General features: G+C 35.5%; 103 protein-coding genes, 1 tRNA gene, 2 pseudogenes and 1 riboswitch. Of the genes and pseudogenes, 34 read left to right on the forward strand and 72 right to left on the reverse strand.

Going from position 1 to position 98,109, the window contains the following annotated elements; all coding sequences use genetic code 11:
• Nucleotides 1-238 precede the first annotated feature (238 nt).
• From AC3WJF_RS09360 to AC3WJF_RS09415, 12 genes are all read right to left on the reverse strand, one after another.
• Complete coding sequence (locus tag AC3WJF_RS09360) at nt 239-457, reverse strand: hypothetical protein (protein WP_492451464.1); 219 nt, start codon at nt 455-457, stop codon at nt 239-241.
• A gap of 479 nt (nt 458-936) precedes the next feature.
• A complete protein-coding gene (gene efeB, locus AC3WJF_RS09365) occupies nt 937-2,178 on the reverse strand; it encodes an iron uptake transporter deferrochelatase/peroxidase subunit (RefSeq protein ID WP_492451466.1) in 1,242 nt (413 codons plus the stop codon).
• A 153-nt stretch (nt 2,179-2,331) separates the two neighbouring features.
• Entirely contained in the window at nt 2,332-3,492 is a 1,161-nt protein-coding gene (gene efeO, locus AC3WJF_RS09370; RefSeq protein ID WP_492451468.1) for an iron uptake system protein EfeO, read from the reverse strand.
• On the reverse strand, nt 3,489-4,970 hold the full coding sequence (locus tag AC3WJF_RS09375) for an FTR1 family iron permease (RefSeq protein ID WP_492451470.1): 1,482 nt from the start codon (nt 4,968-4,970) through the stop codon (nt 3,489-3,491). The genes efeO and AC3WJF_RS09375 overlap by 4 nt, the downstream gene beginning before the upstream one ends.
• A gap of 343 nt (nt 4,971-5,313) precedes the next feature.
• Nucleotides 5,314-5,658, reverse strand: a complete 345-nt coding sequence (isdG, locus tag AC3WJF_RS09380) for a heme oxygenase (RefSeq protein WP_492451472.1) — start codon at nt 5,656-5,658, stop codon at nt 5,314-5,316.
• Between the two features lie 70 nt (nt 5,659-5,728).
• Complete coding sequence (srtB, locus tag AC3WJF_RS09385) at nt 5,729-6,502, reverse strand: class B sortase (RefSeq protein ID WP_492451474.1); 774 nt, start codon at nt 6,500-6,502, stop codon at nt 5,729-5,731.
• Between the two features lie 27 nt (nt 6,503-6,529).
• Nucleotides 6,530-7,300, reverse strand: a complete 771-nt coding sequence (locus AC3WJF_RS09390) for an ABC transporter ATP-binding protein (RefSeq protein WP_492451476.1) — start codon at nt 7,298-7,300, stop codon at nt 6,530-6,532.
• On the reverse strand, nt 7,290-8,273 hold the full coding sequence (locus AC3WJF_RS09395) for a FecCD family ABC transporter permease (RefSeq protein WP_492451478.1): 984 nt from the start codon (nt 8,271-8,273) through the stop codon (nt 7,290-7,292). Before AC3WJF_RS09395 ends, AC3WJF_RS09390 begins: the two co-directional genes overlap by 11 nt.
• Nucleotides 8,274-8,301: 28 nt before the next feature.
• Nucleotides 8,302-9,180, reverse strand: a complete 879-nt coding sequence (gene isdE, locus AC3WJF_RS09400; RefSeq protein ID WP_492451480.1) for a heme ABC transporter substrate-binding protein IsdE — start codon at nt 9,178-9,180, stop codon at nt 8,302-8,304.
• 175 nt (nt 9,181-9,355) lie between these two features.
• Complete coding sequence (locus tag AC3WJF_RS09405; RefSeq protein ID WP_492451482.1) at nt 9,356-11,416, reverse strand: NEAT domain-containing protein; 2,061 nt, start codon at nt 11,414-11,416, stop codon at nt 9,356-9,358.
• A 13-nt stretch (nt 11,417-11,429) separates the two neighbouring features.
• Nucleotides 11,430-12,098 (reverse strand): NEAT domain-containing protein, encoded by a 669-nt coding sequence (locus AC3WJF_RS09410; RefSeq protein ID WP_492451484.1) that lies wholly within the window; start codon nt 12,096-12,098, stop codon nt 11,430-11,432.
• Nucleotides 12,099-12,434: 336 nt separating this feature from the next.
• Complete coding sequence (locus AC3WJF_RS09415) at nt 12,435-12,560, reverse strand: hypothetical protein (protein ID WP_492451486.1); 126 nt, start codon at nt 12,558-12,560, stop codon at nt 12,435-12,437.
• Nucleotides 12,561-12,983: 423 nt separating this feature from the next.
• Here AC3WJF_RS09415 and AC3WJF_RS09420 point away from each other — a divergent pair, with 423 nt between their 5' ends.
• The gene (locus AC3WJF_RS09420) at nt 12,984-13,967 is read left to right on the forward strand and encodes a DUF3231 family protein (protein ID WP_492451488.1); all 984 of its coding nucleotides are present in this window, start codon (nt 12,984-12,986) and stop codon (nt 13,965-13,967) included.
• A 669-nt stretch (nt 13,968-14,636) separates the two neighbouring features.
• On the opposite strand, the gene AC3WJF_RS09425 is transcribed toward AC3WJF_RS09420, so the two are convergent.
• Nucleotides 14,637-15,107, reverse strand: a complete 471-nt coding sequence (locus tag AC3WJF_RS09425) for a hypothetical protein (protein WP_492451490.1) — start codon at nt 15,105-15,107, stop codon at nt 14,637-14,639.
• A 601-nt stretch (nt 15,108-15,708) separates the two neighbouring features.
• On the opposite strand from AC3WJF_RS09425, the gene AC3WJF_RS09430 reads away from it, so the two are divergent.
• From AC3WJF_RS09430 to AC3WJF_RS09440, 3 genes are all read left to right on the forward strand, one after another.
• Nucleotides 15,709-15,864 (forward strand): YjcZ family sporulation protein, encoded by a 156-nt coding sequence (locus tag AC3WJF_RS09430; protein WP_492451492.1) that lies wholly within the window; start codon nt 15,709-15,711, stop codon nt 15,862-15,864.
• 742 nt (nt 15,865-16,606) lie between these two features.
• Nucleotides 16,607-16,987 carry a DUF4183 domain-containing protein gene (locus tag AC3WJF_RS09435; RefSeq protein WP_492451493.1) on the forward strand — a complete coding sequence of 127 codons (381 nt, stop codon included), beginning with the start codon at nt 16,607-16,609 and terminating at the stop codon, nt 16,985-16,987.
• 87 nt (nt 16,988-17,074) lie between these two features.
• On the forward strand, nt 17,075-17,368 hold the full coding sequence (locus AC3WJF_RS09440) for a DUF4183 domain-containing protein (protein WP_492451495.1): 294 nt from the start codon (nt 17,075-17,077) through the stop codon (nt 17,366-17,368).
• A gap of 536 nt (nt 17,369-17,904) precedes the next feature.
• Here the strand turns inward: AC3WJF_RS09440 and AC3WJF_RS09445 are convergent.
• Nucleotides 17,905-17,996: transfer RNA gene (locus tag AC3WJF_RS09445), tRNA-Ser, on the reverse strand.
• Between the two features lie 157 nt (nt 17,997-18,153).
• Here AC3WJF_RS09445 and AC3WJF_RS09450 point away from each other — a divergent pair.
• Nucleotides 18,154-18,354, forward strand: coding sequence for a hypothetical protein (locus AC3WJF_RS09450; RefSeq protein WP_492451497.1), 201 nt, complete (start codon nt 18,154-18,156; stop codon nt 18,352-18,354).
• A 41-nt stretch (nt 18,355-18,395) separates the two neighbouring features.
• Nucleotides 18,396-20,351, forward strand: coding sequence for an N-acetylglucosamine-specific PTS transporter subunit IIBC (gene nagE, locus AC3WJF_RS09455; RefSeq protein WP_492451499.1), 1,956 nt, complete (start codon nt 18,396-18,398; stop codon nt 20,349-20,351).
• 150 nt (nt 20,352-20,501) lie between these two features.
• On the opposite strand, the gene AC3WJF_RS09460 is transcribed toward nagE, so the two are convergent.
• From AC3WJF_RS09460 to AC3WJF_RS09475, 4 genes are all read right to left on the reverse strand, one after another.
• Nucleotides 20,502-20,633: a YvrJ family protein gene (locus AC3WJF_RS09460; protein ID WP_492451646.1), complete on the reverse strand. Its 132-nt coding sequence runs from the start codon at nt 20,631-20,633 to the stop codon at nt 20,502-20,504.
• A 159-nt stretch (nt 20,634-20,792) separates the two neighbouring features.
• On the reverse strand, nt 20,793-21,011 hold the full coding sequence (locus AC3WJF_RS09465) for a DUF2922 domain-containing protein (RefSeq protein ID WP_492451501.1): 219 nt from the start codon (nt 21,009-21,011) through the stop codon (nt 20,793-20,795).
• A gap of 129 nt (nt 21,012-21,140) precedes the next feature.
• The gene (locus tag AC3WJF_RS09470) at nt 21,141-21,359 is read right to left on the reverse strand and encodes a DUF1659 domain-containing protein (protein ID WP_492451503.1); all 219 of its coding nucleotides are present in this window, start codon (nt 21,357-21,359) and stop codon (nt 21,141-21,143) included.
• A gap of 180 nt (nt 21,360-21,539) precedes the next feature.
• Nucleotides 21,540-21,902 (reverse strand): winged helix-turn-helix transcriptional regulator, encoded by a 363-nt coding sequence (locus tag AC3WJF_RS09475; protein ID WP_492451505.1) that lies wholly within the window; start codon nt 21,900-21,902, stop codon nt 21,540-21,542.
• A gap of 144 nt (nt 21,903-22,046) precedes the next feature.
• Between AC3WJF_RS09475 and AC3WJF_RS09480 the strand changes: the two genes are divergently transcribed.
• Nucleotides 22,047-22,988: an NADP-dependent oxidoreductase gene (locus tag AC3WJF_RS09480; RefSeq protein ID WP_492451506.1), complete on the forward strand. Its 942-nt coding sequence runs from the start codon at nt 22,047-22,049 to the stop codon at nt 22,986-22,988.
• A gap of 38 nt (nt 22,989-23,026) precedes the next feature.
• Entirely contained in the window at nt 23,027-23,422 is a 396-nt protein-coding gene (locus tag AC3WJF_RS09485) for a hypothetical protein (RefSeq protein WP_492451508.1), read from the forward strand.
• 418 nt (nt 23,423-23,840) lie between these two features.
• On the opposite strand, the gene AC3WJF_RS09490 is transcribed toward AC3WJF_RS09485, so the two are convergent.
• The 9 genes from AC3WJF_RS09490 to AC3WJF_RS09530 all read right to left on the reverse strand — a co-directional run bounded on the left by AC3WJF_RS09490 (nt 23,841) and on the right by AC3WJF_RS09530 (nt 33,332).
• The gene (locus tag AC3WJF_RS09490) at nt 23,841-24,248 is read right to left on the reverse strand and encodes a VanZ family protein (protein ID WP_492451510.1); all 408 of its coding nucleotides are present in this window, start codon (nt 24,246-24,248) and stop codon (nt 23,841-23,843) included.
• A gap of 15 nt (nt 24,249-24,263) precedes the next feature.
• On the reverse strand, nt 24,264-24,923 hold the full coding sequence (locus tag AC3WJF_RS09495; protein ID WP_492451512.1) for an SOS response-associated peptidase: 660 nt from the start codon (nt 24,921-24,923) through the stop codon (nt 24,264-24,266).
• A 522-nt stretch (nt 24,924-25,445) separates the two neighbouring features.
• Entirely contained in the window at nt 25,446-26,438 is a 993-nt protein-coding gene (locus AC3WJF_RS09500) for an ABC transporter ATP-binding protein (RefSeq protein ID WP_492451514.1), read from the reverse strand.
• Between the two features lie 12 nt (nt 26,439-26,450).
• The gene (locus AC3WJF_RS09505; protein WP_492451516.1) at nt 26,451-27,437 is read right to left on the reverse strand and encodes an ABC transporter ATP-binding protein; all 987 of its coding nucleotides are present in this window, start codon (nt 27,435-27,437) and stop codon (nt 26,451-26,453) included.
• Between the two features lie 237 nt (nt 27,438-27,674).
• Nucleotides 27,675-28,601 carry an ABC transporter permease gene (locus tag AC3WJF_RS09510; RefSeq protein WP_492451518.1) on the reverse strand — a complete coding sequence of 309 codons (927 nt, stop codon included), beginning with the start codon at nt 28,599-28,601 and terminating at the stop codon, nt 27,675-27,677.
• Entirely contained in the window at nt 28,601-29,530 is a 930-nt protein-coding gene (locus tag AC3WJF_RS09515) for an ABC transporter permease (RefSeq protein ID WP_492451520.1), read from the reverse strand. The genes AC3WJF_RS09510 and AC3WJF_RS09515 overlap by 1 nt, the downstream gene beginning before the upstream one ends.
• A 211-nt stretch (nt 29,531-29,741) precedes the next feature.
• Complete coding sequence (locus AC3WJF_RS09520; protein WP_492451522.1) at nt 29,742-31,418, reverse strand: peptide ABC transporter substrate-binding protein; 1,677 nt, start codon at nt 31,416-31,418, stop codon at nt 29,742-29,744.
• Between the two features lie 198 nt (nt 31,419-31,616).
• A complete protein-coding gene (locus AC3WJF_RS09525) occupies nt 31,617-32,540 on the reverse strand; it encodes a DUF1002 domain-containing protein (protein ID WP_492451524.1) in 924 nt (307 codons plus the stop codon).
• A 270-nt stretch (nt 32,541-32,810) separates the two neighbouring features.
• Nucleotides 32,811-33,332 carry a CcdC protein domain-containing protein gene (locus AC3WJF_RS09530; RefSeq protein ID WP_492451526.1) on the reverse strand — a complete coding sequence of 174 codons (522 nt, stop codon included), beginning with the start codon at nt 33,330-33,332 and terminating at the stop codon, nt 32,811-32,813.
• Between the two features lie 312 nt (nt 33,333-33,644).
• Here AC3WJF_RS09530 and AC3WJF_RS09535 point away from each other — a divergent pair, with 312 nt between their 5' ends.
• On the forward strand, nt 33,645-34,556 hold the full coding sequence (locus tag AC3WJF_RS09535) for an LCP family glycopolymer transferase (protein WP_492451528.1): 912 nt from the start codon (nt 33,645-33,647) through the stop codon (nt 34,554-34,556).
• 6 nt (nt 34,557-34,562) lie between these two features.
• Nucleotides 34,563-34,850, forward strand: coding sequence for a spore germination protein (locus tag AC3WJF_RS09540; protein ID WP_492451530.1), 288 nt, complete (start codon nt 34,563-34,565; stop codon nt 34,848-34,850).
• Between the two features lie 65 nt (nt 34,851-34,915).
• On the opposite strand, the gene AC3WJF_RS09545 is transcribed toward AC3WJF_RS09540, so the two are convergent.
• The 10 genes and pseudogenes from AC3WJF_RS09545 to AC3WJF_RS09590 all read right to left on the reverse strand — a co-directional run bounded on the left by AC3WJF_RS09545 (nt 34,916) and on the right by AC3WJF_RS09590 (nt 42,966).
• The gene (locus AC3WJF_RS09545) at nt 34,916-35,233 is read right to left on the reverse strand and encodes a PTS sugar transporter subunit IIB (RefSeq protein ID WP_492451532.1); all 318 of its coding nucleotides are present in this window, start codon (nt 35,231-35,233) and stop codon (nt 34,916-34,918) included.
• 275 nt (nt 35,234-35,508) lie between these two features.
• A complete protein-coding gene (locus tag AC3WJF_RS09550) occupies nt 35,509-35,940 on the reverse strand; it encodes a DUF3284 domain-containing protein (RefSeq protein ID WP_492451533.1) in 432 nt (143 codons plus the stop codon).
• Between the two features lie 9 nt (nt 35,941-35,949).
• Nucleotides 35,950-36,144 carry a DUF3188 domain-containing protein gene (locus AC3WJF_RS09555; RefSeq protein WP_492451535.1) on the reverse strand — a complete coding sequence of 65 codons (195 nt, stop codon included), beginning with the start codon at nt 36,142-36,144 and terminating at the stop codon, nt 35,950-35,952.
• Nucleotides 36,141-36,365 carry a hypothetical protein gene (locus AC3WJF_RS09560; RefSeq protein WP_492451537.1) on the reverse strand — a complete coding sequence of 75 codons (225 nt, stop codon included), beginning with the start codon at nt 36,363-36,365 and terminating at the stop codon, nt 36,141-36,143. The genes AC3WJF_RS09555 and AC3WJF_RS09560 overlap by 4 nt, the downstream gene beginning before the upstream one ends.
• Before the next feature lie 271 nt (nt 36,366-36,636).
• Nucleotides 36,637-38,043 carry a PTS sugar transporter subunit IIC gene (locus AC3WJF_RS09565; RefSeq protein WP_492451539.1) on the reverse strand — a complete coding sequence of 469 codons (1,407 nt, stop codon included), beginning with the start codon at nt 38,041-38,043 and terminating at the stop codon, nt 36,637-36,639.
• Nucleotides 38,044-38,656: 613 nt separating this feature from the next.
• Entirely contained in the window at nt 38,657-39,358 is a 702-nt protein-coding gene (gene chbG / locus AC3WJF_RS09570; RefSeq protein ID WP_492451540.1) for a chitin disaccharide deacetylase, read from the reverse strand.
• Between the two features lie 117 nt (nt 39,359-39,475).
• The gene (locus AC3WJF_RS09575) at nt 39,476-40,795 is read right to left on the reverse strand and encodes a 6-phospho-beta-glucosidase (RefSeq protein ID WP_492451542.1); all 1,320 of its coding nucleotides are present in this window, start codon (nt 40,793-40,795) and stop codon (nt 39,476-39,478) included.
• Nucleotides 40,796-40,808: 13 nt separating this feature from the next.
• Entirely contained in the window at nt 40,809-41,126 is a 318-nt protein-coding gene (locus tag AC3WJF_RS09580) for a PTS sugar transporter subunit IIA (protein WP_492451544.1), read from the reverse strand.
• 221 nt (nt 41,127-41,347) lie between these two features.
• Nucleotides 41,348-42,685, reverse strand: coding sequence for a PTS sugar transporter subunit IIC (locus AC3WJF_RS09585; RefSeq protein ID WP_492451546.1), 1,338 nt, complete (start codon nt 42,683-42,685; stop codon nt 41,348-41,350).
• A 62-nt stretch (nt 42,686-42,747) separates the two neighbouring features.
• Nucleotides 42,748-42,966: pseudogene (locus AC3WJF_RS09590) on the reverse strand (PTS sugar transporter subunit IIB).
• 306 nt (nt 42,967-43,272) lie between these two features.
• Here AC3WJF_RS09590 and AC3WJF_RS09595 point away from each other — a divergent pair.
• Complete coding sequence (locus AC3WJF_RS09595; protein ID WP_492451548.1) at nt 43,273-43,998, forward strand: GntR family transcriptional regulator; 726 nt, start codon at nt 43,273-43,275, stop codon at nt 43,996-43,998.
• A 429-nt stretch (nt 43,999-44,427) separates the two neighbouring features.
• Nucleotides 44,428-45,600 carry a M20 peptidase aminoacylase family protein gene (locus tag AC3WJF_RS09600; RefSeq protein WP_492451648.1) on the forward strand — a complete coding sequence of 391 codons (1,173 nt, stop codon included), beginning with the start codon at nt 44,428-44,430 and terminating at the stop codon, nt 45,598-45,600.
• A gap of 39 nt (nt 45,601-45,639) precedes the next feature.
• Here AC3WJF_RS09600 and AC3WJF_RS09605 read toward each other — a convergent pair whose 3' ends face one another.
• The 13 genes from AC3WJF_RS09605 to AC3WJF_RS09665 all read right to left on the reverse strand — a co-directional run bounded on the left by AC3WJF_RS09605 (nt 45,640) and on the right by AC3WJF_RS09665 (nt 60,564).
• On the reverse strand, nt 45,640-46,233 hold the full coding sequence (locus AC3WJF_RS09605) for a lysozyme family protein (RefSeq protein ID WP_492451650.1): 594 nt from the start codon (nt 46,231-46,233) through the stop codon (nt 45,640-45,642).
• A gap of 304 nt (nt 46,234-46,537) precedes the next feature.
• Nucleotides 46,538-47,365, reverse strand: a complete 828-nt coding sequence (locus AC3WJF_RS09610) for a carbohydrate ABC transporter permease (RefSeq protein ID WP_492451652.1) — start codon at nt 47,363-47,365, stop codon at nt 46,538-46,540.
• Between the two features lie 12 nt (nt 47,366-47,377).
• Entirely contained in the window at nt 47,378-48,682 is a 1,305-nt protein-coding gene (locus AC3WJF_RS09615; protein WP_492451550.1) for a carbohydrate ABC transporter permease, read from the reverse strand.
• Between the two features lie 61 nt (nt 48,683-48,743).
• Entirely contained in the window at nt 48,744-50,054 is a 1,311-nt protein-coding gene (locus AC3WJF_RS09620; RefSeq protein ID WP_492451552.1) for an ABC transporter substrate-binding protein, read from the reverse strand.
• 693 nt (nt 50,055-50,747) lie between these two features.
• On the reverse strand, nt 50,748-51,743 hold the full coding sequence (locus tag AC3WJF_RS09625) for a LacI family DNA-binding transcriptional regulator (RefSeq protein ID WP_492451554.1): 996 nt from the start codon (nt 51,741-51,743) through the stop codon (nt 50,748-50,750).
• Nucleotides 51,743-52,792, reverse strand: a complete 1,050-nt coding sequence (locus AC3WJF_RS09630) for an aldose epimerase family protein (RefSeq protein ID WP_492451556.1) — start codon at nt 52,790-52,792, stop codon at nt 51,743-51,745. Before AC3WJF_RS09630 ends, AC3WJF_RS09625 begins: the two co-directional genes overlap by 1 nt.
• A gap of 13 nt (nt 52,793-52,805) precedes the next feature.
• Nucleotides 52,806-54,293 carry a UDP-glucose--hexose-1-phosphate uridylyltransferase gene (gene galT, locus AC3WJF_RS09635; protein ID WP_492451558.1) on the reverse strand — a complete coding sequence of 496 codons (1,488 nt, stop codon included), beginning with the start codon at nt 54,291-54,293 and terminating at the stop codon, nt 52,806-52,808.
• Nucleotide 54,294: 1 nt separating this feature from the next.
• Nucleotides 54,295-55,284 (reverse strand): UDP-glucose 4-epimerase GalE, encoded by a 990-nt coding sequence (gene galE, locus AC3WJF_RS09640; RefSeq protein WP_492451560.1) that lies wholly within the window; start codon nt 55,282-55,284, stop codon nt 54,295-54,297.
• The gene (locus AC3WJF_RS09645) at nt 55,281-56,462 is read right to left on the reverse strand and encodes a galactokinase (RefSeq protein WP_492451562.1); all 1,182 of its coding nucleotides are present in this window, start codon (nt 56,460-56,462) and stop codon (nt 55,281-55,283) included. The genes galE and AC3WJF_RS09645 overlap by 4 nt, the downstream gene beginning before the upstream one ends.
• Nucleotides 56,463-56,582: 120 nt before the next feature.
• Entirely contained in the window at nt 56,583-57,143 is a 561-nt protein-coding gene (locus tag AC3WJF_RS09650) for a YkoP family protein (protein ID WP_492451564.1), read from the reverse strand.
• An 832-nt stretch (nt 57,144-57,975) separates the two neighbouring features.
• Complete coding sequence (locus AC3WJF_RS09655) at nt 57,976-59,235, reverse strand: PcsB-like coiled-coil domain-containing protein (RefSeq protein ID WP_492451565.1); 1,260 nt, start codon at nt 59,233-59,235, stop codon at nt 57,976-57,978.
• An 858-nt stretch (nt 59,236-60,093) separates the two neighbouring features.
• Nucleotides 60,094-60,306, reverse strand: a complete 213-nt coding sequence (locus tag AC3WJF_RS09660; RefSeq protein ID WP_492451567.1) for a hypothetical protein — start codon at nt 60,304-60,306, stop codon at nt 60,094-60,096.
• A gap of 21 nt (nt 60,307-60,327) precedes the next feature.
• Nucleotides 60,328-60,564: a hypothetical protein gene (locus tag AC3WJF_RS09665; RefSeq protein ID WP_492451569.1), complete on the reverse strand. Its 237-nt coding sequence runs from the start codon at nt 60,562-60,564 to the stop codon at nt 60,328-60,330.
• A 177-nt stretch (nt 60,565-60,741) separates the two neighbouring features.
• Between AC3WJF_RS09665 and AC3WJF_RS09670 the strand changes: the two genes are divergently transcribed.
• Together AC3WJF_RS09670 and AC3WJF_RS09675 are read left to right on the forward strand one after the other, a co-directional pair.
• The gene (locus AC3WJF_RS09670; protein ID WP_492451571.1) at nt 60,742-61,293 is read left to right on the forward strand and encodes a helix-turn-helix domain-containing protein; all 552 of its coding nucleotides are present in this window, start codon (nt 60,742-60,744) and stop codon (nt 61,291-61,293) included.
• Nucleotides 61,259-61,600: a hypothetical protein gene (locus tag AC3WJF_RS09675; RefSeq protein WP_492451573.1), complete on the forward strand. Its 342-nt coding sequence runs from the start codon at nt 61,259-61,261 to the stop codon at nt 61,598-61,600. Before AC3WJF_RS09670 ends, AC3WJF_RS09675 begins: the two co-directional genes overlap by 35 nt.
• 1,449 nt (nt 61,601-63,049) lie before the next feature.
• Here the strand turns inward: AC3WJF_RS09675 and AC3WJF_RS09680 are convergent.
• Both AC3WJF_RS09680 and AC3WJF_RS09685 read right to left on the reverse strand, forming a co-directional pair.
• Nucleotides 63,050-63,175: a hypothetical protein gene (locus tag AC3WJF_RS09680; protein ID WP_492451575.1), complete on the reverse strand. Its 126-nt coding sequence runs from the start codon at nt 63,173-63,175 to the stop codon at nt 63,050-63,052.
• Between the two features lie 292 nt (nt 63,176-63,467).
• A complete protein-coding gene (locus AC3WJF_RS09685; protein ID WP_492451577.1) occupies nt 63,468-63,920 on the reverse strand; it encodes a hypothetical protein in 453 nt (150 codons plus the stop codon).
• Between the two features lie 194 nt (nt 63,921-64,114).
• On the opposite strand from AC3WJF_RS09685, the gene AC3WJF_RS09690 reads away from it, so the two are divergent.
• The 3 genes from AC3WJF_RS09690 (at nt 64,115) to AC3WJF_RS09700 (ending at nt 65,942) form a co-directional block, all read left to right on the forward strand.
• Entirely contained in the window at nt 64,115-64,519 is a 405-nt protein-coding gene (locus AC3WJF_RS09690; protein WP_492451578.1) for a helix-turn-helix domain-containing protein, read from the forward strand.
• A 97-nt stretch (nt 64,520-64,616) separates the two neighbouring features.
• Nucleotides 64,617-65,153 carry a short-chain dehydrogenase gene (locus AC3WJF_RS09695; protein WP_492451580.1) on the forward strand — a complete coding sequence of 179 codons (537 nt, stop codon included), beginning with the start codon at nt 64,617-64,619 and terminating at the stop codon, nt 65,151-65,153.
• Between the two features lie 12 nt (nt 65,154-65,165).
• A complete protein-coding gene (locus tag AC3WJF_RS09700; protein ID WP_492451582.1) occupies nt 65,166-65,942 on the forward strand; it encodes a nucleotidyltransferase domain-containing protein in 777 nt (258 codons plus the stop codon).
• 28 nt (nt 65,943-65,970) lie between these two features.
• On the opposite strand, the pseudogene AC3WJF_RS09705 reads toward AC3WJF_RS09700, so the two are convergent.
• The 4 genes and pseudogenes from AC3WJF_RS09705 to AC3WJF_RS09720 all read right to left on the reverse strand — a co-directional run bounded on the left by AC3WJF_RS09705 (nt 65,971) and on the right by AC3WJF_RS09720 (nt 70,623).
• Nucleotides 65,971-67,203: pseudogene (locus AC3WJF_RS09705) on the reverse strand (MFS transporter).
• A 65-nt stretch (nt 67,204-67,268) separates the two neighbouring features.
• Entirely contained in the window at nt 67,269-67,847 is a 579-nt protein-coding gene (locus tag AC3WJF_RS09710) for a DUF2087 domain-containing protein (protein ID WP_492451584.1), read from the reverse strand.
• A gap of 715 nt (nt 67,848-68,562) precedes the next feature.
• Complete coding sequence (locus AC3WJF_RS09715; protein WP_492451585.1) at nt 68,563-69,297, reverse strand: M15 family metallopeptidase; 735 nt, start codon at nt 69,295-69,297, stop codon at nt 68,563-68,565.
• Nucleotides 69,298-69,522: 225 nt separating this feature from the next.
• Nucleotides 69,523-70,623 carry a citrate/2-methylcitrate synthase gene (locus tag AC3WJF_RS09720; RefSeq protein WP_492451587.1) on the reverse strand — a complete coding sequence of 367 codons (1,101 nt, stop codon included), beginning with the start codon at nt 70,621-70,623 and terminating at the stop codon, nt 69,523-69,525.
• Between the two features lie 110 nt (nt 70,624-70,733).
• Between AC3WJF_RS09720 and AC3WJF_RS09725 the strand changes: the two genes are divergently transcribed.
• Together AC3WJF_RS09725 and AC3WJF_RS09730 are read left to right on the forward strand one after the other, a co-directional pair.
• Nucleotides 70,734-71,612, forward strand: a complete 879-nt coding sequence (locus AC3WJF_RS09725) for a LysR family transcriptional regulator (RefSeq protein WP_492451588.1) — start codon at nt 70,734-70,736, stop codon at nt 71,610-71,612.
• 311 nt (nt 71,613-71,923) lie between these two features.
• A complete protein-coding gene (locus tag AC3WJF_RS09730; protein WP_492451590.1) occupies nt 71,924-72,565 on the forward strand; it encodes an aspartyl-phosphate phosphatase Spo0E family protein in 642 nt (213 codons plus the stop codon).
• 224 nt (nt 72,566-72,789) lie between these two features.
• Here AC3WJF_RS09730 and AC3WJF_RS09735 read toward each other — a convergent pair whose 3' ends face one another.
• On the reverse strand, nt 72,790-73,314 hold the full coding sequence (locus tag AC3WJF_RS09735; protein WP_492451592.1) for a GNAT family N-acetyltransferase: 525 nt from the start codon (nt 73,312-73,314) through the stop codon (nt 72,790-72,792).
• Between the two features lie 342 nt (nt 73,315-73,656).
• On the opposite strand from AC3WJF_RS09735, the gene AC3WJF_RS09740 reads away from it, so the two are divergent.
• The 4 genes from AC3WJF_RS09740 to AC3WJF_RS09755 all read left to right on the forward strand — a co-directional run bounded on the left by AC3WJF_RS09740 (nt 73,657) and on the right by AC3WJF_RS09755 (nt 75,656).
• Nucleotides 73,657-74,103, forward strand: coding sequence for a hypothetical protein (locus tag AC3WJF_RS09740; protein ID WP_492451593.1), 447 nt, complete (start codon nt 73,657-73,659; stop codon nt 74,101-74,103).
• Nucleotides 74,104-74,116: 13 nt separating this feature from the next.
• Nucleotides 74,117-74,470: a hypothetical protein gene (locus AC3WJF_RS09745; RefSeq protein WP_492451595.1), complete on the forward strand. Its 354-nt coding sequence runs from the start codon at nt 74,117-74,119 to the stop codon at nt 74,468-74,470.
• Between the two features lie 103 nt (nt 74,471-74,573).
• Nucleotides 74,574-75,194: a LysE/ArgO family amino acid transporter gene (locus AC3WJF_RS09750; RefSeq protein ID WP_492451597.1), complete on the forward strand. Its 621-nt coding sequence runs from the start codon at nt 74,574-74,576 to the stop codon at nt 75,192-75,194.
• Nucleotides 75,195-75,656, forward strand: coding sequence for a GNAT family N-acetyltransferase (locus AC3WJF_RS09755; protein WP_492451599.1), 462 nt, complete (start codon nt 75,195-75,197; stop codon nt 75,654-75,656).
• 521 nt (nt 75,657-76,177) lie between these two features.
• Here AC3WJF_RS09755 and AC3WJF_RS09760 read toward each other — a convergent pair.
• On the reverse strand, nt 76,178-77,155 hold the full coding sequence (locus AC3WJF_RS09760) for an LCP family protein (protein WP_492451601.1): 978 nt from the start codon (nt 77,153-77,155) through the stop codon (nt 76,178-76,180).
• A 147-nt stretch (nt 77,156-77,302) separates the two neighbouring features.
• Here AC3WJF_RS09760 and fosB point away from each other — a divergent pair, with 147 nt between their 5' ends.
• Complete coding sequence (gene fosB, locus AC3WJF_RS09765; RefSeq protein WP_492451603.1) at nt 77,303-77,719, forward strand: metallothiol transferase FosB; 417 nt, start codon at nt 77,303-77,305, stop codon at nt 77,717-77,719.
• Nucleotides 77,720-77,774: 55 nt separating this feature from the next.
• Nucleotides 77,775-78,239, forward strand: a complete 465-nt coding sequence (locus AC3WJF_RS09770) for a DinB family protein (protein ID WP_492451605.1) — start codon at nt 77,775-77,777, stop codon at nt 78,237-78,239.
• A 313-nt stretch (nt 78,240-78,552) separates the two neighbouring features.
• Here AC3WJF_RS09770 and solA read toward each other — a convergent pair whose 3' ends face one another.
• The 4 genes from solA to AC3WJF_RS09790 all read right to left on the reverse strand — a co-directional run bounded on the left by solA (nt 78,553) and on the right by AC3WJF_RS09790 (nt 82,473).
• Nucleotides 78,553-79,683, reverse strand: a complete 1,131-nt coding sequence (solA, locus tag AC3WJF_RS09775; RefSeq protein WP_492451606.1) for an N-methyl-L-tryptophan oxidase — start codon at nt 79,681-79,683, stop codon at nt 78,553-78,555.
• A 74-nt stretch (nt 79,684-79,757) separates the two neighbouring features.
• Entirely contained in the window at nt 79,758-80,600 is an 843-nt protein-coding gene (locus AC3WJF_RS09780; RefSeq protein ID WP_492451608.1) for a MetQ/NlpA family ABC transporter substrate-binding protein, read from the reverse strand.
• Between the two features lie 180 nt (nt 80,601-80,780).
• On the reverse strand, nt 80,781-81,443 hold the full coding sequence (locus AC3WJF_RS09785; RefSeq protein ID WP_492451610.1) for a methionine ABC transporter permease: 663 nt from the start codon (nt 81,441-81,443) through the stop codon (nt 80,781-80,783).
• Complete coding sequence (locus tag AC3WJF_RS09790; RefSeq protein WP_492451612.1) at nt 81,433-82,473, reverse strand: methionine ABC transporter ATP-binding protein; 1,041 nt, start codon at nt 82,471-82,473, stop codon at nt 81,433-81,435. The genes AC3WJF_RS09785 and AC3WJF_RS09790 overlap by 11 nt, the downstream gene beginning before the upstream one ends.
• 174 nt (nt 82,474-82,647) lie before the next feature.
• A riboswitch (SAM riboswitch) is annotated at nt 82,648-82,765 on the reverse strand.
• Nucleotides 82,766-82,966: 201 nt separating this feature from the next.
• On the opposite strand from AC3WJF_RS09790, the gene AC3WJF_RS09795 reads away from it, so the two are divergent.
• The 4 genes from AC3WJF_RS09795 (at nt 82,967) to AC3WJF_RS09810 (ending at nt 84,372) form a co-directional block, all read left to right on the forward strand.
• Nucleotides 82,967-83,593, forward strand: a complete 627-nt coding sequence (locus tag AC3WJF_RS09795; RefSeq protein WP_492451613.1) for a sigma-70 family RNA polymerase sigma factor — start codon at nt 82,967-82,969, stop codon at nt 83,591-83,593.
• Nucleotides 83,581-83,826 (forward strand): helix-turn-helix domain-containing protein, encoded by a 246-nt coding sequence (locus tag AC3WJF_RS09800; RefSeq protein ID WP_492451615.1) that lies wholly within the window; start codon nt 83,581-83,583, stop codon nt 83,824-83,826. The genes AC3WJF_RS09795 and AC3WJF_RS09800 overlap by 13 nt, the downstream gene beginning before the upstream one ends.
• A 16-nt stretch (nt 83,827-83,842) precedes the next feature.
• Nucleotides 83,843-84,001 carry a YvrJ family protein gene (locus AC3WJF_RS09805; protein ID WP_492451617.1) on the forward strand — a complete coding sequence of 53 codons (159 nt, stop codon included), beginning with the start codon at nt 83,843-83,845 and terminating at the stop codon, nt 83,999-84,001.
• 110 nt (nt 84,002-84,111) lie between these two features.
• A complete protein-coding gene (locus AC3WJF_RS09810; RefSeq protein ID WP_492451619.1) occupies nt 84,112-84,372 on the forward strand; it encodes a glutaredoxin family protein in 261 nt (86 codons plus the stop codon).
• Nucleotides 84,373-84,497: 125 nt separating this feature from the next.
• On the opposite strand, the gene AC3WJF_RS09815 is transcribed toward AC3WJF_RS09810, so the two are convergent.
• Nucleotides 84,498-84,893, reverse strand: a complete 396-nt coding sequence (locus AC3WJF_RS09815) for a hypothetical protein (protein WP_492451621.1) — start codon at nt 84,891-84,893, stop codon at nt 84,498-84,500.
• A gap of 282 nt (nt 84,894-85,175) precedes the next feature.
• Here AC3WJF_RS09815 and AC3WJF_RS09820 point away from each other — a divergent pair, with 282 nt between their 5' ends.
• Nucleotides 85,176-85,766, forward strand: coding sequence for a DUF3238 domain-containing protein (locus AC3WJF_RS09820; protein ID WP_492451623.1), 591 nt, complete (start codon nt 85,176-85,178; stop codon nt 85,764-85,766).
• A 206-nt stretch (nt 85,767-85,972) separates the two neighbouring features.
• Here the strand turns inward: AC3WJF_RS09820 and AC3WJF_RS09825 are convergent, their stop codons facing one another.
• The 3 genes from AC3WJF_RS09825 to AC3WJF_RS09835 form a co-directional block, all read right to left on the reverse strand.
• Nucleotides 85,973-86,872, reverse strand: a complete 900-nt coding sequence (locus AC3WJF_RS09825) for a D-alanyl-D-alanine carboxypeptidase family protein (RefSeq protein WP_492451624.1) — start codon at nt 86,870-86,872, stop codon at nt 85,973-85,975.
• Nucleotides 86,873-86,987: 115 nt separating this feature from the next.
• Nucleotides 86,988-88,097 (reverse strand): sensor histidine kinase, encoded by a 1,110-nt coding sequence (locus AC3WJF_RS09830; RefSeq protein ID WP_492451626.1) that lies wholly within the window; start codon nt 88,095-88,097, stop codon nt 86,988-86,990.
• Complete coding sequence (locus tag AC3WJF_RS09835) at nt 88,090-88,779, reverse strand: response regulator transcription factor (RefSeq protein WP_492451628.1); 690 nt, start codon at nt 88,777-88,779, stop codon at nt 88,090-88,092. Before AC3WJF_RS09835 ends, AC3WJF_RS09830 begins: the two co-directional genes overlap by 8 nt.
• 241 nt (nt 88,780-89,020) lie before the next feature.
• Here AC3WJF_RS09835 and AC3WJF_RS09840 point away from each other — a divergent pair, with 241 nt between their 5' ends.
• Entirely contained in the window at nt 89,021-89,329 is a 309-nt protein-coding gene (locus tag AC3WJF_RS09840) for a phosphotransferase (RefSeq protein WP_492451630.1), read from the forward strand.
• A gap of 388 nt (nt 89,330-89,717) precedes the next feature.
• Here the strand turns inward: AC3WJF_RS09840 and AC3WJF_RS09845 are convergent, their stop codons facing one another.
• A complete protein-coding gene (locus AC3WJF_RS09845) occupies nt 89,718-90,497 on the reverse strand; it encodes a DUF4931 domain-containing protein (protein WP_492451632.1) in 780 nt (259 codons plus the stop codon).
• Nucleotides 90,498-90,666: 169 nt separating this feature from the next.
• Between AC3WJF_RS09845 and AC3WJF_RS09850 the strand changes: the two genes are divergently transcribed.
• Together AC3WJF_RS09850 and AC3WJF_RS09855 are read left to right on the forward strand one after the other, a co-directional pair.
• Entirely contained in the window at nt 90,667-90,876 is a 210-nt protein-coding gene (locus AC3WJF_RS09850; RefSeq protein WP_492451634.1) for a hypothetical protein, read from the forward strand.
• 39 nt (nt 90,877-90,915) lie between these two features.
• Nucleotides 90,916-91,482: a hypothetical protein gene (locus AC3WJF_RS09855; protein ID WP_492451635.1), complete on the forward strand. Its 567-nt coding sequence runs from the start codon at nt 90,916-90,918 to the stop codon at nt 91,480-91,482.
• 38 nt (nt 91,483-91,520) lie between these two features.
• Here the strand turns inward: AC3WJF_RS09855 and AC3WJF_RS09860 are convergent, their stop codons facing one another.
• The 5 genes from AC3WJF_RS09860 to AC3WJF_RS09880 form a co-directional block, all read right to left on the reverse strand.
• A complete protein-coding gene (locus AC3WJF_RS09860; protein ID WP_492451637.1) occupies nt 91,521-92,504 on the reverse strand; it encodes an ABC transporter ATP-binding protein in 984 nt (327 codons plus the stop codon).
• Nucleotides 92,497-93,486: an ABC transporter ATP-binding protein gene (locus AC3WJF_RS09865; protein WP_492451639.1), complete on the reverse strand. Its 990-nt coding sequence runs from the start codon at nt 93,484-93,486 to the stop codon at nt 92,497-92,499. The genes AC3WJF_RS09860 and AC3WJF_RS09865 overlap by 8 nt, the downstream gene beginning before the upstream one ends.
• A gap of 12 nt (nt 93,487-93,498) precedes the next feature.
• The gene (locus AC3WJF_RS09870; protein WP_492451640.1) at nt 93,499-94,350 is read right to left on the reverse strand and encodes an ABC transporter permease; all 852 of its coding nucleotides are present in this window, start codon (nt 94,348-94,350) and stop codon (nt 93,499-93,501) included.
• 5 nt (nt 94,351-94,355) lie between these two features.
• Nucleotides 94,356-95,309 carry an ABC transporter permease gene (locus tag AC3WJF_RS09875; RefSeq protein ID WP_492451641.1) on the reverse strand — a complete coding sequence of 318 codons (954 nt, stop codon included), beginning with the start codon at nt 95,307-95,309 and terminating at the stop codon, nt 94,356-94,358.
• A 243-nt stretch (nt 95,310-95,552) separates the two neighbouring features.
• Entirely contained in the window at nt 95,553-97,136 is a 1,584-nt protein-coding gene (locus AC3WJF_RS09880) for an ABC transporter substrate-binding protein (RefSeq protein WP_492451642.1), read from the reverse strand.
• Nucleotides 97,137-97,370: 234 nt separating this feature from the next.
• Between AC3WJF_RS09880 and AC3WJF_RS09885 the strand changes: the two genes are divergently transcribed.
• Nucleotides 97,371-97,817 carry a hypothetical protein gene (locus tag AC3WJF_RS09885; RefSeq protein ID WP_492451644.1) on the forward strand — a complete coding sequence of 149 codons (447 nt, stop codon included), beginning with the start codon at nt 97,371-97,373 and terminating at the stop codon, nt 97,815-97,817.
• The last annotated feature ends 292 nt before the right edge of the window (nt 97,818-98,109 follow it).

A 98,109-nucleotide genomic window follows, 5' to 3' on the forward strand; every position in this document is an offset into this window, starting at 1 on the left:
TATTTAAGAGGTATTGCCCTTTTGAACCTTTAAAAGGACAAATGCCTTTTCTTTTTGCTTCCTTCTGTCCTTTTGTTAACTTCTAAAGGACAACTTGCTTCTCTTTTTGCTTCCTATTGTCCTTTTGGTTCCTTCTAAAGGACAATTTGCTTCTCTTTTTGCTTCCTTCTGTCCTTTTGGGTCCTTCTAAAGGACAACTCGCTTCTCTTTTTGCTTCCTACTGTCCTTTTGGTTCCTTCTAAAGGACAAGTTGCTTCTCTTTTTGCTTCCTACTGTCCTTTTGAATTCCTTTAAAGGACAACTCGCTTCTCTTTTTGCTTCCATCTGTCCTTTTGGTTCCTTCTAAAGGACAAGTTGCTTCTCTTTTTGCTTCCATCTGTCCTTTTGGGTCCTTCTTAAGGACAACTCGCTTCTCTTTTTGCTTCCATCTGTCCTTTTGGGTCCTTCTTAAGGACAACTCGCTTCTCTTTTTTGCTTCCTACTGTCCTTTTGAATCCCTTAAAGGACAACTCGCTTCTCCTTTTGCTTCCATCTGTCCTTTTGGGTCCTTCTTAAGGACAATTTGCTTCTCTTTTTGCTTCCTACTGTCCTTTTGAATCCCTTAAAGGACAACTCGCTTCTTTTTTGCTTCCATCTGTCCTTTTGGTTCCTTCTAAAGGACAACTCGCTTCTCTTTTTGCTTCCTACTGTCCTTTTAAATCCCTTTAAAGGACAACTCGCTTTTCTTTTTGCTTCCTACTGTCCTTTTGAATCCCTTTAAAGGACAACCCGCTTCTCTTTTTGCCTCCTACTGTCCTTTTGAATCCCTTTAAAGGACAACTCGCTTCTCTTTTTGCTTCCATCTGTCCTTTTGATACCTTCTAAAGGTCAACCCTCCCTTTTTTCTCTTCCATTTTTCCCTTCATTAAAAATTAATAGGGTGAGGGACTCGTCCCCTCACCCCTCAAATAGAGATTGACCAATGTATTCATTGTTTTTGATACCACGCGGAATTGCGAAAAGCCCGGTTCCAATATGAGTGGTATATTCATTTAAAGCATCTAATTTTCCAAGTTTTTGAAGCATTGGAATCAGCGATTGGGATGGTTTATTTTGAAATGAAATGAATAATAAACCAGCCTGCAAGTTTCCTGTTCTTTCGTTGATTCCATTCGTATATGAAAATGCTCGTCGATAAATTTCTTGTCCCGTGCTATGGGCAAGTCGAACATGGGAGTCTGCCGGAAGCTTTTCCATGATTACCTTATCTTTTTCGTGCTTTCTACCAAATGCGGCTCCAGAATCTTTCCGACGACCAAAAATGTTCTCTTGATCACTAAAAGAATCTCGATCCCAAGTTTCAATATGCATTTTAATTTTTCGATAGCCTAAATATGTTCCCGCTTGCATCCATTTTGGTTCGTCTTTCCCTGCCCAAATAACACGGTCATGTCCAGCGGTATCTGTTTCAGAAACATTAGCGGTGCCGTCTTTGAATCCGAACAAATTCCTAGGAGTTTCTCCTTTTGGGCGATTGATAAATCCGTTTTCCATCCATCTTACATTTGCCGTTCCAAGTGCTTCCTTAATTAAATTTCGAATAGCATGGAAGGCAACTTGCTGATTATCAGCACAAACTTGAACAATAAGATCCCCATTAGAAATGTCTCCATCTAAGGAATCATGTGGCAGCTTTGGAATTTTCACAAGCTCATTTGGCATCGACTTAGCTAAGCCAAATCGATCTTTGCCGTTTTTTAAAAAGAATGAATGACCAAAACCAAATGTTATAGTTAAATTAGATGGACCTAACCCCTTCGCTTCATTTGTGTCATTTGGCGGGAGCTGGGTATTAGAGCTATTCGATTGAAAATGCCCCTTCGTTAAGGTTGACGCAAGTTGGGTCCATGATATAAACAATGCCATGACTTTCTCCACCTGATGTATAGCGGGATCAATATCAAAAGCTGTTAAATATCCATAACTTTGATGAGGAGTGACAATTCCAGCTTGATGTGTTCCAAAGAAAGGAATTAGGTCGGAATTCTTATTCTTCTTTTTGGGTTCCGCCCCTACAAAATGCATCGCTGCACCAAGACCGCTAGTAGCAATGGCAATTCCGCCACCTGCTAAAGCTGCCATTTTTAAAATGTCGCGTCTCGAATATTCTGTTTGAGTTTTTTCCGATTCCTCTTTCATAAATCCATCAGCTCTCCTTAAAAAAGTACAAGCGCCGCATCTCGCACGTACAGATATTGTAGTCCTCGACTAAAAAATCCGTACGCCGATAGATTGCTTGCGCTAGACATTGATTAAACATTCGTTAAATAATTGATTTTACTTTCTTATCCATTAAAAAACTTTTGCAGTTTGTGCCATAAGTTTTGATAGTTTACTTAATTCATTGCTAATCTCACGAATTTGCGATTTAGTTAAGTCTGTGTAACTAACAAAAGTATCATCTGATTTTTTGTATTTCATTAGAAGTTTATTAATAGCTTGAAACTCCTCATCTAGTTCTGTAGCTAACTCTTTATTGTTTTTATTAAGAGCAGGAATAATCGCTTGATATACTGCTTCGGCTCCATCAACATTGCCTGTTAAGTCAATTAAATCTGTGTGAGAGTATCTTTCTTCTTCACCTGTAATTTTGGAAGTAGCAGCTTCTTCTAATAAATCCATTGATCCTGCAACCATTGCCTTCGGTTTTATATCTAATGTTTTTACTTTTTCCAGTAGGGCTTCCACATCTTCAACCAGTTGTTTCGCATATTTTGCTTGACCATCTAAGCTTTTCTTTTCCCATATCGCTCTTTCTATTTCGTGGAAACCAGTCCATTCTGTGTCTTTATCTATATCATTAATGCGGGCATCGATTCTAGGGTCTAAGTCTCCTAAGCTTTCCGCAATAGGTTCAATTCTTTCATAATAAACACGTGCTTTTGAATACAATGGTTTTGCTTTTTCTATATCTCCAGCTTCTACGGCTTGCGCAAAAGCTTTTGTTGATTCTACTAATTGTTCTGTTTGGTCTTGCACATAATCTTTATAATTTTTCACAGCTAAATCCATTTCCTTACTAGCTTCCACTTTCGTTTCTTTAGCGGCAGCCAAGTCTTTTAACTGTGCATCTAATTGTTCACTGTTTTTTTGCATTTCCGTCAAATCCGGCTTGCTTAAGTTAGACTGTGCATAGATTGGCTGCTGGAACCTTTCAATTTTAGCATATTGCAATGGAAAGCGGTCACGAACTTGATTTTCATAAGATAACCATTGTGTATTAATTTCTTTTGCATATTTTTTCGCATTGTCTACATCTTTATCATTGATAGCGTTTTGAAGCTTTTGATTCAAGCTTTGCATTACTTTCGTTCCTTGTTTTACTGGATCTTCCGCTTGAGAACTAGCTTGCTTATTAGATTGTTTCTCCTCGTTCCCGCAAGCAGCAAGTGCAGGTATAAGGATGATAACCATAATAATAGAAAGAATGATTGAATTTTTATATTGTTTCATCGTGGTGACGAAACTCCCTTCATTAATTTATTCTTTTGATGTGTCGCCCATTGACCTTTTATGATAATGGTAAAAGCAATGAGTAAAAATAACACTTGTGGTGCAGTGCTATACCAGGATGGGAAAATGCTTAAATGGTTGACAGATGGCAACTGATCGGAAACCGTTGATGGTAATACTCCCGCCATTTGTAAACTATGTATTCCTGATCCCATAAATTTAAAGCACAAGTAAAAAACAATAAGACTTGATATTAAGAAAAATGGTTTAAGCGGTAGCTTCGTACCGATTTTCAGCATTAAATAACCGATAACTATTAAAATACCAAAACCGACAACAATCCCTGTAATTAACTGCGATGTTGGCATACGGCCAACCATCCCTATTAAAAAGATGACCGTTTCCATTCCTTCCCGTAATACAGCAAGAAAGGCAAGCAATGCAAAAGAGAGCATTCTTTTTTGACTCATTGCTTTTTCCGTTTTGGAACGTATGAAATTATTCCATCTTTTTATATCAGAGTTGCGATGGAGCCAGTAAGCAACATATAACAACATAATACTGGCAATCACGCCAGACCAGCCATTAATAAGGGAATTATTATTTCCAAAGGCTGCAGCTGATAGCAGCATGGATACAATAATACCAACGGCAATACATGTTAGGACAGCGAGAGTCGTACCGCCCCAAACCCAATAACGAGTTGAAGTTGACTGTGCTTTTTTAGCAAAAGTCAAAAGTGCTCCAATTACTAGGAGTGCTTCTAATCCCTCTCTAAGTGGAATTAAGGCAGCGTCCCACATTCCATAGCTACTAGAGGATAGAGATTTTAAATTTGTAATCATTTGTGAAATCAAAGGAAGAGCTTTTTCTCTTGTTGATGGTTTTGACAAGTACGCATTCATCATCACAAGGTCTTTTTCGGATTCAGTGTAAATAGATTGCGACTTACTCACAACATCACCTTCAACAGATAACCAATCCTGCTGAAGTTGCACTATTTTTGCCTGTGCCGTCGCCCATTGTTTATTTTCTAATGCTAGCCTGGTGGCTTCCAAATTTTGAATGTAGCTATCCATGGATGAGTGCTTTTCTTTATTTGCCCCTCCATATAATCCACTTTCATAATCCCGAAAAGTTTGGATAAGAGTTTGCAGATCTTCTGTTGCACTTTTGTCATTATTTAAAATGTCAATGGCAGCAGTACTAATCTGTTGATTTATGTCAATTGATGCATCAGGAGAGTCCTCACGAATTTGAATGTGATTTTTCTGCCACCAATTTTTGAAATTGGTAAATGCTTGATCTGCTTCTTTGCTATTTTTATTATTTAAAGCTGTTACGGCTGTCTCCAAATTTGATATTGCTAGTTTGATATCGACCTTATCTTTTGCATAAGTAAAGTTAGGCAATATCAGCAATAAAGAGAATATGCCAATCATTATCAGAAAAAGGCCTTTCCATCTATGTAAAAACACTTTCTCTCCACCTTCCAAAACAAGATAATGATAATCATTATCAATACATATTATAGTTTATTGCGACTTAGAACAACTGTCAATACCAAATTAAATCCAGTGTTATATATTTGGACATCATTATTACTTATTATTGCAAAAAAAGAACATAGGGGTGCCACCATAAAAAGTAGATTTTCAACATTAAATGTATATCCAGATACAAAAACAGCCGATTTTCACCACTTTATGGTGTAACCGGCTTCATTTTATTATTTGTTTAACGATAACAATGATTAAATAGAAGTAACACTTTTCGAATCAAAGCGATTTTCACCAAAATAATCAATGCGAAACAACCAACTTAATTAGTCGATACTTCTACTTGATCCTGGTTCACTAACGGTTTTCTCACTACCTTTACATCGTAAAAGGTCGTTTTATTTTTTATTATAAATTCAGGTACTCCCCCACGATGAGCATGCGCTTCTTTAAACTCATTACTTTTTAACCAGCCATTAAAGCCGTCTTTGTTTTCCCATCTTGTAACAATCGTCACTTCTTCATAATCCTTTGTATTTTGAGTTAATAATACTTCAAGCCCTACAAAACCCTCTTTTCCTTCAATTTTACCTACTTTATTAAAACGATTAATGAACTGCTCCGCATTCCCCGGTTTTAAATGTACTGTATTGGTTACAATATACATGTATCTTCCTCCTATTTTCTTGAAAATTTTCATTTCCAATTTATGAAGCTATCGCATTGTCTAGACTCTTCTATGTTTTTGCCTCTCTCTTTACTAACTTAGCATGAATGACTAATCTTCCTTTTAATGGATCTAATGAGTAATCACATGTAGACAAAGTCACTATTCGATCTTTACCTGAAAATGATATATTCGTTTTATAGATGGATTTCTTTTTCAACTCATCAATGAAGGTCAAGAAATCCTTTTCTAATGGAAAATTTGTCTCAATATAGTAGAAATCTGAGGTCGTCTGATATACTGAAAAAACCTCTAAATCGTAACCTTGATATAAGGTATCGTAATAGATGGTACGATGCTTCTGAAAAAAATCCTTGTCTAAATATTTCTTCAGTTGTCCAAACATGGAGCCATCTTTCATTCTGTGACCATAAAGTATCGTGTTTTTTTCCGTTTTGGATTTTATATCGTTACGATAGTCCATAAAAATACTTCCTGCTCGTGCTGGATCATTTTTATAATTTCGATTTAAATAGTAGTTATTATCCTTCGCTTGGAGTATTGGATAATGAATCTGCGTGTCATTGATAGTAATCCATCCAACTATATCTTTATTTATTACAAGCAGTGGCTTGAATTGTTTCCTAATTTCCCCTTTATTCGATACCATTTCAGTCTGTTTACTATTGTCATAGATTTTCTGCGCTTCTCCTAAAACTTTACGATTTTGATAATAGCTATTAAAAATGATGAAAAGCTGATATCCAGAATAAACAAATACAACAATAACTATTACTGTAAAAATACGTTGGATTAGTGTTGACAGCTTTTTCATCATAATCATCCTATCTGCTCATCTTGCTTTGTGTAATTAAATACCTAAAGGAACCATGTATAACCCGGTTAAGTTATTTCGTTGAAGAGCTACATCTACTCCATAAATTTCTTTAATAGTCTCTTCCGTAATGACCTCATCAGGGATCCCAGAGGCAATTATTTCTCCATCTTTCATGACAATAATCGAATCGCTATATCGAATCGCTTGATTGATATCGTGCAATACCATGACAATAGTCAATCCATATTGTTGATTCAGCTTTTTCACCAGTTCCAATAGTTCCATTTGATAATAGATATCCAGAAATGTTGTGGGTTCATCTAAAAACAATATATCTGTTTTTTGAGCTAGGGACATCGCAATCCATACGCGTTGACGCTCTCCCCCGGATAATTGCTCCAGTGGCAACTGACGTTTCTCTTGTAAATTTGTACACGTAATAGCCCATTCAATTACTTCCTCATCTTCAGAGGAATGCTTTTTAAATACACCTTTATAAGGAATTCTACCAAACCCAATTAACTGCTCTACTGTGACATCGGCTGGTGCTTCATTTTGCTGATATACCATCGCAATCTTTTTTGCTAATTCTTTGGGACTATAATGATCGATCGAATTACCGTCTAATAGGATCTGTCCTGTTTTTGCCTTATAAGTTCTGGCCAGCACAGAAAGAAGCGTTGATTTCCCACAACCATTTGGTCCAATAATAGTAGTAATCTTTCCTTTTGATATATTTCCACTTATTGACTTTAACTGTACTCGTTTTTGATTATATGAATAGGAAATAGACTTAAATTCCATGGACACGCTCACTCTTTCTTAACAAAAATATTAAGAATGGACCACCTATAACTGCCATAATGGTTGATGCAGGAATCTCTAATGGAGCAACTAAGGTGCGTCCCAATGTATCAGCTGTTAGAATTAATAATGCTCCTGCTAATGCTGAAAACGGTATTAATGTTCGATGATCTGAACCAACAAGCTGCCTAGAAATATGTGGAATAAGTAGTCCTACAAACAAAATAACACCTGCAATCGAAGTTGCTACAGCAGCCAATAGTACGGCAATGGCCGATATTATTAAGCGAGCCATTGTCACATTTAATCCTAGATTCTTTGCCTTCTTATCCTGTAGTGCTAGAAGATTACACCAGGCACTTACGATTATCGCCAGTATTAGTCCTACAACTCCATACGTTACAATGACATGGACATCCCCCCATGTTTTCATCACTAAATTAGATGCATTGGATGAACCAGCTGTTATATTGAAATAAGTGCAAATCGTCAACAATGAATCTCTTAATCCAGTGAACATGGCACTTATCGCAATACCTATTAGGATAATTCTCAAAGGCTTAAGTCCTGATTTCCATGAAAGCCAATAGACTAAGCAACAAGATAATCCGCCACCAATAAATGCGAATAATGGTGCACTAATAAACAAAGCAGGCATAAAAAGCATTCCAAATAGTGTAAAGAAACTGGAACCTGCAGAAATCCCAATGATACCTGCATCAGCTAGTGGATTACGCATTACTGCCTGAAACAATACTCCTGCAACGGACAAAGTGGCTCCAGCAAACATTGCAACAATCATTCTTGGAAAACGAAGGTCTCTAATCACTTCCACTTTATTATTTCCACCATTGATCAATCCAACTAACAGGTCTTTAATAGGAACCGTTACACTACCTGTAATGGCAGCATAACTAAACATTGCAAGAAGCAATCCTATCACTACAATGAAACTAATCAATTTTTTATTCATATTTATCTTCCTTTAATGATTAAACATGTTATTTGTAAAGTATTTCCACTAATTCATCTAACGCCTCATCTACATGCAGATTTGCAGTCGTTCCAAATAAAGGTTCTTTCAAATCATAGACACGATTATTTTTGACCGCATTAAAATGCTTCCAAATATCATTTTTCTGAAATTCCTGATTAAACATCTTCGTTACTTCATCCGGTATTCCGTGAGATAAGCGAATAATAGTATCTGGATTTGATTTCTGTAAATATTCCGTATTGGCAGAAATGTATTCTACGCTCTGTCCTTTTATCGCATTTCTTCCCCCAGCTACCTCCACTAAATTCCCCACATAGGAATGCTCTGTCGCTACAAGGTAACTTCCAGGGATCCCAAGAAGAATCAATACTTTTGGATGTTTTTTATGACTCGTTTGCTCTTGAATGTTTTTTATCTTAGCTTCTATAGAATCAACTAAATCATTTGCACGTTTTTCTCGATTATTCTTTTTCCCTAAATCTTTAATAGATTGATTTAATCCTTCTACACTTTGTAGATTTAAATAACTAGCTGGAATATCCATGTCTTTAAAACTTTTACTTAAATCATATTTCAACGTTGTAACAGACAATACTTCTGTTGGATCCAGTGTTTTAATAATCTCCATATCTGGCGACATAGGATTACCAACCTCCGTCGCTTTTTTATAACGATTAGGTAGCTTATACTCTGTAGTTGGAACTCCTACTAATTCCAGCCCAAGCTGATCCATAATTTCTGTTATCGCAAATGTTGTAGCAACGATGCGCACTTTAGGATCAGTCGCCTTTTTAGTGATATTGTCTTTATTCGTTTGGCTTGCACAACCATTAATGACGAAGAGAATTAGTAGTAAACAAATTCCTGCTTTTAGGCGTCGCACTTTACACTCCCCTTCCTTCTAAAGCAGTCAAATAAGCTACAATTTCCCTTAAATATCCTAAAATACTAACTTCTATAAATAGTAAGTTTAAGAGAAATAGATATTCATTCGGAGTAGAAAAGAAAAAGGGAAGGAACGAAACAATGCTATTTAGCTCCTTCCCTTACCTAAGACTTTATAAAGATTTTGCTCTATATTTTCTAATCAATACCAGCAATGAACCAAGTAAAAGGCAAATATACAATCCAATTTGGGCTGTATCCGCTGTTTTTGGATTCGTTTTTTCTGTTTCAACCGCATCATTTTTGCCAGTTGGATCAACGGAATTATCTGCATTACGATCAAAATTCGGATTATCGATATCCTTTTGACCAGGATCTACCTTGGTTGGATCTTCGTTAGTATCCTTATTTTCATTTCCTAGGTTAAGACTAGTTAAATCAAATACGAAGCGAACAGGATAGGAATGGCCAGCTGCTGGAACAGCAATTTCTGCTTGGTAGCTATTTTGAATCATAGAAACTGCTATTTTCAGAACTTTAGTCTGCTTTGCTTCATCTGCACTTTCTTGTACAAACTTAGTAGATTTTCCATTTATATTAAATGATATATCTCCTAACACAGAGTATCCTTTTATTTGAGTTAAAAGAATTTCTTGTTTCCCGTCTTTCACTCTTAATACTGCTTTATCTGCAAAATAGGAATCGAAAGCAGAGAAATCATCAGAGCTTACACTTAATACTTTTAAAGGCAGGCTATATTCACCATCTTTTAATCCGATATTTGGATCCTTTTGACCAGGATCTACCTTGGTTGGATCTTCGTTCTGAACAGGTGGAGTATTCCCATTATTATCTTCGTTAGTATCCTTATTTTCATTTCCTAGATTAAGACTAGTTAAATCAAATACGAAGCGAACAGGATAGGAATGGCCAGCTGCTGGAACAGCAATTTCTGCTTGGTAGCTAGATTGAATCATAGAAACTGCTATTTTCAGAGCTTTAGTCTGCTCTGCTTCATCGGCACTTTCTTGTACAAACTTAGTAGATTTTCCATTTATATTAAAAGATATATCCCCTAACACACTGTATCCATTTATTTGTGTTAAAAGAATTTCTTGTTTTCCGTCTTTTACTCTTAATACTGCTTTATCTGCAAAATAAGAATTAAAGGCAGAGACATCATCAGTGCTTACACTTAATACTTTCAACGGAAGGCTATATTCACCATCTTTTAATCCGGTATTAGGATCCTTTTGTTCAGAATCTACTTTGGTTGGGTCTTCGTTCTGTACAGGTGGAGTATTCTCATTATTATCCTTATTTTCATTTCCTTCGTTAAGACTAGATAAATCAAGTACGAAGCGAACAGGATAGGAATGTCCAGCTGCTGGAACAGCAATTTCTGCTTGGTAGCTATTTTGAATCGATGGAACTGCTACTTTCAGAACTTTAGTCTGCTCTGCTTCATCGGCACTTTCTTGTACAAACTTAGTAGATGCGCCATTTATATCGAATGATATATCCCCTAACACACTGTATCCATTTATTTGGGTTAAAAGAATTTCTTGTTTCCCGTCTTTTACTCTTAATACTGCTTGATCTTTAAAATAAGAATTAAAGGCAGAGACATCATCAGTGCTTACACTTAATACTTTCAACGGAAGGCTATATTCACCATCTTTTAATCCGGTATTAGGATCCTTTTGCTCAGGATCTACTTTGGTTGGGTCTTCGTTCTGTACAGGTGGAGTATTCTCATTATTATCCTTATTTTCATTTCCTTCGTTAAGACTAGATAAATCAAGTACGAAGCGAACTGGATAGGAATGTCCAGCTGCTGGAACAGCAATTTCTGCTTGGTAGCTAGTTTGAATCGATGGAACTGCTACTTTCAGAACTTTAGTCTGCTCTGCTTCATCGGCACTTTCTTGTACAAACTTAGTAGATGTACCATTTATATCAAATGTTATATCCCCTAAAACACTGTATCCCTTTATTTGTGTTAAAAGAATTTCTTGTTTCCCGTCTTTTACTCTTAATACTGCTTGATCTTTAAAATAAGAATTAAAGGAAGATGCATCATCAGAGCTTACATTTAATACTTTCAATGGAAGGCTATATTCACCATCCGCTAATTCGATTTCAGCCGCTTTAACACCAAGAGATTGTAATGGTCCATTCAATGCAAGAAGTAAAACAAACATACAAACGAATAATCTTATTGCTTTTTTCAATTGGATGATCCCCCTATTTACTAAATTTTATTTTTCTTCCAATCAGTACAAGCGACCCTATAAAAAGTAGTGACAATAGAACAATAGAAGCTGAATCACCTGTTTTTGGATTATTTATTTGTTCTGTTTTATTTCCTGCAGACTGTGCATTATTTGTCTTCTCTTGTGCTGAATTTTTAGTTTGAGCCGCACTTGACTTGCTTTCATTGTTATTAGTAGCTGAATCTGATAGTTTGATAACCTTCAAGCTATTTTCATTAAATGAAAGTCTGACTGTATACCAGTGATCGTAAGATTCATTAGCTATAACATGCATTTTCGCATTCGATGTATTGGATATACTGTCAATTGCAAACTTAACCGTTCTTACCTCTCCCTTTTTACTTACATTTGAAACATTTTTATAGCTTCCACCGGATCGAACTTGAAATTCTTTAATCGAACTGCTTGTTACATTCAGTGTTATAAAGTACTTACCTTTATCTATTGTTAATGTTGCTGGTTTGGAAAAATAGCCATCCGCCATCGATGCCGATCCATTATCAGGCTTAATCACAGAATATTGAATGCTATAAGTCCCGTCAGCTAATTGTGCAGATGTGTTTTTGCCTGGTGTTGTCATAAATAAAAGTACTATGACCATTGAAAATAGAATCAAACTATAGTTTCTAAGTTTTGCCACCCTAATCATCCTTTCATTCTATGTACTTGATATTTCATTCTACTTTGAAATTCAAAATAACCACCTTACACTACTCTATTTATTGATAATGATTATTATTCTCAATAAGGATTAAAAAAAATAATCCCCTCTTCACCCCCACATGAAAAGTATTGTAAGACTTATTTCACATTCATAGTAATTGATAATGATTATCAATGTCAATGATAATTTTGAAATTTATCAGTTTAACCTAATTCCTACATATTCCCCAGATATTTCTTTGTGCTTTTTCCTGTCTCTATCAGTATGTACGAAAATACTCTGGCAATTCTGTAGGTCATCATCAAATTGCTGCTAATTGTAGCCTGCTAGTACTTTACAACGCTGTGTTTCTGTTAGTAGAAAAAAAAAGCTGTAATCTAATAGATTTTCAGCTTTTGCTCCTGTTTCGAAAACAATTCTATTTAGTTTATCGTTCACTAGAATAACTCTTATCAATCCCCATTATGTTTGAAGACTCTTTTAACAACTTTGAAAGAAATAGTAATTGCGGAAAAGGTGTTAATATTAATTCTCTATTATAGCCCTTATCAATCATGGCATTAATTATTCTTTTCTCTTCAAATAGTATATTAAATAATTCGGGATATAAATCGTTTTTAAAATAATTGCTGTAGTTTTTAAAAAAAGATTGCTCATTTAAAACAAAGTTCGATTATTTAAAATAAAGATTGATAATTAATAATAATGTTTGATTAAAAATCCTGTTTTAGATATGCAAGACTTTTTCTTGTTCCACAATCGGGCCATTTGGGTGAATAAAAGAATGTATTGTTAAACATATGAATTTTTTCCTCAGTAAGGTAAAAGATAATAAAAAAATAAAGCTGGGTGAATATATTTATGAATAATAGGAGTAAAATGAGTTCGGCGGAACTGGGTTCATTATGGATAACTTACCAAAAAAAAACGATGATTTTGCGGATATTGGAGTACTTTATTGAGAAATCCGACGATCAAAAAGCTAAAGATCTAATGTCAGGATTGTGGAAAAAACTTCATCCGAAGGTCATCGAACTAAAAGTGATGTTTGAAAATGACGGGGTTGCACTGCCAATCGGGTTTACTAAAGAAGATGTTAATCTGAATGCTCCTAAGTTATATGAGGACGGATTTGATATTATGTTCAGTAGAGTATTAAAAGAAATTAGTATGGGCATGTATGTCCTACATATGACTACATCCTATCGTGAAGATATCGTTAAGTATTATAAGCAACTTACTGATTTAACCCAGACCTATTATAATTTATTTACACAGTATCTTCTTGAAAAAGAATTTCTTTCTCGCCCGAACTTTATAACTATGCCAAACTCGGTTGATTATATTACCGATAAAAACTACATGAAGGGAACTAATCTTTTTGGTCATAAGAGAACATTAAATACTGTTGAGTTTGGAATACTATATCACTCCTTTGAGACAAATATTACTGGTATGCAATTGATGAAAGGTTTTGCCCAAAGTGCTAAGAATGAAGAAGTGAAAAAATATTTTACAAAAGGACAAGAGCTTTCGAAGAAAATTTTGATTGAAACCGAGGAACTCCTTCATCAGAATAATATTCAGCCACCTGCTACACCAGGAGGTACAGTTACAGGATCGACTGAGGCACCATTTTCGGATAAACTGATGATGTTTTGTAACTTCCTTCTAGGCGGGTTTAGTCTTGGAGGTCAAGGCTTTAGTTTAGCTTTCATTTTACGTAATGATGTTATGGTGAAAACAGGTGTATTCGCTAAGGATATATATGAATACACAATAGAAGGTGCGAAGCTTATGATGTCTAATGGATGGTTAGAAGAACCACCGAAAATGGACACTTAATTTTTTTGTTGTTTCACATAAATTAAGAAGAGTTTGGGATATGAACGGCTGGTGTTATATCATACTATTGTATTGTTTTGGTGAGGAATATTTTTGACAGACTTTTAGAAGTTGTTAGTAAATTAGACATAATAGCCTACTTGGACAAGTAATATTGTAGTTATAAACAATAGCAACTTTTTTTCGTTAGACTGGATAGTCTATATCAATACTATTACCACTTAAATAAAAACAATTAATCCTAGTGTTGATTATTTAATTATTAAACATTCCTACCCTTTACTCCAATAAGAGCAATGCACCAAATGTTGAACTATACCCATAGTTCAATGTGAAAAGCTGGCAATCTTAGTTGACCATCATCCTTACCCCTCGTTTTGTTGAAATATATCATTCTAAAAATTCAAGTATATAATTTCACAAAGTAAATTCAAGCATACGCCTTCTTTTACGAAAACTAATGGTTGAAGTCACAACAATATGAGACTTCAACCATTAGTTTGCCACCTATTTGATCATATTATTGCCAACTCTTCTAAATAAAGGTCAACCTCTTTTTCAATAGTCATTACTATAATCTTTTTAATTCTTCAGTTACAGTGAAGAATTAACGGAGAGAGGGCTTTTAAGTTAATTCCGACTTTAAAAGCCCTCTTCTTTTATGCTTTTTTACCTTAAACTGAGCGATTTGGGTTTCGGGTTTGAAGACATTTTTTTTCTATATAGTAATCTCTCAATTTCATGTGAGATTTTTCTATAATCCTCATTTGACAATGAAATTGTTCTATTATGTAAAGATACTGCATTATCATATATAATAATAGGAGTATTCATATTTAATTTTTTTTGTTTTATATAAATGCTGTATAGGGGATGGTTAACATCAGCTTCGGTTGCAGTATTATTTTTATAAAAAATAGTAGAGAGAGATTCGACAAGTAAAGATTTTTTATTACCTTTGAAAGTATATACAATGGGATTTTTATGAATATGATCTATTACTTGAATTAATTCAACTTTATGGAAAATAGACATTTCATTATCATTTTGCGAATCATCTTCAAATTTTCCTAAAAAAAGATATAAAAAGATTATAACAAGCAATAATACGGTTAGTATATATTTTACATTCCTATTCATATGTACTCTCCCTCATATTAAATAATTATAACAAAAATAAGAAAACGTTCATGAATGAACCTCCTATATTTTTCAGCGTTATATTTTCTAGTATATCAGTTCAATAAATTAATTTTACTTGTTTTAATTTAATACAGAGTGAGAAGGAAGAGACTTTTAAAAGTGTAAAAAAGGTTGATATATCAGTAGTTTTAGAGATTTTTGTGTGTCACAAATTAATGTACATAAATTATTATTTTTGATAAGAAACCTAATATTTCTAACTCTTAACGTGCTTTTTCATCAAATTCGAAACTCTTGGCAAGTATATGATTCGAATTTTATTTTCCTATTTTAAATAAAGGCGCTCAATATGCATCAATTTTTCAAGAAACTTCAATTTTTTTATTTTGCTGCCCAAGCTTCAACCTTTACATATTTTACGGATCGGGCTAATGCTAAAACATATGCAAAGGTAGTAGCAGGTGGCATTTACAAAAGATATTCAAACTTAGGCTTTCTACACCCCACCTAAAATGATTTTTAATTAGGTGCATGTACAGACAAATTTAATTAATAAACATACTTTATTAAAGATCCGGATAAAGTAGGTGGTGTTGATATGAGTGGTACTGGTGGAGGAAGTTTTGCTTTAATTGTTGTTTTATTTATTCTGTTAATCATTATCGGTGCTTCATATGTTGGTGGTGCTAGTGGAGCAAGTGCTGGTGGGGGAGATCCTGTATTTATTGGTGGATTCTTCCCATTCATTTGGTAAAATTACTTAATAGTGAATATCAACTTCATCGTTTTATCGTATACTTCTTTTTTTTAAGAAATTGCAAATATACATTTATGGAATGGGATTACCCATTCCATATTTATTTCAGTAATAAACCTTGAAATAGGTCAACTCCCTAAGTCGCATCTCACTATTTTGTATGTAGAGATCGGTATATTAATTGGATAAATTATCCACTTTATTCTCCTACTGCCTGGTTTCGTATTTATGAAAATAACTGGTCAACGTACATAAAGGAACAGCATCAATCACAGATTCATAGCCACTCCTAGAAGATGCAGAATTAGCTAGTATAGTGATTAATTTTTTGAAGAACAGCATTCTTTATTCAATTAAACTTGTTAAAAAATCTTTAGAGACTCCAACTAAAATTGCAAATGAATCATATCTATTATTCCATTATTATGGCGCTATTCCTGGAGTAATGATATAAGTCTAATTTTATTGGGAAATCTGGCTTTTTAATATTGAAATTTCCTTAACATTGAAAATCCGCATTTTCCTGACGGTACCCCAATAAGTAAAGAGAACCTTCTCTAATTGAGAGACGCATTTTTTTATTCAATTAATCCCCATTACTTTAATAAGAAACATGTAAGTTTAAAATCTATATAAGATTCGAAGATAAAAATGTGTTTTTTATATGGAGAACTTGTCTTTTACATGATGACTGAAAAAGAATATAAATATATAAAGATATAAATAAGGTGGTGAAAAGATGAACAATCATATTAATATGAGTAATTCAGTGAATATTATTCATATTAGGATTAAAAATGATTGTTGTTGCAAAGAAAAACAATCCGTAACTTTGACTTCCAAGAAATACTTTTCTAAAGTTTCTGAAGGAATTACAAATGGATCTGATTTGCAAATTTCTGCTATTTCTTTTGTCGATGATAATGGATTACCAATTAAAACTTTTCCCGCAACATTTCAATATTTTAATTTATTTATAAATGGAATGCTTCAGGAAAATGGTGTCGGTTTAGTTACCCCTTATGAACTTACATTAAAAGGTGGTTTCATATTGGATAAGGATGACCCGATTTCTTTGGAATTTATAAGTCTCATTTCAAAGAATGATAATACTAAATAAGTTCTTGTCGTTATAGAAAACTATACATTTAATGTATTAATATATAAGCTAAACCTTCTTAAAATTTTCTGAAAGGAGGTGATAAATATGGCAGCGACTCTTATTCCCCCAAATTTTAAATCAAACAAATACTATGCTCCCGCCAGTGCAGGTACAGTTACTGGAGCAGACTTGGTAATTCCAGCAACTGCTTTTGTAGATGACAATGGTGCTTCTATTACTGCATTCAACACTAGTTTTGCAGCTCTAACATTATATATTAATGGACAACCCCAAGAAAACGGTGTAGCTACCGTTACTACTTCAGACTTAACCATTGTTGGTGGAGCTATCCTTGACCCAGGCGATCCTATTGTACTCAATCTCGTTTACAACTTTTAAATAATAACAGTAGTTTTGTCAAAGTCGTAAACAGCACTATCCCCGAAATTTGGCTAGATATCTCCCAAATTTCGGGGTTTTTATATTACTGGAATAACTACCCAAGCAGATGGTTAGTTGTCTTATGATGACAATTCCAATTATTCAGTCCTAATTCAATTCCTATAACAGCACATTTCCTGTATTGTGCGATAAATCGGCTGATCCGGTTATCGTTGTATTCGATGGAACAGCTCTGTATGAATTACCAGGGGAATTTTACCATCCTCCATTTAAGCTAGAAGTATTTCGCACAACTAATCTCCCTTTACTTCAATAAGAAATATCATCCCATGTTGCACTATTATGCCTTTATATTATAAAAAAGCTGATGATCTTATTTGATCATCAGCTTTTCCACTGTTTAATTCACTATATCTTTCTAAAAATTCAAGTATATAATTTCGCCAAGTAAATTCAAGCATAAGCTTTCATTTTACGAAATCTTATGATTGAAGTATCAACCTCAAAGCACAATGCTTTATCGTTATTATGTATGGCGGAGAAGGTGGGATTTGAACCCACGCGGGCAGTTTATACCCCTAACGCATTTCGAGTGCGCCCCCTTCAGCCTCTTGGGTACTCCTCCAAAATAGTTTCCTTCTATTATTATACTAAATTCACCTTTTCTATCAATCAATAATGATATCCAAAGCATGAAATATTCACCCTATATTTCCTTTAAAAGAATATAAATTCCAAAGAATGGATACCTTAAAGGTAAATTATCGTAGGAGGGAGAAGCCTTGGAAACGATTGATTTTTTAACCTTTAAAGAAGACTGGACTTATATTAAAAGAATGATCATCAGTGTAACAGCCCAGTTAGAGGATAATCAAAGTTATGTGCGTGAGAAAGCGATTGATGACTTAATCGATGTGATTCAAGAAATGGACAAACGTGAACCGAAAATGGACAAACGGGAAACGAAGATATCCATAGATTAAACTATTAGATCCATTTTATCACTACTTTAGGAGGAGGATTCATGCTATCATTTCTGCAAAAAATCGGTAAATCCTTAATGCTTCCTATTGCTGTACTACCAGCGGCGGGTTTATTGCTGCGCCTTGGTCAACCGGATTTACTAAATATAAAGTTTATTGCTGAAGCTGGAAATGCTTTCTTTGGAAGCATGGCGATTGGTCAAGATGCTGTTTTTAGCAATCTAGCTCTTCTTTTTGCGATTGGGGTTGCCATCGGATTTGCAAAGGATAACAATGGGGCAGCCGCTTTAGCAGGTGCCATTGGCTATATGGTATTAACTTTTACTACACATGCCATTAATCCTGCTGTTAATATGGGAGTTCTTGGTGGGATTATTTCCGGGATTGTCGCCGGAATGTTATACAATCGGTTCCACGATATTCAACTACCAACTTGGCTTGCTTTTTTTGGTGGAAGAAGATTTATTCCTATCATTACCGCATTAATGGGAGTTATTTTAGGCATTATTTTTGGGTTTATATGGCCATATGTTCAAGATGGTATTGATGCTTTAGCTCATTGGATTACAAGTGCTGGCGCTTTTGGTTATGCAATATACGGATTCTTAAACAGACTCCTTATTCCTTTAGGCTTGCATCATATTATTAACACGCTTGTATGGTTTGATTTCGGAACCTTTAAAGATGCTGCCGGAAATGTGTATCATGGTGATATTACTCGCTTCCTCCACCATGATCCAACTGCCGGAACATTTACGACCGGCTTCTTCCCTATCATGATGTTTGGTCTCCCTGCTGCTTGTTTAGCTATGATGATGACAGCCAAAACGGATCGACGCAGAAAAACTGCGGGTTTACTTCTCGGTATGGCGTTAACTTCATTTGTTACTGGAGTTACCGAACCAATTGAGTTTGGATTTATGTTCGTTTCGCCACTACTTTACATTATTCATGCTTTACTAACTGCCACATCGTTTGCGGTGACATACTTGCTCGGAATTCATGATTCCTTCAGTTTTTCCGCAAGCTTAATTGATTATATTTTGAACTATGGAATTGCCACGAAGCCTCTGCTCTTACTATTAGTCGGCTTAATCTACGGGGTAATCTATTTCATCATATTCTACTTCATCATCAAATGGCGTGATTTAAAAACACCTGGGCGTGAAGATGAGGATGAATTCGCAGATGATGATACTGTCGCACTTTCCGGGAGTGATAAGTATACAATCATGGCTGCCGGATTTTTAAAAGGGCTCGGAGGAAAAGAAAACTTAACTAATATTGATAACTGCGCTACTCGGTTGCGCTTGGATGTTCAGGATAGCGCCAATATTGATGAAACTACGATAAAACGTTTCGGAGCGCGGGGTGTAATGAAGACAAGTAAATCCAGTGTTCAGATCATCGTCGGCCCAGATGTTGAATTTGCGGCAAATGCCTTGAAAAAGCTGTATGCTCTGGACCATCCTCCTGTACCTGAATCACCCGGTTCAGTGAAACAGCCAGAAGCAAACAATATAAATCGAGCTACAAAGTTTGATATGGATACCTTTATTGCTCCTATTAGCGGAAGGCTACTAAAAATAGAAAACGTTCCTGATCAAGTCTTTTCCGAAAAAATGATGGGTGATGGATTTGGGATCGATCCAACAGATGGAGAAGTGCAGTCCCCTTTTAACGGAGTGGTGAAGTCCGTATTTCCAACAAATCATGCGATCGGTTTAGAATCAGAAGCTGGACTTGAGGTGCTAATCCATATGGGGCTGGATACAGTAAATCTTAAGGGTGAAGGATTCACCGTACATGTTAAAGAAGGGGATTGTGTAAAACAAGGACAAAAGCTGGCGCAAATGGATATCGATTTTATTAAGGAGAAGGTTCCATCCATTGTGACACCGATTGTATTTACAAATCTTGAACAAGATAGACAAGTAAAGTTGCTTAAAGATGGAATGATACACCGTGGTGACAAAGGTATTATTGATATTGAATAATTTTTAATCAATGGTATGGCACCTTGCTTCTATGCACCAAATTCATTATTTTCGGCTAGTACTATTAATTATGGTAGTCGATTTAACAGTGAGGTCACAATCAAATTCAAGAAGGCTTGAAAGACAATTTTGCCATTCAAGCCTCTTCCTTTATTCACGACTCTTCATTCGCTCAGGAAGACTTTGAATTGATTGCACGACTGCATCCAGCTTCGTTTCAATACGATACAAAAGATATAGTGATACAACGATGGGAAAGCCGACCTCATTAATGAAGGACATGATACTATCCAAAACAATCCCCTCCTTTCTAATAATAATTCCGTTAATTTGAGCTATAATCCCGCCAAATTTCATAACATTCCCGTGAATACAACTAATAATCCCACGAGTAAAGTACGAAAGGCCTGTCCGAATCGAACAAGGCCTTCCCTACCAAAACTATTCAATCGTATATTCCGTGACATTATGATCGACTAATCTAGCACCCTTCATTTCGGCATAAGCATAACCGGTAGAATTTTGAAAGACATTGGATGCGATTACTTGCTCCATTGCGGCCTTTACCTTCACAGTATCAACAGGCTCGATAGGATCCTCGATCGATATATTAGCAGTTTTATTATTTGCTGTGACAAATTGCAATTCTAGAGTTTTCACTTTTTTCACCTCCCTCATTTTTTTGAAATAGGCTTTGTTAAAAATGATTGTTATTAACGGTACATTCTTACGAAATCAAGTTTAAACCGTAAACAACATTAGCTAACCTAGCCTTGAAATCCTGCTCTATTACGCCTGAATATCCGAGCTGTCATTACGTTCCACACCATAAAGCGCCTTTTGAGATAAAGATGCAATTGCTTGTGCAGCATTTTGCAGCTCATCAGGAGTAGAATCTAGACGAATATTGCTGAAAGTTTTGCTTTTAAACAATTGCTTGCCATCACCGTCTACTCCGTTATCGAAGATTAGCTTTAGTCTGGAATCCTTTAGAAGTATTTCTGCCATTTGTATTCACCTCCCTTCACCTTTTATATAGGCTTCTGGGATAGAAATGGACACCCCTAAAAAAGAAAAAAACGGGCAAAATTCCGCCCGGTTCTTTTGATTATCGAATATCCTTTAGTTTTCAATGATTAGAGGGGATTTCTAGTATAAGACCTCGGTCTATAGTGTTCTTCGATGAAATTATTTATTGTTTTTCTTTTTTTCTAGAATCTCTCTATGCTTTTCTCCCCACTTTCCCATACTTGTGAGTATCGGGAGAAATTCACGTCCTTCTTTTGTTAAAGAGTATTCAACTTTAGGTGGGACTTCTTTATAGACTTCTCTATGAACTAATCCGTCTTCTTCCATTTCCCTTAATTGTCTAGTGAGAATTCCTTTTGAAACACCAGGTAGAAGCTTTTGAAGTTCGTTAAATCGTCTTGTTTCTTTACTTAAGTGCCACATAATAACTAGTTTCCATCTTCCTGCAATTAATCGCTGTGTATAAGAGACAGTGCATTTATTTTCGGGTAAGTTTGGATTTGTCTCTTTATTTAAACTCATGAAAAGTGCCTCCTTTATACTATAGTTCTGTTTTTGTGACTAAGTTATAAAAATGTTACTACTTTTATAAACAATCCCATTAATATAATATATGGTTAGGCCTTAAAAAACCAGCTGGTATATTGAAATAGGGAGTTGAATTGTATGTCTTCATTGGTAATGAATGCTATTAGAGTACATCAATATGGAGATACTGATGTTCTGAAACATGAAAAAATCGCTCGCTCAGAACCAAAAGACAATGAGCTTCTTATTAAAGTCCGCTATGCAACTGTAACTCCATTTGATTGGAAAATGCGTAAAGGGCTCTTGCATAGTATATTTCCTAAATCTTTCCCATATATCCCTGGAGGTTCAATTTCAGGTATCGTTGAAAAAGTTGGAGGCAGTATAAAGAATTTTAAAGTTGGTCAAGCTGTATTCGGTACTGCTATTAATGGTGGTTACACTGAATACGCGATCTCCACTGAAGAAAATATATTGCATATGCCACACGGATTATCATTTGAAAGTGCTGCTACTATTAGAGCTGGTGCTGCTCCTGCATGGAAGGCGTTATTTAGTGAAGGAAATTTACAACCGAATCAAAAAGTGTTGATTCACGCTGCTGCTGGAGGAGTAGGACAATTTGCTGTGCAACTCGCTAAATGGCACGGAGCGAAAGTTGTTGGCACAGCTTCAACTAATAATATTGAATTTGTAAAATCTTTAGGTGCAGATGAAGTAATTGATTATACAAAGACAGCCTTTGAAGATGTTGTAGATGAATTCGACTTAGTTATTGACGCTGTTGGTGGAAATACTTTGGAGCAATCTTGGAAGGTCGTTAAAAAAGGTGGCACACTAGTTAGCCTTACACACCCTCTTTCTTCAGATAAAGCGGAAAAATTGGGCATTCAAGTACACTTTAATACAGGTCAAGCAACAATAGACAATTTAAAAACCATTGCTCAATTACTAGCTGAAGGTAAAATTTCATCTGAAATTGAAAAAGTTTATCCATTGTGTAAAGCGAAAGAATCTCATGAAAAAAGTGAAACTGGACATGCTAGAGGAAGAATTCTGTTGGAAGTTAATTCTATTTAAGATTAGAAAAAATAAAAAAACGCAAGGAGAAGATTAATATGAACTCAAAAGAATTAAGAATTAAAATTGCTGATATATGTGAAAATTATGATAGCCTATATGCTCAACTGGTAAAACCAATTAACCAATTATTAATTAATGTAGACGCTTCAATTAGTGAAGAAACAGCAAATAAAATCATCGAAAATTTAAAGTTATATCACAGTGGGGAAAAATATATTACGGATTGTCACTTTGACGAAAGTGAAAACTTCTTAAAAGACGGAATTGAGCTTATTCAAAATGGGGATTTAGCAAATGGAGCATTACAAATTTATGGGGCTGGTCTGAACTTTGCGAGTTATGCTATGAAAGTTAGTGGTCAAAAAAATGTGAATCCGTACAAAAATTTCGAAGAAAATTTTGGATTAATCATGAACTCATTTAGAAAGTAAGATTGTATGGAAATTCGCCCTTCTATGGGCGAATTTTAATGTTATAATAATCCATTTATTTAAGTTGAGCAATTTATAGCATTTTTAAATAAAGTTTGATTAAACATACACAACAGCTGTGTAGAGATAATCCTTTCTTAACAATATTTGAGCGAAAGTTTTAATCACTCTTTTTTATAAAAATCAAATTGACAATTAGAATAGAGACAACCACTTTGATCAAGCTTTGTTCAAAATGGTTGTTTTTCATTTACCACAAAATAAGGCTGCATCCAATATTTTTATTCAAGCATTATTTCAAACCAACAAAAAAGATACATCCTAGAATATATTGCTCCATAGCTTAATTTTCCTTCCAACTCAATTAAGCATGTAAAATACAGTATTATAAAAAAAGGTAAGGAGTAATAACAAGAAATTACTCCTTACCTTTTGCATATTTCTTTTGAAAATACCTAACAATAAAAATCGCAATAATACAGCCACAAGAGTCAATAATTACGTCCTTAAAAGATGCGGTTCTTCCCGGTACAAAGGATTGATGATATTCATCTGTCGCAGCGTAAATCGTTGTGATCTCCCATGCGAGGAACGTTCTTTTTCTTAAAGCCATGTAAAAGCATACCCCTAGAAAGCCAAAAGCTGATAAGTGGGTAGCCTTACGAAATATGCAATTTACTTTGCTCGCTTGCTCTGGACTTATACCTGTTAATTTTTCAATTATATGCTGTGTGCTGGAACCTGTTGATGCTTGTGTTCCGGTAAAGAAAAAAATCGCGCTGCACATTAATATAGCGATAATCCACCAAAATACTTCTTTTTTCATTTTATAACCTCATTATTATATTAAATTAATCAGTTCTTTTCCTTCATTTTTCGGACTGTTTACGAGAGGTGGAATCGGATATGCCTCCATTTCATAATGGTCATACGGAATTAGGATCTTTTTTGCTTCTTCCCCTAGTTTTCTGTTCAGCCACATTTTTTCTGTTTCCTTCGTTAAAATAACTGGCATCCGATCATGTATCTCTTTCATTAATGGATTTGCATTTGTTGTGATAATTGTACAGGTTTGAAGTTTCTCCCCATTCTGTTCCCAGCGGTCCCATAGTCCTGCAAAGGCAAATGGTTCTCCAGTTTTCAAACGAATATTGTAGGGCTGTTTGGTAGTCTCCTCTTTTTTCCATTCATAAAAACCATCGGCAATTATTAAACATCTTCTTCTAGAGAGGAGTTTTTTGAAGCTTGGCTTTTCAGCTAGCGTTTCTGCACGAGCATTAATCATTTTATATCCTATTTTCGGATCGTTGGCCCATGACGGTACAAGCCCCCATTTTAAAAATCCACCTTTATTACCATGCTCTCCTTGCACAATAGCGAATACATCCTGACTAGGAGCAATATTGTAACGAGGAGATAATTCGATCCAATCTACATTTGTAAGTTCAAATCTCTCCAATAAAATGTCAATATTAGTATAAAGATTGAATCGACCGCACATACTGGAACACTCCAATTTAAGTGATGTTAATTTATTGTATCATAGAAATATTTCTTTAAATAATTTATAGCTAGAAAACACATTGGTATAGAGCAGATTCTTTGATTTCCAGTATTGTCAAAGAATGCAGAATTTCGGGTACGATAACGCCTATATTGTTACCGTTTCTTTAGGAAATCAGCTCTTGCGGGAACAATACTACACTAATTATTACCATTCTCCTTCCCCTCTCCTGTTTACGGGAACAATACTCCCCTGATTGTTACCGTTCTCCTTCCATTCTCTTGTTCGCGGTAACAATACTCCCCTGATTGTTACCGTTCTCCTTCCATTATCTCGTTTGCCGGCACAATCCAACATTCATTGTTATCGTTCTCTCCCCACTCTTGTTTGTGGGAACAATACTTCCCTGATTGTTACCATTCTCCTAAGTCTGACCATGACTAAGGAACAATCCAACCTTTACAAATAAAAATATCCCAACAAAAAATAAACCGGGCTGTAACCACCACCCGATTTGGTTCATGTATATAAATGACAGGCAACATAATGCCCTGGTTTTGCTTCCTTCCAATCTGGCTTTGTCTCTGCGCATATGTCCATCGCGTGTGGGCAGCGGGTTCGGAAAACACAGCCGCTGGGCGGATTTATTGGACTCGGAACATCTCCAGAAATGACAATTCTCTCTCGGTGAAAATTTGGATTTGGTACAGGAACAGATGATAGTAATGCTTTTGTATAAGGATGGAGCGGGTCGCGATATAGCTCTTCACTTTCCGATAATTCCATCATATTCCCTAAGTACATAACAATAATTCGATCAGAAATGTATTTTACCATTGCTAAATCATGTGCAATGAATAGATAGGTTAGCCCCATTCTCTTTTGCAGCTCTTTCAATAAATTGACAACCTGTGCCTGGATAGATACATCAAGGGCTGAAATTGGTTCATCACATATGATAAATTTAGGATTTAACGCAAGGGCCCGTGCAATACCAATTCTCTGTCTCTGCCCTCCGCTGAACTCATGCGGAAAACGATTAAGATGATCACGACTCATCCCTACCAGCTCTAGCAGCTCTACTATCCTGTCATGTTTCTGTTTTCCTTTTACAATTCCATGAATGGTTAACGGCTCACCGATAATATCCTCGATGGTCATCCGCGGATTCAGGGAAGCATAAGGATCTTGGAAGATCATTTGAATTTCGCGGCGAATCTTCATTAATTCTTTTGGAGTAAGGGAAAACAGATTCTTTCCATTAAAATGAACTTCTCCACCTGTAGCTTCGTATAATCGGATCATCGTTCTTCCAGCGGTTGACTTTCCGCAGCCGGATTCCCCAACAAGCCCAACCGTTTCACCTGGGTAGATATCAAAGTTTAAGTGGTCTACAGCTTTTAACTGCTTATCACCTACTTTGAAATATTTTTTTAAATTCTTTACTTCCACAAGTGGAGATTTTGCTTTAGACTCTTCACGATCCATGCTTACACTCGTTTCATTCATCATGTATTCCCTCCTCTACCCTTTTATCGCCATATCATGTTGCAGCCAGCATGCTGATGTTTGTCCTGTCTCCATTTCCTTTAGCTCAGGTTCATAATCTTTACAAACTCTCATTGCCTTTTCACATCTCGCATAAAAAGAGCAACCTTTTGGTGGATCGATAAGATCTGGTGGTGTTCCAATTATTGGAGCTAATGGTACTTTCTTATCCATATCTAAGCGGGGAACGGATTTCAATAGCCCTTTCGTATAGGGATGCTGTGGGTTTTCAAAAATTTCTTGCACCGTGCCCGTTTCGACGACTTTCCCAGCATACATGACGATGACTCTATCACACATCTCTGCTACTACTCCCAAATCATGTGTGATAAGAATAATAGCAGTTTCTGTTTTTTGTTGAAGCCGCTTCATTAATTTTAGTATTTGGGCTTGTATCGTTACATCCAATGCGGTTGTAGGCTCATCGGCAATTAAAAGCCTAGGTTGACAGGCAAGGGCCATCGCAATCATCGCACGCTGCCGCATACCTCCTGAATATTCATGAGGATACTGATTCATCCGTTTAGCAGGTTGCGGAATTCCTACCAGTTCCAACATTTCGAGCGCAACCTTAAAAGCTTCTTTTCTAGAAATCTTATTATGCTTTAATACTGCTTCCATAATTTGATTCCCAATCTTACTCGTTGGATTTAGTGAAGTCATCGGATCTTGAAAAATAATGCTGATTTCATTGCCGCGAATTTTTTGCATTTCTTTTTCTGGTAAGCGGGTGAGCTCTTTTCCATTAAAAAGGATGGATCCACTTTTATAAATGGCAGGCGGCATTGGCAAGAGCTTCATGATGGACTTAGCTGTAACGCTTTTCCCGCAGCCCGATTCCCCCACAATCCCAATTGTTTCCCCTTCCTTGACTTCAAAATTCACTCCTCGAACAGCCTTTACTTCACCTGAATAAGTTTGAAACGAAACATTCAAGTCCTTTACTTCTAATAAATTCCCCATATTTTCTCCCCTCCCATTTCAGGTTTCTATGTGAATTAGTTGCTGGTCGATCTATTTGAACAAGAGAAATTAGCCCCTCAAATTTCAACATGCCTTAGATGGCCGAATAACAGCAGTCGCCAACATTCAAATACAGGACTTGCAGACGACCGTATATGATTGTGCAAAAAAAATATATGATAGGTTGATCTCTTGAAGAAGGGAAGTAGGTCGTCACACAAAAATTCCCGCATCATTTTACCTTGGGTCCAACGCATCTCTTAATCCATCTCCAAAAACATTAAAAGCGAACATAGTGATAGAAATTAGGATAGCCGGAACGAACAGCTGATAAAAATTGCCGATGAGGATACTACCAAGTGCATCATTTGCCATCGTTCCCCAGCTTGCCTTAGGCGCTGGGATTCCTAATCCTAAAAAGCTAAGTGTCGCTTCAGCAAAAATGGCTGTTGGAACGGTCAAGGTTATATTGACTAATATTGGTCCCATCGTATTTGGAATCATATGCTTCCATAAAATCCACGAGGTTTTTGCACCTGCTGCATTTGCGGCTTGAACGTATTCAAATTCTTTTAATTGCAACACTTGACCCCTGACAAGTCGTGCCATCGGAATCCAACCCGTGATGGTCATGGCAATAATCATTGGGAAAATTCCATTATTATCCTTAAACCACACCATGATAAGAATAACCATTAGCAAATATGGAATCGCATAAAGAACCTCTGCTATTCTCATCAAAATATTATCGACGCGACCGCCTTTTAGTGCAGAAATTCCTCCATACAATACACCAATCAGAAAATCCATTAATGCTGCCATAAAACCAATAAATAACGATATTCTCGCTCCGTACCATGCCCGTGTGAACAAATCCCGCCCTAATGAGTCCGTTCCAAACCAATGCTTTGCGTTCGGATGTACATTTCTCTTCGTAAAATCTTGTTCATAGTACGAATATCCATTAATATGAGTACCAATGCACGCCATAATGACAAGCAAAACAATCAAGATGAGGCCAAGCATAGCCAGCTTATTGGATCGCAATCGCCTCCATACATTTGCCCAATAAGAAATGGTGGGACGGGCAATTTTTTCCGCTTCTTTATAGTTGTCCTCTGCCGGTAAAAACATTTCTTCTCTTAAATGTAAGTCCTTCGCCATTATTTACTCTCCCCTGTCACCTTAATTCTCGGATCAATCCATGTGTAAGCAACATCCACAATGAAGATTAATAAGATGAGGATCGCACTATAAAAAACCGTTGAACCGAGTATGACTGGATAATCCCGATTTTGGATTCCTCTGACAAACATTTCCCCCATACCTGGAATGCCAAAAATATTTTCGATAATGAAGCTTCCTGTCACAATATTGGCAACTAATATGCCGAGTACTGTTACCACCGGTAAAATAGCATTTCGAATTGCATGTTTTATGATTACAACACTTCTTTTTAATCCTTTTGCCTGTGCGGTTAAAATATAGTCCTGACTCAAAACTTCAATCATGCTGGAACGCATCAGACGTGCGATATAAGCCATTGGCATGGCAGCCAGTGAAATTGACGGTAAAACCGTATGGGACCATGAAGTCCATGTTGCTACTGGAAAAATTGGCCATTTAACTGCGAAATAATTGATGAGAAAGGTTGCTAGAATAAAGCTCGGTACTGAAATTCCAATGATCGCAAGAATCATAGATAGATAATCTGGCCACCTGTTTTTATTCAACGATGCAATGACCCCAAAAATCAACCCGAAACAGATCGCAATTACCATTGCCTGCAGTCCTAGATGAAGGGATACCGGAAATCCATTTTTTATATAATCATTTACTGTTATCGATTGTGATTTCATGGATGGACCAAAATCCAGATGCAAGAGTGATTTTAGGTATAGCCCATATTGAACTATCTTAGGCTTATCCAAATTATAATGATGTTGAAGATTATCGTAGACAGCTTTTGGCATCGTGCCCTCTTTAGCAAAAGGGTTCCCAGGGATACTATGCATAATAATGAAGGTAAGCGTAATGATCGCCCAAATAGTAACCAGTGCCCAAAAAAACCGTTTTAAGGTGTATCGTAACATGAGTGTTTCACTCCAATTCATATAGCGTAGCCAAATACGTTTTTATACGCTAGTCCTACATACTGTTCTTACTCAGTATTTTTATTTGAAAAAGCGGGGTATGCCCACCTCGGCATACCACCCGCTTAAAGATTTATAACTGGAATAACTTCCTCTTTCACCTGTTCAGATCCGAAACAGTTGCTCCGTCCCCCTGTTTCACTAAACCTTGCTACTTTTTATTAATGTCTGCATAGATGTATTGTGGATATTTGTTAATTGGTGTAAAGAATCCTGTTACGTAAGATTTAAGTGCGTATGGTTTTGTGTAGAAATAGATTGGAATAATTGGCATTTGGTCCATTAGGATTTTTTCTGCATCATGCATTGCTGTCATACGAGTCTCAGGATCCATAGATGTTTTCGCTTTTTGAATGAGCGCATCATAGTCTTTGTTGCTCCATTTTGCATCATTGTATGGTCCGTTTGATACCCATAGATCCATGAATGTCATCGGATCTACATAGTCACCAATCCAACCAGCACGAGAGATTTGATAATCGCCAGCATGTTCGCGGTCAATTTTGACTTGGAATTCAACATTTTGTGCTTTTACATTAACGCCAAGGTTTTTACGCCACATTTCCTGAATTGCTTCTGCAATCTTTTTATGTCCTTCATTTGTGTTATACATGATGGTGAAATCAGGCATTTTTGACATACCTTCTTCAGCAAGACCTTCCTTAAGAAGCTGTTTAGCCTCTGCTACATCTTCCTTAAATAAGTCCCCTCCATTTTCTTCGTAATCACCATTTACGTCAGGGATTCCTGGTGGAACGACGGAATAAGCAGGTTTTTGACCACCTTGTGCAACATCTTCCACAATGGCTTTACGATTGATCGCCATCGCTAAAGCTTTTCTTATTTTTACATTGTCAAATGGTTTTACCTTATTATTTAAGTTGTAGTAATAAACAGATAAATCTGGTCCATTATGGAATTCAGGATCCTTGGATGACATCAGATACCCTTGGACATCCTGTGGAAGCGGATAGACCATATCCAATTGCCCCGCTTGATACATTTGCCATGCTGTGTCTTCATTGGCAATTTGCACGAAATCCACTTCGTCTAATTTGATATTGTCCTTATCATAATAATTTTCGTTCTTCACTAGTTTCATACTTTCTTTATGCTTCCACTCTGTTAATTTAAATGGTCCGTTCGAAACATAATCGGAAGCGTCTAAAGCCCATTTAGGGTTATCTTCTTGCACTTTTTTGTCAACCGGATAATAGGTATAGAACGATGTTAAATCAAGAAAGTATGGAGTTTGTTCAGCTAAAGTAACGACCAAAGTTTGGTCATCTGTTGCTTTTACACCAACTTGATCAGCTAGTGCTTTTAAATCTGCACCTTTTTTGGCGGAGTTATATGCCTCCCCACCTTTTAAATAATAGAGCTGATAAGCATATTCTGATGCTGTTTTTGGGTCAAGAGCATATTTCCATGCATATTCGAAATCGCCAGCGGTAACCGGATCCCCATTCGACCATTTCATTCCATCCTTTAAGTGGAATGTCCATGTTAAACCATCTGAACTTGTATCCCAGGTTTCTGCCATCCCCGCTTCAATTTTTCCTTCTGGTGTTTTCTTGGTTAAGCCTTCAAAGAGACCTTCTAATAACCATGAGTCATGTGTACCTTGTGCAGTACCTGGGTGGAGTGATCCCGGTTCCTCTGTATTATTGAGGTGTAGGATTTTTGGCCCGCTACTATTTTTATCTCCATCCTTTCCTTTGGAAGATGGTGATGAGGTATTTCCTTGTCCACTAAAACACCCCGACAGCAGCAACATTACGGCAAAAAGTAGAGACAGCAATGAAAATAACGTTTTTTTCTTTCTCAAACTTGTTTCCCCCTTGGAATATAAATTTCATGAGCAAAATAATAAATTGCTACCAATAAACTCTATTAAATAATTCCTATTTATATTCCGGAAAATTACTTATTTCCTATAAAAAATTTCCTTATACAAACAAAAAAACTGACTGTTATAGTAAATAACAGTCAGTTTTTTTTAAGTCATTATATTAATTAATGCAATTTACCCAAATAGGCTACTAAAGAAATTTCCTATAGCTTGAAATAAACTTTTAAAAAAGTTAGCAACACCTTCCCAAAAACCTTTATCTCCTGCCGCCTCTTGCAGTTTCTTTTTAATATCAGAAGTGATGCTTCCAAGCTGGCTTTTTACATTATCAAAATTGATATTAAGTGAACGCATCTTATCAAATAAATTAATAAGCAATTGACGATCTTCTGGACTTAGCTCAATCTTTAACGTTTTTAACTTATCATCCACGATCTTTGCAATATCTTCTTTTGTTGCAGGGTGCTGATTAGCAATTTCCTGTTTAATCTCCGTTAATAATTGGGTTACTTTATCTTGATCCAAACCATTCTTTTGTGAAAGATCAGTTGCTAGATTCAATTCCTGATTTGCGACTTCCATTCTATCCTTATTCAGTGTTGTTCCGGATTTATCATAGGCTTTATAAATTCCGACAAGTGCGGACTCACCAGTAACTTTAATTGGCGACGCCACATCAACAGTTGCATCTTCAACCCCCGCGGTAAGTAAAGCATTCGAATACATATCAGCTGTTACTCTCGTTATATTATTTGGAGTTACAATATTAACAACAATTCCTGTTCCTTTATCTTTTCTTGTTATTTTGGCTGAAGAATACAAATTGGAGTTTGGATCTCCATTAATATATTTGACAAGGTCAGTATCAGTAACAGTAATTTCCTTTACTTGGGTACTATCTGTCACATTAAAAACTTTTCTCATTTCTTCCTTCTGTGCAGGTGTTAAAGTTTCCCCATAAACAACGATAGGTAAGCCGTATTTTTCATCATAACCTGTATCATTATTGTCATTGCTTGATGCTTTTACAAAACTATTAGCCCCTATTCCTAATAGGAAGATCGCCACTAGAACAATTCTACTTAGCTTTTTTAACATATTTTGTTTCTCCTTTTATTCTGCTTAAATATTCCCCTATAAGAAAAGCGCTAGCCGATAGGCACTGTAGCTAGAAAGAGTTTAAACTTGTTAAATAATTTAATTAGATAAAAAACCTAAACTAGCTTATCTCTTAATATAGGGTTGTCTTCCATATCTATTTTTTCGCATCACATTTTAGACGTTTTTTTGTATGTTAATGTTTCATTTTATATAAATTCCGTAAAAAATCCTATCTATTGGTATTTTTGACAGGCCGTAGTTAATTATTCAGTTTGAATTCTCCGTTAATAATCTAGTGCTTTTTTTAATGACAAAAATATAAAACCCAATATAGTATGTTGCTAGTAAAAAGAATACACCTAAAGTAAGTGGATCTTTTGCATAAAATTGAACATTTTGCGGATTGCTTCTTTCGGCTTGCGATGTCATCTCGATCATAAAAACAATCCGATATGCAAAACGGCTAAGAAATATGAATAATACCAATGATTCTATCCATATATGCGTCCGATAAAATAATGTATCGTTTCTCATCTCAAATGTACTATGTTTCATGGCATACATTACTAGTATTCCTCCTAAAAGCATACCTATTAAATCATATACATATGAGATGGGGTGTACTGCACTTGTAGCAAGAAGAACGATGAAAATGATCGAAAATATACCGATTCTAGTCAAAAGTCTAGACCTAATAAATGGTTGAAAACCAATCGAACGTTTTATCCTCCGATACAAAATAAAAGCAATAAGTGCTATTGGATAAATATAATGAATAATCGAATTCACGCTTTACCTCCTAAAAATTGTTCGTACACCGATTTTAACGAAAATTTCTATATTGTTCATTAAATTCTTTCTCATGTTCGCAACTTTTTGTCGACACAAAACTTTCCATCTGATTACATATTTAATTTTTTCATCGGAACAAACACTATAAGTAACAAAATTGACTGTCGAAAAAGGGCTCATTTTTTTAAAAATTTTTTTCGTAAAACTCATCATTTTTCATTCCGTTTTATGGATAGGTAATCCTGTTAAGAAAAGATGCCATGAAACTACATTTCATAAGAAAATTGCCTGAAGAAGTGGAGCAATAAGATGAAAAAAATAATGATCATTATTGCAAGCATTGTTGGTATTTTAGCATTTGGAGTTGGCGGTTATGCTTATTACGTTTATCATTCGGTTAAAGAAACTGCCGAACAAATGCATGAACCTTATGTAAATGAAGAGCCGCCTCCTGAAGTAAGCATTTCCTCTAATCCAAAACCTATTGCTATTTTATTAATGGGGGTCGATCAGCGAAAAGGAGATCCTGGCCGCACCGATACGTTGATTGTTATTACTTTAAATCCCAAAAAGGAAAAAATGGTTATGGTCAGTATCCCCCGTGATACCAGGACAGGAATCATCGGGAAAGGAACACTGGATAAAATAAACCATGCTTATGCATTCGGAGGAACAAAGATGTCTGTTGACACAGTAGAAAATTTTGTTGGAATTCCGATGAATTATTATATTCGCGTGAATATGAAGGCGCTTAAAGAATTAGTAGATGCGGTTGGAGGGATTACCGTTCAAAATGATATAGAATGGTATGATGAAGGCTATTATCAAAAGGGATATCATTATAAAAAAGGGCAAATCACCCTGAGTGGACCACAAGCATTAGGATTTGTCCGAATGCGCCACCTGGACCCAAAAGGAGATCTTGGTAGAAATGAGCGACAGCGCAAAGTCATAAGCGCTATCGCCGATAAAGCCGCAACGATATCTTCTGTTACACGAATTACCGATATATTAAGTGCACTTGGAAAAAATGTTAAAACTAATATGACTTTTGATGAAATGATGAATATCCAGAAAAATTACCGAAACACTCAAAAAAATATCATTCAATATGATGTCAAAGGAAATGGAGAAAGAATCAATGGGATTTTTTATCACGTAGTTCCACAAGAAGAAAAATTGAAAATGATGAATGATTTAAAGGAGAGTATGGAAGAGTAAAATTTAATGTATCAAACCTATTGTTTTGGGCATATGATGGATCATCCATCAATATTAAAAGGAATGATTCATATGCCTGCAGTCGTAGGACCAGTACAAGTTGGTAGAATGCTTATTGGCGGTGTGGTCACAATTGGAGATCATGCTTTTATCACTCCAGATAGTTCAACGAAAACCACAATGGGCTCTGGAGCTCTCAGTACGGCAAATTATGCATTTGTTGACAATCAATTTGATATTAACACAAACTTCGAAGGTTCACTGTCCGATGAACCAATTGTCAATAATTTTTAAGAGTCGGGTTTATCCCGACTCCGTTTGGAATAAATTTATATGCATGCATAAATAGTTAAGAAAACTTATTTATTTTCAATTAATTTAATAGCTGCTTCTAGAACATTTTCACCCTTCATTAATCCATAGTCCTGCATGTTAATAGACTCAACTGGGATATTTTTCCCTGTTAGTTTTTTCTCAAATTGAGCTTTCATATAACGAACTTGTGGGCCAAGTAATAATACATCGATATTCTTTTTCTGCAAAGAACTATCCACTTCAGAAGCGGAAACCGCAAAAATATCCGCTTCAATTCCTTTAGCTTCGGCTGATTTTTGCATTTTAGAGACTAATAAGCTTGTACTCATCCCTGCAGAACATACTAACATAATTGTTTTCATAACTATTCCCTCCTAATGGTTAAGTAGACTTATTTATGATTATGTTTATCTTGTCATAAAAATGCTTAATTTCACGTTGGCACTTCCATTAGCTAACGAAAGAGTTGAAGTCCGGACGTCAAAATGAATTAAAGCGGTAATGTATTTATTTAATAGTGCAGTAGTCTTTTCAAATGAGATAGTGAAATACATGAGTATTTCTGTGGATATAAATTATGTGGAGCGTAATAAATTTCTCTTTTTGGAATAGTAAATTTTCAATATTTTTTGTACCACTACTCAACAACATCCTCTGAATAGTTAGCCTCTATTTGTCTAAGCATTTCATTAAACCTCTTTTTTTTCAACCGGGACCAAATAATGCCAACAAACGCATCATTTAGTTTTTGAAGATAGCCATAGGAATCCATCTTTTCAGTATAATGTAATTCACAATTTTCTTCGGTAAGCGGACGAACCTTATATGTCACTGTAAAATCATGGATAGTACTAGTTGTTCGATACTGATAGGATTCATTTTTGGTGATTTCTTCTATCTTTACTGTAGCCTTATTATTCTTTGAGAATGTCTTGATATATTCGAATCCTGGCAGTTGACTTTCAACTACCTTTTTTCCTGTTTGCGAATGGATATCGGACAAAACTGATTTTATTATTGTCTTATAAAGAAATTGAGCCGGAACATTCATTTTTCTTACTATTTCCATTAGAATCACCTAATCTTCTTTCTTTTTAATCTTCCTTTTCCCCCTAAAAACCATAAAAGCACCAACTATAATAAGAAAAAGTGCAGTAGTCAAATTATAAATATCGTACTTCCCTGTTCGCGCATTTGCACTAAGAAGTAACAGGAGACAGCCGATACTGGCGAGAAATAAGCCGTTTTTAACCATGGTGTTCATCCTTTTCATTCAGCTGGGGCAGAACGGAAATAAAGAACCGATCCCCACGGCTGACTTTTAATAGCTTTTTTGGCTAGTTTAGATGCTTGTTCCAAATCTTTTGCGTTTGTTTCGAAATAAAGATTGATGCCCTTTTTTTCTTTAAAGGAAAATTGAATCCCCTCTTCGTTATAATTGTTTAATAGTTCTATGATTTTATCTTGTTGTACAGCAGAGCAAACTTCTATCATTTTCTTACTCCTTTCTAGATGATAAGAAAAGCGCAGGCGCCTTGCTCATCGGCGTACGGATTTCCGAGTCTTCGACTGAGATAAAGGAAACACAGCGAGGTAGTTCACGAGCTATTGAAAATTGCACTACCATTTTCACCTGATGTTGACTTATCGCAGGGAGGAGACGTAGAAATCCGCTAGCCGATAGGCGCCGGAGCTAGACATGTAAAGATTGGTGAGCCACTCCTGCAATAACGAAGCAAGTGGCCCACCCATTTGTGTACGATTCTTATGCGGCTTTATCCTCTACTTTTGCATTCACTTTATTTGCAGCAATTACAAACGGAACCCAAATGATAAATGAAACAGCCATGGCAACTAATGTAACAATTGGTGCACGCCAATCTGCTCCAGTGGCCATGAAGCTCAGCAAGAGCGGCGGAGTTGACCAAGGTATTGCTACCGAAACAGGATTAACCCATCCCCATATTGTTGCAAAATAACCGATTGAAACAGATACAACTGGTGCAATCAAGAATGGGAAGAACATAAGTGGGTTTAGCACAATTGGCAAACCGAACATAATTGGCTCATTAATATTGAATATTCCAGGTCCGATGGCCAATTTTCCAACCGTCTTATAATCTTTCCGTTTTGAAAACAGAAGAATTGCCAATATTAAAACAATTGTTCCTCCTGAACCACCATACCATGCATAAGCATCAAAGGATCCACGAACCCATTTATATCCATGCGCAAGAACCGCTGCGCTTCCGCCGTGTTCGAAAAGGTTAACGTTATGGATTTGAGCTACACCGAAAACTCCTTCCAAGAGTGGGGCAAGAACGTTTGGTCCATGGATTCCGAAGAACCAGAACAACTGAACAAATAGGGTAACTAAGATAACAGCTCCATATCCTTGGGAAAGTCCCAAAAGCGGTTGAGCGATCGTTTTTTGTATCCATTGTAAGAACGTCATATCCGGTACGATTAGAGAGAATACCCAATAGAAAATAGCAATAACATAAAGAGCCACAGTAGCCGGAACGATGGATGCAAAAGCTGTAGAAACTGCAGGTGGAACCGAATCCGGTAATTTGATTGTAATATTCTTCAACATCAATTTAACGTATATCATCGTAGCGACAAAACCAATAATCATAGCGGTAAAGAAGAAATTAGCGTCCAAATTATTCAGCGGCAGCCATCCCCAGCCAGCAGCTGTAATGCTTTTTGAAGTAGCAGTCCACCCAGCAGCATTAATGGCATCTACAGTGGTCTGATCTAGCTTTAATCCAGAGATTGCACCAGAGAAGGAGAACGTAATCCCTGCAATCGAGGCAGCGGTTGCTACGATTCCTCCCGATAACTCGTTTACTCCGTAAGCTTTTGCAATATTATATCCCCATGAGAAAACAAAGATCAATCCAGCAATAGCGAGCGTACCACTCCAGACATAACCATTGATCGTGATAATTTGTTTAATAACCGGGATGGTGCTCCCATCATATCCATCGATGAATTTTGGCGGCAAATCCCTCAAAATCGCGTTAAGCATAACAGCCACGGAACCAGCCATTGTTGCAGGTAGAGTCCCAATAAACGCATCCCTTAATGCAACTAGATGCTTTTGACCCCCAATTTTAGATGCAATCGGAAGAAAATACCTTTCCAACCATGCAGTGATCAAATTCATTCATATACCCCCTAAAAAATAAATGAAAGCATGTTATAAAACTCAGGTAATTGTGTAAAACGAAGCTGAGTGATGAAAACATCCCTTTTCTTACTTCAAACGCATCCCCCCTCTCAAGAATAAATGGATATAGTTATAAAAATGGTGAAACGGCTTTAAATACTTTTTGCAAATAAGCTATGAATCTCGAAGCGCAGGAAAATTCCATTACACTGATGTTTTATGATGAATTAACAGAAGGTAGTCACCTATTTGTAAAACGAAAACTTCTTAAATCTACATATACTATTAAAATATGAATGAAAGCGTTTACTAATGATAGCAAAAAAATATTGAAGATTATTAGCTTAGAGTAAATATGTATTCTTACTTCTATTTAAAACATTTAGGAATTAAATACCGAATTTAGCTTGTTGTGCTATTACTTAAAATCTATAAACTATACAATTTTTCCCATCGTTCCATCGTTTTTTTAGAATATTTAGTTTTTATTACCCACTTTAATTATAATAACAAATATAAATTTAGGCAATACGAAATTAAATTTGTTATTACAAATTTCAAAAAAAAATTAAAAGAGGGGGAAAGCAAACCCAATATTATTCACTTCGGTTTATTTTAGTGTGATGGATTCTGGCAATGAAACATGTGTCAATATATACGTTTCTTTCGCACGAAGCACATTATAGGAAGATCCTTTAAGTACTTCCTGATCTACAAATCCTGGGTGAGTCATGATCTCAACCGTTTGCCCATCCATTACCTTTTCTTCTAAAGAATGAAAATAATCTTCGCTTATCGATTCACCGTAAAAGTCTTCCAAGAAAACATCGCTATAATACGGTAATTCAAATGAGTGGTTCGGTTTCCTAACTGGGAGATTATATTTATCAGACAGCCTCTTCACAACAGGATAAAGTTCATCCCAACCGTGTACATGATGATGGCTATCAAAATGATTTGGAGTAAGACCAGCCCTGTAAAATGCCTCAATTTGTGCAGTCCATTCACGTTCTAATTCTGCTAAGTCTATATCCATATGCTTCATCAAATAAGCTAAAGATTTAAAGTTTCCATTTTCATCTATCAATGTTTTTGCATTATCTATTAACGGCTGTCCACAAGTTAAAACTAAATGAATCCCCACCTTTAGTGTAGGATATTGCTTTGCAAGTGCCACTGCATGTTTGGTGCCAGACATATTCATCATCATCGTAGTAGAATTGACTATCCCGTGCAGATGACTTTCAATGATGCCATAATTTACTCCGGCAGAATAACCAAAATCATCCGCATTTACAATAAGCTTTATCATTTTACACTCTCCCCCTATTTAAAGTTGACGCTCATTGTTGATTCACTATAGGCAGTTTCGCAATCAACACACTTTATTAACTTATATGAAGAAAAAGGGCAGCATAGTGCTACCCGATTAAATTTTAAAGAATTGCGGCAAATGTTCCTTATGTGCCTCCAGCATTTCATCCAAAATGAGTTTGCCGACACGATCATTTGCTACAAGCGGATTAATGGTCATGGCAAGCAAAGCTGTGTTGTAATCACCTGTCACAGCCGCTTCTGCTGCAATTCGCTCGAAAGATTTAATTTGACCGACAAGACCTTGAACTGCAACTGGAAGCTCGCCAATGACAATTGGCTTAGGTCCTTCTTTTGTAATGATACAGCTTACTTCAACTGCGGAATCTGCAGGTATTCCGGCAATTGCTCCATTATTTATGGTATTTACTGGCTGAATATCTTTTTTATCCGTATAGATCGAATGGATCAAGCGTACGGCTGCATCACTATAATAAGCACCACCGCGTTTTTCCAATTGTGGCGGTTTTATATCAAGATTGGGGTCTTTATAAAGCTCAAATAATTCCACTTCTAATTTTTTCACGACTTCTGCCCTTGTTCCTAGCTCCTTCGCATTTTTCAGTTCTTTTTCCACCATATCACTTTGCTTATAATAATAGTTGTGATAAGAGCAAGGAAGGGCATTAAGCGCTTTTAAAAATTCTGGTTCCCATTCTAATGCAGGTACATTTTTGACAGTAATCGCATTATCAGGATTCGTAATCATATCAATTACCTTTTCTTTTACACTTACACCATCTAGGAAAATATCTAAACCAAATACCATATGATTTAATCCTGCAAACGTAATACGAACACGACTATGATCAACATCAAGTAGGCGTGCAACACCCATTTCCATTCCGATCGGCACATTACACAGACCTACAACTTTTTTGATATTGCTGTAACGAAGGACGGCTTCCGTTACCATACCAGCTGGATTTGTAAAATTAATTAGCCATGCTTCTGGGCAAAGCTCCTCCATTTCACGGCAAATATCCAAAATGATAGGAATAGTACGAAGACCTTTAAATAACCCTCCTGGACCGTTTGTTTCTTGCCCTAAAACTCCATATTTAAGAGGAATTCTTTCATCTTTTGCGCGAGCATCTAATAATCCAACACGAAATTGTGTTGTTACAAAATCTGCATCCTTTAATGCCGCACGACGGTCTAACGTTAAATGTACATCAATAGGAAGACCAGCTTTTTTAATCATTCGTTTTGCCAAATCCCCTACGATTTCCAGCTTTTCTTTTCCCTCATCAATATCTACCAGCCATAGCTCGCTGATAGGTAATTCTTCATATCGTTTAATGAATCCCTCTACTAGTTCAGGGGTATAGCTGGAGCCTCCACCAATCGTAGCGATTTTTATTCCCTTTCCCATGAATATCTACCTCCTATTTTTGTAGTTCCTCACGTAAATCGATAATTTCCTTTGCCAAATCCTTCACAGTCATGGCTGTCATTAAATGATCTTGGGCATGTATTAGAATAATGGGAATTTCAAATGATTCCCCACTAGACTCCTTCTGTATTAACTCCGTTTGATAATGATGTGCCTCTACAAAAGCTTCGTCTGCTTCTTTCAACTTTTCCCTCGCACCTACAAAGTTCTTTTCCTTCGCTTCATATAAAGCTGCCATCGCTAGACTTCTAGCATTACCGCTATGCAAAATTAATTGGAAAGATAAGTTATATAATTCTTCCTTCGTCAAACTATTTCACTCCTTGAAATAACTTTTTTTAAATACGAACTATTTTTTACACCAAAAAGAATGAGTTACAGTTTGAAGCAATGTATCGCTCGCTACCGAACCCATTCCCTTTGTCCATCATTCCACACATTAGGAAGGAATGTTCATGTTACAGATAGTCGATAGCCCGAGCGAGTGTCTCATTCCTTTGTGGTGTATTTTGGTAATACAATTGGTTCTAGTTAAACACTTACTTCCGAAGAATCTGTATTTTGTGTTGCTTCTCTTATTCTTTTTGCATCCATCTTCCCTTGAATAACCACAAATGGGAACCACATTAAAATTGAAATAATTAAATTTACTCCAGATAAAATGGCACCTGAAATATGTCCTCCCGTTGCAAGCCAGCCATTTACGATTACAGGTGTTACCCATGGAATATTCGCTACGATTGGAAATACTAAATGCAGAGAAATAGCAAGGTAAGCGACAATCGTTAATACAATTGGCGTTAAAATAAACGGAATGAGCCAGATAGGATTTAACACGATCGGCATACCGAAAATAACAGGTTCGTTAATTTGAAATAACCCTGGTGGTGCCGATAATGCAATCATTTGTTTGTGGCGTTTACGTGCTGCAAGGAATAGCGCAATCAAAAGTCCTAAAGTTGCTCCAGAACCACCTAAATTAACATATGCATCCATGAAGCTTCCCGCATAAATATGATATTGACTTAAATCCGTTACATGATCTTTGTAAAGATTGATATTTTCGATTCCCAACTTTGTTAAAAGGGGAGATTGGATTCCTTCTAAAATATTGTCCCCATGTAATCCGATAGACCAGAATAAATGAATCAACAATGTTATTAAAATAGCAAAAGGTAATGAATCTACTGCACCACTTAATGGTTCTACTAAAATTCGACTTAACCAATCATTAAAATATTCTCCGTGTGTTATCATACGGAATAATACTCCTATAACCCCCATAATAAAAATGGTTAACATTCCTGGGATTAAACGTTGGAAGCTTCTTGCTACTGATGGCGGTACACCATCAGGTAATTTAATTTCTAATTTTTTCACCCTAGACAACCGGACGAAAATTTCTGTTGCAATGATTGCAACTATAATTCCTGTAAATAATGCAACTGCTCCAAAATATTGGCTGTCAATAATTCCCCAAACTGCATTCTTAACACCTTCTACTTTAGTTGTTTGCGGGATTAATAAAAAGTAGGATGCACCTGCAATCAGCATTGCTTCAAATCCTTCATCTCCATAGGATTTTGCTAATTTATATGCAATCCCAAAGACCGCAAATATGGTCATAAACGCTATAGTTCCCCACCAAATGTCATCACCTAACGTTTGCCAGTTCTTACCGAATATTGCTTCCATCATTATTCTATAAGGCTTTATAATATCACCAATGTTATTAAGCAATACGAATAAAGAACCTACCATCGTAATTGCAATCATCCCAACTAATGTATCACGAATTGCTAATAAATGACGCTGATTACCAAATTTTGTTGCATAAGGTAGAATATACTTTTCAAGAAATTTCATCATTTACTTAGTCTCCTCTTAAGTTGTATTGCTTGTTTCAATACCTCTTCTCCCATACAAAGCCCCTAATGCTGGGAATTAATAACATCCACAGGAATATTTTTTGTATCTCCTACTTTTTGCATTTCTTTCAACATATAACGAACTTATGGTCCAAGTAATAATACAACTGCTTGATCGATATGGTTATGAACCTCTGTACCACCAACAGCACAAATTTTACAGTTTAGGCCATGCTCCATTGCAGCTTTCTCCATTTTTGTTACTAATAGTCTTGTAGACATTCAAGCTGAACAACATAATAAAATATTCATCGATTCATCCTCCATATGTCTGTTTTTCCCTTTCAACATGGTACTTTTCAAACCATTACACCATTATTATTAAACAACTAATGACGAAAAGTCCCTATGTGTAAGCGTTTTCTATTTATTGATTATTATTATAATTACAAATATAATCATATGCAATACAAAAAACAAATTTGTCATTACCAATATTCAAATTAATACTTTTTATACTGAAACAATAGATTATTTGTCCTAATTTATGTTATAAAACAAGTAGAGTAATAATAAAGGAGGATTTTCGTGGAAAAGGAAGGAAACGGGGATGCATTGCATTTTAAAGTCAAGGAAGCGATCATCCAATTAATAAAAACAGGAGAGTACACTCCTCATACACAGTTACCTACTGAAGCGGAATTTTGTGAGAAGTTTAGTGTGAGCCGTACTACGGTAAGAACTGCACTTCAACAATTGACACTCGAAGGTTATATATATAGAAAACAAGGAAAAGGGACATTTGTCTCCGGTCAAAAAGTACAACAAGTTTTAACGAATACTGTGAGAAATTTTACAGAACAGCTAACAACCCAAGGAAAAAGCCCAACCATAAAAGTAATTGGCTTAACTGTCATTCAATCAGATGATTTTTTTGAGGATATATTTTCCTTGCAAAAAGGAGATCCCGTTAATATGCTTGAAAGAATTCGTTACGCTGACAATGAGCCATTACAATACGAAATCGCTTATTTGCCGTGGCGAAAAACACCTGGTATCAATGCAAAGGAATGTGAAAAATCATTATATAGACTCTTAGAAAATCAGTTTGGATTAAAGGTGAAAAAAACCATTGAATACTTAGAATTATCCCATGCAGATAAGGATATTGCCGAAAAATTAAAAGTCAAAGTAGGCGCACCATGCTTTTCCCTTATCACCTATACCTATATTGAAGATGGGACACCCATTGAATACTCCAAAACCATATTCCGTGGGGATAAAGCAAATTTCGTTATCGAGAGACATTATTAAAAATTTGTTATAACAAGTTTTTCCGACAAAAGATACGAATAAAGTACGTGAAAGAAATCTTTATTTCATGCCGTTTTGCTGAAATTCATTCAAACGTTTGATTAAGGGGATTTGTGGGTATCTATTTTACAAGTTAGCTAAAACTTAAACGGCATAAGTAATATAATGTGGGTCGGTGATTCCCCTTCCGATCTCATGTGTTACACCCAATTTTTCTCTTTTGTCTTATTCTGCTATTTAAATAGAACTTTTTGACGAAAAAGACATAACATTTAGTAATACGAAAAAACATTGATGCCCCATGAAATCATCCACAAAATTACACTTCATTTATTCTAAAATATATGCTATGTTCTTAAAAATGAAAACTTTTTAAAAAGAATAGAGCCTCACTAATGCGAGGAAACGGAAGGGATTATAACGATGGGAATGTTTACAACAGATGTGAAAGACATTCAAGAAGAGGTAATGGGGATTTTTGAACATTTACATGCCCATCCTGAGGTTAGCATGAAGGAATTTAATACAACCAAATTCATAAAAAGCAAATTAGATGAATTAGGGTGTAAAACTCGTATATTTGATGATTGTCCTGGTGTCGTAGCTGAAATCGGTGAGGGACTACCAGTGGTAGGTGTACGTGCAGATATGGATGCACTGTGGCAAGAAGTTGATGGAGTATTTAAAGCGAATCACTCCTGTGGACATGATTCACACATGACCATGGTGCTTGGTGCACTTATGTTATTGAAGAGGCAAAAGTCTTTGCCCAAAGGGACGGTTCGTTTTATTTTTCAACCAGCAGAAGAAATTGGCCTAGGTGCCAAAAAAATGATTGAAAAAGGTGTTGTGGACGATATTGAATTTTTATATGGCCTCCATGTCCGCCCAATCCAAGAAACGGAAAACGGCAGAGCGGCACCTGCAATCCTACATGGGTCAAGCAACCATATTAATGGAACAATCATTGGGGAGGATGCCCATGCGGCACGCCCGCATCTTGGTACAAATGCCATTGAAGTAGCGGCATCACTCGTACACGAACTTGCTTATATTCATATAGATCCAATGATTCCGCACTCTGTAAAAATGACGAAGCTTCATGCCGGCGGTGAAAGTGCAAATATTATTCCAGGTCAAGCAACCTTTAGTCTTGATTTGCGTGCCCAAACGAACGCAGTCATGAATACACTAATCGAACAAGTGAAATCAGCAGTGGACTCGATTGCCGAATTTTATAAAGTAAAAATTGATTTAACGATTCCAGAAAGCTTAGCGGCTGCAACGGTTAATCCAGAAGCTAAAATGATAATGGCAGAGGCTATATCAGAAGTGCTAGGCAGAGATAAGCTCGACGAAGCACTTGTTACTACTGGTGGTGAGGATTTTCACTTCTACTCTGTAAAACGCCCACACTTAAAAGCAACAATGCTAGGGCTTGGATGTGGACTTACTCCTGGACTGCATCATCCTCATATGACCTTTGACCGGAATGCGATGTTCTCTGGGATGCAAATATTAGCGATGGCAGTATTAAAGACGTTAGGTAAAAACACAAATGGAGAAAATCCCATAAACTCTAATTTATTTGTATCTAGCTAAACAGCCAAGGAGAATAGTCTCCTTGGTTTTTTTGTTACTTCACTTCATAGAGATTTCTTTTGAATCTATGTTCTTACTTATTATCTCAAATTTTGCCTGAACTTTTTCGGCGTAAGTATAATCACCGAAACAATATGGATAGCGGAAGTTCCCTTTAAAACCTCCACAAGTGTATACATCCGGATGATTTTTTACTTGAATTTTGGAATATGCTTTTGCAAGCTCCTCACTATGAATACTACCATTAGCTGCTACGTATTGGATATATCCTGGCCCCATATTATAGCTCTGGATAATCGTATCCAAATCAACCTTATATTTCGCACCCAAAAGGTACATTTGATAAAAATGATAAACCCCTTGCTTAATACTAACCTGTCTATCTTGAATCTCATTTCGCTTTAACCCGGCGGATTCAGAAGCTTGCATGAGATCTTGACCTTCTCCACGGCTTTCTTGATACATGATAGCAAGCAATAATGGAGTATATTTTTGTAAACTATATTTTTTTAATTCTTTCTCAATATCAGGTTTATATGATAAAACTTTTTCAGTTTGTTTTTGAAATATTAATGGCATATATTGTGTTAATAAATCTTTAAGTGTGTTTCCCTTTGCTGCAAGAATCATCATTACTATAAGCAATAAGAGGAAAACAGCAACTACGGACTTCAATTTCTTTATCACGTCGTTTCCTCCGTTTTACCACCACTTGTTTACTTTTTAAAAAGTGATGAGTGATGCTTTTATCGTAACATATTTCTTTTAAGAAACGGTTAGCAATTTTTACAATTGTGTAAACCGAAGAAAAAAAGAAACAGTACTAAAGTCCTAATATTAAGCTACATGATATTCCAACTATTCTACACGATTGCAGGATTAATTCTTTTTAACACGAATTGAGTATTTATACCTATATAAATGTAAAATTGATTGATCACTCTTTTACAGATCCCTGTGTTAAACCAGACACAATCCGGCGCTGAAAGATGAGAACTAGAACAACAAGCGGAACAGTAACTACGATAGATGCAGCAGCAATTTCCCCCCATGGGATTGTATACTGCCCCTGGAACAAAGCAAAGCCTACTGGAACTGTCTTGTAATTAGTATCCGTATTGATCGTTAAGGAAAAAAGAAATTCATTCCATGCAGCAATAAAGACAAGAATCGCAGTTGTAAATATCCCCGGGGCAGCTAATGGGAAGATAATTTTCCAATAGGTTTGCATTAATCCCGCCCCATCAATCTTCGCCGCTTCTTCTAAGTCATGCGGGATTTTCCGGAAAAAGGTTACGAGAATCCAAATGGATAGCGGTAAAGTAAAGGTGGTATACGGAATAATTAAACCAAGATAAGAGTTGGTTAAACCCACATTTTTTAAAAAGATATATATAGGTGAGATCGTCGCAATTTGCGGGAACATCGAAACGGATAAAACAATGCCCAAAATCACCGTTTTCCCTGTAAATTGCAAGCGGGCAATCGAATAGGAGGCAAAGGATGCAACAAAAACGGTATAAATAGTAGTAATAGTGGAGACCACAAAGCTATTCCATAAATAACGGCCAAATGGATAGTCAAAGAAAACAGACATATAATTTTTAAGAGTTGGATGTGTTGAAAAAGGTGTAAAGGCTTTATCTCCAAACAATTCTGTTGCAGGCTTAATTGAACTGACGAGCATCCATAGGAAAGGAAACATGACAATAAAAACGAAAATGAATAATAAGATATAAAATAGCCATCCTGCTTTTCTCTTCATCATGATCTCCCCCTATTTCCCCGATGAATCCTGTAATAAATCTTTGCCAAGGAATTTAATATATATCATCGAAATAAAAGCCACACAAATAAATACAATAACCGCTAATGCGGAGCCATCACCAAAGTTAGTTTGCGAGAACATCACTTTATAGGCCAATATTGAAATCGTTTCGGTTGAGTTTGCTGGGCCTCCACCTGTTAATACATAAATTAAGTCAAAAACCCGAAAAGCATCTAGTGTACGGAATAACAAAGCAACTAGCATACTAGATTTTAAGAGTGGAAGCGTGATGTTCGTAAATTGCTTCCATTTCGAAGCTCCATCAATAGATGCTGCTTCATATAATGAGCTTGGAATGACTTGTAATCCCGCTAGCAACAATAGAGCCATATACGGAGTGGTTTTCCATACATCTGCAAAAATTATCGAAACAAACGCTCCCACTTGTGTGGTTAGAAGGTTGCTCATATGATCAACCAAACCAACACTTTCGAATATCTTTGCCACTACCCCATTTTGGCCATCGTATAAAAACTTCCACATTAATGCCGAAACTGCTGTCGGAATCGCCCAAGGGATTAAAATGGAGGCGCGAATGAGCCCTCTTCCTATAAAAGCTTTATTAATTAAAAGTGCAAGGGCCATACCTAGTATAAGTTCAATAGCTACGGAAATAACAGTAAAAGTAAAGGTATTGCTAAGTGCTTTCCATAATCTTTTGTCTGAAAAGTCCTCTTTATAATGAGATAATCCGATGAAATTTGGCTTTATAACTACCTGGTTAAGCGCAAGAGATAAGCCTTGCAGCTTTTCCCCTTGATCAAGCTTTGTAGTGGCTGTAACCGATTTTAATTCACTGTAAATACGGTTGGTAGATGCTTGGATTTTTTCAGCCAGCTTTTTGTCCATTTTTACAAACTCGAGACTGGAATCAACTTGCTCGTAATTCATAAGCTTATCATTTACAATGTTATACTTTTCTTTTATATCCGGATCTTTCTTGATATTTTCATCCAAGGATTGAATGGTTGTCTTTACCTGATTTAATTCATCGACAGCATGTCCTTTTTGTATCTCAGCATTTATACCGCTAACTATAAAAGGATAATTATCTAAGTATTTTTTCAGATTGAAGGAATAGCTCAAATGTGTCTCTGAATTCGTTGGACTATTTAACTTCAAATCGAACAAACTAAAATAAAAAGACTGAATGACCGGCCATATTGCAATCGCAGCAATTAGGATTAGTGCCGGTGCAACTAAGGCATAAGCCTTTATTTTTTCAGCGGATTTTTTTGGTTTTTCCGTCACCATCTCAACTCCTTTTTAGAAAAATTAGCCTTTCCAAAGAAAGGCTAATTTACAGGCTTCCCCCCTACTGCTTAAGCTTTTCTTTCATTTGCGATTCCATATTTTTAACCGCTTCTTCTACGGTTTCTTGTTTTGCAATGGCTTTTGATACTTCAATTTGAATAATATCGGAGATTTCTTGATAGTTTGCAGCAACTGGACGTGGAACCGCTGCATTTAATCCTTCTTGAAATCCTTTATCACCGAAAGTTGGATTTGCTTTTACTACATCTGCATCACTGTAAAGACTTGTAATCGTTGGAGCATGACCACCATATATTGCGTCGATTTTTTGACCTTCCGCTCCCGCCATAAATTTAAGGAATTCCCAAGCTTCTTTTGGATGCTTAGAGTATTTATTGATACCCGCTTGCCAGCCGCCTAATGCCGCTGCAGAACCTTTATCACCTGCCGGTAGCGGAGCAATACCTACCTTTCCGACAATTTTCGATTTTTCTTTGTCATTTGCACTCGCATATTCATATGGCCAGTTTCGTAAAAATACCGTTTGACCCTCAATGAATGCCTGATCGGATTCAATTTCTGTAAAGGTATTTACGTTGCCAGGAACAACACTCGACTTTGCTACTTCTACTAGCATCTTTAAACCTTTTATTGTTTCTGGGCTATTTACAACAACTTCATTCTTTTCATTTATAAATTGACCACCATAAGATGCAACGAATTCAATCGCATTACACACTAACCCCTCATACTGCTTTGCTTGAAGAACATATCCAAATTTAGTACCGCCTTTTCCTTGCTTTTCCTTTGCCATTTTTAATAGGTCATCCCATGTTTTCGGGACTTCGTCTTTACTTACTAAATCGGTTCTATAATAGAGAAGACCTGCATCAATGAATTTCGGCAGTGCCCATTGTTTTCCATTATATTGTGATGCAGCTAAAGCACCTTGGTTATATTGACTTAAATCGACCCCATCCTGCTGGATGAAACGATCAAGAGGTAGAACATAATCTGCTTGTGCAAATTCTGGTGGCCAGATAACATCCATATCAAATACATCGATTTCGGAGGATTTTCCATTTAATTGAGTGACATACGTATCATGCTGCTGCCCACTATCAGAAGGCATTTCTTTAAATGTAACTTTAATATTTGGATGAGATGCTTCAAATGCTGCCACAATTTTTTCTGTTCCCTTCGTTACATCCTTACCTCTTGCATACACAATCGTTACTTTTTTATCTTTATTGTCCTTTGTGCCTTTGTCTTTTTCCTTAGTACTATCCGTTTTACTAGAACAAGCAGCCAGCATTAAAGTCAAAGACAAAAAAAGTGTCCCAACTATCTTCCATTTTCTTCTTTTCTTCACGTCAGTTTCCCCCTTTTATTTTATGTTTAGCTGCCTTTTAAAAAAGGCAGACATTACAACCTTTCCATCAATTTCTATATAACTTGAAATCAATTTTTGAAATTTACGTTTAAAGTCTGAAATAGCTTTTCTATTTGGGTTCAATGTCATTGTATTAATGACAAGCAAAAGTTATGAATGATAGGTGGAATAATTCAAGTGGTTGTTTTCGTAAATTGCTATAAATTCTAATGCAGACATACTGTCGGTATATCTTTTCTTAAAAGGTCATTAGGGTGTTTATTAGATATTCGTATAAAAAAGTAGCAAAGTTTAAGAAAAGAGCTTTTAATGGAATATGATTTATAGAATATAGAGGAAAATAAATAAAGAAAATAGAAATGATACCTATTCGCTAGTTAGGAGGAATCGGTGTGACTAAGATGAAGTCGAAGAAACAATCTATAACCTTTTTTCGGATGATATGGATCATCTTCATAGTTTTTGTTGCTATATTGATAGTCTATCTTTATCGATTACATACCCAAGGCCAATTACTGAATCAACTCCTTAAAGTAACCGGGTCCATTATGAGTTTCATAAAAAAAGACCCTCGAATCGGTTATGTTCTTCTAAGTTATATCCCTATCTTTTACCTGGGCTACAAAACTGGCAAAACAAAAAAATAGGGTGTCAGGCACTTTGATTTAACCATTATAATCTGGTGCCTGACACCCGGTGGATGAGTTTGGTAGAGATGTATATTTTTTTTGCTACTTTTCTGCCTTCAATCCGTTCCATCAAGGTATCTATGGCGGTTTCCCCCATTAATTCTGTGAAAACCTTTACAGTGCTTAACGGCGGAAAGACATATTTTGAAACACTGATATCGTTTACGCCAAAAAGGCAAACCCGGTTTGGAACCGGAATGTTTGCTTCTCGAAGAGCCTGCAAGCAGCCAATCGCAATCGAATCATTGCCTGCAAAAAAGGCAGTTGGTAACTGATCTCCATGCTCCTGTATCGCATTTCCCATCCATTTCTGTCCATCTTTAACAGAGAATGCTCCATTATAGACGAATTCTTCTTTCAATAAGCCTGCAGATTTCATATATTCAGTAAAAGTTATTCCTCTTACATCCTCGATTTCAGCCGTTTGATCACGGAAGGCTTCACGTCCTCCAATATAACCAATTTCTTTATGTCCATTTTCAACAAAGTAGTGTAGCACCTTTTCCGTCACTTTCTTAAAATCAACAACTACTGAATCAAAACGTTCCTCATCTGGAGAAAAATCTACAAAACAAATATGTTTTGCAATCCGTGCAATTTCTTCTACTTCCCCACTGCTGTATTTGCCGATTGCAATAATTCCTTGAATTCCCTCTTTTTTAAGGTCCTCAAGATTGCTTTGATAACATTTAATAACCTGGATGTCTAGCTGCTGGCAGCGGTTTTCGATTCCTAAGCGAATAGACATATAATATAAATCATCTAATTCTTCTTTTTCTGTATACCAATGCAGAATGGCAATTTTAGCTGGACTGGATTTACGAGGATGAACCTTTTTATAAGAAAGTGCCTCCGCCGCTTCGAATATTTTCTTTCTTGTTTCATCACTAACAGAAAGGCTACTATCATAATTTAAGACTCTCGACACCGTCGCTATCGAGACTCCCACCCTTTCCGCTATATCCTTAATCGTTGCCATTATACCCCTCCTGAAAACCGATATGCTGTAGTAGACTGGTATATTTCATCTTTATCTAGAACAATAGAAGGGAAGTGCGAATGATGAATGGCATCTGGATATCCTTGTGTTTCCAGACAAATACCTAAATATTTTCGTGCCTGTACACCTGATATTTGATAATCCCCTTCAAGCTGATTCGAGGTATAGATTACGACGGATGGTTGATCTGTTTCCACCATCAACGAACGCCCGCTTTCTGAATCAACCAAAGTAATAACCTTTTCGCCTTCTCCATTCAATATAAAAGGGTGATCATAACCATTCCCAGCTAGTACATTTTGTGGATGCGTAGAAATCGTTCCCTCTTTTAATAATCTACCGTCGCGAAAATCAAATGCAGTTTTTGTTACATCAAGCATCTTGCCCGTTGGTAAAAGCTGCTCATCTAATTCCAATATCCCATGGCTATTCATGGTCAAAAGATGATTTAAAATATCCGTCTTCAAATTTCCGCTTAAATTAAAATAAGAATGATTCGTTAAATTGACAATGGTCTTTTGATCGGTTTGAGCTTCATACGATATCTTAAGCTCATTTTCATTTGTTAGAAGATAGGTGATTTTCAAATTTAATTGGCCTGGATAGCCTTCTGCTCTATCAGGATTGTGATGAGTAAAAACAATACCAATCCCCGCTTCATCCTGAAAGTCTTCCGTTTCCCAAATAACATGACTCAAACCTTTGAAACCACCATGGATATGATTAACATTTTCATTTTCATTCAAGTGAAAAACTTCACCGTCCAACTCAAACGATGCCCCTTTAATCCTGCCAGCTACACGTCCAACAACAGCTCCAAAATAAGGGGAGTAGTGCAAATAATCCGAAAGCGTTTCAAAACCGAGTACAACATTTTCGGCATTACCATTTCGGTCAGGCACTAAGATTTTTGTAATAATACATCCATAGTTCAGACATGTCACACTCATTCCAACGTCATTTGTCAGTGTATATGCTTCGACTACTTGGTCATCCAATTTTCCAAAGTCTGTTTTAGATATTTCCAAACAAATCCCTCCCTTATAACGTTTCTATGAATCTATAAAATGCTTCTTTCCCGTCCGTATCCTGTTTGAATACACTAGCATCTTCTAATGCTTTTTTAAATTTCAGTCCAACTTCTGCTCGTAAAATCTGTTCCACATTTTGTTTGTTAATTAGATCATAGTATTTCGCTTTCAGCTTTTCTGCCCATTCAACATGATACTCGGCAATCGAATGCTTCTCTCCAATAAGAAAATGCCCCACTTCTTTCAGTTCATCCTTTAATCTTGCCGGTAATACGGCAAGACCCATAACCTCAATTAAACCAATGTTTTCCCTTTTAATATGGTGAACATCCGCATGAGGGTGAAAAATTCCTAATGGATGCTCTTTGTTTGTACGATTATTTCGGAGAACAAGATCCATTTCATAAATATCTTTTCGTTTTCTCGAAATCGGTGTAATCGTATTATGAGGTATTTGCTTCATATACGCATATAAGTCTGCTGTAGCATCGCTATATACTTTCCACTTCTGTAATATATAATCCGAAGCATCTACTAAGCTTTGTATCTCATTACTTCTTAATCGAATCACACTCATCGGCCATTTTATTGTGGAACATTCCACATTTGAAAATTGACCTATTTGAAATGCCTTTTCACTTACTGCTTTCGCCATCGGGAATTCATAATACCCGCCTTGATAATGATCATGAGACAAGATCGATCCGCCAACAATCGGCAAATCTGCATTCGAACCGATAAAATAATGTGGAAACTTTTCCACGAATGCCAAAAGGTTAGAAAAGGTTTGGTGATTAATGACCATATTTCGGTGCCGCTCCGATAAAAGAATGCAATGCTCACGGTAATATAGATATGGTGAATATTGTAGCATCCATTTTTCGCCATTAAGTTCCATCCTTACCATACGATGATTCGAACGTGCCGGATGGCCAATCCTTCCGGCATATCCTTCATTTTCGGCGCAGAGCAAACAGGTTGGATATCCAACACTTTCTAATGCTTTTTCCTTTTCAATTTGTTTCGGATCCTTCTCCGGTTTGGAAAGATTAATGGTAATATCAAGGTCTCCATATTCTGTTGCCACTTGATACTCTATATTTTTTTGAATTCTCTTCGTTTGGATATAGTTGCTATTTCTACTTAATTCATAAAAATAATCCGTTGCAAGCTTCGGGTTCTGTTCAAATAACTCGTAGAAATTTTGATTAATAGCCGAGGGTCTAGCAACGAAACAATTCATGATTTTACTAGAGAGGATTTCTTTTTCATCAAAGTAATTCCCAATAATATTGTTTTTACATGCATACTCTACTAAAATATCTAATAAATCTGGTATATCCACTTCACTCAAATCCTCATTCGTTTCCATAAATACATCTAAATTTAAAAGAGAAAGAACCTGATTTCGTGAATATATAATGTCTTCTTCTTCCATTAGTTTTGCAGAGCATGCTTTTGCCACAAGCTGGTGAATAGCACTATAAACTTTATCCATATTAATCACCGTAACCATTTGGGTGGTGAGAGTGCCAATTCCAAGCATCCTTAATAATTGTATCAATCTTTGTTCTTTGCGGATTCCAGCCAAGTATTTCTTTTGCTTTTTCGGATGAGGCAATTAATGTGCTCGGATCTCCCGCACGTCGCTCCCCTATTAAAGTAGGAATATCGGTGCCTGTCACCCTTCTTGCTGTTTCGATAATTTCTTTAACGGAGAAGCCTTGACTGCTTCCTAAATTAAAGACATCACTATTTCCGCCATTTTGCAAATAGCGGAGGGCTAGTAAATGTGCACCAATTAAATCCTCGACATGAATATAATCGCGGATGCATGTACCGTCTTCTGTGTCGTAATCATCTCCAAACACAGTGATCGCTTTCCGTTTTCCAAGAGCTGTTTCCAGGACAACAGGAATGAGATGGGTTTCCGGTGAATGATCCTCTCCGATTTCCCCAGAATCTCGTGCACCTGCCACATTAAAATAACGGAGAGAAACATATTTTAAATCAAAAGCCTTCTCACACCATTTCATCATTTTTTCCATTGTTAGCTTAGTCTCGCCATATGTATTAGTTGGGTTAGTTGGCATCTCTTCGTGGATAGGAACCACTTCCGGCTCACCATATGTTGCCGCTGTTGATGAAAAAACAATATATTTCACATTGAATTCCTTCATGATTTCTAATAATACCTGTGTGCCATATACATTATTGTCAAAGTACTTTAACGGATCCTCCATGGACTCTCCTACAAGTGAATTAGCAGCAAAATGGATTACCGCTTCAATATTTTCCTTTGCAAAAACACTTCTGAGAAAAACGCGATTGCGTATATCACCTTCGTAAAATTTTGCCTGCGGATGAATAGCTTTTTTATGTCCTGTTTGTAAATTATCGACAACTACAACCTCATGGTGTTGATCTATTAATTGGTATACGGCATGTGATCCAATATAACCCGCTCCACCTAGTACTAAAATACTCATATATCCACCTCATTCTTCAATTCTTTTGCTCCATCACCAATACTTGCCACATAAAAGTCAGCTTCATACCCAATTTTCTTTTTGTAAATTGAGCCAACTTCTGAAATAAACTTCTCTACTTTTTCCTTTTCAACAATGGCAATAGCGCAGCCGCCAAAGCCTGCCCCGGTCATTCGTGCGCCTACTACTCCAGATTGTGTCCAAGCTGCTTCTACCAGTGTATCAAGCTCTTCACCAGTTACTTCATAATCATCTCTTAACGATGTATGTGACTCATTCATTAATCGGCCAAATTCCTTTAGATTATCATTTTGTAATGCTTGCAGTGCTTTTAGCGTTCTCCCGTTCTCATATACAGCATGCTTTGCGCGCTTTCTTGTTGTTTCATTAATAATTAGATGCTTGAATTCTTCAAACTGCTCCTCTGACAATTCACCAAGTGCCGAAATAGTAAGATCTTTTTGGAGATGACTAAGTGCATCTTCACATTCCCTTCTTCTTTCATTATATTTAGAATCAGCAAGTTCCCTCCGTTTATTCGTATTCATAATAATGATTTGATGCTGTGTTAATCGAATCGGTGCATCTTCATATTGTAAAGTCTGGCAATCTAGTAAAATACCAAAGTTTTTTTTCCCCATACCAACCGCAAACTGATCCATTATTCCGCTGTTCACACCGATAAATTCATTTTCTACCTTCTGTCCTAGCTTTACTAATTCCAGACGAGGGATTTGTAATTGAAACACTTCATCAAGCATCACCCCTGTAAGAATTTCAATGGAAGCCGACGAAGACAAACCTGCACCATTTGGAAGGTTTCCGTAAAACAATACATCAAGTCCATTCGGTATGCTGTAACCTCTTTCTTTTATGAAGCGCAGCATTCCCTTCGGATAATTCCCCCAATCATGTTCCTTCAGATATTCAAGTTTGTCTAAACCAAATTCAACAATCCCTTTTTCAGAAAAATTGACCGAGTACATACGTATTTTTGTATCATTGCGTTTTTTTACTAAACAATATGTACCAAATGTAATCGCACATGGAAACACATGACCACCATTATAATCGGTATGTTCTCCGATTAAGTTAATTCTTCCGGGAGCAAAGAACTGTTTCTCAGGAACATTTTGAAATTGCTCGGTAAAAATTGACGACAAGGACTTTTCATTCACTCTAACCATCCCTCCAAAAACGATCAATGATTTTCTTTAATCGTATCCAAACTAGTAAAAAAATTCAATGTTTTTACTAAAATTTTTACTACAGTTTACAAAATCACAACTGCATTATAGTTACATATATTTTTCAAATAACTTATCTTTGGACATAAATAAATAGGTTGGACTTTGCCTTTTTATGTTCTGCACCGAGAGGGAGGTCGTTGATAAAAAATAGATTGGAAACTGGGTGATTAACTTAAAAAGTTTATATAATCTACTATTTGGATATGCCTTCTCAAAGCCTAGATATGCAACACCTTTACTAATCATCGTAATTCCGATAATCCCTTTAATACGCCTGGACATAGGATGCTTATCAATATAGGAAGCTAATGAAGGCATTGATTGTTCAACCATCCTATATATAACCAATGATCTCTGTAATGGATGTTTTACACCTATCACTTCTTTTAATATCCGTACATTATGTAAATGAATTTTTAACAAATAATCATTTCTGGTAATGATAGTTCCGTCAGATAAGTGAATATCCTTCCCTTTATATTTTGTAATCCTTACTCTGAATACAGTCTTCTCATCCTGAATCGTAAAGGTATATTCAAGACGCCTTAAGTAAAGAAAAAGCGTATCAAGAAAATTCCATAAAGAAATAATAGATAACCGAAATAACAAATGAATCGAATCTCCTTTCGAATAGAAAAACGGAAGCGTCGCAGCTCTAGCGTACGGTTGATTGAAATTTGAAGTGTGATTTCACCGAGTGGAATTTGTACTTCCAATTTCACATGAGTAGTCTTCGACTGAGATATAGGAAACATGGCGAGGGACGAGTTGATGCCAGCTTATCGTAGGGAAAAGACGGAGAAATCCGCTAGACAATAGACGCTATTGAAATTGAAGTGCAAATTTCACCTGGAGCTAGACACATTCTAAACTTGCTAAATAATTTTCAAGAAAAATCTTATACTTTCTTATCTAATAAAAAAGAATTGTAACATTAGTATGCCATTTTCCCGACAATATTTTCACCATTTTACATGTTTCCCGGGGAATATTGATAAATGCTGTCAACTAACAAATAAACCGTAAGAACTTGAAAGGAATAAGTAGCATTATGCCGATTGGTGATACCCTTTACGATTTTCCTAAAGGCTAATTAATTAGTTTGTTAATACCTGAAAATTTTATATAAGAACACATGCGCAAGTGCCTTAGTCATCGGGGTATGGATGAGTGAAATTGGCAATTAAATTTCACCTTCGTAGTCTTCGACTGAGATAAAAGAGACACAGTGAGGTAGTTCACGAGTTATTGAAATTTGTAATCTCAATTTCACCTGATGTTGACTTATTGTAGGGAGGAGACGGAGAAATCCGCTAGACGATAGGTTATGAAGCTAGACGTAGACAATTCTTCAAAAAAGTTATCCGTACGGTTAAATTTTATTATTTCCTAAACGACAAAAAAACCTCCCAAAACATTTTTAGGAGGTTTTCTTCATCTATTATTCTACTACTCGTCTTACAACACCATTAAAAGTAGATTTCCAATAAACATTACTTAATGAATCGATAGACACACCACGTGAACTATTGTCATCAAGGAATTGTCCATTCCCTAAATAAATTCCAACATGTCCATTTTTCTTATACGTATCGAAGAAAAGAAGGTCTCCACGTTTCATCTCTGATGCACTAACACCTCTTCCTTGATATACAAGTGTATTAGTGGATGTCCCCGTAATGCTTCCTAAATTTACTCCAGCCATCGCATATGCCCAGCGGACAAATGAGGAACAGTCAAATGATCTATTTTGAATATCAGTGCTATTACGTCCACCACCCCAATTATACGGAGATCGTCCTACAATAGATGAACCGGCACTAATCGCAGCTTCAATTGCTCCAGAACCATGATAGACAGGGCCATCAGATGGAGCGGTAGAAGCTCCAGAATTAGATGATTGACTATCGTTACTGCTTGAGTTTGAACTATTTGCCCTAGCAAGGAATGCCTGTCTTTCTTTTTCTTGCTCAGCTAAAGCAGCCTTTTCTTGTGCAGCAAGTGAAGCCGCTTGGTCATTCAAGTTTCCAAGTTCACCTTTAGCTTCTTTTTGCTGTTCATTTATTTTCGCTAGAATACTATTTTTATCATCGATTTGATACTTTAATTGTGACTTCAAATCTTCCAGCTTTGCTAAGTCTTGTTGAACCTGCTGTAACTTGTTATTAACATCTGCTTCTGATTTTTCTAGTGTTTTTTTATCCGCTTCTTGTTCTGCTAATATTTTATGATCTGCATTTACAAAGGTAGTAACGGCTACAGCTCGATCAATAAAATCTCCAAAGCTTTGCGAATCAAGAAGGACATCTAAATAACTGACAGTACCGTCGTTTTGTTGAATAGAACGGGCACGATCTTGTAATACTTTATTTCGTTCAGCAATTCTTTGTTTTGTTTCCTTAATTTTTACTTTCAAAGCTGCAATTTCTTGCTTCGTATCATTCAGCTTCTGCGTTGTATTCTTAATTTTTGCATTTGTATCGTCCACTTTAGCTGTAATTTCATTCATTATCTTTTCCATCTCTTGTGCTTGTGCATCAAGACTTGCAATTTCAGCCTTTTTCTTTTGAATATTGGACTGAACAGTTCTTTGTTTTTGTTTAATCGAATCGGCAAATACAAAGTTAGCTGATAATGGAGCAATCAAGCTTCCCGCACTAATAACAGATGCTAAACTGAAAGTTAAGAGTTTTCTTTTCACTGTTTGTTCTCCCCCATACTATGTAGATAGAGATCCCTAGATTAATAGTTTTTATTATTATGTCATGAGTGTTTCTCTCACTCTTTTTATTTATTTTATTAACAAGAGCAATTATATCATCAAACTTCGACAATTTGAGCGTTTTCGACATTACAATTATATTTCATTTTTGTATCCTTCCTTTACAAATCAATAGGAATACTTTCTTCAAAGAGTACATAGAATCTATTAAAGTCTCATTCTTATAACTCTAGTATTTGAAAAATACTCATTTTGTTGGAGGTCTTATGATAATGAAATTCATAATGAATTATTCTTATACTATTATTGTTGTTACATTGGCTGTTATTTCTGGAATTATTTATATTAACTCCTTTTAACTAAATTTTAATGGATCCCTTGGTGGCTAACCTACTTCTCTGCGCTGTTATTCATCCCTCACAGAGGATAGTTCAAGTAGTTCTGCCAACATATATTTGCATAAAAAAAGAAACTGGACAAAGTGCCCAGCTTCATATTTATTACAACTATTTTTTATAACAGATGTGAAGTAATGATTATGGTCGATTTTGAATCGGAGTCATGATGAGATAATCTAATAAGGGGTTCAAGTTACTATTTTTCAACTTGAAAGCATAATCCGTAAACAAAAGAAAATCAAAGAAAAGTAGAGATTCGCCTGTTTCTTTATTTGACCAATTTATTATTTCCCACACATAAAAACCCCTGCATTCGGCCAAATTTGGTCAAATGCAGGGGTTTGTTGTGTGAATAGTTTCCTAGATTGAATGCTATATTAACTAGAAAGCTTTTTTATGTGATAAAGAAAAAAGCCCCAATCGCCACCAACGATTAAGATTAATCTTTTTTTGAAAAACTTTTAATAGTAAAACTAATAACTAATAATCCAATTATTAAAGATACTACTCTCATAATATAGTCGGCAGTAAGTAATGTTCCCATTGTTCTTTCTTCGCTATATCCATGGCCAGTAATTATAGTCGGAGCAAATATAATGATAACAGCTAAAATTAAATTAATAATAAGTTGTGCTATTGAAGTATTTTTCACGTTATCTCCCCTATATCATTATCAGAAATTGTGATATCCAGTTTTATAGCAATAAGCATAAAAATTAGATTCATTCGAAACTCCAAAAGTTACAGAATAATGCAAAGACCCTGGATCTTCGTCACTCATTAAAATAGAAGTAGGTAATAAGCTTGTCTGTGCTGAATAATGATTAATTTGACTATCATTTTTGTTATTAATAAAAAATAGTCCTAATGTTAATAAACACAGAACAATAATACTTTTTGTTTTTTTCATAAAATCCCCCCTTTTTTTGATAGATAAAATGTACCATTTTTTAAGAATCCTCTTTTTTGGTATATTTGATTGTTTAAAAGGGAGATTTAAAATAATTAGATATAAAGTATGATTTTTTATATTAAAATATAATTATAGTAATATTTTATAATTCTTTTTTATCATGAGGAAAATTCTATGGAAAAAACTTTACAATTACTAGGCGAAAAAATTAAATTTTTAAGAAAAAAGCAAAACCTTACACAAATCGCTTTAAGCGAAGGTATATGTACGCAGCCTTACTTAAGCCATATCGAAAAAGGTCAAACTTCTCCTTCTGCTTATGTTTTAAATAAATTAGCGAATAGATTAGGAGTCGATCCAAATTATTTATTAAAAACTGAAGAAAATGAAAAATACATACAAGAAATGATGGAATTAATACGTGAAGCTACTACTAAGAGAGATTACATTTTGGTAGAAGATATTCTTAAAAATGAACAAATGATTTTTTTCAAAAACGAACAATTAAAACAATTCTACTACTGGTATAAGGGAATTACTGTTTTTTATAACAAAAATGATATACATAAATCAATAAAGTATATTGATTATGCTATTGATTTAGAGGGTAATTCCCCCTTTTTCAGCAATGCAAAATTGGAAATTATGATTAGTAAAGCTAATATCCTTATGGATTGTAAATTATACAAAGATGCAGAGGAACTTTATAAAATTATCACAGCATGAAAAAATAAACATAGAAAAACTATATATTAGAACCTGTTATAATTATTCTAGAATTCTTCGTTTAACAGAAAATTATGAAGAAGCTATAAAAATATGTAACAAAGGAATTAGAACTTGTTTTAAATTTGATTTAATGTACGCATTAGGAGATCTTTATTTTCAAAAAGGATTAATTCTTAAAATAAAAAAACAAAACGTTTTAGCAAAAAAAAGTTTTGATAAAGCCTTACTTGTATATAAATTATATAAAAATGAAGATCTTATTGACTTAACCCAAAAAAGATTAAATGAATTAAATAATATTTAAAAAATGATGAAGATAAGTCAAGAGCAAGATGTGAGAATGATTTCTCATGCAATGGATCATTTATTTGGATTGGCCCATGACAGTGAAAGGTTTTTAATTTTTGTATTTCGAGAGTTACGAATAGATATATTTGAAGTAGTGGAGGGCAGGAAAAGGCGGTCACTTTTTTCTCCTTTTCTATGTTACCGGGTTCCTTTTCTATTAGTTTTTATATCTATTTAAAAATGCGCCTGAAATGCTCATATTGCATTTTAAGCGTATTTTTCTTTTTACTGGCAACTATCCCTAAGAGTGATGATTTAGCACAATACGATAAAATTTTATATTAAACAATCCATTGGTGAAATATGCTAAACCTATTAGTGACAAATGAATGAACGTGCAATAGAACTTCAACGTGTCGAAGTTTTTGAACTCAATTTTATTAATATACATTACCATTTTAGTATATTCCCATGTGAGATTAGAGACTAAAAAGATGTTTCTATCTAACATTTTAAGACATTGTTTCCCTTATTGATTATCGGGGACAGTGTCTTTTTGTCGTTAGAATGGTGAAAAATATGGAAATTTAATTCATTAACAACATTCAAAACTTCAAGGATTACCGTCAATTTCAATCATTAAGAGATCTTAATAATCATATCGTCAATGAAATGTTATGTTAAAGAGAATAAAAATCGCCGATTTTACTGAAATATTAATATATTCAAAAGGAGTTTGTTGTCATTGTATAGAAATATACCTAATAAACAAAAATTAAGGAGAGAAAATAATGCACAACTTTAGTGGGAAACTTGTATTCTTTTTAATAACAATAATGTTTTTTTTCATATATTTTAAAATCCTAAATTTTATTTTTAACATCCTTATTCCATTAAGTCCTGCTGCTGATATACTTAGTCTTTTTATTTTATTCGTTATTATTATACCTCTTTCAGTTTTTTCCGCTGATAGAATTGTTAAAGTCATTAAAAATTCTAATAATAGCTACAACAATAAATTTTAATAGCTTTTTATAATCATTATCCAAAAAATAGCGTAAAAGGTATATTATAATCACAATTGGAACAATGAAGTAATAATAATTCACAATTACAACTTCCTATTCAGCATATTCTAATACTAGGGATGATACAATAGTACTATCATCTCTAGAAATCAATTATTTCACTCTCCATTTTTTATATGTGATAGATTTATCTTTGTGAATATCAAAGCATATTCTCCTATCCCATGAATCATCTTATCCTGTTTTACTAACATAAACTATTATTGTTTTTGTACCTACAGATGGAACTGATGCCGACACTATTTTCCCCAAAAAAGGTACACTGGATAGATGCTGCCTTGCCATAATAGGTTAAATTCCCCACTCACCTGTTTAAATCTTAAAGATATTATGAATCTATCTATAAAGGGTTGGCCAGTCAAATGTTGAAAACAAATTTATAGGATTTTATCCGCTAAGGAGGTAATCACTTTTAACCAGCCAAAAAAAGATAGCCATAATGGTATGCTTAATAATACAGCCCAAAACATTCCTGCAAAAAAGTTACCATCTTCTTTATTCACGGCTTATACACCCCTACCTAAGTGATAATCCATCAGATGTTTCAGTGGTTTGTAGTTCTATTATACTCACTCTAAAAATAGAACGTTGTCGGAATAAATAGATGGAAAAATAAATTGGATATCTTTTCGAGTCGAAATTTGCCTATTTTAGTTGATCCTCATAGTTCAGTTGAAAATAATATAGTGGAGATTCAGATTTTTTTAAAAGGATTTACACACTCTTTGTCCTTTGAAAGTTCTAGTATAGCCACTTACCTTGCATCCACTTTTAGCATTTCAAGAATAAGTCATATTAATCAAAACTTCCACTTGGGTGTTTAAGACTTGTTTTCACTCGATATAAATTCATAAAATATAACACCTTTTTTCCCTGTTTGATACCAAAACAAGAAATAATTTTGCCTATATTAGAATTTGAAAGATTTATATTCATCCCTTCTTTTACTTCAATTGAAATACTATTTTTCTTTAAATCAATATACATATACAGGTTAATATATTTATCTTTTATAAATGCAGTGATTTTTAGAGTTGTCCATTCCCGTAGTGGAGTAATGTTTATAATCGATTTCGGATCGGAGTCTTGTTGAGAGGTACATTGAAGTGCATGGTTTAAAGAAAAATACGTTTGTATTTTAACCCCCTGATTTGCTTGTCTACTACCATTGCATACTAAGTAATAATCCCCTTTTATAAAATGACCATGTGAGAAAATTTCTTGAAAACGAATATTTAGTTCCTCCATTTCATTCTCCCTTCGTGTAAAATTATTACTATTTAACTAGTATATAGTCAATTATTACTATATATGGTAAAATACTTTCTAATATATTGGTCACTATATTCTAAATTCGAATACAAATTTGTATTCCACATTTGAATATAAGTTTATTCCCCAAAAAACCACTATCTTTATAATTAAAAGTAGCAGGTGAAGCCATGTCCTTTCAAAAGCGCTTTAAGGAATTAAGAGAGAGCCTAAACTTAACTCAACATGAAATGGCCACAAGATTACACAAACAACAGCCGGATATTTCTAAAATAGAGAATGGTGAAAAGGAATTGACTATTTCCGAGTTGGTTGAGTTTCGAAATACTTTTCATTTGTCCAATGAAGCATTACTTTATTTAACTTATGGGATTGACCAAAGTTCCCATACATCTCCAATGGTAATTAGAGAAAGATTCGAGGATGCTGAGGCACATCGTTTACTTAAATACTTTTTTGAACATCAAAATTTCCAAAAACTACTTACACGTTTAACCTTGCTTCCAGATAAAAGTCAACAATATATCGAACAGTATCTTCAAACAATAATTAATATTGAAGAAATACGAAAATGAGTGTCTAACTGTACCTGTATATTGTTGGATTTTCTTTTATTTCTTTATTAGATTTATATAATATTGGATTATTAGAGATTAAAGGAGGGTATTTCGAATGATGCATGCACTTGTAGTTGGCGGTACTGGAATGTTATCAGATGTTACCTTGTTTCTGAAAAAGGAAGGATATTTTGTTTCGATTATAGGAAGGGATCCCTCAAAATATGAGCGCTTTTCTGATCACACCAATTCTAGCTTTCTATCAGTCGATTATCATGACGATCAAGAACTTCGTGAAAAAATCCAACATACAATACAACAACATGGTTCATTTCATTTAATCGTTGCTTGGATTCACTCCTCTGCCACAAATGCATTAAGGATTATTTTAGAGGAAGCTGTAAAAGCTAATGAGGAATTTCGATTATTTCATGTGTTGGGAAGCAGCTCGAATTTAGAAGCGATAAAAGAGGATGCTGCAGTTCCAGCAAATTGTCTTTACCACCAAGTACAGCTTGGCTTTATCCTCGAAGGAAACAGGTCCCGTTGGCTGACCAACCATGAAATTTCAACTGGAGTCGTTCATGCAATAATAGAGGATAATCCTATTAAAGTGATTGGCGTATTAGAGCCTTGGGAAAAACGTCCTTAATCGGAGGGAAAAATGAAAGATCAGCTTTTAAAATTGGAAGAAAAATATCAAGTGAAAGTACTGTTTGCATGTGAAGCAGGCAGCCGTGCATGGGGGCTTGAATCCGAGAATAGCGATTATGATGTCCGTTTTATCTATTTACATCCACTTGAATGGTATCTTGGGATAGATCAGAAACGTGATGTCATTGAGCAACCGATAACAAAGTTCGTGGATTTATCTGGCTGGGATCTGCGCAAGGCTTTATTTTTGCTGAGAAAATCGAATCCACCTTTATTAGAGTGGCTGCATTCAAACATCATATATATGAAAGATGTGCCATTTTATGAAGAGATGATGCATCTTGCGAGCAGCGCTTTTTCTACAAAAGCTTGCTTATTCCATTATCTCAATATGGCAAAGCGGAATGCAAAAAACCTCTTCCAAAAAGACAAGATTAAAGTAAAAAAATATTTAACCGTTTTACGTCCACTGCTTGCGTGTAAAGCGATGGAAGCTGATGATTCTTTTCCATCCCTACATTTTCCGAGCTTAGCAGAGACGATTGTAACAAACAATAATATTAAAAAGGAAATAAACCATTTAATCCTTCTGAAACGAGCGAAACAAGAATATATCAGCCGGTCGGAATTACTCCATACAAACGAATATATAGAAGAAGAATTACTATACTTAGATGGGTATGCTAACACCCTTCAAAATAAAAAAATTGATATAACCGATGAATTGAATCAATTTTTTCAAAAAACATTAATGAAACGCGGGGACGGTTCTTATGTTTCATTTTGAATGAAACACAAGAACCGTCCCCATGTTTTCAAACGGTACCTTTTTTCCTATAGCCCTTAGTAGAAATAATAACCAGCAAAAATGCAGATACCAGCATATAGGAAATACCTCCGTACATTCCCAACGACCTTGGTGCCAGGTATTGTAGGGCAAATCCAGAAAGAAACATAGAAATACCTAATAAAGTGTTACTGATCGTTGCCAACAAACCAAACATTGTTCCTTGATGCTCTTCAGGTATCTCCCGCATAAGGATGGTATCAAAGCAGGCATTGCCAATCCCGGACATAAATGCAACTCCGCAAAACACAAGAAAGGCTAACGCGATTAAATGAGTTCTGCTTAATAACAAGAGAAAAGTACCTTCCATCATTAAACATAGCAGCCCAGCTAAAAGGTAATTTTTACGAAGTCGGTTTGCGACGGAAAAACTTAGCATCAACCCTATCCCCAACGCCCCATAAAATAGGCCAACCCCTACATCGCCGAGATGATATTCTTTTACTGCATACACACTTATTAGAACATTATCTATCCCATTCATTGAAGCCACCATTATTTCACAAAAAAGAAGAAGCTGAATCGGTGCAGACATGAGCACAACCTTTTTAAAGGTAGAGAAAGGGTTTCCTTTTATTACTTCATCGAAATTCCTTTTCGCATTTTTTTCAGGAAAAGATATGGTTGAAATAATGATAGCAGCCATCAAAAAGGATACTGCATTAAACCAAAAGGTGACATTCGCTCCAAAAATCGTTGAAACAATTCCTCCTGAAAAGGCTCCTCCTATTAATACAACACCGACCATCACTTGCTCCAAACTATTTACTTTGACCAGATGATTTTTCTTCACGAGACGCGGAATAGATGATTTCCTAGCTGGAGCATAGATTGCTTCCCCTGCCGCTAATACAAAAGAGCCAACATAGACAATTCAAAGGTCCTCTTTGCCATTCACCATTAGAAAGGAAAGGGCGAATACTATTCTAATAAGATCTGTTACTACCAAAATCGTTTTTCGTGAGAACCGATCCGAAAGCCATCCACCTATTGGTCCAAAAAATAGGGATGGTATCATACGAATGGCTAAGGTCACCCCTACCGCCATACCCGAACCGGTAATATGCAGAAGCATTGCCAGAATAGCAACCGAACTAAAACGGTCCCCGATACCATTGACAACCCCAGCCAAAAATAATCGACGATATTGTTTCTCTTCTTTTATTATTGTTATTCCCAAACTTCTCACCTCCTTTGACATTTATCTAATTTCATATATATCTAATTAGTTATTTAAAAAAATAAAGGTGCCCAGTGACACCTTTATTAATTTAACCACCATAATTCCACAGGATTTAGCTCATATTGATTATTCTCCCTGTACATATATTGGCACATAATTAACTCGCGCCTCAATGTTGCATAATCTTCATGAAACTGTTTTAAATATTCGTTGATTTCCTTTTCCGGATAAACCTTTCCAAACTCTAGCCCTTTTGCCATGTGGGCAAGGACAACCAGCTTTTTCTTCCGCTGTGCTGGATAATTTTTCAGCTTTCCATCCTTTGTAAAGAAATTATTGAGTATAGCGCCACGTTCTTCTTCTGTCACAGACATTTCCATATTGGATCCCCCTCCTGTTCCAACCATTAAAATAGCCTTTGCACTTGTTTCCAAAATTTTGGTGTTTAAGGAAAAATAGATGGTATTTTTATCTCTTCGTTCTTTAATTAATCCGACCTCACGCAACTTCGCTATATGATGCGTGATCGTCGGAGGTTTAAGTCCCAACTTTCCGGCAATCGCCTGACCATGCAACGGGCCTTGCTGAAGCAGAGCAATAATCCGAATTCGCGTAAGGTCTCCTAAAGCCTTATGAAATTCAACAATTTTGTTTAATTGCATTCGAAAACACACCTACTTTTACAATTATCTAATTAGATATTAATCAAATTGATTTGAAAAATCAATAGATTATTTGAGGGATTATTAAAAAATTTTCAGCATGCGGCAAATGAACGAAACAATTCTTGTTCTATTGTGACCGATACTGACTGTTTCGAACGAATATGGGAACAATTCTCGCACTATTGTTCCTGTTGCTAACTCTGTCAATGGAATACGGGAACATTTCTCGCACTATCGTTACCGTTGCAGACTCTGCCATGGTAAACGGGAACATTTCTCACACTATTGTTCCTGTTGCTAACTCTGCCGATGGAATACGGGAACATTTCTCGCACTATCGTTACCGTTGCAGACTCTGCAATTGGTAAACGGGAACATTTCTCACACTATTGTTCCTGTTGCTAACTCTGCCGATGGAATACGGGAACAATTCTCACACTATCGTTACCGTTGCAGACTCTGCCATTGGTAAACGGGAACAATTCTTGCTCTACAGTTACCAGTTCGTTCCATGCTGATGGAAATCTGGTTACAATCATTCCAAATTCAATGATAAAAGCCCCACCTTCTAGGCAGGGCCTTCATCATGATTTGATTAGGATGTTTGGGGTAGTCTGTGTCTAGTTACAAGGCATTTATTGCCTTTGTTTCTAAACGCTGACCCGTAAAAGAGACTTTTTTAAATCTCCTTTACGGATCAGCCTTTAATAGGCTAGATACCTTTCATTCCATAGTATTCTTCTAATGTGATATGTTTTTTATAAATGGTGGTCGCTATTTTTACGCCAACATAACGGAAATGCCATGGTTCAAATTCATACTTTGTTATTTTTTCTTTTCCTTTTGGATAGCGCAAAATGAAACCATATTCATGAGCATGTTTAGCGACCCATATCCCTTCTTTTGTTTCAGCAAATTTTTCAACTGTATGATATTGTACGCTTTTCGCTGTTATGTCCATCGCGAGGCCTGTTTGATGTTCACTTTTCCCCGGCAAAGCTACAGCCAGTTCAGCTTTTTTGCGACCGTATTGCTGGACTTCTTTCTTAAACAAAGCAGCCTGTGTTTTATATGAACGAAAACCCGAAGCCCCATAAAGCGTCACTTTTTGAGCAGAGGCTGCTTTGAACATTTTCTCAAGTGCCAATGCCGCTGTTTTTCTCATTAATGCTTTTTCTAGCTTTTGATTTCCAAATGAAAATTTCACCTTTGGACGAACCAAGCCCTTTGGACGATAAGTTTTTGGTAAAGAATTTGTTTTATTGACCATAACGGTGGTAGACGTTGGATTTGCAACAGTATGTACAGTCTTTGAATTTAAAGATATTTGTTTGACGATAAGTGTTCTTTCATTTTGCTTTTTAGGGTTTTGGACAGCCTTTGAGGTAACACTACAACCTATTACAAATAAAACACCACTAATTAATACGATAATAAACCTTTTCATTCCATTACCCCCTTCTCATATTTAAAGACGCAATAATGGTTGAAAAAGTTACACCTAAATATAGATACCTTTCGACAAAATAACTAATTCATTAATATAAAGGCAAGCATCCGCCATCTACTTTCAAGGAATATAATAATAATAGAGAAAAGAAAAATATATTAACTATTTATACCACAATAGAATTAGAGTCTGTTCACTAATATGAACAGACTCTTTCGCAGTTTATATTTCTCGTAATTCAGGAAGCTTTCCAATGTATTGGGATTCTGGTCTAAAGAGCACATTATGTTCTGCTTGTTCCAAAATATGTGCACTCCAGCCAACTACTCGACTTGCGGTAAAGGTTGGTGTAAAGAGTTCGTCATCCATATCAATAGAACGCATAACCGCTGCAGCAAAAAATTCGACATTCGTATATAATCCTCTGCCAGGTTTATATTCCGCCAACAACTGAATGGCTGTTTTTTCTACATGTAAAGCTAAGGCTAGCCATGGATCATTTTTGCCAAGCTCAAATGCCTTTTCTCTTAATGCAATGGCTCGCGGATCTTTTGTTTTGTAGACACGATGCCCAAACCCCATAATGCGTTCTCCTTTTTCCAATTTGTTGCGAAGCCAGTTTTCCGCATTTTCTTTTTTGCCGATTTCATTCAACATTTTAGTAACATCTGTCGGCGCACCACCATGTAACGGTCCTTTCATTGTTCCAATAGCGGATGTAATAGCGGAAATCATATCTGATTCAGTGGAAACAGTAACTCTTGCCGCAAAAGTCGATGCATTCATGCCATGCTCTAATGTTAACACCATGTAAGTTTCCAATGTTTTCACATGAACATCCGATGGTTTTTCTCCTGTCAGCATGTATAAATAATTTTCAACATGACCAAATTCCCGGTTTGGTCTAATTGGTTCTCTTCCATCCTTTTTTCGTTTCCAATAAGCAATAATCGTCGGCATAATTGCCGTTACCTTGATGGCTTGATCAATAGTTGGCTTCCATCTATAGCTTGTATCCCCCATTGCAGAAATGACGGTTCGTAAAACTCCCATTAATTCCATATTTGCTGGTAGCTGCTTCATAATTGTTTCCATATTGGAAGGCAACTCACTATGTTTTTTCAACTGTTGGTCTAATTCATCTGCTTCTTCAGGTGATGGTAATTTCCCATACAAAAGCAGATAGGCAGCTTCAACAAAAGTGTGATGGATTGCGATATCTTTTGCTTCATATCCACGATACACTAAATGCCCCTTTTCTCCATTAATATAACTAATCGCTGTTTCTGCAGCTACAACCCCTTTTAATCCGTGTTGAACCATTTTCATTTCCTCCTTTATCGCTTTGAATTTAGTATACGTGCTATAATTGATAAAAAAAATTAAATATTTTATATTAATTCAATTAAACATACTAATCAGGAGGTGTAAGAATGGACTTAAAATGGATACGCACGTTTATTACTGCCGCAAAATATGAAAACTTTCGTAAAACGGCGGATGAGCTCTTTATATCGCAGCCTACTGTAACCGTTCAAATTAAGCTTTTAGAAGAGGAAATTGGTAGTACTTTATTTCAGCGGGATGGAAGAAAGGTGACTATAACAGAGGACGGAAGAAGATTTTTACCTCATGCGGAGAAACTATTAGGAGTTTACGAAACAGGAATGTCCGATTTGAATCGATTTCGACAAGGCTTTAACCAAAAGCTTACATTGGCTATTTCCCCACTGATAGCAGATACGATTATGCCATTTGTTTTAAAACGCTATATGACCTTGCACCAGGAAATTGAAATTAATGTACAAGTAGTTGATTCCGAATTTATTGCTGATGCTGTTTTAAATGGAGAAGTTGATTTAGGACTTTCCAACCAACATATAAAGAATTCTGATTTGATTTGCCGGCCGTTATACGATGATCCAGTTATTTTGATTGTTCCTCATGACGGAAAAGATAGTGAAACCGCCCCACCATTGGATGCCGAGGATTTGCTGCAAAAAAACTACTTAATTACTCACAACCATCCTGAATATTGGGATCAATTACTGCATTCCGTTCGTGCTGTTGTCCCAGCAATTCGTACAATGGCCGTTTCGCAGGTTAATGTAACGAAGCGTTTTATTATTGAAGGATTGGGCATTTCCTTTTTACCATCCTCCACTGTGCGCCGGGAGCTATTAGAAGGTAGATTACTGGAGGCACCATGTCCTTTTATCAATTTGCCTAATTCTAAAACATATGCAATTTTAAAGTATGAACATCCTAAAGAAATTCAATTTCTTGAATTCTTAAGTCAATTCCGATTCTAGTTTTCCAATTTAAATGTTCAAAAGATTGATTTTACAGTATAATAGGAAAAAAGTAGGTGCTACAGCTCTAGCGTACGGATCTAGTAGTCTTTGACGAGACTAACGAAAAACACAGCGAGATAGTATACGAGCTAGTGAAATTTGTAATCCAAATTCACCTAATCCCCTTACTCTTAGGCAGAGAAGTAGAAACCCACTAACCGCTACCTGCGTTAGACATAGATTGAACTCGTTAAATAACTGATATAATTAAAATACTTATACTTTCTTAACTTTTAATAAATATGATAGAGAACAGAAGGTAGATATAGATGATCAAGGATATCATTGAATTCAAAAGAAAACAGCTTTATGAAACCATTGGTCTTGCCGGATTGACATCAGAGGAAACCCTAAAAGTTAGCCAAGAACTAGAAAGATTTATGATTTACCATACAAGAGTGTCCGGGACTCCTGCAAGTATGAATTCAAATCAAATAAAGGTTCATGCAAATTCCTTACAAAATATTATAGACATTGCTTCGAAGGAGAAACTCGATCTTCCATTTGAAATAAATGACCAAATATTAAGGGGTACTGAATGGATTAATTTTCATTTCGCTCATACCTTATTACATGCGATGAACGATCGTTATGGTACAGAAATAGTTGAATACATCGGAGAATATGTACCATTAAACTGTATTTTCCCAAAAGAAGTGCAAAGCTTCCACCAAGCATTAAAACTTTTGAATTTCATTTTCAATTTGAATCACAAAAGTCCCGATTATATTGGGGAATATTTACCTTTTATGGACATTAAGAACGAAACCGTCCTTTTCTGCTATACACCTGATTACTCATCAGCCTTTAATTACGGCATTATTCAAGGCCTAGCGAAAAAATTCAACCACTCATTAAAAGTGAAGGTACTGGACCAAGATAATGGAGGACAATTTAAAATTGTTGGATAAGATCAAGCAAAGCTGGGATCTTAAAAGTGTTGGGATACCCAGCTGTCATTACATTTCAAAAGTTGTCACATTTATACGCAAAATGGTTAATTCCTGCTTATTTTCTAACCCCTCATTAAAATCCGCTTATCTGAATGCATCGAATAGAATAGATGAATAATACACCACCTGAATGTTCCGTAAACTCACTACCAATAAAGCATAGAATTTTCTCTATAAATACTTTATAGATGTATCCAAAACCTCCTTACAACATTCCCATCCTCTTCAACGAAACTAGTATCTTCCAATCCGCCATTGTTTAAGATTGTCTTAGCGGAACCAATATTTTGTTCATCACATGTCACTAGAACTTTAGAAATTCCAAGTTCCTTCACCTTTTCAAGAGACAATGCCAGCAGTTTCGTTGCATATCCTTTTCTTCTTTCAGTTGGACGGATACCGTACCCAATATGACCACCGGTATTAAACAGTTTCTCTGTTAAGCCATGGCGAATATTTACAGCCCCTATGACTTTATCATTTTTATCGATAAGCCAATAGGTAGAATCCGGCACCCAATTAGCAGGAAGATTTTCTCCCTTTTCCGCCTCTAATAAGGATTGAACCATTCCTTCAAAATCACTAGGATCCTTACTGATAACCCATGGCACCATATTTTCGCCGCTTACTTTCCATTCTTGATAGAAAGATAGATATTCATTTTTTAATTTAACAGTTGGCTTGATTAGTATTACTTCATTTTCCATATCCTAGACCCCCAAATGGATAAATTGAATCTAGTTTAACATATAGATATACGGAAGAATATAGAAAATTAGTTGTGGATTCTAGTTCCACAAAGTGCATCGGGTAAAGATAAGAAGCCGTTTAACTAATCTTTGAAGGAAAAAGTATATGGACTATTTGTACTGCCAATACCGATCATTAGTTTGAGATCACTCGATGAATAAAGAACAGTATGGAAGGTGCCAAAGTAGTTTTTATGAACTGTGGCAACAAGTCTCGGATTTAATATCTTGCCTTAACAAGGAGAATTAAGACTTTGTAGAGAAATTATATAGTATCAAACTGAAGGGAAGACTTTATTCATGACTGTTATTACGAAAGACATACATAAAAAATTAGCTATTGATAGTTTCAATCAAACATGGGATTTACTTGAAAAGACGAATCGTACCAAAATGGAAGATGACACAATGATACATATGGCACATACTTCACGTTTTCATTGGGGAGTAGTCGGTGAACCTGTTAACTTTTCAAGAGGTGAGTGGCAAATATCCAGGGTGTATTCTACCCTTGAGCGACCAGAGCCTGCACTTTATCATGCAGGTAGAAATTTAGATATATGTCTAGAAAACCAAATTGGGGATTTCGATCTTGCATTTGCTTATGAGGCACTAGCTCGTGCGCATATGGTTGCTGGGAATAAGGAAGAAGTAAATCATTATAAAAAGCTTGCTCTTGATGCAAGTGAACATATAGAAAAAGAAGCGGATCGAAAATTATTGTTAAATGATTTGAAAACCATTTAACAAGGAGGTTATTATGCGCGAAACGTTTCAAAGATTAAAAGAAATTTTAACTAAATATGAAGACCAGCTGATTGTTAATCAAGATGCAGATGCTGCATATTATTTAAATACACGAACCAATCCAATGAAAAAAAATGAAGAAGGCTTCTTCGGTGCTGTACATATTAAGAAAAACTATGTGAGTTTTTATCTGTTTCCAGTTTATGTTTGCCCTTCTCTTCTAAATCAAATGACACCTGAACTTAAAAAGAGAATGCAGGGAAAATCGTGCTTTAACTTTAAAAAGATCGATGAAACTCTTTTTCAGGAGTTAGAGGAATTGACCGCAGCTGGTTTTAAGGTGTTTAAGAACAATGGTTTTATTTAATCTCTATTTCGATGCATTGGAAAAGTGATGAAAAAGTTACGCGGCTAACAAGGTTTGGTTTAGATATTAATTGTTCTGCAAGGTATAACTGGAGGAAATAATAATGACTGAAGCAATAATACATGGGGTTCTTCTTGCCTTTGGCCTTATATTACCTTTAGGTGTACAAAACGTATTTGTTTTTAATCAAGGGGCAAGTCAGCCTACATTAATTAGAACGATACCCGTTATTCTTACCGCTTCCTTATGTGACACCGTTTTAATTAGTGCCGCTGTTTTAGGTATATCCGTGGTTGTTCTGACATTTGAATGGCTAAAAATGATTATTTTCGCCATCGGATTTTTGTTTCTTTTATATATGGGCTGGGTTATCTGGAAAAGCCAAGCCACCGTTGAACAAAATAAGCAAGTACGTTTTTCCGTAAAGCAACAAATTGCCTATGCCGCATCTGTTTCGTTGCTAAATCCCCATGCTATACTTGATACGATTGGTGTCATTGGGACAAATTCTCTTAATTATCACGGACTCGATAAGTGGGCTTTTACCGTTGCAACCATTATCGTCTCATGGATATGGTTCTCTGGCCTAGCGGTTGCAGGAAAGCTACTGAGAAAACTGGACCAAACCGGAAGAACACTAACTATTTTAAATAAACTCTCCGCTCTTATTATCTGGGGAGTTGCTATTTATATGGGAATTGAATTATTAAAGGAAGTGGGTTAATTGATCCAATTATTAAATATCCAGAATGATAAAATAGCGGAGCAGGTCCTGCAGGTGCAACTACCTTCTTATGAAATCGAAGCAAACTTAATGGACTTTTATGACATTCCCCCTCTTCATGATACGATCGATTCATTAATGAGAAGTTCCGAGACATTTTATGGGTACTGGAAAGAAGGAAAACTAGTCGGTGCAATTTCGATTGAGGTCGAGAAAGAGGACCAGCATCTGCAAATATGCAGACTGGTGGTTCACCCATCCTACTTTCGCCAAGGAATTGGCAAGCAGTTGGTACAATTTATTTTTGACAAATATAAGCATCTGAAAAAATTCGAAGTATCAACAGGAGAAAGAAATACCCCCGCTAAAAACCTATATAGGAAGCTTGGATTCTATGAAACGACTAAACAAGAAATATCTCCAAATATCTATATTTCATGTTTTGAAAAGTTGAGTAAATAAGGAGTTCTTCTCCTCAAAACCAAAGTCTTCTTAAAGAAGACTGACTCAGGATGTCGTGAAATCTCTTAGCCCCTAGTATCACAAGTGGTAGTGAAGTCTATCTTATTCTAGTGTGTTTGTCTCTAAGATTTAGTTTCTCTAGGATATATATTGAAATAAGAAGCAGAAAAATCCTTAACCTGATTCATCAGGACAGATCTTTCTGCTTTTTTCTTCGTATAAATAGGATAGGACGTTCCTCCAATAAGGAAACACGCAAATAATGTGTATGTTATACGGAAGTTGATCATTTTTTAATTCAAACTCTTTTCGAACATAAACGAGCTATTTTGGAAGGAGATTCTGGCTTGTGGTGGTGAATAACCCTCACAATTGTGTCAAGTACAATTGGCTGGAGCTTAACAATTCGTGTATTTAATCATAAGAAATGGCGTGGTCAATTGACACACGCCATTTCTTTACTTTCTACCGTTATTTATCTATATAGCAAATATTGACCAAGAAATTGACTAACTTTTTGTTTAAGGATTTGAGCTACTGGCTTTACTGCTATCAGCTGTACTGCTATCACCATTTAAAAAGTCCTTAATCGCTTGCTGGTTTTTCTCTTTATCAATTTCCAAGACAGCCCCATCATAAGAGACATATCCATTTTGGTAAGCACCTTGTACAGGGACGGTAAGAGTTTCAATATTTTTCGGACGTTTTAGTAAAAACTCACTTGCTAATGCAATAGCATCACTAGTGTCCAAATTCGTCTGAATAAATGGTTGAATTGTTCCTAATAGCTTAGGCGCCTTTGTAATTCCATTTACGCTCAAAACCTCATCCTTTAAAGCTTGCATAACTTCTTGTTGGCGTGCTACACGACCAAAGTCACCTAGGGCATCATGTCTAAATCTAGCATAGCCTAATAACTCTTTTCCATGTAGCTTCTGTAGACCAGGATGTAATGTAACACCGATATTTTTTGACATTTCCTGTTTGACATTTATTTCAATTCCATCCGGTGCTAATGCATCAACAATTTTTTCAAATCCTTTAAAATTAACCATTACATAGTATTGTACGTCAAGTCCAAAGTTTTGTTTAATCGTTTGTCTCAGTAATTCCGGACCACCTAAAAAGAATGCTGTATTCAGCTTATAATTTTTATAACCTGGAATCTCAACGAACATATCCCTCATTAAAGAAATAAGCTTTACACTTTTATTTTTTGGATCATATTGAGCAACCATCATTGTATCTGTACGGGATTTTTCCTTCCCTCGTTGATCAATTCCAAGTAATAGAAAGTTTACCTTTCCATTAATATCTTTTTTACCATTGAATTCGATTTTTTCCTTTTTTATTCCTGTATTACCAGCTTGTTTTAAACCTGAATAATATTGAAAAGCGGCACACCCCGCTGTCGCAATAATTATCACAAATATAAGTAATAGAAGAATTCTGCGTCTTCTTTTTTTTCTTCTTGTTTTATTATCAAGTCTTGTAACCATAGTATCCCTCAACTTTTTATAATAGAAATTTGAATACCTATAATTTTTTGGTGACCTTTTTATTATTAATGAAAAATTGAATTTTGTCACCCCTCCAATTTTTGTTGATATAATAGGTGAAAGTTACCTTAAGAGGAAGTGCATGATATGAAAGGAATTAATCATCTACTATTTTCTGTATCGAATTTGGAGAGTTCTATCGAATTTTACAAGAATGTCTTTGATGCAAAATTACTTGTAAAAGGGAATACTACCGCATATTTTGACTTAAATGGGATATGGTTGGCACTAAATGAAGAAAAGGATATCCCAAGGAATGACATCCACCATTCCTATACTCATATAGCTTTTTCAATAGAAGAACATGAATACGAACACTATTTGTCGAAATTTCAAAACTTAAAGGTAAATATTCTTCCTGGAAGGAATCGCGATGAAAAAGATCATAAATCCATCTATTTTACCGACCCAGATGGACATAAGTTTGAGCTTCATACAGGTACATTAGAGAATCGACTAACTTATTATAAGGAAGAAAAAAATCACATGAAATTTTATATTTAAAATGGTAGTGTATAAATAGGAAATTTCAGAATTATTAAAAGGCGGAGATAAAGGAATGTTGCAAAGACATGAAATCTTATTTAATCAACTAGAATCTTTCAGAGAATGGACACTTGGAATATTAGAAAATATTACAGAAGAGCTTGCTGATATTGTACCTGAAGGATTCAATAATAATATTCGATGGAATTTAGGACATATTTATTTGGATCAATATCTCTGGATTAAAGCGGTGACAAAAGAACCTATATCGATTCCGGAAGACTTTCATGAATGGTTTGGCTTTGGTACAAAACCTGCGGATTGGACAACAGCCCCTCCAAGTTTAGATGAGCTAAAAAAGTTGTTAGCCGAACAGCCTAAATTGATTCGTGAACTTTACGAAAACCGCTTAGAGGAAGAATTTGCACCAACAGAGCTCGGAATGTATACGATCTCCCAAATTCTCGTTCGCACAATTTATCATGAAGGAATGCATGCGGAAACGATTAAGCTGCTTAAAAGATTTTTGATGAATTAGGTAATTGTTATATTTTTCAGTGGGTTTTATAAATGAATGTATCAATAGAATTAATAGTTCCAATTACGATTGAGAGTGCCCTCCATAGATTTTGTGAAGGACACTTGGTTTTGTTTTTTGCTTTATTTTGTCCTTCATCCACCTTATGAAGGACACTTTGCTTCGTTCTTCGCCTTTTTTTGTCCTTCATCCACACTATGAAGGACACTTGACTTCGTTCTTTGCTTTTTTTTGTCCTTCATCACTCTATAAGTGCTAAATTTCGAATAACTATCTTTGTTGGATGCATCTTGAAAATCCTTTTGAACTTTTTCTAAAATCGATCTAATGAGAATAAAGAAATATCATATTCCGTACGACCATTAATTGCTAATTGGCTAAGTATTTCACCAATTACACTTGCAAATTTAAATCCATGCCCTGAAAATCCGCAAGCGATGATGACCCTGTCATTTTCCGGATGATGGTCAATGATAAAATGATGGTCACTGGATTGTGTCATCAAACATGTTTTCCCTTCCTTTAGCCTTCCATTAGCTTTTGGAAGATACGTATTTAGAAATTCACGGAGTTCACTCTCATCCGAATCATATGCTCCAAAATTTTGAATATGTTGATCTGGATCAATCTTCTGACCACCATCTGTTCTTCCCAACTTAAGCCCAGCTCCATTTATACTAGGAAAGCCATAAAACATTTTATCAACATCATCTACATAAAAGGATGGGAAATGATCGATATCAAAAACTCCTTCTTCGGTTTCAAACCAGCCAACTACTTTTCTTACTGGTTGAATAGGAAGCTTTAATGTTGGTAATAACTTGGCAGCCCACGCTCCAACGGTTACTATTAACTTTTTAGCTATAAATTCATTGGTGGCTGTAATTATTTTTACTTCGTTATTATCATTCATTATTATTTCAGTTACAGGTGAATGGGATATTATATTAGCGCCATTATTGAGAGCGATTTCTTTATAGGCACGTACCGCATTTTCGCTATAGACTAATCCAGATTCAGTTTCAAAACAACCTATAAAATCATCAGGCACTTGAAACCCTGGCCATTTTTTGCGAATTTGGCTTGCTGACATGACTTCTAATGGAAGATCAAAATTCCGAGCTGCCTCTATAGTCTCCAGAAGAAATGCAGAATCCTTCTTCCCCAGCCCTAGCACGCCTGTTTTTTCAAATATTTTATAACTAGTTTGTTTTTCTAATTCTGTCCATAATTTTTGCGCACGTTGGACTAAAGTTACATACTGCCTGCCCTCGCCGTATGCATGTCTTATCATCCGTGTACCACCATGGTGACTACCATGGTCGTGCGGTGGATCAAAAGAGTCTATCAATATAGTCTTTATATTTTGTTGCGCTAAAAAAGCCCCCGCAGCCATTCCCATTGAGCCCGCACCAATGACAGCAACATCATAAATCTGTGTCATATCGATTATCTCCAATCTTTTGTCAACTGATAAAATGGAGGTTATCCTTTAAAGGATAACCTCCTGATGCATTCTTAATTTTGTTTGTAGTCATCTAAATAAGATACTGGTTTTATAACCGGAACAGCAGCACCGTTAAAGTGTTTTTTGATAAAGTCCGTTACTTCTTTTGTATGGTAAATATCCACGATTTGTTGTAGTGTCTTATCATTTTTTCGTTTTGCTTGGGCTGCGATAATGTTAACATATGCCTTATTGCTAGCATCTTCACCGAAAATAGGATCCTTAGAAGGATTTAATCCTGCATTAATCGCCATATCACAGTTAATAATAGCTGCTGTTGCGTCATCTAGACCACGTGGTGTTTGCGCTGCATCAACTGGAGTAATTTTCAAGTTTTTAGGGTTTTCAGCAATACTTTCTAAACCGCCTGCACCAGTAAATCCAGCTTTTAATGTAATAAGTCCTGCTTTTTGCATTAACAATAAAGCTCTTCCAAGATTTGTAGCGTCTTTTGGAATAATAACTTGGTCCCCATTTTTAATTTCACTAATATCTTTAATTTTCTTAGAATAAATTCCCATTGGCCAAATAGATGTTGTTCCAATTGCAGCTAAATCAAGATGATGGCTTTTTTTGAAATCATCGAAATAAACAACTGTTTGGAATGCATTAATGTCAATTTCCCCGCTATCTAATGCTAGATTAGGTTGTACATAGTCATCAAATTTAACGATTTGTACCGTAATTCCCTTTTCTTTTGCAAGCTTTTTAACAAGATTCCATGTTGGCACCTCCGATGAAGTTGTTCCGACCTTCACCACTTTACTTCCATCTGTTTTACTTGAGCTGCTGTTTGAACTGCACCCTGCAAGTACTAGGAGTAAGCCAAACACAATAATAAGTAGTCTTTTCATAATTTTTTCCTCCACATTGTTTTTTTATCGTTCATCAGGAAATTATTAAATTTAATCCTGTTGAAAACATTTTTGAAAAATGGTTTACGTCTAGCTTCAGGTGAAATTTGTACTTCAATTTCAATAGCGCCTTTCGGCTAGCGGATGTACAAGTCGCTTACGCATTTGTTTTGACATGTTCTATTTTCTTCTCAATTTTCTTGCGATAACATTTCCAAGCGATTGAATAAGCTGAACCATGACAATCAGAGTGACAACAGTAATGATCATAACCTCTGTTTTAAATTGGTTATATCCATATGTAATCGCCAAATCACCGATTCCACCGCCACCTACTGCTCCGGCCATTGCGGAAGCACCGATCAATCCAATCGTCGCGATCGTTAAAGCCAAAACAAGTGAACTCCGAGCTTCCGGAAGCAGGAATCTCCAAATAATTTGCCAAGGAGTTGCCCCCATCGCTTGTGCTAACTCGATTGTTCCTTGATCGACCTCAAGCAGTGAGTTTTCTACTAATCTTCCAATATAAAATGCCGTATACAAAACTAACGGAACTATTGACGCCGTCGTACCTATTGAAGTTCCGACTACTAATCTTGTAAAAGGAATAATAGCCACCACTAGAATGATAAACGGAACTGAACGAAAAATATTAATAATAACGTTAAGAATATTGAATAATACTTTATTTGGAAGTATTCCTTTTTCCCTTGTAGTGACTAAAATAACGCCAATCGGTAAACCAATGATGATGGAAATGATCAACCCTACAATCACCATATAGAGAGTTTGATTTATTGCCGTTAAAAATTCCGGCCAAAACCAGCTCCAATCAAATGGCATCCCCTGTCACCTCCTTTATTAATGCATTATTCTCATTGATATATTGAACGGCACGATTCATTTCTGCTCGTTCACCCTTAAATTCAACAAGTAAATTCCCAATTGGGATCCCTTGAAGCTCTGTTACCATCCCATGAAGAACATTCAAATCAATTGAAAATTTCTTAGCTGTATTGGATAACAGCGGCGTATTGGTAGAAGCACCTTTAAAAATAATTCGATAAATACCTTGTTGATTAGATTTTCTGTTTTCTTTAATAAGCTTTTGTATCGATTTTGGTATCGTATCGTTCAATACCGTTCTTACAAAACTTCCCGCAATTTGCGTCTTTGGCTCGGTAAAAACATCTATAACTGGACCTTGTTCCACAATAATCCCATTTTCAATAACGGCCACCTTATCGCAAACATCGCGAATTACATTCATTTCGTGCGTTATCATTAAGATTGTAATACCTAACTCATCACGAACTTTTCGCAAAAGATCGAGAACAGCTACTGTTGTATTCGGATCAAGTGCAGATGTCGCTTCATCGCAAAGAAGAATATCAGGGTCTGTTGCTAATGCTCTAGCGATCCCAACCCTTTGCTTTTGACCACCAGACAATTGTTCCGGATACTGGTCCATCTTATCCTCCAATCCAACAAAGGATAATAATTTTGTTACTTTTTCTTTAATGATGTCCTTTGGAGTCCCCTCTAAAAGGAGCGGCATCGCAACATTCCCGAAAATGGTTTTGGAATGGAGTAGATTATATTGCTGAAAAATCATCCCGATTTTCTTTCTTTGTTTCCGTAAATCTTTTGAATTAAGAGATAGAATATCAACCCCGTTAATTAATACTCTTCCGGATGTTGGTCGTTCCAACAAATTTACACAACGGATTAGTGTACTTTTTCCTGCACCACTAAACCCAACTACTCCAAATATTTCTCCTTTATCAACTTGAAGATTAATTCCTTTTAATGCTTCCACTTTTTTCTCTTTGCCACTGCTATATAACTTATGGACATCTTCTAAAACAAGCATGTAGAAATCTCCTTTTTTCAAACTGTTTTATCATTTAACTTAGTAAATTCATATGATAACTCGGATATAACAATCTTTTCCGCCTAAATCAAGATTTTACGCTTAAACGAAAAACCCTTCCTCTTATCCACAGATCAGATAAGAAGAAGGGTTTATATGTATAAGCCTCTCTACTTCTTATCTTTCAAATCGACTTCTCGATTTGCAGGAATTAGCACGGTTTTTGCCAAAAAACAGCAAACCCGTTGCCGAGGTTTCATCGGGCCAGTCCCTCCACCTCTCTGGATAAGTAATAGCGTTTTATTAATTTTTTAACTTGCAAGACTAATAATATTGTCTTTTTTAACGTAAGTCAAGAATTTTTTTGATATTTTCTCAACAAATATCAACTGATATTTGGCAAAATGCAATAAGGAACATTTGTTCTGTATTTTTAAAAAATGGTTGTAAAATACGATTTTCTATTTGTCTTATATACTAAAGGAGGATGCCCATGAACAAAGACTTTTTACAAATATGCAAATTAAGTCCAACTGAAGAAAGAGTTTTAAAATCTTTTTTTCAAAAACATGAGCAGTCTTTAACAAATTCTGCTATTCAACAATTTTTATCAAAAAGTAATAATTTGTCACTGCTCATTAAAGTATTAACATGCCCTACTACTGAAAATGAAGGAAAGTTAGAATCCAAGTTTAGAGAGTTCTTAATTGAGCTACGATTAGTTAAATACATTTCACAAATAATACACTATCAAAATCTAAATCTTACTAAATCATTGCAAACTTATAAAAACAGATTTCCACTCTATTTGGATCAAGAAATCACAATTGGCGAAGAGATAAAAATAGTTGATACGATTCCCTCAGGTGAGGAATTCATAATAAAAGAATCAATCAATTTTGAAGAAGAAATTAACAATAATGAACTTTTTAAAACCATTCAATTATTATCAGTTCAACAAAGAGATATTTTAAGACTCTATTATCTTGAGGGTTACAATGACCGAGAAATTGGTGAGAGATATCATGTAACACAACAATCTATTGCAAAAGGTCGGAAAAAGAGTATTGAGAAAATTCGACAGTACCTTGAAAAGAGTGATTTCAAATGGAAAGTATAGAGTACTTAATCACCCAAGCCAAAAGTCATAATGAAGCAGCACTTATAACCATTATTGAATCGTTTCAACCAAAAATAAAGAAAGTAATTAATTGTAATTATCTTATTACAAATTTCGACGCAGATGATCTAAAACAAGAATTATCCATTAAAATAATTCAAGCAATATATAAATTCAGTTTCGAAAACATACCAGGATTTTGGGAATTTTTAAATCAAATAGAAAATGTGTAATAAGGAGGTAGTATAAATGGATAATCTATCACCAGCCATACAAATTATTGAAAATTATGGATTTCCTATTCTTGTTTCTATTTATCTTCTAGTTAGATTTGAGAGGAAGCTAGATTCTTTAGCGGAAAGCATAAATAAATTAATAGGAGTGATTGAAAAAGCAAATAGTAAATAAAACAATTTATTTTGAACGAATTTATAATATGAATATCTTTTTAGCCTAGTCGTATGTATCCAACTTTTATAATATTTTTTACCTTTATTGGAGATAGGAGGAAATATATAATGAAAATAGCGATGTATACATCAACCTCTTGTTGGCAATGCCTTGAACTTAAAAATATATTTTCAAAAAATAATATTACTTTTGAAGAGCGTGATATCCAAAAAAACAGCAAATTTTTGAATGAGTTTTTTGATGAGTTAAGTGGAACTGCTTATCCACTTACAGTATTTTATAATGATAATAACAATATTATTGATACGGTTACTGGGATTAACTTAAAAAAACTTTCGTCTATTTTAATTTATCGCCTTAAAAGCTAACTATCGTGTAATTTCTCGATAGTTAGCTTTTTGTGCTGACTTTAATTTTCAAGAAGTAAAAATCAATAGTAATAAAATCGTTTTCGATTTTCCAAGTATTCCTTACCTTGAATACTACATTTCAATTATTTAGAGTTAAATTTTTCGGCAAACCAATTACCTACTCCAAAAATAAGTCCAGTTGTAATGAAAGGAAAATAAATTAACACTGAAAATCTTGAAAATATATTATGATCAACCCAAATAATAATTACAATTATGCTTAGTATACAGGATACTATTATACAGCTCAAAGGATAGAGGAGTGCTTTTCCACTATCAAACCGTTTTTTAATAAATTGAATAGCAATGAAATATAGAGGCATTAAAATGAAAATCCAAAAAATTGCCCCGTACACTAAATTATGTGTGAAGTCAAGCAGACGCCATCCCCAGGTCATCCGCATATATGCATAATAACAAAAAATCCCTCCTACATAAGACAGAATAGGTACTAAAATAAATTCAGAAAAAATCTTCAAATATTATACTACCTCCTCGAATTATTTTTGTGGATATAACAAGGTTGCCCTTAGGTAATTATACAATAAAAATTTCTATAATATTATGACATTTTGTATTATGGTGAGTATTTTGAGTAACATTAAACTATATTTTATTATATTGGTTGTAAAAAAAGCTTCAAATACTTATTTATAGAGTGAAGAAGATATTATTAGAAATATTCATGTAGGAAGGACTTGAATGTTTCTGATAACCTTCCTATCTTCTAAATAAAATTAACTTTTGGAGGTAAATGAAATATGCCAAAAACGGTAGATGTTAAACTTGTTACTTTTATCCCTGAAAAATGGATTGACCTACATGGAAGAAGTGTGGGTGATTCAGATAAAGGTATTATTCAATATAACGGAAATAATCGCGGTTTTGGTCCTCAGTATACTAATTCCGAGGATTATAAATCCTATCAAATACTTTCAATTTATACCTCCGATTTATCGCAAAATTATTATTACGAAGATGTTGGCAGAACAATTAAACGCGAGTATTTTGGCCCGCCTTTTAATGCATTTTCATATGAATATGGTCAAGAATCAACTTCTTGTTTATCCCATAAAAAGGATGCTTCCGGTAGTGATTGGGTTCGATATATACTGAGAGGCTCATGTACAAATCCTCTTGAAGCATTAGCATGCGCCATTGATTGGGAAGTTAAAGTTACCATTCATAAAGATGGAACTGTTCATGCTTATGGTGAACACGACGGTTACCCTAACTTCGAAATATATAAATCATATGATGGAGGGTCTTGGACAAAATTATATAACAAATCTCATGGCGCTATCACTAATCTGTGTTTAGGAATGGATCAATCGTTTAATGTTACTGTATAAATCTACTTCAACAAAAACAAGAGTAACTGATGCTCTTGCTTTCTTTACCATTTAAGAATCCTCAAATTTAAACAAATTTTCTTTATAATAATAGAACCGATACCATCACCTAACGTAAAATCTACCTATTTTGAATCTCCTTAATTAAAAGATTTACATACAAAATAGGTGACTAATGATAATTTAAGCATATTTATAGATTTCTTCTATCTCCTCGCATATTCCTTCTGAAACCCATAGTTCAACATTGCTGTAGAATCTCTATATACCCCATCTTTACTGGAATGCAGAACAACAGAAATAAGATTTTTTCCACTTCTATTCGCTGAAGATACTAAACAATGTCCAGCCTGATCGGTAAAGCCTGTTTTAATCCCATCCGCCCCTTGAAAAAAGTTAGTGCTGCTTTTGTTCAAAAGTTCATTACGATTGTAAAAGGTGAAAGAGGAATCCTTATAAGTTTCCTCGCTCACAATTTCGCGAAATACAGGGTTTTGCCTAGCCTTTCGCGCAATAATAGCCAAATCCTTTGCAGTGGAATAGTGATTAGGATCATGAAGACCATGAGGATTTACAAAATGGGAATGGGTCGCACCTATTTCCTTAGCCTCTTTATTCATTAACTTTGCAAAATATTGAATTCCTTCCTGAGGGTTCATATTCTGTTTTCCACTATCCTTTTTGGCAATATAAACAGCAATTGTTCTTGCCGCATCATTCCCCGACGGAAGCAGCATCGCCCTAAGTAGGACTTTTAATGGAATAACATCTCCTTCTTTCAGACCAGCAGAGCTTTCATCACTCGTTTTCATGGTCACTTCATTCCCAACTCGTACTTGATCATTCAGATTACCTTTTTCAAGTGCAACCAACGCTGTTAACACTTTTGTAGTACTCGCCGGATAGAGACGTTCATTTTCATTTTTCGCAAATAAAATTGTTCCGCTATCTTCATCCATTAATACTCCTGCTTCCCCTTTAATGGCCAGACTTCCTGAATTTTGATGGATGAAATTGATATCTGACACCTTATTTTTTACAACATTTGAGTACTTATATAAAAATACAAAGCCTAACAAAGCCAACAGAATAACAATTTTTTTCAATATCCTTATTCACCCTCTATATCGTTTTTCATGATAACGAATACATTACAGGAAAGAATTAAAATCCAATGTAAGGATTTCTAAAGAAATTATTAAGAAAAGTGAAAGAGATTACCTACTGTTCGGCAATCTCTTTGATTGGTAGTGTAATCTTAAATTTTGTTTCACTCTTGTTGCTTGTTGCTTCAATTGTACCACCATGAAGTTCCACAATACTTTTTGTGATTGCCAAGCCAAGTCCCGATCCACCTGTATCAATTGAACGTGATTTTTCCACTCGGTAAAAACGTTCAAATATAAATGGTAAATCTTCTTCTGGAATAGGTTCACCATAATTAATCACTTCCACAATTACCATGTGATCCTCTTTCCTTATTGTTAAGTCGATACGTTTTCCTTCTTTTCCATACTTCAATCCATTTGAAATTAAATTTTCAAATACTCTTACCAATTTATCCCCATCTGCCACAATAAAAATACCCTCTATTTCATTTTTTAAATGTATTTTCATTTGCAGCTCTTCAAGCTGCGGCAAAAATTGCGCAGATAATTGTGATAAAAGCTGGACCAAATCAATTCTTGAGTAATCCAGCTGGATGGCTCCAAAGTTTACACGAGTATATTCAAATAAATCGCTCACCATCCGTTCTAAGCTTCTTGCCTTTTCAAATGCAACGGAAACATAGTAACGAAGTTCGACTTCATCATTATAGCGATCTTCTTCTATGAGTCGTAAATACCCCATAATAGAAGTTAATGGCGTCCGCAAATCATGGGAGACATTTGTAATTAATTCATTTTTTGCTTGTACAGCTCTCCGTTCTTCTTCAATGGATTGTTGCAATTGCGAAGATATGCTATTCAGGTTCTGAGCAATATCACCAAGCTCATTTTTTGAATACACCGGGACGTGAAATTGAAAATCTCCTTGTGAAATTTTCGCTGTCCCGTCCAAAACTTGATCAAAATTATTTGCCCATCGTCTGCTGAGAATAAAAATAAAGACAAAAAATAATATGAATCCAACAATGATAAGGATAGTATTAAGGCCAAGGAAGGTATTTAAATAATATAACTTTATTAATACAGAGTAAGATAGAAATTGCGTAGCTCTTAAGATGTATGCGAGAAATAAAAGACCAAACGTAATTGCTGCTGATAATAGCATGCTCGTTACAATCAGCATTAAAATTTTCAATTGAATCTTGGTGAGTATTCTATTCATCAATTTTATATCCTACTCCCCAAACCGTTTTAATCAATTTATACCCTAGTTCTCTCTCTAATTTTTCCCGTAGATTGCTTATATGCACCATGACGGTATTATTGGAAGCAAAATATTTCTCCTCCCAAACCCTTTCAAATATTTCTTCTGTACTAAACACTCTACTGCGATTGCTTGCAAGTAAGTAAAGAATCTCAAATTCTTTTGAAGTAAGTGTAATTGGGATTCCGTTTTGGAAAACTGTATGGGAGGCTCTATTAATCTCTATTGAATTGATGGTTAATAGATCATTTCCATCTTCTTGTTCTAATTGCTTGAATTGATAAGAACGACGCAACAATGATTTTACCCTTGCCATTAATTCCAATGGGTTAAACGGTTTTATCATATAGTCATCTGCACCGGTCATTAATCCAAGCACCTTGTCCATATCTTCCGCTTTCGCACTTAACATTAAAATGGGAACTGTATTCTTTTCACGTAGCCTGCGGCAAACTTCCATCCCATCCATTTTTGGCATCATGACATCTAAAATGATAAGATCTACTTTCTTTTTTTCAAATATGTCTAATGCTTCCTGACCATCAAATGCCTTTAAGACGGTAAAACCATCGTTTTGCAAATAAATAGATACAAGGTTCACAATTTCTTTTTCATCATCTACAACTAAAATGTTTTTCATTTTTATCACCCAAATCCAATTTAAACTCTTATATTTAGACTACCATTACATACCAAATATCTCTATGAACTTTTTTAAAAAATTGCGAATCAAATCATATTAACTAACAGCCGAAACAGGTCCAGATTGTTGATGGTGAGTTAAAAATAAAATAATATTTTGTGCCGGACTTTCCCAGCAAATTCGTCTTTATTATGTTACATTTAAAAGAACATTTTAGTTATTTTGCAAGGGATGGGAAATGAATTGGATTTACGATGGACGATATTTTCGAATTATCGACTTTGGTGAAACTCGTCTTGGTCATCCATATTTTGACTTAGCTGCCACTTTAACCTCCTTTTCTGATTTTCCAACAAAAGAAGAGGTAGATTCATTTCTACATGAATACGAATTTTATCACGATACCGTGCAAAGGGATTTATTGAAACTATTCATTGATCTATGGCTGATAAGGGGGATTTTAACTGTTAATACTCAAGATAAACATAACCAAATAATCAGCTTTTGGATGAAGCAACAACAGCATTTTACTTTACTATTATCCTAGGTGTTTACCTACTGTATACTAATAAGGGCATTTGCTTTGCGGACATCAGATCCGTTATCTGTGACAAAATGGGGTAATTTCTTATGTTTGCGGACTCAGGTTCCCTTATTTGCTGATAACGCAGTGATTTCCTCGTGTTTTTTCGTGAATAACGGAACTAGTGTCCACTTAGTCCTTAAAATAATGTCATTTTTTCAAAATAGCGTATTCTCTGTCCTTTCCCCAAAAGCAATGGTCAGTCATCTGCATTATTTGCCGATTACCTGTTTCTACTCCACCACTAACAGGTTGTCAGCCACCCTTTATCTTTCATTCTTTTTAATAATAGAATTTGTAACCTTGGTTCTTTGACAAAAAGAATGGTTTGAACATTTTCTCGATTCCTCATTTAATCAGCCCAATCTTTATACAAAATGTCCCTCACCTTTTTCGCTACCATCTCAAGATCATCCGACACTTGCGGAATAGTATAACCCACATACAATGGAGATACTGTATATCGTGGAACAATTTTACAAGTGATGACATTTTCAAAATGATAGAAAAACAAGTTATAGCTTTCACTTAGATACGGTGCATATTTCAAATAATATTGGACGGCTATTTGGATAAAATCGGACATTCTATCTAGAGCTTTTCTATCGTACAAATTAATATTCATTTCACGGAATCCCATTATTGGGCGAGTAGAGATGTTAAAATCAATGGTGTGATCTCTAAATATTGTAACTCCCTTAAAATTCTCCGCTTTAATATTTTTCTTATAATCTACATCTTTCAGCCCCACAATTTGCATATGCGGATGCCGAATCGTCCCACCAGATAATGGTCCATGATTTTTGTAAAAAAGAACGGATGTAAATTCACCGCTATTCTCAATCTCTAACCAATGACGCACTGCAAACCTTATCACTTTATGTAAATGCTCTCTTGAGTACTCGGACAACTCCCCATGACATTCATCTGTTTCAATTAAAACCGTTTGCAGTGTATTTTGTAAGGTAGGGTATTTATTTTTCAACAAGATAATTGAATTTTCTTGGTCGATAATATTCTCCAGTTCTTCCACATTACAAAACGGACAAGAAGTAGTTTTATTTGTAACTGTCACAGGCTTTTGTTTCCCAATTTGCGATGTAAAATACAACTGTGATTCTTTCTCCATCATTTCACCTCATTTTTTCATGGCTATATATTGTTCTATAGATATTCGATTTTTTCCTGCATTTTATTATTACTTTCCTTTTTCTTTACACTATTTTAATTAATCTTTAATACATGCTCAACTCTCTGGCTTTATACTCAAATTAAGAAATTCATTTTTGGAGGAATGAAGAATGACAGCTCAATATTTAGTTGAGGAAATAATGAATGGAGCACATGTTGAGGTACTTTTAGCTAAACATGTTGGTCTATCATTAACAAAATATGATGTACAAATGGTAAAAAAGGCACTTAAAGCTAGAGATGAAGAACAAATCGATCATGCTATCGAATCTATTATACAAAAGCGTTCAAAACGAATGATAGCAACGAATTCATACTAATTCTCTCTTTCCCTGAGCAAATGAAATGGAGGGGTTAAGATGAAAAAAGTTTTGCTTTGTATGGTCATCATTTTACTATACGTATGCTTTAGCCCAACTTATACACCTCAGCTTTCAAGCACACAAAAACCACTGCATCTAAAAAAAACCTCAGAATTGGACCATCAACCTATTGCAAACAATCCATTTCCTACTACTCGAGACAACAATCTTATAAAAAAGATAAATGTGCAGCAAGTATTTGAGGCTGGCCCCATCAATTTAACCATTCATACTATCCAAATCAATCATATTACTTCAATTGATCCTTATAAATCCTCTTATTATTCCATCACCATTGATTATGAAATGCTAAATTCAGCGGAGGAAGATTTTATATTTACACCTATCGAGTCCATTGAAATGAAAAATGGAAATAACTTGAAAATCACTCACCAAACTACCCCCAGTGAAATAATGGGATGGGAAACGAAATCAGGAAGGGTTCAGTTTATCTCGAAGGCAGAAAAAAAGATGAATTTACAGGATATGACCCTTTACACTAGTGATATTAGGAATGTAAACAATAGAACATTAGTCACCGGCATTAAAATAAATATAAAATAGAAAGAGACTGATTTTAGAAAATCAATCTCTTTCTATTCTTATTCATACAAATGACACGCCACGAAATGACCTTTTTCCACTTCTTTCATTTCCGGATCCACTTCGGCACATTTTGCAGTTGCAAATGGACAACGGGAACGGAATCTGCAGCCTTTCCCAATTTCTAATGGACTTGGCAATTCTCCTTTAATAGACTCAACACTAGCACTTTGCGCCTTAATTGGGTCTGGAATAGGAATAGCTGATAGTAATGCTTTTGTGTATGGATGTAGCGGATTCTGATATAAATCATTGCTATTAGAAATTTCTACAATTCTACCTAAATACATGACGCCAATTCGATCAGAAATATGTCGAACCATTGATAGATCATGAGCAACAAACAGGTAAGTTAAACCCAATTCTTCTTGCAGATCTTCAAGCATATTGATTACCTGCGCCTGAATCGAAACGTCTAAGGCTGAAATGGCTTCATCACATAAGATAAACTCAGGATTAATGGATAATGCTCTCGCGATGCCGATGCGTTGGCGTTGTCCACCACTAAACTCATAAGGAAACTTCTCCATATCGCTCTTTTTCAAACCGACTTTTTCAAGCAATTCCCCAATTTTTTCCTTTCTCTCTTGTTTTGAGAGGTTTGTATGAATTGCTAAAGGTTCATCAATGATTTCTGCCACATTCATATAAGGATTAAGCGATGAATATGGGTCTTGAAAAATAACCTGCATTTTTTTACGATATGGCTGAAGTTCCTTTGACTTCAGTTTTGCAATATCAGTTCCCTCAATAAGGATTTCTCCTTCGGTAGCTTCATATAATCGATTAATAGTGCGTCCAAGAGTGGATTTTCCACAACCCGATTCACCAACAAGCCCGAAGGTTTCCCCTCTATTGATATGAAATGTAACATCATCGACTGCTTTAACAAATTGATTATCTTTACCAAAAAAGGATGATTTAACCGGAAAGTATTTTTTCAAGTTCTTCACTTCAATAAGCTTTTCTGGTTTATCATTCATGACTTTCCCCTCTTTCCCCAGCTAAAAAGCACATGCTTCTCTGTGTATCAGAAAAATTCTTATAGGCAGGCATTTCCGAAAAGCATTTCTCCATCGCTACTTCACATCTTTCCGCAAATGGACACCCCTTCGGAAGATTGTCCAAGGCTGGTGCAGAGCCTTTAATTGGCTTCAACCTACTTTTTTCACCTTCATCCATCTTCGGAATCGAATTCAATAATGCTTTCGTATATGGATGCTTAGGCGAATAGAATATTTCTGTTGTCAGACCTTCCTCCATTACCATACCAGCATACATAACCACAATTCTGCTGCAAAGGCTGGCTACTACACCTAGGTCATGGGTAATAAGAACAACAGACATTTGATTTTCACTTTGCAGTTTTTTTAGTAGACTCAAAATTTGAGCTTGGATCGTAACATCCAATGCCGTCGTTGGCTCATCTGCAATTAATAGCTTTGGCTGACAAGATAATGCCATCGCAATTAGAACACGCTGTCTCATACCGCCGCTAAATTCATGAGGATATTGATTCACTCGTTCCTCAGGTGATGGAATGCCGACCATTCTTAGCATTTCAATTGCTTCTTTTTTTGCTTCTGCTTTTTTCATCCCTCTAACTCGAATCAATAATTCGGTGAGATGCTCTCCTACTTTTTTCAGCGGATTTAAGGCTGTCATGGGGTCTTGGAAAATCATCGCAATTTCTTTTCCCCTGATTTCTCTTTGTTCCTTTTTTGAGAGATTCTCAATATGACGTCCATTTAATATCATTTCTCCGCTTTCTACTTTGGCCGTTTTCGGAACGATTCCCAAAATAGATTTCATAAGGATACTCTTCCCACTCCCAGATTCGCCAACGATTCCTAGAATCTCCCCTTCTTGTACAGATAAGTTAATCCCGCGAATAGCTTCAAGCTTTGTTTTCCCATCTTGGAAAGTAGTTTTTAAATCCTCCACTTTTAATAATGGATCTTTCATTGTTCTCACCCCCTATTTACCTGTCTTCGGTTCTATAACTACTCTAAGAACATCGCCTAATTTATTAAATGAATATACCGTTAGAACTATTAATGCGCCTGGTAAAATAGCCATATAAGGAGCACTTCCTAGATTCCCCTGTGCTGTTTGCAGCATACTTCCCCATGAAGAAAGCGGCTGTTGAACACCTAACCCAAGAAAACTAAGAGCAGACTCCATTAAAATTGCATTTGCGATACTAACTGTCGATGCAACGATAAAAGTTGGTAACACTCCAGGAATAATATGCTTGAAAATTATTTTCCAAACGGATTGTCCCGATGCTTTTGCATATAAGACATATTCTCTTTCCTTTATAGATAAGGTTTCTGCGCGAACCAGTCTTGCTGTCCCCATCCAAGTAAATAAGCCAATAACAAGAATAATAGCTTTTAAGCCTGGTGTCAGATAAATACTAATGACAGTTACTAGAATCATCCACGGAATAGAGGAAATCACATCGACAAATCGCATGAGAATGTTATCAATTTTCCCTCCAAAATACCCACTAACTGTTCCTACAAATACACCGATACTCGTGGAAATCACCATGGCTAATATCCCCACTGTCAGTGAAATACGACCACCATATAAAGCTCTCGTTAAATAATCGCGGCCTAACTCATCTGTTCCAAACAGATGACTACTACTCGGCCTTTGTAGAACCTTTCCGACATCGACTGCATTCGGAGAATAAGGCGATAGAAAGGCAAAGATAGAAACTAATAGGATAAAAGAAAGGAATATAAAAGCAACTAAGGCCGTTTTGTTTGATGTTAATTCTTTTTTAAGCTTTTCTATTCTTCTATTTTTTTGCTTAGCCATTCTCGTCACCTCATTCCCTTAATTCTAGGATCTATAATGCAATATAAAATATCTGATAATAAGTTTCCTAGAATTACTAAACTAGCAGAAAATAACATGATAGCCATTACGACTGGATAATCAAAGCCTTGGATGGCTTTAACAAAATAAGGACCAATCCCTGGCCATCCAAATACTGTCTCCGTTACAAAGGCACCTGTTACAAGCATAGGCAAGGACATTCCCACAATTGTTACAAGCGGCAATAAAGCATTGCGAAGAACATGCTTAAATAAGATTGCCCCGCTTGAAGCACCGTACGCTTCCTGAACCATTACATAATCTTCGGTTAATTGCCCAATCGTAGACGATCTCACATAACGGATTAATTCAGGTAAAAAGGCAATCATCAAGACCAGGCACGGTAAAACGAAGTGACGGAAAAAGTCAACTGTAGAGTCTTCTAGACCAATCGTGTGCATTCCTAATATCGGAAACAATCCAAGCTTATATCCAAAGATAAAAATAAAGATCATTGCTAACCAAAAGCTTGGGATGGCAATCCCTATAGAACTGAATCCATCGATGATTTTATCTAATAATTTCCCTTTTTTCGCACCTGCAATCAGACCAAGAACGATTGCTACTATTAAAGCTAATAGATAGGCCGGTAAAACGAGAATAATCGTATTTGGAATTCTTGAGAGTAAATCTTGTGAAATACTTTGATGGGTAACAAGTGAATACCCTAAATCACCATGTAAAACTCCTTTTATCCAATAATAATATTGAACATAAGCAGGTTTATCTAGCCCGTATTTTGCTTTAATAAGCTCGATTGTCTTTTGCGACATATTCGGTGTTGTCATAGAATCAATCGCATCGTACGGAGCCATTTGTATGAGAGCAAAACAAATAATGGAGATGATAATTAACATTGGGATTGCCTGTGCAATCCTTTTTATAATATATTTGGCCAATCGCTTTCACTCCTATTTAAGAAATGCTTTAGCGCCTTGTTCTTCGAGATACGGAATATAGAAATTGACATGTCATTTAACATCGCAATGATCATGAACGATATAAAGGGAACCATATGGATCCCCTAAACCTGCTATTCGAAAGACGCCGCAGCTAGACATAGACTTGATAAGAAATAAATTATCTATTCTTAATTTAAATAAAGATAAACAGCACTTGCCGTTTATCTTTATTTACATTCATTATTTAAAAGAAAGCTTCGACATATCCTCAAATGTATACACCGGAACTAATCCTGCTTGGTCAATACCAGTAACATTTGAATCAATGGCTAAAATTCGTTTGTTTTCCGTAATTGGATAGAATGCAGCATCATCGATGATTAGTTTTTGAATTTCTTCATATATAGCTTTACGCTTCGCATCATCAGTCTCTACTCTACCTTGGTTAAATAGATCATCAACCTTTTTATTACTATAATGCATATAGTTGCTTGGACTACCTGTTACAAATAAAGAATTGAATGTATCTGGATCAATTCCCATGATAAATCCGTTTAAATACATGTCAAAATCTGTTTGTACTTTCTGTAGCTTTTGGCTTAATGCATTTGCATCCATTCCAACTAGTTTCAGATCGATTCCTACTGCTTTAAGATCTTGCTGCATAACTGCTGCTTGCTTTTGTTGGATTGGGTCACTACCAATGTAAGCTAATTTAAGAGTCAATCCTTTTACTCCAGCTTTAGCAAGTAGCTCTTTTGACTTACTTACATTGAAATCATGTTTATCAACATTTTCTGTATAATAAGTCGCTTTCCTAGGTAAGAAAGTATAGGCTGGTTCTGCATAATCACTAGATAGATAGCTTGCTTTAATAATTTCATTGCGATTCAATGCATAAGCAACCGCTTGTCGAACTTCTTTCGATTGTACTGCTTTCGAGCTTAAATTAAATGCCATATAGCCAATGCGGCCTTCAGCATATGGTTTTAGGGTAACCTTAGAATCGTTTTTAAATTTTGCAACGTCTGAAGGTTGGATAATTAAAGAGTTAATCTCTCCACTTTGTAGAGAAATGTTAGCGGTATTTGCATCTTCAATAATTCGAAATACAACTTTATCAATTTTTGGAGCACCTAAGAAATAATCTTTATTTTTCTCAAATGTAACACTTTCACCAGCTTTATATTGTACAAGCTTATAAGGGCCTGTTCCTACTGGAGTTGCATTTTTAGGACTATTGGCAATATCCTTTTCCCCATCATAAATATGCTTTGGCATGATAAAGATATTTCCAAGTGATTCCATTGCTCCCATACTTACTTCTGGAAGCTCAAACTTCACTGTATAATCGTCTACCTTGACTACTTTAACCGGTTTGTTGTTAAAGATAAGCATGCTTCTTGCCCAACCACCGTTTGATTCTTTTAACATTTGATCATAGGTAAATACAACGTCATCTGCTGTAAATGGCTTACCATCTGACCATTTAACATCTTTTCTTAATTTTGCTGTGTACGTTTTGAAATCTTTTGATGGTGTCATACTTGTTGCTAAAAAGTACTTCACATCATCTTTTCCGTTATACATATAAAGTGGTGAATAAATCGCTTTAATTTCCATTAGTCCAAAACGGTCACCTGTTGTAATCACGTTTACAGAGTTACCTGGATCACCACTAATTCCGTAGATAAATGTATTTGAATTGTTTGTTGAAGCTGTATTTTCACCATTGGATGTGCTGCTAGAATTAGATGAACATCCTGATAAAACTAAGACAAAGCTTAATATTACAGCTGCAAATAAACCTATTTGCTTTTTCATTACAATTGTCCCCCTAAATGTTATATCTCTTGCTGTAAAAACATGTATTCAAAACGGTATCACTGCTCATGATTATGTACAGTTTTTAATTCCGATTATTCTTATATGTTTTACCGAATAATAATATACGATATTATGATATAGAATTCAATCACTAAATCTCATATTACGGAAGTCGGATTAATCAAATAGTTCTGATATAATGAGAACAACTTTTTATAGGGGGAATACTTTGTGCCAAACATACGATTATCAATGCCTATTGGTCTCCAATTAGAGATTGCTAGATCATCAGGTCTTACGAATGAAGAACTATTAGGGATTTTTAAAACAAAGAATCTTCAAGCGCTAAAGCATCTAGGCGAGGAAGATTCTGATTGGGAAATGCTATTTCAATTTGCAGAGGATAACTGGGAAGACTTTAAGGAAGCTATACTGAATGGTTATACATTCAAATTTGTTACTAGAAATGGGTTAAAACACTTCATGATTTACAGATATGGTCTTGAAGAAGGTAAGGACTTCGAATTAGGTGAGAACTATTTTGATCATGTAAAGCTTAAATCTGCTCAGGTTACTGAACTTGAAGGGATGATCACACAAAACTGGAAGATCAAGCAAGTGGATGTAGATTCCAGCAGTGATCTATATATGATTAAAATTGAATTAGCTGCTTCGTAAATAAAAAAGGCTGTTTTCGCAAAGATTGTTGTTTTTCGAAAAGATTTAATTCTAATCTTTTTAGCTTAATGGCTCTAGCTTTAACAAGATTGTCTTTACATTCGTCTCAGTTAACAGAAAGTGCCATTAATTTGGAAGGGACCCAAGGGTAGTGACAGTGACTTTGTATTTCGACTGACGTCATGCACGTTCGAAACCTGAATGTGACCGTTACTCCGCTTTTCGTCTGACTTCGGGCACGTTCGAAACCTCAAAACTGGTTTGATCTTTGAACTCTTCAAAGTTGTCAAAA

Source organism: Heyndrickxia sp. FW510-T9 (assembly GCF_058781025.1).

Coding starts and splice junctions, on each gene's coding strand:
- chbG (WP_492451540.1), bottom strand. CDS start 39,358: ATGATAAAGCTTATTGTAAATGCGGATGATTTTGGTTATTCTGCCGGA.
- AC3WJF_RS09610 (WP_492451652.1), bottom strand. CDS start 47,365: ATGAAGAGAAAAGCAGGATGGCTATTTTATATCTTATTATTCATTTTC.
- AC3WJF_RS09420 (WP_492451488.1), top strand. CDS start 12,984: ATGAATAATAGGAGTAAAATGAGTTCGGCGGAACTGGGTTCATTATGG.
- AC3WJF_RS09790 (WP_492451612.1), bottom strand. CDS start 82,473: ATGCTTGTTTTAGAAGATGTCCATAAGTTATATAGCAGTGGCAAAGAG.
- AC3WJF_RS09685 (WP_492451577.1), bottom strand. CDS start 63,920: ATGGAGGAACTAAATATTCGTTTTCAAGAAATTTTCTCACATGGTCAT.
- AC3WJF_RS09665 (WP_492451569.1), bottom strand. CDS start 60,564: ATGAAAAAAACAAAAAGTATTATTGTTCTGTGTTTATTAACATTAGGA.
- AC3WJF_RS09805 (WP_492451617.1), top strand. CDS start 83,843: ATGGATAATCTATCACCAGCCATACAAATTATTGAAAATTATGGATTT.
- AC3WJF_RS09840 (WP_492451630.1), top strand. CDS start 89,021: ATGAATTGGATTTACGATGGACGATATTTTCGAATTATCGACTTTGGT.
- solA (WP_492451606.1), bottom strand. CDS start 79,683: ATGACACAGATTTATGATGTTGCTGTCATTGGTGCGGGCTCAATGGGA.
- efeO (WP_492451468.1), bottom strand. CDS start 3,492: ATGAAACAATATAAAAATTCAATCATTCTTTCTATTATTATGGTTATC.
- AC3WJF_RS09480 (WP_492451506.1), top strand. CDS start 22,047: ATGTCTTCATTGGTAATGAATGCTATTAGAGTACATCAATATGGAGAT.
- AC3WJF_RS09735 (WP_492451592.1), bottom strand. CDS start 73,314: ATGGAAAATGAAGTAATACTAATCAAGCCAACTGTTAAATTAAAAAAT.
- AC3WJF_RS09470 (WP_492451503.1), bottom strand. CDS start 21,359: ATGGCAGAAATACTTCTAAAGGATTCCAGACTAAAGCTAATCTTCGAT.
- AC3WJF_RS09440 (WP_492451495.1), top strand. CDS start 17,075: ATGGCAGCGACTCTTATTCCCCCAAATTTTAAATCAAACAAATACTAT.
- AC3WJF_RS09555 (WP_492451535.1), bottom strand. CDS start 36,144: ATGAAAAGGATGAACACCATGGTTAAAAACGGCTTATTTCTCGCCAGT.
- efeB (WP_492451466.1), bottom strand. CDS start 2,178: ATGAAAGAGGAATCGGAAAAAACTCAAACAGAATATTCGAGACGCGAC.
- AC3WJF_RS09770 (WP_492451605.1), top strand. CDS start 77,775: ATGTTGCAAAGACATGAAATCTTATTTAATCAACTAGAATCTTTCAGA.
- AC3WJF_RS09435 (WP_492451493.1), top strand. CDS start 16,607: ATGAACAATCATATTAATATGAGTAATTCAGTGAATATTATTCATATT.
- AC3WJF_RS09565 (WP_492451539.1), bottom strand. CDS start 38,043: ATGAATTTGATCACTGCATGGTTGGAAAGGTATTTTCTTCCGATTGCA.
- AC3WJF_RS09505 (WP_492451516.1), bottom strand. CDS start 27,437: ATGGGGAATTTATTAGAAGTAAAGGACTTGAATGTTTCGTTTCAAACT.
- AC3WJF_RS09390 (WP_492451476.1), bottom strand. CDS start 7,300: ATGGAATTTAAGTCTATTTCCTATTCATATAATCAAAAACGAGTACAG.
- AC3WJF_RS09535 (WP_492451528.1), top strand. CDS start 33,645: ATGAAAAAAATAATGATCATTATTGCAAGCATTGTTGGTATTTTAGCA.
- AC3WJF_RS09865 (WP_492451639.1), bottom strand. CDS start 93,486: ATGAAAGATCCATTATTAAAAGTGGAGGATTTAAAAACTACTTTCCAA.
- AC3WJF_RS09525 (WP_492451524.1), bottom strand. CDS start 32,540: ATGTTAAAAAAGCTAAGTAGAATTGTTCTAGTGGCGATCTTCCTATTA.
- AC3WJF_RS09880 (WP_492451642.1), bottom strand. CDS start 97,136: ATGAAAAAGCAAATAGGTTTATTTGCAGCTGTAATATTAAGCTTTGTC.
- AC3WJF_RS09800 (WP_492451615.1), top strand. CDS start 83,581: ATGGAAAGTATAGAGTACTTAATCACCCAAGCCAAAAGTCATAATGAA.
- AC3WJF_RS09625 (WP_492451554.1), bottom strand. CDS start 51,743: ATGGCAACGATTAAGGATATAGCGGAAAGGGTGGGAGTCTCGATAGCG.
- AC3WJF_RS09430 (WP_492451492.1), top strand. CDS start 15,709: ATGAGTGGTACTGGTGGAGGAAGTTTTGCTTTAATTGTTGTTTTATTT.
- srtB (WP_492451474.1), bottom strand. CDS start 6,502: ATGATTATGATGAAAAAGCTGTCAACACTAATCCAACGTATTTTTACA.
- AC3WJF_RS09510 (WP_492451518.1), bottom strand. CDS start 28,601: ATGGCGAAGGACTTACATTTAAGAGAAGAAATGTTTTTACCGGCAGAG.
- AC3WJF_RS09845 (WP_492451632.1), bottom strand. CDS start 90,497: ATGATGGAGAAAGAATCACAGTTGTATTTTACATCGCAAATTGGGAAA.
- AC3WJF_RS09425 (WP_492451490.1), bottom strand. CDS start 15,107: ATGAATAGGAATGTAAAATATATACTAACCGTATTATTGCTTGTTATA.
- AC3WJF_RS09870 (WP_492451640.1), bottom strand. CDS start 94,350: ATGGCTAAGCAAAAAAATAGAAGAATAGAAAAGCTTAAAAAAGAATTA.
- AC3WJF_RS09700 (WP_492451582.1), top strand. CDS start 65,166: ATGAAAGATCAGCTTTTAAAATTGGAAGAAAAATATCAAGTGAAAGTA.
- AC3WJF_RS09820 (WP_492451623.1), top strand. CDS start 85,176: ATGCCAAAAACGGTAGATGTTAAACTTGTTACTTTTATCCCTGAAAAA.
- AC3WJF_RS09460 (WP_492451646.1), bottom strand. CDS start 20,633: ATGTCCTTCATTAATGAGGTCGGCTTTCCCATCGTTGTATCACTATAT.
- AC3WJF_RS09540 (WP_492451530.1), top strand. CDS start 34,563: ATGTATCAAACCTATTGTTTTGGGCATATGATGGATCATCCATCAATA.
- AC3WJF_RS09745 (WP_492451595.1), top strand. CDS start 74,117: ATGCGCGAAACGTTTCAAAGATTAAAAGAAATTTTAACTAAATATGAA.
- AC3WJF_RS09710 (WP_492451584.1), bottom strand. CDS start 67,847: ATGCAATTAAACAAAATTGTTGAATTTCATAAGGCTTTAGGAGACCTT.
- AC3WJF_RS09550 (WP_492451533.1), bottom strand. CDS start 35,940: ATGGAAATAGTAAGAAAAATGAATGTTCCGGCTCAATTTCTTTATAAG.
- AC3WJF_RS09730 (WP_492451590.1), top strand. CDS start 71,924: ATGATCAAGGATATCATTGAATTCAAAAGAAAACAGCTTTATGAAACC.
- AC3WJF_RS09760 (WP_492451601.1), bottom strand. CDS start 77,155: ATGGTTACAAGACTTGATAATAAAACAAGAAGAAAAAAAAGAAGACGC.
- AC3WJF_RS09855 (WP_492451635.1), top strand. CDS start 90,916: ATGAAAAAAGTTTTGCTTTGTATGGTCATCATTTTACTATACGTATGC.
- AC3WJF_RS09475 (WP_492451505.1), bottom strand. CDS start 21,902: ATGAGTTTAAATAAAGAGACAAATCCAAACTTACCCGAAAATAAATGC.
- galT (WP_492451558.1), bottom strand. CDS start 54,293: ATGGATAAAGTTTATAGTGCTATTCACCAGCTTGTGGCAAAAGCATGC.
- AC3WJF_RS09780 (WP_492451608.1), bottom strand. CDS start 80,600: ATGAAAAGACTACTTATTATTGTGTTTGGCTTACTCCTAGTACTTGCA.
- AC3WJF_RS09495 (WP_492451512.1), bottom strand. CDS start 24,923: ATGTGCGGTCGATTCAATCTTTATACTAATATTGACATTTTATTGGAG.
- AC3WJF_RS09395 (WP_492451478.1), bottom strand. CDS start 8,273: ATGAATAAAAAATTGATTAGTTTCATTGTAGTGATAGGATTGCTTCTT.
- AC3WJF_RS09670 (WP_492451571.1), top strand. CDS start 60,742: ATGGAAAAAACTTTACAATTACTAGGCGAAAAAATTAAATTTTTAAGA.
- AC3WJF_RS09725 (WP_492451588.1), top strand. CDS start 70,734: ATGGACTTAAAATGGATACGCACGTTTATTACTGCCGCAAAATATGAA.
- AC3WJF_RS09835 (WP_492451628.1), bottom strand. CDS start 88,779: ATGAAAAACATTTTAGTTGTAGATGATGAAAAAGAAATTGTGAACCTT.
- AC3WJF_RS09810 (WP_492451619.1), top strand. CDS start 84,112: ATGAAAATAGCGATGTATACATCAACCTCTTGTTGGCAATGCCTTGAA.
- AC3WJF_RS09575 (WP_492451542.1), bottom strand. CDS start 40,795: ATGGGAAAGGGAATAAAAATCGCTACGATTGGTGGAGGCTCCAGCTAT.
- fosB (WP_492451603.1), top strand. CDS start 77,303: ATGAAAGGAATTAATCATCTACTATTTTCTGTATCGAATTTGGAGAGT.
- isdG (WP_492451472.1), bottom strand. CDS start 5,658: ATGTATATTGTAACCAATACAGTACATTTAAAACCGGGGAATGCGGAG.
- AC3WJF_RS09675 (WP_492451573.1), top strand. CDS start 61,259: ATGCAGAGGAACTTTATAAAATTATCACAGCATGAAAAAATAAACATA.
- AC3WJF_RS09830 (WP_492451626.1), bottom strand. CDS start 88,097: ATGAATAGAATACTCACCAAGATTCAATTGAAAATTTTAATGCTGATT.
- AC3WJF_RS09740 (WP_492451593.1), top strand. CDS start 73,657: ATGACTGTTATTACGAAAGACATACATAAAAAATTAGCTATTGATAGT.
- AC3WJF_RS09545 (WP_492451532.1), bottom strand. CDS start 35,233: ATGAAAACAATTATGTTAGTATGTTCTGCAGGGATGAGTACAAGCTTA.
- AC3WJF_RS09600 (WP_492451648.1), top strand. CDS start 44,428: ATGTTTACAACAGATGTGAAAGACATTCAAGAAGAGGTAATGGGGATT.
- AC3WJF_RS09695 (WP_492451580.1), top strand. CDS start 64,617: ATGATGCATGCACTTGTAGTTGGCGGTACTGGAATGTTATCAGATGTT.
- galE (WP_492451560.1), bottom strand. CDS start 55,284: ATGAGTATTTTAGTACTAGGTGGAGCGGGTTATATTGGATCACATGCC.
- AC3WJF_RS09785 (WP_492451610.1), bottom strand. CDS start 81,443: ATGCCATTTGATTGGAGCTGGTTTTGGCCGGAATTTTTAACGGCAATA.
- nagE (WP_492451499.1), top strand. CDS start 18,396: ATGCTATCATTTCTGCAAAAAATCGGTAAATCCTTAATGCTTCCTATT.
- AC3WJF_RS09750 (WP_492451597.1), top strand. CDS start 74,574: ATGACTGAAGCAATAATACATGGGGTTCTTCTTGCCTTTGGCCTTATA.
- AC3WJF_RS09615 (WP_492451550.1), bottom strand. CDS start 48,682: ATGGTGACGGAAAAACCAAAAAAATCCGCTGAAAAAATAAAGGCTTAT.
- AC3WJF_RS09500 (WP_492451514.1), bottom strand. CDS start 26,438: ATGATGAATGAAACGAGTGTAAGCATGGATCGTGAAGAGTCTAAAGCA.
- AC3WJF_RS09485 (WP_492451508.1), top strand. CDS start 23,027: ATGAACTCAAAAGAATTAAGAATTAAAATTGCTGATATATGTGAAAAT.
- AC3WJF_RS09715 (WP_492451585.1), bottom strand. CDS start 69,297: ATGAAAAGGTTTATTATCGTATTAATTAGTGGTGTTTTATTTGTAATA.
- AC3WJF_RS09560 (WP_492451537.1), bottom strand. CDS start 36,365: ATGATAGAAGTTTGCTCTGCTGTACAACAAGATAAAATCATAGAACTA.
- AC3WJF_RS09850 (WP_492451634.1), top strand. CDS start 90,667: ATGACAGCTCAATATTTAGTTGAGGAAATAATGAATGGAGCACATGTT.
- AC3WJF_RS09605 (WP_492451650.1), bottom strand. CDS start 46,233: ATGATGATTCTTGCAGCAAAGGGAAACACACTTAAAGATTTATTAACA.
- AC3WJF_RS09860 (WP_492451637.1), bottom strand. CDS start 92,504: ATGAATGATAAACCAGAAAAGCTTATTGAAGTGAAGAACTTGAAAAAA.
- AC3WJF_RS09585 (WP_492451546.1), bottom strand. CDS start 42,685: ATGATGAAATTTCTTGAAAAGTATATTCTACCTTATGCAACAAAATTT.
- AC3WJF_RS09690 (WP_492451578.1), top strand. CDS start 64,115: ATGTCCTTTCAAAAGCGCTTTAAGGAATTAAGAGAGAGCCTAAACTTA.
- AC3WJF_RS09720 (WP_492451587.1), bottom strand. CDS start 70,623: ATGGTTCAACACGGATTAAAAGGGGTTGTAGCTGCAGAAACAGCGATT.
- AC3WJF_RS09795 (WP_492451613.1), top strand. CDS start 82,967: ATGAACAAAGACTTTTTACAAATATGCAAATTAAGTCCAACTGAAGAA.
- AC3WJF_RS09490 (WP_492451510.1), bottom strand. CDS start 24,248: ATGAAAAAAGAAGTATTTTGGTGGATTATCGCTATATTAATGTGCAGC.
- AC3WJF_RS09515 (WP_492451520.1), bottom strand. CDS start 29,530: ATGTTACGATACACCTTAAAACGGTTTTTTTGGGCACTGGTTACTATT.